106 protein-coding genes, 1 tRNA gene, 1 pseudogene and 1 riboswitch (1 of these 109 only partly in view) are annotated in these 110,839 nt (G+C 60.6%); of the genes and pseudogenes, 36 read left to right on the plus strand and 72 right to left on the minus strand.

The window, feature by feature from the left end:
* From HCK86_RS13690 to HCK86_RS13705, 4 genes are all read right to left on the minus strand, one after another.
* Positions 1 to 23 carry the beginning of a gamma-glutamylcyclotransferase family protein gene (locus HCK86_RS13690; RefSeq protein ID WP_176085038.1) on the minus strand. 526 nt of this gene lie to the left of the window's left edge, so only the first 23 of its 549 coding nucleotides appear in the window; its start codon is at positions 21 to 23; the stop codon falls past the left edge of the window.
* Between the two features lie 6 nt (positions 24 to 29).
* Positions 30 to 1,853 (minus strand): ATP-binding cassette domain-containing protein, encoded by a 1,824-nt coding sequence (locus HCK86_RS13695; protein WP_176085039.1) that lies wholly within the window; start codon positions 1,851 to 1,853, stop codon positions 30 to 32.
* Between the two features lie 3 nt (positions 1,854 to 1,856).
* Positions 1,857 to 2,516 carry a thiamine diphosphokinase gene (locus HCK86_RS13700; protein ID WP_176085040.1) on the minus strand — a complete coding sequence of 220 codons (660 nt, stop codon included), beginning with the start codon at positions 2,514 to 2,516 and terminating at the stop codon, positions 1,857 to 1,859.
* A 71-nt stretch (positions 2,517 to 2,587) separates the two neighbouring features.
* A complete protein-coding gene (locus tag HCK86_RS13705; RefSeq protein ID WP_176085041.1) occupies positions 2,588 to 3,127 on the minus strand; it encodes a MarR family winged helix-turn-helix transcriptional regulator in 540 nt (179 codons plus the stop codon).
* Between the two features lie 232 nt (positions 3,128 to 3,359).
* Here HCK86_RS13705 and HCK86_RS13710 point away from each other — a divergent pair, with 232 nt between their 5' ends.
* Positions 3,360 to 4,889 carry an MDR family MFS transporter gene (locus HCK86_RS13710; protein ID WP_176085042.1) on the plus strand — a complete coding sequence of 510 codons (1,530 nt, stop codon included), beginning with the start codon at positions 3,360 to 3,362 and terminating at the stop codon, positions 4,887 to 4,889.
* Positions 4,890 to 4,946: 57 nt separating this feature from the next.
* Here HCK86_RS13710 and HCK86_RS13715 read toward each other — a convergent pair whose 3' ends face one another.
* The 4 genes from HCK86_RS13715 to HCK86_RS13730 are packed head-to-tail and all read right to left on the minus strand — an operon-like array spanning position 4,947 to position 9,811.
* A complete protein-coding gene (locus HCK86_RS13715; protein ID WP_176085043.1) occupies positions 4,947 to 6,170 on the minus strand; it encodes an OpgC domain-containing protein in 1,224 nt (407 codons plus the stop codon).
* A 4-nt stretch (positions 6,171 to 6,174) separates the two neighbouring features.
* Entirely contained in the window at positions 6,175 to 7,992 is a 1,818-nt protein-coding gene (gene mdoH, locus HCK86_RS13720) for a glucans biosynthesis glucosyltransferase MdoH (RefSeq protein WP_176085044.1), read from the minus strand.
* A gap of 33 nt (positions 7,993 to 8,025) precedes the next feature.
* Positions 8,026 to 8,199, minus strand: a complete 174-nt coding sequence (locus HCK86_RS13725) for a hypothetical protein (protein ID WP_176085045.1) — start codon at positions 8,197 to 8,199, stop codon at positions 8,026 to 8,028.
* Positions 8,183 to 9,811 (minus strand): glucan biosynthesis protein G, encoded by a 1,629-nt coding sequence (locus tag HCK86_RS13730; RefSeq protein ID WP_176085046.1) that lies wholly within the window; start codon positions 9,809 to 9,811, stop codon positions 8,183 to 8,185. The genes HCK86_RS13725 and HCK86_RS13730 overlap by 17 nt, the downstream gene beginning before the upstream one ends.
* Positions 9,812 to 10,547: 736 nt before the next feature.
* On the opposite strand from HCK86_RS13730, the gene HCK86_RS13735 reads away from it, so the two are divergent.
* A complete protein-coding gene (locus HCK86_RS13735) occupies positions 10,548 to 12,152 on the plus strand; it encodes a glucan biosynthesis protein (RefSeq protein WP_176085047.1) in 1,605 nt (534 codons plus the stop codon).
* Positions 12,153 to 12,205: 53 nt separating this feature from the next.
* Here HCK86_RS13735 and HCK86_RS13740 read toward each other — a convergent pair whose 3' ends face one another.
* On the minus strand, positions 12,206 to 12,643 hold the full coding sequence (locus HCK86_RS13740; protein ID WP_176085048.1) for a peptidylprolyl isomerase: 438 nt from the start codon (positions 12,641 to 12,643) through the stop codon (positions 12,206 to 12,208).
* A gap of 372 nt (positions 12,644 to 13,015) precedes the next feature.
* Positions 13,016 to 13,131, plus strand: a riboswitch (TPP riboswitch).
* A gap of 158 nt (positions 13,132 to 13,289) precedes the next feature.
* Here HCK86_RS13740 and thiB point away from each other — a divergent pair.
* The 4 genes from thiB (at position 13,290) to HCK86_RS13760 (ending at position 18,226) form a co-directional block, all read left to right on the plus strand.
* Entirely contained in the window at positions 13,290 to 14,303 is a 1,014-nt protein-coding gene (gene thiB / locus HCK86_RS13745; protein WP_176085049.1) for a thiamine ABC transporter substrate binding subunit, read from the plus strand.
* Positions 14,304 to 14,358: 55 nt separating this feature from the next.
* A complete protein-coding gene (gene thiP, locus HCK86_RS13750) occupies positions 14,359 to 15,948 on the plus strand; it encodes a thiamine/thiamine pyrophosphate ABC transporter permease (RefSeq protein WP_176085143.1) in 1,590 nt (529 codons plus the stop codon).
* Positions 15,949 to 15,961: 13 nt separating this feature from the next.
* Positions 15,962 to 16,642, plus strand: a complete 681-nt coding sequence (locus HCK86_RS13755) for an ATP-binding cassette domain-containing protein (protein WP_176085050.1) — start codon at positions 15,962 to 15,964, stop codon at positions 16,640 to 16,642.
* A gap of 96 nt (positions 16,643 to 16,738) precedes the next feature.
* Complete coding sequence (locus tag HCK86_RS13760; RefSeq protein WP_246739600.1) at positions 16,739 to 18,226, plus strand: M48 family metalloprotease; 1,488 nt, start codon at positions 16,739 to 16,741, stop codon at positions 18,224 to 18,226.
* Positions 18,227 to 18,304: 78 nt separating this feature from the next.
* Here HCK86_RS13760 and HCK86_RS13765 read toward each other — a convergent pair whose 3' ends face one another.
* The 6 genes from HCK86_RS13765 to HCK86_RS13790 all read right to left on the minus strand — a co-directional run bounded on the left by HCK86_RS13765 (position 18,305) and on the right by HCK86_RS13790 (position 25,115).
* Positions 18,305 to 18,874 carry a GNAT family N-acetyltransferase gene (locus HCK86_RS13765; protein ID WP_176085052.1) on the minus strand — a complete coding sequence of 190 codons (570 nt, stop codon included), beginning with the start codon at positions 18,872 to 18,874 and terminating at the stop codon, positions 18,305 to 18,307.
* Between the two features lie 106 nt (positions 18,875 to 18,980).
* Positions 18,981 to 19,853, minus strand: a complete 873-nt coding sequence (locus HCK86_RS13770; RefSeq protein ID WP_176085053.1) for an RNA polymerase factor sigma-32 — start codon at positions 19,851 to 19,853, stop codon at positions 18,981 to 18,983.
* 264 nt (positions 19,854 to 20,117) lie between these two features.
* The gene (locus HCK86_RS13775; RefSeq protein ID WP_141148037.1) at positions 20,118 to 20,687 is read right to left on the minus strand and encodes a CarD family transcriptional regulator; all 570 of its coding nucleotides are present in this window, start codon (positions 20,685 to 20,687) and stop codon (positions 20,118 to 20,120) included.
* A 416-nt stretch (positions 20,688 to 21,103) separates the two neighbouring features.
* On the minus strand, positions 21,104 to 21,442 hold the full coding sequence (fdxA, locus tag HCK86_RS13780; RefSeq protein ID WP_176085054.1) for a ferredoxin FdxA: 339 nt from the start codon (positions 21,440 to 21,442) through the stop codon (positions 21,104 to 21,106).
* 233 nt (positions 21,443 to 21,675) lie between these two features.
* The gene (locus HCK86_RS13785; protein WP_176085055.1) at positions 21,676 to 22,101 is read right to left on the minus strand and encodes an RNA-binding S4 domain-containing protein; all 426 of its coding nucleotides are present in this window, start codon (positions 22,099 to 22,101) and stop codon (positions 21,676 to 21,678) included.
* A gap of 5 nt (positions 22,102 to 22,106) precedes the next feature.
* Complete coding sequence (locus HCK86_RS13790) at positions 22,107 to 25,115, minus strand: helicase-related protein (protein WP_176085056.1); 3,009 nt, start codon at positions 25,113 to 25,115, stop codon at positions 22,107 to 22,109.
* Between the two features lie 690 nt (positions 25,116 to 25,805).
* Between HCK86_RS13790 and HCK86_RS13795 the strand changes: the two genes are divergently transcribed.
* The 3 genes from HCK86_RS13795 (at position 25,806) to phaR (ending at position 27,030) form a co-directional block, all read left to right on the plus strand.
* The gene (locus tag HCK86_RS13795) at positions 25,806 to 25,961 is read left to right on the plus strand and encodes a DUF3309 family protein (RefSeq protein WP_176085057.1); all 156 of its coding nucleotides are present in this window, start codon (positions 25,806 to 25,808) and stop codon (positions 25,959 to 25,961) included.
* 60 nt (positions 25,962 to 26,021) lie between these two features.
* On the plus strand, positions 26,022 to 26,210 hold the full coding sequence (locus tag HCK86_RS13800; protein WP_176085058.1) for a YMGG-like glycine zipper-containing protein: 189 nt from the start codon (positions 26,022 to 26,024) through the stop codon (positions 26,208 to 26,210).
* 268 nt (positions 26,211 to 26,478) lie between these two features.
* Complete coding sequence (gene phaR / locus HCK86_RS13805; RefSeq protein WP_176085059.1) at positions 26,479 to 27,030, plus strand: polyhydroxyalkanoate synthesis repressor PhaR; 552 nt, start codon at positions 26,479 to 26,481, stop codon at positions 27,028 to 27,030.
* A gap of 198 nt (positions 27,031 to 27,228) precedes the next feature.
* On the opposite strand, the gene rpmF is transcribed toward phaR, so the two are convergent.
* The 3 genes from rpmF to HCK86_RS13820 form a co-directional block, all read right to left on the minus strand.
* A complete protein-coding gene (gene rpmF / locus HCK86_RS13810) occupies positions 27,229 to 27,414 on the minus strand; it encodes a 50S ribosomal protein L32 (protein ID WP_176085060.1) in 186 nt (61 codons plus the stop codon).
* 161 nt (positions 27,415 to 27,575) lie between these two features.
* Complete coding sequence (locus HCK86_RS13815; RefSeq protein ID WP_176085061.1) at positions 27,576 to 28,223, minus strand: glutathione S-transferase family protein; 648 nt, start codon at positions 28,221 to 28,223, stop codon at positions 27,576 to 27,578.
* A gap of 95 nt (positions 28,224 to 28,318) precedes the next feature.
* Positions 28,319 to 29,014 carry a transglycosylase domain-containing protein gene (locus tag HCK86_RS13820; protein ID WP_246739601.1) on the minus strand — a complete coding sequence of 232 codons (696 nt, stop codon included), beginning with the start codon at positions 29,012 to 29,014 and terminating at the stop codon, positions 28,319 to 28,321.
* A 222-nt stretch (positions 29,015 to 29,236) separates the two neighbouring features.
* Here HCK86_RS13820 and HCK86_RS13825 point away from each other — a divergent pair, with 222 nt between their 5' ends.
* Both HCK86_RS13825 and HCK86_RS13830 read left to right on the plus strand, forming a co-directional pair.
* A complete protein-coding gene (locus tag HCK86_RS13825; protein WP_246739614.1) occupies positions 29,237 to 30,103 on the plus strand; it encodes a polyprenyl synthetase family protein in 867 nt (288 codons plus the stop codon).
* A 4-nt stretch (positions 30,104 to 30,107) separates the two neighbouring features.
* Positions 30,108 to 30,941: a glycerophosphodiester phosphodiesterase gene (locus HCK86_RS13830; protein ID WP_176085064.1), complete on the plus strand. Its 834-nt coding sequence runs from the start codon at positions 30,108 to 30,110 to the stop codon at positions 30,939 to 30,941.
* 6 nt (positions 30,942 to 30,947) lie between these two features.
* Here the strand turns inward: HCK86_RS13830 and HCK86_RS13835 are convergent, their stop codons facing one another.
* Together HCK86_RS13835 and HCK86_RS13840 are read right to left on the minus strand one after the other, a co-directional pair.
* Entirely contained in the window at positions 30,948 to 31,145 is a 198-nt protein-coding gene (locus HCK86_RS13835; protein WP_176085065.1) for a hypothetical protein, read from the minus strand.
* Between the two features lie 275 nt (positions 31,146 to 31,420).
* Positions 31,421 to 32,428 carry a D-glycerate dehydrogenase gene (locus HCK86_RS13840; protein WP_176085144.1) on the minus strand — a complete coding sequence of 336 codons (1,008 nt, stop codon included), beginning with the start codon at positions 32,426 to 32,428 and terminating at the stop codon, positions 31,421 to 31,423.
* A 158-nt stretch (positions 32,429 to 32,586) separates the two neighbouring features.
* Here HCK86_RS13840 and HCK86_RS13845 point away from each other — a divergent pair, with 158 nt between their 5' ends.
* On the plus strand, positions 32,587 to 33,126 hold the full coding sequence (locus tag HCK86_RS13845; RefSeq protein ID WP_176085066.1) for an SH3 domain-containing protein: 540 nt from the start codon (positions 32,587 to 32,589) through the stop codon (positions 33,124 to 33,126).
* A 17-nt stretch (positions 33,127 to 33,143) separates the two neighbouring features.
* Here HCK86_RS13845 and ubiG read toward each other — a convergent pair whose 3' ends face one another.
* The 7 genes from ubiG to infC form a co-directional block, all read right to left on the minus strand.
* The gene (gene ubiG, locus HCK86_RS13850; RefSeq protein WP_176085067.1) at positions 33,144 to 33,893 is read right to left on the minus strand and encodes a bifunctional 2-polyprenyl-6-hydroxyphenol methylase/3-demethylubiquinol 3-O-methyltransferase UbiG; all 750 of its coding nucleotides are present in this window, start codon (positions 33,891 to 33,893) and stop codon (positions 33,144 to 33,146) included.
* Positions 33,894 to 33,967: 74 nt separating this feature from the next.
* On the minus strand, positions 33,968 to 34,345 hold the full coding sequence (locus tag HCK86_RS13855) for a rhodanese-like domain-containing protein (RefSeq protein WP_176085068.1): 378 nt from the start codon (positions 34,343 to 34,345) through the stop codon (positions 33,968 to 33,970).
* A 134-nt stretch (positions 34,346 to 34,479) separates the two neighbouring features.
* A complete protein-coding gene (pheT, locus tag HCK86_RS13860) occupies positions 34,480 to 36,921 on the minus strand; it encodes a phenylalanine--tRNA ligase subunit beta (RefSeq protein ID WP_176085069.1) in 2,442 nt (813 codons plus the stop codon).
* A 12-nt stretch (positions 36,922 to 36,933) separates the two neighbouring features.
* A complete protein-coding gene (gene pheS / locus HCK86_RS13865) occupies positions 36,934 to 38,016 on the minus strand; it encodes a phenylalanine--tRNA ligase subunit alpha (RefSeq protein ID WP_176085070.1) in 1,083 nt (360 codons plus the stop codon).
* A 155-nt stretch (positions 38,017 to 38,171) separates the two neighbouring features.
* Positions 38,172 to 38,576, minus strand: a complete 405-nt coding sequence (gene rplT / locus HCK86_RS13870) for a 50S ribosomal protein L20 (RefSeq protein ID WP_141148055.1) — start codon at positions 38,574 to 38,576, stop codon at positions 38,172 to 38,174.
* Positions 38,577 to 38,616: 40 nt separating this feature from the next.
* A complete protein-coding gene (gene rpmI / locus HCK86_RS13875; RefSeq protein ID WP_176085071.1) occupies positions 38,617 to 38,817 on the minus strand; it encodes a 50S ribosomal protein L35 in 201 nt (66 codons plus the stop codon).
* 206 nt (positions 38,818 to 39,023) lie between these two features.
* Complete coding sequence (gene infC / locus HCK86_RS13880; RefSeq protein ID WP_176085145.1) at positions 39,024 to 39,560, minus strand: translation initiation factor IF-3; 537 nt, start codon at positions 39,558 to 39,560, stop codon at positions 39,024 to 39,026.
* Between the two features lie 189 nt (positions 39,561 to 39,749).
* Here infC and HCK86_RS13885 point away from each other — a divergent pair, with 189 nt between their 5' ends.
* The 3 genes from HCK86_RS13885 (at position 39,750) to HCK86_RS13895 (ending at position 42,133) form a co-directional block, all read left to right on the plus strand.
* Positions 39,750 to 40,553: an alpha/beta hydrolase gene (locus HCK86_RS13885; RefSeq protein WP_176085072.1), complete on the plus strand. Its 804-nt coding sequence runs from the start codon at positions 39,750 to 39,752 to the stop codon at positions 40,551 to 40,553.
* Between the two features lie 207 nt (positions 40,554 to 40,760).
* Entirely contained in the window at positions 40,761 to 41,279 is a 519-nt protein-coding gene (locus HCK86_RS13890; RefSeq protein ID WP_176085146.1) for a transglutaminase-like cysteine peptidase, read from the plus strand.
* Positions 41,280 to 41,404: 125 nt separating this feature from the next.
* The gene (locus HCK86_RS13895; protein WP_176085073.1) at positions 41,405 to 42,133 is read left to right on the plus strand and encodes an NAD-dependent deacylase; all 729 of its coding nucleotides are present in this window, start codon (positions 41,405 to 41,407) and stop codon (positions 42,131 to 42,133) included.
* A 37-nt stretch (positions 42,134 to 42,170) separates the two neighbouring features.
* Here the strand turns inward: HCK86_RS13895 and HCK86_RS13900 are convergent, their stop codons facing one another.
* Positions 42,171 to 45,095 carry a transporter substrate-binding domain-containing protein gene (locus HCK86_RS13900; protein WP_176085074.1) on the minus strand — a complete coding sequence of 975 codons (2,925 nt, stop codon included), beginning with the start codon at positions 45,093 to 45,095 and terminating at the stop codon, positions 42,171 to 42,173.
* Between the two features lie 442 nt (positions 45,096 to 45,537).
* Here HCK86_RS13900 and HCK86_RS13905 point away from each other — a divergent pair, with 442 nt between their 5' ends.
* On the plus strand, positions 45,538 to 46,296 hold the full coding sequence (locus HCK86_RS13905) for a siderophore-interacting protein (RefSeq protein ID WP_176085075.1): 759 nt from the start codon (positions 45,538 to 45,540) through the stop codon (positions 46,294 to 46,296).
* Between the two features lie 33 nt (positions 46,297 to 46,329).
* On the opposite strand, the gene HCK86_RS13910 is transcribed toward HCK86_RS13905, so the two are convergent.
* The 7 genes from HCK86_RS13910 to fabG form a co-directional block, all read right to left on the minus strand.
* Complete coding sequence (locus tag HCK86_RS13910) at positions 46,330 to 47,211, minus strand: SIR2 family protein (protein WP_176085076.1); 882 nt, start codon at positions 47,209 to 47,211, stop codon at positions 46,330 to 46,332.
* 30 nt (positions 47,212 to 47,241) lie between these two features.
* Positions 47,242 to 47,454, minus strand: coding sequence for a putative nitrogen fixation protein NifT (nifT, locus tag HCK86_RS13915; RefSeq protein ID WP_176085077.1), 213 nt, complete (start codon positions 47,452 to 47,454; stop codon positions 47,242 to 47,244).
* Positions 47,451 to 47,783, minus strand: coding sequence for a nitrogen fixation protein NifZ (locus HCK86_RS13920; RefSeq protein ID WP_176085078.1), 333 nt, complete (start codon positions 47,781 to 47,783; stop codon positions 47,451 to 47,453). Before HCK86_RS13920 ends, nifT begins: the two co-directional genes overlap by 4 nt.
* Positions 47,784 to 47,788: 5 nt before the next feature.
* On the minus strand, positions 47,789 to 48,562 hold the full coding sequence (locus HCK86_RS13925) for a 4Fe4S-binding leucine-rich repeat protein (RefSeq protein WP_176085079.1): 774 nt from the start codon (positions 48,560 to 48,562) through the stop codon (positions 47,789 to 47,791).
* Positions 48,563 to 48,592: 30 nt separating this feature from the next.
* Complete coding sequence (locus HCK86_RS13930; protein ID WP_176085080.1) at positions 48,593 to 48,796, minus strand: 4Fe-4S dicluster domain-containing protein; 204 nt, start codon at positions 48,794 to 48,796, stop codon at positions 48,593 to 48,595.
* Between the two features lie 88 nt (positions 48,797 to 48,884).
* Positions 48,885 to 50,363, minus strand: coding sequence for a nitrogenase cofactor biosynthesis protein NifB (nifB, locus tag HCK86_RS13935; protein ID WP_176085081.1), 1,479 nt, complete (start codon positions 50,361 to 50,363; stop codon positions 48,885 to 48,887).
* A 475-nt stretch (positions 50,364 to 50,838) separates the two neighbouring features.
* Positions 50,839 to 51,603, minus strand: a complete 765-nt coding sequence (gene fabG, locus HCK86_RS13940; protein WP_176085082.1) for a 3-oxoacyl-ACP reductase FabG — start codon at positions 51,601 to 51,603, stop codon at positions 50,839 to 50,841.
* Between the two features lie 305 nt (positions 51,604 to 51,908).
* Between fabG and HCK86_RS13945 the strand changes: the two genes are divergently transcribed.
* The 6 genes from HCK86_RS13945 to HCK86_RS13970 all read left to right on the plus strand — a co-directional run bounded on the left by HCK86_RS13945 (position 51,909) and on the right by HCK86_RS13970 (position 57,546).
* Positions 51,909 to 53,048 carry a PotD/PotF family extracellular solute-binding protein gene (locus tag HCK86_RS13945; RefSeq protein ID WP_176085083.1) on the plus strand — a complete coding sequence of 380 codons (1,140 nt, stop codon included), beginning with the start codon at positions 51,909 to 51,911 and terminating at the stop codon, positions 53,046 to 53,048.
* Positions 53,049 to 53,175: 127 nt separating this feature from the next.
* Positions 53,176 to 54,282: an ABC transporter ATP-binding protein gene (locus HCK86_RS13950; RefSeq protein ID WP_246739603.1), complete on the plus strand. Its 1,107-nt coding sequence runs from the start codon at positions 53,176 to 53,178 to the stop codon at positions 54,280 to 54,282.
* A gap of 1 nt (position 54,283) precedes the next feature.
* Positions 54,284 to 55,186, plus strand: a complete 903-nt coding sequence (locus HCK86_RS13955; protein WP_246739604.1) for an ABC transporter permease — start codon at positions 54,284 to 54,286, stop codon at positions 55,184 to 55,186.
* Between the two features lie 5 nt (positions 55,187 to 55,191).
* A complete protein-coding gene (locus HCK86_RS13960; RefSeq protein ID WP_176085084.1) occupies positions 55,192 to 56,004 on the plus strand; it encodes an ABC transporter permease in 813 nt (270 codons plus the stop codon).
* Positions 56,004 to 56,696 (plus strand): isochorismatase family cysteine hydrolase, encoded by a 693-nt coding sequence (locus tag HCK86_RS13965; RefSeq protein ID WP_176085085.1) that lies wholly within the window; start codon positions 56,004 to 56,006, stop codon positions 56,694 to 56,696. Before HCK86_RS13960 ends, HCK86_RS13965 begins: the two co-directional genes overlap by 1 nt.
* Before the next feature lie 85 nt (positions 56,697 to 56,781).
* Positions 56,782 to 57,546 (plus strand): DeoR/GlpR family DNA-binding transcription regulator, encoded by a 765-nt coding sequence (locus tag HCK86_RS13970; protein ID WP_176085086.1) that lies wholly within the window; start codon positions 56,782 to 56,784, stop codon positions 57,544 to 57,546.
* Here HCK86_RS13970 and HCK86_RS13975 read toward each other — a convergent pair.
* From HCK86_RS13975 to HCK86_RS14030, 12 genes are all read right to left on the minus strand, one after another.
* Positions 57,543 to 58,112: a UbiX family flavin prenyltransferase gene (locus HCK86_RS13975; protein WP_176085087.1), complete on the minus strand. Its 570-nt coding sequence runs from the start codon at positions 58,110 to 58,112 to the stop codon at positions 57,543 to 57,545. The two genes, HCK86_RS13970 and HCK86_RS13975, sit on opposite strands and share 4 nt — an antisense overlap.
* 97 nt (positions 58,113 to 58,209) lie before the next feature.
* Positions 58,210 to 59,394 (minus strand): PQQ-dependent sugar dehydrogenase, encoded by a 1,185-nt coding sequence (locus tag HCK86_RS13980; protein ID WP_176085088.1) that lies wholly within the window; start codon positions 59,392 to 59,394, stop codon positions 58,210 to 58,212.
* Positions 59,395 to 59,543: 149 nt separating this feature from the next.
* Positions 59,544 to 60,593 (minus strand): biotin/lipoate A/B protein ligase family protein, encoded by a 1,050-nt coding sequence (locus HCK86_RS13985; protein ID WP_176085089.1) that lies wholly within the window; start codon positions 60,591 to 60,593, stop codon positions 59,544 to 59,546.
* 53 nt (positions 60,594 to 60,646) lie between these two features.
* Positions 60,647 to 61,933 carry an amidohydrolase family protein gene (locus HCK86_RS13990; RefSeq protein ID WP_176085090.1) on the minus strand — a complete coding sequence of 429 codons (1,287 nt, stop codon included), beginning with the start codon at positions 61,931 to 61,933 and terminating at the stop codon, positions 60,647 to 60,649.
* Positions 61,934 to 61,954: 21 nt separating this feature from the next.
* Positions 61,955 to 62,899, minus strand: a complete 945-nt coding sequence (locus HCK86_RS13995; RefSeq protein ID WP_141148077.1) for an ABC transporter permease — start codon at positions 62,897 to 62,899, stop codon at positions 61,955 to 61,957.
* Positions 62,896 to 63,945, minus strand: coding sequence for an ABC transporter permease (locus HCK86_RS14000; RefSeq protein WP_176085091.1), 1,050 nt, complete (start codon positions 63,943 to 63,945; stop codon positions 62,896 to 62,898). Before HCK86_RS14000 ends, HCK86_RS13995 begins: the two co-directional genes overlap by 4 nt.
* Positions 63,935 to 65,449 carry an ABC transporter ATP-binding protein gene (locus HCK86_RS14005; protein WP_176085092.1) on the minus strand — a complete coding sequence of 505 codons (1,515 nt, stop codon included), beginning with the start codon at positions 65,447 to 65,449 and terminating at the stop codon, positions 63,935 to 63,937. Before HCK86_RS14005 ends, HCK86_RS14000 begins: the two co-directional genes overlap by 11 nt.
* Positions 65,446 to 66,843: an amidase gene (locus HCK86_RS14010; protein WP_176085093.1), complete on the minus strand. Its 1,398-nt coding sequence runs from the start codon at positions 66,841 to 66,843 to the stop codon at positions 65,446 to 65,448. The genes HCK86_RS14005 and HCK86_RS14010 overlap by 4 nt, the downstream gene beginning before the upstream one ends.
* A gap of 8 nt (positions 66,844 to 66,851) precedes the next feature.
* On the minus strand, positions 66,852 to 67,838 hold the full coding sequence (locus tag HCK86_RS14015) for a BMP family protein (RefSeq protein ID WP_176085094.1): 987 nt from the start codon (positions 67,836 to 67,838) through the stop codon (positions 66,852 to 66,854).
* Positions 67,839 to 68,104: 266 nt separating this feature from the next.
* On the minus strand, positions 68,105 to 68,962 hold the full coding sequence (locus HCK86_RS14020; RefSeq protein WP_176085095.1) for a D-amino-acid transaminase: 858 nt from the start codon (positions 68,960 to 68,962) through the stop codon (positions 68,105 to 68,107).
* A gap of 200 nt (positions 68,963 to 69,162) precedes the next feature.
* On the minus strand, positions 69,163 to 69,858 hold the full coding sequence (locus HCK86_RS14025; protein WP_176085096.1) for a sulfate transporter family protein: 696 nt from the start codon (positions 69,856 to 69,858) through the stop codon (positions 69,163 to 69,165).
* Between the two features lie 94 nt (positions 69,859 to 69,952).
* Positions 69,953 to 70,795, minus strand: coding sequence for an aromatic ring-hydroxylating dioxygenase subunit alpha (locus HCK86_RS14030; protein ID WP_176085097.1), 843 nt, complete (start codon positions 70,793 to 70,795; stop codon positions 69,953 to 69,955).
* Positions 70,796 to 70,916: 121 nt separating this feature from the next.
* Here HCK86_RS14030 and HCK86_RS14035 point away from each other — a divergent pair, with 121 nt between their 5' ends.
* Genes HCK86_RS14035 through HCK86_RS14045 form a run of 3 tightly spaced genes read left to right on the plus strand, consistent with a single transcriptional unit; the run spans position 70,917 to position 72,518 of the window.
* Positions 70,917 to 71,162 carry a hypothetical protein gene (locus HCK86_RS14035; protein ID WP_176084849.1) on the plus strand — a complete coding sequence of 82 codons (246 nt, stop codon included), beginning with the start codon at positions 70,917 to 70,919 and terminating at the stop codon, positions 71,160 to 71,162.
* Between the two features lie 52 nt (positions 71,163 to 71,214).
* The gene (locus tag HCK86_RS14040; protein WP_176085098.1) at positions 71,215 to 71,883 is read left to right on the plus strand and encodes a Rieske (2Fe-2S) protein; all 669 of its coding nucleotides are present in this window, start codon (positions 71,215 to 71,217) and stop codon (positions 71,881 to 71,883) included.
* Complete coding sequence (locus HCK86_RS14045) at positions 71,880 to 72,518, plus strand: glutathione S-transferase family protein (RefSeq protein ID WP_176085099.1); 639 nt, start codon at positions 71,880 to 71,882, stop codon at positions 72,516 to 72,518. Before HCK86_RS14040 ends, HCK86_RS14045 begins: the two co-directional genes overlap by 4 nt.
* Positions 72,519 to 72,574: 56 nt before the next feature.
* On the opposite strand, the gene HCK86_RS14050 is transcribed toward HCK86_RS14045, so the two are convergent.
* The gene (locus HCK86_RS14050) at positions 72,575 to 74,743 is read right to left on the minus strand and encodes a malate synthase G (RefSeq protein ID WP_176085100.1); all 2,169 of its coding nucleotides are present in this window, start codon (positions 74,741 to 74,743) and stop codon (positions 72,575 to 72,577) included.
* A 232-nt stretch (positions 74,744 to 74,975) separates the two neighbouring features.
* Here HCK86_RS14050 and gmd point away from each other — a divergent pair, with 232 nt between their 5' ends.
* Positions 74,976 to 76,097: a GDP-mannose 4,6-dehydratase gene (gene gmd / locus HCK86_RS14055; protein ID WP_176085101.1), complete on the plus strand. Its 1,122-nt coding sequence runs from the start codon at positions 74,976 to 74,978 to the stop codon at positions 76,095 to 76,097.
* Between the two features lie 136 nt (positions 76,098 to 76,233).
* Entirely contained in the window at positions 76,234 to 77,202 is a 969-nt protein-coding gene (locus tag HCK86_RS14060) for a GDP-L-fucose synthase (protein ID WP_246739605.1), read from the plus strand.
* Between the two features lie 84 nt (positions 77,203 to 77,286).
* On the opposite strand, the gene HCK86_RS14065 is transcribed toward HCK86_RS14060, so the two are convergent.
* Positions 77,287 to 78,594: an FAD-dependent oxidoreductase gene (locus HCK86_RS14065; RefSeq protein WP_176085102.1), complete on the minus strand. Its 1,308-nt coding sequence runs from the start codon at positions 78,592 to 78,594 to the stop codon at positions 77,287 to 77,289.
* 548 nt (positions 78,595 to 79,142) lie between these two features.
* On the opposite strand from HCK86_RS14065, the gene HCK86_RS14070 reads away from it, so the two are divergent.
* On the plus strand, positions 79,143 to 82,721 hold the full coding sequence (locus tag HCK86_RS14070) for a hypothetical protein (protein ID WP_176085103.1): 3,579 nt from the start codon (positions 79,143 to 79,145) through the stop codon (positions 82,719 to 82,721).
* Positions 82,722 to 82,937: 216 nt separating this feature from the next.
* Here the strand turns inward: HCK86_RS14070 and tsaE are convergent.
* The 3 genes and pseudogenes from tsaE to ahcY form a co-directional block, all read right to left on the minus strand.
* Positions 82,938 to 83,405: pseudogene (gene tsaE, locus HCK86_RS14075) on the minus strand (tRNA (adenosine(37)-N6)-threonylcarbamoyltransferase complex ATPase subunit type 1 TsaE); the annotation flags it as partial.
* Complete coding sequence (locus tag HCK86_RS14080; RefSeq protein ID WP_176085105.1) at positions 83,402 to 85,873, minus strand: ATP-binding protein; 2,472 nt, start codon at positions 85,871 to 85,873, stop codon at positions 83,402 to 83,404. The pseudogene tsaE and the gene HCK86_RS14080, both read right to left, overlap by 4 nt.
* A gap of 339 nt (positions 85,874 to 86,212) precedes the next feature.
* The gene (gene ahcY, locus HCK86_RS14085; protein ID WP_176085106.1) at positions 86,213 to 87,613 is read right to left on the minus strand and encodes an adenosylhomocysteinase; all 1,401 of its coding nucleotides are present in this window, start codon (positions 87,611 to 87,613) and stop codon (positions 86,213 to 86,215) included.
* A gap of 243 nt (positions 87,614 to 87,856) precedes the next feature.
* Here ahcY and HCK86_RS14090 point away from each other — a divergent pair, with 243 nt between their 5' ends.
* On the plus strand, positions 87,857 to 88,249 hold the full coding sequence (locus HCK86_RS14090; protein WP_176085107.1) for a VOC family protein: 393 nt from the start codon (positions 87,857 to 87,859) through the stop codon (positions 88,247 to 88,249).
* A gap of 154 nt (positions 88,250 to 88,403) precedes the next feature.
* Here the strand turns inward: HCK86_RS14090 and HCK86_RS14095 are convergent, their stop codons facing one another.
* The 5 genes from HCK86_RS14095 to HCK86_RS14115 form a co-directional block, all read right to left on the minus strand.
* Positions 88,404 to 88,679 carry an HPr family phosphocarrier protein gene (locus tag HCK86_RS14095; RefSeq protein ID WP_176085108.1) on the minus strand — a complete coding sequence of 92 codons (276 nt, stop codon included), beginning with the start codon at positions 88,677 to 88,679 and terminating at the stop codon, positions 88,404 to 88,406.
* Positions 88,680 to 88,691: 12 nt separating this feature from the next.
* Positions 88,692 to 89,093, minus strand: a complete 402-nt coding sequence (locus HCK86_RS14100; RefSeq protein WP_176085109.1) for a PTS sugar transporter subunit IIA — start codon at positions 89,091 to 89,093, stop codon at positions 88,692 to 88,694.
* Positions 89,094 to 89,377: 284 nt separating this feature from the next.
* A complete protein-coding gene (locus tag HCK86_RS14105; RefSeq protein WP_176085110.1) occupies positions 89,378 to 89,851 on the minus strand; it encodes an HPr kinase/phosphorylase in 474 nt (157 codons plus the stop codon).
* The gene (locus HCK86_RS14110; RefSeq protein ID WP_176085111.1) at positions 89,848 to 91,668 is read right to left on the minus strand and encodes a sensor histidine kinase; all 1,821 of its coding nucleotides are present in this window, start codon (positions 91,666 to 91,668) and stop codon (positions 89,848 to 89,850) included. Before HCK86_RS14110 ends, HCK86_RS14105 begins: the two co-directional genes overlap by 4 nt.
* The gene (locus tag HCK86_RS14115; protein ID WP_176085112.1) at positions 91,634 to 92,353 is read right to left on the minus strand and encodes a response regulator transcription factor; all 720 of its coding nucleotides are present in this window, start codon (positions 92,351 to 92,353) and stop codon (positions 91,634 to 91,636) included. The genes HCK86_RS14110 and HCK86_RS14115 overlap by 35 nt, the downstream gene beginning before the upstream one ends.
* 333 nt (positions 92,354 to 92,686) lie before the next feature.
* Between HCK86_RS14115 and HCK86_RS14120 the strand changes: the two genes are divergently transcribed.
* The 3 genes from HCK86_RS14120 (at position 92,687) to HCK86_RS14130 (ending at position 95,485) form a co-directional block, all read left to right on the plus strand.
* Positions 92,687 to 94,294: a phosphoenolpyruvate carboxykinase gene (locus HCK86_RS14120; protein ID WP_176085113.1), complete on the plus strand. Its 1,608-nt coding sequence runs from the start codon at positions 92,687 to 92,689 to the stop codon at positions 94,292 to 94,294.
* Positions 94,295 to 94,421: 127 nt separating this feature from the next.
* Positions 94,422 to 94,859, plus strand: a complete 438-nt coding sequence (gene arfB, locus HCK86_RS14125) for an alternative ribosome rescue aminoacyl-tRNA hydrolase ArfB (RefSeq protein WP_176085114.1) — start codon at positions 94,422 to 94,424, stop codon at positions 94,857 to 94,859.
* Between the two features lie 5 nt (positions 94,860 to 94,864).
* Complete coding sequence (locus tag HCK86_RS14130; RefSeq protein ID WP_176085115.1) at positions 94,865 to 95,485, plus strand: alpha-ketoglutarate-dependent dioxygenase AlkB; 621 nt, start codon at positions 94,865 to 94,867, stop codon at positions 95,483 to 95,485.
* 6 nt (positions 95,486 to 95,491) lie between these two features.
* Here the strand turns inward: HCK86_RS14130 and coaA are convergent, their stop codons facing one another.
* The 8 genes from coaA to hisB form a co-directional block, all read right to left on the minus strand.
* On the minus strand, positions 95,492 to 96,505 hold the full coding sequence (gene coaA, locus HCK86_RS14135) for a type I pantothenate kinase (RefSeq protein WP_176085116.1): 1,014 nt from the start codon (positions 96,503 to 96,505) through the stop codon (positions 95,492 to 95,494).
* Complete coding sequence (locus HCK86_RS14140) at positions 96,502 to 96,825, minus strand: phosphoribosyl-ATP diphosphatase (RefSeq protein ID WP_176085117.1); 324 nt, start codon at positions 96,823 to 96,825, stop codon at positions 96,502 to 96,504. Before HCK86_RS14140 ends, coaA begins: the two co-directional genes overlap by 4 nt.
* Positions 96,826 to 96,837: 12 nt before the next feature.
* Positions 96,838 to 97,626, minus strand: a complete 789-nt coding sequence (gene hisF / locus HCK86_RS14145; RefSeq protein ID WP_176085118.1) for an imidazole glycerol phosphate synthase subunit HisF — start codon at positions 97,624 to 97,626, stop codon at positions 96,838 to 96,840.
* 61 nt (positions 97,627 to 97,687) lie between these two features.
* On the minus strand, positions 97,688 to 98,023 hold the full coding sequence (locus tag HCK86_RS14150; protein ID WP_176085119.1) for a hypothetical protein: 336 nt from the start codon (positions 98,021 to 98,023) through the stop codon (positions 97,688 to 97,690).
* Complete coding sequence (gene hisA / locus HCK86_RS14155; protein WP_176085120.1) at positions 98,023 to 98,757, minus strand: 1-(5-phosphoribosyl)-5-[(5-phosphoribosylamino)methylideneamino]imidazole-4-carboxamide isomerase; 735 nt, start codon at positions 98,755 to 98,757, stop codon at positions 98,023 to 98,025. The genes HCK86_RS14150 and hisA overlap by 1 nt, the downstream gene beginning before the upstream one ends.
* 24 nt (positions 98,758 to 98,781) lie before the next feature.
* Positions 98,782 to 99,435 carry an imidazole glycerol phosphate synthase subunit HisH gene (hisH, locus tag HCK86_RS14160; protein ID WP_176085121.1) on the minus strand — a complete coding sequence of 218 codons (654 nt, stop codon included), beginning with the start codon at positions 99,433 to 99,435 and terminating at the stop codon, positions 98,782 to 98,784.
* A complete protein-coding gene (locus HCK86_RS14165; RefSeq protein WP_176085122.1) occupies positions 99,432 to 99,905 on the minus strand; it encodes a DUF2628 domain-containing protein in 474 nt (157 codons plus the stop codon). Before HCK86_RS14165 ends, hisH begins: the two co-directional genes overlap by 4 nt.
* Positions 99,906 to 99,917: 12 nt before the next feature.
* Positions 99,918 to 100,526: an imidazoleglycerol-phosphate dehydratase HisB gene (gene hisB / locus HCK86_RS14170; RefSeq protein WP_176085123.1), complete on the minus strand. Its 609-nt coding sequence runs from the start codon at positions 100,524 to 100,526 to the stop codon at positions 99,918 to 99,920.
* Positions 100,527 to 100,694: 168 nt separating this feature from the next.
* On the opposite strand from hisB, the gene HCK86_RS14175 reads away from it, so the two are divergent.
* The 4 genes from HCK86_RS14175 to hslU all read left to right on the plus strand — a co-directional run bounded on the left by HCK86_RS14175 (position 100,695) and on the right by hslU (position 103,661).
* Positions 100,695 to 101,189 carry a DMT family transporter gene (locus tag HCK86_RS14175; RefSeq protein WP_176085124.1) on the plus strand — a complete coding sequence of 165 codons (495 nt, stop codon included), beginning with the start codon at positions 100,695 to 100,697 and terminating at the stop codon, positions 101,187 to 101,189.
* Positions 101,186 to 101,608 (plus strand): DMT family transporter, encoded by a 423-nt coding sequence (locus HCK86_RS14180; RefSeq protein ID WP_176085125.1) that lies wholly within the window; start codon positions 101,186 to 101,188, stop codon positions 101,606 to 101,608. Before HCK86_RS14175 ends, HCK86_RS14180 begins: the two co-directional genes overlap by 4 nt.
* A 113-nt stretch (positions 101,609 to 101,721) precedes the next feature.
* Entirely contained in the window at positions 101,722 to 102,282 is a 561-nt protein-coding gene (hslV, locus tag HCK86_RS14185) for an ATP-dependent protease subunit HslV (RefSeq protein WP_141148112.1), read from the plus strand.
* 71 nt (positions 102,283 to 102,353) lie between these two features.
* Positions 102,354 to 103,661, plus strand: a complete 1,308-nt coding sequence (gene hslU / locus HCK86_RS14190) for an ATP-dependent protease ATPase subunit HslU (protein ID WP_176085126.1) — start codon at positions 102,354 to 102,356, stop codon at positions 103,659 to 103,661.
* 305 nt (positions 103,662 to 103,966) lie between these two features.
* Here hslU and HCK86_RS14195 read toward each other — a convergent pair whose 3' ends face one another.
* From HCK86_RS14195 to HCK86_RS14225, 7 genes are all read right to left on the minus strand, one after another.
* Entirely contained in the window at positions 103,967 to 105,394 is a 1,428-nt protein-coding gene (locus HCK86_RS14195) for a mannose-1-phosphate guanylyltransferase/mannose-6-phosphate isomerase (protein WP_176085127.1), read from the minus strand.
* 42 nt (positions 105,395 to 105,436) lie between these two features.
* Positions 105,437 to 106,855, minus strand: coding sequence for a phosphomannomutase (locus HCK86_RS14200; RefSeq protein ID WP_176085128.1), 1,419 nt, complete (start codon positions 106,853 to 106,855; stop codon positions 105,437 to 105,439).
* A 477-nt stretch (positions 106,856 to 107,332) separates the two neighbouring features.
* Complete coding sequence (locus HCK86_RS14205) at positions 107,333 to 108,697, minus strand: HAMP domain-containing sensor histidine kinase (RefSeq protein WP_176085129.1); 1,365 nt, start codon at positions 108,695 to 108,697, stop codon at positions 107,333 to 107,335.
* Entirely contained in the window at positions 108,687 to 109,367 is a 681-nt protein-coding gene (locus HCK86_RS14210) for a winged helix-turn-helix domain-containing protein (protein WP_172332568.1), read from the minus strand. The genes HCK86_RS14205 and HCK86_RS14210 overlap by 11 nt, the downstream gene beginning before the upstream one ends.
* 30 nt (positions 109,368 to 109,397) lie before the next feature.
* Positions 109,398 to 109,598, minus strand: coding sequence for a hypothetical protein (locus tag HCK86_RS14215; RefSeq protein WP_172332566.1), 201 nt, complete (start codon positions 109,596 to 109,598; stop codon positions 109,398 to 109,400).
* The gene (locus HCK86_RS14220; protein WP_172332567.1) at positions 109,595 to 110,344 is read right to left on the minus strand and encodes a hypothetical protein; all 750 of its coding nucleotides are present in this window, start codon (positions 110,342 to 110,344) and stop codon (positions 109,595 to 109,597) included. The genes HCK86_RS14215 and HCK86_RS14220 overlap by 4 nt, the downstream gene beginning before the upstream one ends.
* A 403-nt stretch (positions 110,345 to 110,747) precedes the next feature.
* Positions 110,748 to 110,824, minus strand: a tRNA-Met gene (locus tag HCK86_RS14225).
* Positions 110,825 to 110,839 lie beyond the last annotated feature (15 nt).

The raw sequence follows: 110,839 nt of genomic DNA on the forward strand, positions 1-110,839 counted from the left end.
GCGAAATAGATGAGCGCGGCCATGGTTCCTCAGCCCTCCAGCTCCTCGCGCAGCATTTCCAGCTCCAGCCACTCTTCCTCCTTGGCGGCGAGGTCATCGCGAAGCCTGGCAATCTCGTTTGCTACCTTGGAAAACCCATCGGGATCGCGGGAGAAGAAGGCAGGATCGGCCATTTTCGCCTCCAGCTTTTCCACGGCGGCCGAGATCGTCTCCATCTCCTTCGGCAGGTTTTCGAGCGCGAATTTCTGCTTGAAGGAAAGCTTGCCCTGCTTCTTCGCCGGCTCAGCCTTTGTTTCAGCGCTCTGCTGGCGTTCCTTCTTCGCCTTTTCCGCCCGGCGGGCCTCATCGGCCGCGCCCTTGCGCTGGGCCTGCATGTCGGTATAGCCGCCGGCATATTCCAGCCATTCACCATCGGGCGAAAGCGGCACTTTCGGCGCAATCGTGGTCGTCACCGTGCGATCGAGAAAATCACGGTCATGCGAGACGAGGATGACGCTGCCCGAAAACCCGGCAACGATTTCCTGCAGCAGATCCAGCGTTTCGATATCGAGGTCGTTGGTCGGTTCGTCGAGGATCAGAAGATTGGCGGGGCGGGCAAGAATGCGCGCCAGCATCAGCCGTGCCCGCTCACCGCCTGAAAGATTGCGGATCGGTGTGCGTGCCTGTTCCGGCTGGAACAGAAAATCCTTCATATAGCCGGAAACATGGCGCTGCTCGCCATTGACCAGCAGGTTCTCGCCACGCCCGTCGGTCAGATAATGCGCCAGCGTATCGTCGGGGTTCAGCTCCTCGCGCTTCTGGTCGATCGTGGCGATCTCCAGATTGACGCCAAGGCGGACGAAACCCTCATCGGGCGCCAGCTGGCCGGTGAGCAGCTTCAGAAGCGTCGTCTTGCCCGCGCCATTGGGGCCGACGAGGCCGATGCGGTCGCCGCGCTGGACGCGAATCGAGAAGGGCTTGACCACCTGCCTGTCGCCGAAGGACTTGGTGATGTTTTCCGCCTCGATCACCAGCTTGCCGGATTCGCGGCTATCCGCGGCGCTGGCCTTGACCGTGCCCTGCGGCCCCTGATGCGCACGGTGGCGCGCGCGCATGTCATGCAGCTCGCCAAGGCGGCGCATATTGCGCTTGCGCCTGGCCGTCACGCCATAGCGCAACCAGTGTTCCTCCCGCACGATGGCGCGGCCGAGCTTGTGCTGTTCGGCCTCTTCTTCTTCCAGCACCTTGTCCCGCCAGGCCTCGAAACCGGCAAAGCCCTCATTCAGACGCCGCGCCGTGCCGCGATCGAGCCAGACCGTTGCGGTGGAGACATTTTCGAGAAAGCGCCGGTCATGCGAGATCAGCACCAGCGCCGAACGCGTGCCCTTCAGTTCCTCTTCCAGCCATTCGATCGTGGTGAGATCGAGATGGTTGGTGGGCTCATCGAGAAGCAGGATGTCGGGTTCCGGTGCCAGAACCCGCGCCAGCGCTGCTCGCCGCGCCTCACCGCCCGAAAGTGTCTTCGGGTCGGCCGCCGGGTCAACACCCAGATGCTCCATCAGATAGGTGGCGCGGTAGTGATCATCGCCGGGTGCCAGGCCGGCCGCGACATAGGCCTCTGCCGTGTCGAAACCCGAAAAATCCGGCGCCTGTTCGAGATAGCGGATGGTGGAGCCGGGATGACGGAACACCTCTCCCGACTGGGCTTCCACAAGACCGGCAGCGATTTTCAGCAGGGTCGACTTGCCCGAGCCATTGCGCCCGACAAGGCATATCCGGTCACCCGGCTCGACCTGCAGACCGGCACCATCCAGAAGCGGCGTGCCGCCAAAGCTTAAGTGAATATCGTCGAGTTTCAGAATCGGCGGTGCCATCAGTCAAACTCCCGTAAAGTCATGGGGCCGCGCCAATATGATCGCCCGTCCGGCCTCAAGCGACAGCCGGACCGGCCCGCCGGCGCGCCCGGCAATGTTGGAAACGGTTCTGGGTGAACCGAAGGCGACCGAAAAGCCCTGCAAGGGATAGCCGGCATTTTCGATCGAGAGCCCGGCGAGATCGGAAAAGCCGAGCACGGAAAACAGCGCACCTGGCGGAAGATCAATCTCAAGCGTGCCGGGAAGCAGCGGATAGGCCTCCTCCTCGCCTGAGGTCAGCATGATCTCGAACCCTTCTGCCGCGAGGCTGACGGCAAAGAGCATGTTCATCATCGCATGATCTGAGCGCGCGCCTGAAAGCGCGCCAGCCATGATGATGCGTTTCGCGCCGCGCGCAATGGCCTCACGCACCGCAAGCGCACCATCCGTCTCCGCCTTGGCCGGCGGGAAGGTCTTGCGTTCGACCGCATGGAACCGTGCGGTTGTTTCGGCGTCGCTGGAATCGAAATCGCCGACCCAGAGCTCGGGCGTCACACCGAGCAGAACGGCATGGGCCATGCCGCCATCGGCCGCGATGAACCGGCTATTGGCCACACGTTCGCTGAGACGCTTGTCAACCGTGAGCGCGCCGCCAAGCAAAATGGTGAAATCCGTCTGTGTCATGGAGAAAGGCAATAGCGAAAGCCCGCGCCAAGCGGAAGTCCCATCTATGCGCCTTTTGCCCTTTTCGGCGCTTACGCGCCATCATCATCCCTGGCGCCGGCCTGCTGCGCCGAATATTCACCGGTGCGCTTTTCCAGCGCGGCGATGAAGCGCTCATAAAGCCGCGCGAACACTTCGACATCTTCATGGGGCCAGCTGTCGGTGATCGAATGCAGCAGCTCACGCTTGACCTTGCGGATCTCCTGCACCAGCTCTTGCCCGCGTTCCGTCATCACCAGCACCGTGCGACGGGCATCGCTCTGGCAGACGCGTCGCTCCAGCACACCTTCATTCACCATCTCGGCGACGATCCGGCTGGCGCGCGACGGGTCGATGCGCATGCTTTCCGCGACAACGCCAATGGTCGCGTCACCCTTGGTGCCAGCACGTCTCACCGCATCCAGCACATCAAGATGTGAAACTTCGAGCGCTGGCGCCACTTTGGCAATCGCCAGTCTGCCGATGATGCGCCGCCGGGTCATCAGACGGTTGCGCGTCATCGCGGCTGAAATCCGTTCGATCGCGTCCGGTGAGGCCGACTGGGCGGCGTACTTGTCCTGTTCGTGAGTCATACATCAATGCTTTATCAGGAAATCGCGCCCGAGGAAATATGACCTCGGCACGCGTTTGACATTGACAAATACATGACTTTCGCACATATTCCGCCGGATTTTGCCCACTGAGCATCATTTCGGCATGCGTGAACAGGTCGCCGCCACAGTACCGAAACGCGGCGCAGGGCACTCTCACCCCCTTTGTGGCGCGTCGCCCATCGAAACCCCTTAAAAGCCGGATCCGCATCTGATGAACCAGCAAGGCAATTTCGTTTCTCTCGTCGAAGATCCAAGGCTTCGCATTATCGTCTTTCTGTTTCTGCTGATGGCGATGTTTCTGGCAACGCTGGACAATCAGATCGTCTCGACCGCGCTGCCGACGATTGTCGGCGATTTCGGCCATATGGAGCGCTTCGGCTGGGTCGCCTCCGCCTATCTTCTGGCAACCTGTGCGGTGATGCCGGTCTACGGCAAGCTCGGCGACCTGATCGGCCGGAAATATGTGCTGATGGCGGCAGTGACGATCTTCCTGATCGGCTCGCTGACCTGCGGCCTCGCCGTGTCCATGAACACGCTGATTGCCGCCCGCGTCTTGCAGGGCTTCGGCGGCGGCGGGCTGATGGTATCGATCTTCGCGCTGAATGCCGATCTGTTTCCCGGCCGTGAGCGGGCCCGCTATCAAAGCTATACCTCCCTGGTGATCATGACGTCCGGTGCTTTCGGCCCGATGCTCGGCGGCACGATGACAGCCGCCTTTGGCTGGCGCTCGATCTTCCTGATCAACCTGCCGCTTGGCCTGATCGTGCTTGCCGGGCTGGCGCTTCTGGTGCCGAACAGAAAACCGGACCGCAAGCCGAAGATCGATCTGGCTGGCGCCGTGCTGCTGGCGGCAAGCGTGACCGGTATCGTGTTGTGGAGCGATTCGAGCGAGATCTTCGGTTCGATGATCGCCCCGCAGAGCCTTCTCGTCATCGCGCTGGCGGCTGTCTTCGCCATTGCCTGGGTCCTTGTCGAACGCCGCGCCCCCGAGCCGATCATTCCGCTGCCGCTGCTGAAGAACCCCACTGTCGCCCTGCTGATCATTCTCTCGGTGGCAAGCGGCGGTATCGCGCTTGGCATGGTCAATTATTTTGCGCTCTTCCTGCAGACCGTTCATGGTCTTGCCCCGGCCAAGGCCGGCCTGTTCTTCATTCCTGTGACGCTTGGAATTGTTCTTGGCTCGCTCACCACCGGCCGTCTGATCGCGAAGACCGGGTATTACAAGCGCTATGCGGTGGCCAGCATGTGCCTGTCGGCGACCGCCTTTATCCTGCTGATGCTGTTTGCGCCGGTCTCTCCGCTGTGGCTGATTGCCACCCTGATGGCACTTCAGGGCATGGGGATCGGCTTTGGCCAGCAGGTTCCGGTGCTCGGCGTGCAAAATGCCGCCCGTGGCGGCGACATTGGCGCGGCGACCGGCACTGTCACGCTGTCGCGCATGATCGGCGCCGCCATGGCCATCTCGGTTTACGGAGCCATTCTTGCCAAGGGTCTTGACGATGCCGGGATGATCCCTGGCGCCGGCAATCTTGCCGAATTGACACCGACGGCCCTTGCAACGCTGACAGGTCCGGCCCATCAGGCCGCGATTGCCGGCTATTCCGATGCCTTCGCCAACCTGTTCATGTTCTCCGTCACCATGGCGCTGATCGGTCTTTGCGCATCGGTGCTTTTGAAGCGGATCCGTCTTGGCGAGCATCATCCGGTGCCGGTGAAGAAACCCCTGGCCGCATCCGCATGAGGCCATTCCCGGCACGGCTGGACGTCAGCACACCGGCGGTGCCGCCGTCTTCTTCGCTCACATCGAATTGCGCTTGAGGCTGGCCTGCGCCGCCATCTCGTCATGGCCCAGCGGTGCCGGCACAAAGGCGATCACCCGGCGCCGACGCTGAGCGCGCAGGCGCTGCCGCCGCTCCAGAGACCAGCGCGCCACCCAGTATTGCGCCGTCAGGCCCGCCAGCAGCAGGGCGCTATCTTCCAGGAGACTGGTATCAACGACCGCCCGCAGGGTCTGCAGCATCATCGCAATGACCGAACCGGTGGCAAAGGTTGCAAGGCTTGCCCGTCCGAGAATATCGATAGGCCGCATGATCGCCGATCGCGCCAGTGCCGGGAAGGCGGGTATCGACGTCAGCACATAGGCAAGCGCCAGCACATTGACGAGCCTGAGCAGTGCCAGCATGTCCTTGCGCTGATCGGCGATGAAGCGCGGCGTATCATCCGGCCAGGGAAATGCGTCGCGCACGATAAACTGCCAGTAGCCGGCGAACAGGACGATTGCCAGCGACACCAGAAACAGGGCCGGTGAGAAGGGAATCCAGCGCTCTCCGCGCTTGGCGGACATGCCGCCGGCAAGACCGATGGCAAAGAGCAGCTGCCAGCAGAACGGATTGAAATACCAGCCCCCGCCCTGCGGCCAGTTGAACATGTGAAGTGGCACGACGCGGCCAAGCACGAAAATGCCGGCCGATACGGCAAGCATCAGCATCAGGCTGCGCGTTCCCAGCCACATCAGCGTCGGCAGGAACAGGAACAGGATGAGATAGAGCGGCAGGATATTGAAATAGGCGATCTGATAGGTCAGCAGAAACAGTCCGGACAGCGTTTCATAGGGTGCAGTGACGACCTTGGTGATCCCGAGCGAGCCGACATAATCCGTCAGCGGAAAGAAGGCGGCGGCGAGCAGGACGACGACGATTCCGGCAAGGCTCGAAAGGATGTGAACCCCGTAGATCGTCTTCATCCTCTGGAAGATCTTGGCGGTGGTCTCGCCATAGCGGCCGCGATAATAGCCGCGCGAATAGGCAAGACCGGCCGAGACGCCGGCAATAAGCACAAAACCCTCCGCGGCATCGGAAAAACCGAACATGCGGATCGTGTAGTTGGAGAAGAAATTGCCCGGGACGTGATCGATAAAGATCATGATCAGCGCCAGTCCGCGCAAAACATCGATGCGTGCGTCCCGCGGGCTCTTCTTTCGAGGGAGGAGCCCGTTCTTGTCCTTGCCATCAATTGTGTTCATTGCTCTATCCGTGCAGCGCCTGAGCGCCGACAGGCTCTTCTGCCTGTTTCAAGTCATCCCGGTCAGCGCCGGGAATTTCGGCCATCTCCGTCTCCCAGCGCGACTGGATATTGCGCTGGATCAGGATGACAGGAGCTGGCTGACGTTCCTCGACGGTCTTGAACAGGCCAAGCCTGGCCGCGATCACGCCGGAACGTTTCGATGAGGTAAAGGCAATCATGAAGGGCGCAAGGATCTGTGGCACGGCGATCGGCATCAGCCAGTAAAACAGATCCGGTGCCAGCATTTTCGAGCCGATCAGCAGCAACAGCCCGGTCGCGACGATCCACCAGCTGGCCTGAAAGGCATCGGAGACGGAAAGCGTCTGCCCCTCGCGGTTGGAGGCTGGCCAGCCGCCATCCATGCCCAGCAGAACCTGCACCACCGAGCGGCTCTGATACATCAACGTGATCGGCGCCAGAAGCGACGACCAGATGATCTCGACCAGCGTCGACCAGAACACGGCAAGAAAACCGCCCGAGGCCCGCGCCTCACCGGTCAGGCCGCTTCTGAGAGCGATCAGCAGTTTCGGCCCGATCAGAAGACCGCCGACACCAACCATCATCGTGACCGCGAGGGCGGTCTCGGCGCGCGGAAAGATCGCGTGAAGATAAGGCGTCGGGAAATAGTCCGGTTCTGGTGCAAAAAGCGGTGCGACAATACAGGCGATGATGAACAGCATCCACAGCGGCGAGGTCAGATAGGCCATGATCCCCTGCAGAAAGGTGAAACGGTTCCAGCCCTTCAGCCCCGGTGCGCCGATCAGCTTGATGTGCTGGAGATTGCCCTGGCACCAACGGCGGTCGCGCTTGGCGAAATCAATCACATTTTGCGGCCCCTGCTCGTAGGAGCCGACAAGATCGGGATCGACCCGGACAATCCAGTCGCGCCGCGCCAAAAGGGCGGCTTCGACATAATCATGACTGAGGATGTGTCCGCCGAAGGGGGCGGCACCGTGCAGTTCCGGCAGGCCGCAGCTTTCGGCAAAGGCTTCTGTGCGCACCAGCGCATTATGGCCCCAGAACGGACCTTCGGTTCCCTGCAGCCCGGCAAGACCCCGCGTGTAGATCGGCGAGAACAGACCGGCGGAAAACTGAAGCGCGCGGGCAAACCAGCTGTTTGCGCCAATCACCTTCGGCAGGCTCTGCAGCAGGCCGAGTCGCGGCTCGGCCTCCATGCGGCGGAGCATTTCGACCACCGTCTGCCCTTCCATCAGGCTGTCGGCATCAAGGATCAGCATATAGGTATAGCCAGCCCCGTAATGGCGGACGAACTCGCCGATATTTCCAGCCTTCTTGCCGGAATTATCGCTGCGCCGGCGATAATAGACGCCGATCGGTTCAGCGACCTCATTCTTCAGCGTCAGGAACCAGCCTTCCTCATCGGCAACAATATCGGGATTGCGGCTGTCGGACAGGACGACGAAATCAAAAAGGCCGCCATGCCCCGTCTGCTGAAGACTTTCCGCCATTGCCGCCACGGCCGAAAAGGTCGCCTTGGCGTCCTCGTGATAGACCGGAACCAGTATGGCCGTGCGTGCGCCCATGCCGCTTTCTGAAAGCTGCACGCGCGCAATCTTGCGCTTCCATCCGGGGATCAGCCCGCCAATGCCCAGTGCCGCCCCCCAGGCGATCCAGGCCGAGGTCGCGGCGGACAGGAAGATCCGCACGAAATCGACCCAGTCCATTCCATCGGCAAAGAACACGTCAACAGCCAGTCGCGTCGCGATCATGGCGGCGATTATGGCAAAACCGATCGAAACTATGCGTCGCGTGGCGAGCATATCAAATCTCCTGCCCGGCTATGAAGACGGCAATCAGATCGACCGCCGCCGCGAGGCACCAAACAAGGGGAACAGATAAGACAGAATAGGAACGCGGTGGCGGCGCGAACGTTCCAGAATCTGCTCCGGCATCGGCAACGGCGCCGCCGAGGGCAGAAAACGGCTCATCTCGCCAAGCCCGGTTTCACTGTCAATTCGGTTTCTCATCTCCAACTCTCCACTGGTAGAGCCAAATTTCACTCAGGTCCTGCTTGCCGTCATTCAGGGAACCGACGAGCTCGACCGGCTTGTCGCCATCGGGCTTGAGGTCGATCGCCAGCCGCCAGACCCCCTGCCCGTTGACCTGAGACACGGTGCTGTGCACGATCTGGGCATTGGTGGCACTGACATTGGCCTGGACCTCGGTCCCCGCCGGCAGGTCGGCAAGCGAGCCCCCGGCAAAATCGACGACAAACTTGCGCGTGCCGTCGTCATCTTCATTGCCCGAAACGCCGCCTTCGCCGCTGCGCAGCTCGACGACACGGGCAAGCCTTGTCTGATCTTCTTCGATGGAACCCCAGGTCAGGCGATAATCGTAATTCGCCGACCCGCCAGCCTTCGCCGGCGCCTTGGGCTGCCAGAAGCAGACGATATTGTCATTGATCTCGAGCGCCGTCGGAATCTCCACCAGCGATACGGTGCCGTCGCCCCAGTCATTCAGGGGTTCGACCAGCAGCGACGGGCGGCGTTCGTAATGCGCTTCCGCATCCTGATAGTCATCGAAATTGCGGTGACGCTGATAAAGTCCGAATGCGCGCGGGCTCGCCTCGCCGAGATAGGAATTGGCAAGCTTCTTCGGGTTCTCGAGACTCCGCCAGACCTCGGTTCGGTCGGAACGGATAATCTTCAACCCTTCACTGTCATGGACCCGCTCGCGATAATCATCGAAGGCGTGATGATTGGCCGGGCCGAACAGATACATCGATGTCATCGGCGCGATCCCGAGCCGACTGATGTCGGCCCTGAAGAACAGTCGCGCCGACACTTCCATCCGCGTGTTCATGCCCGGCGTGATGACGAAGCGGTAAGCCCCGGTGACACTCTTGGAATCAAGCGCGGCAAAGACCGTCAGTGACTCATCATCCGGCTTTGGCCGCTGAATGTAGAAATCCGTGAACATCGGAAACTCTTCGCCGGCATTGGTCGCGGTGTTGACCGCAAGACCGCGGGCGGAAAGACCGTAAAGAGAGCCCTTGCCGAGCGCCCGGAAATAAGACGCCCCGAGAAAGGAAATCAGTTCGTCGCTGACATCTTTGCGATTGAGCGGGTAGTTCAGGCGGAAGCCGGCAACGCCGGGAAGATCGGCGCCGGCAAAGCGCGATGGATCCAGCGGCGGCTGATAGATGAAATCATCGGCGGTGAACTCAAACTGCCGTGCCTTGCCACCGGCAACCTCAAAAAGCCCGACCGGCGTCTTGTAGAGCCAGCCCAGCGGAAAGACATGCATCTGAAAGTCAGAACGGTCACGCCAGATCGCCTTGTTCGGATCGTAACGGATCGCACGGAACTCGTCATAGCTCAGATCATCGAAGGGACCTGCCCCCGTCTCCTTCGGCGCGACATAGGGTTCGCCGGCCTTTTCCTTCATCATCTGCGTCAGACTATCGAAGGAAAAGTCTATGGCATCGTCCGAAAGCGTCGGCATGGCTGGCTTTTGTTGCGCCGCCGGCTGTTGTGTCTCAGCTGGCGCCGGGTCTCCGTCGGCCAGCACCGGTCCGGCCATGGCAGACACGGCGAGGGCACCCATTGCCGTCTGGGCGAGGAAAGTTCTTCTTTTCATCTACAATCCGGAACATCAATAAAGTGAAGGCCTTGCGGGGCGCTTGCTGCGGAGCAAATGGCCGTTTCCGCCGCCCTGTCATGCTACATCTGCCCGTTTTTTCCGGACAGAAGCGCTTTCAGGATCGAGGTCGCACCATCTCATTCATTCGCTAAACGCTACTGACTGAACAAGGTTCCTACGTTTTATTTGAAACCCTTTTTTTTTCAACTATTCCGTTCGAATAGCACCCAAAATCTTTCGCCGCAGGGCGGCGCACGAAACGGCTGGCCCAAAGCGCCAACCGACCTCGTTAACAAAATAGAAACTTTCGGCGAAACGATGGCAAAACCTCAGACACAAGATGATTCGTAAATAAAAGCCGGTATTCGCCTTTCGGCATTGCAACACAAGGCTAACTGACTCGTATCACACCGGAAATTTCGTCGGCCCTACCATAAGCGCGCACCAACCCAATTCGCCTTTCGGCCCGGCGGCAGGCGATCGAGGCGAGCAGTTCGCAACGTTTTTGCACGCGCCGGAACCGGGAGCGCCATCGCCGGAAAAATGCATGTGAGGCAGACGTCAACCAGCGCCGGAAATGCGCAGCGCACGCCCGTCTGGCAGCACGGCCGAAAATCGCAGCCATAATCGCAATTCCACCCCAGAATTGCTCTTGTTTCGGCCGGTGGAAGGTGTATAGGCAGCGCCGATATTGACCCCTCACATGCACGATTGAGAACTCTGGCAAATGTCCATGCTGCGCCGTACCTTGCTGAAAAACGCGGCCCTTCTGACCGGATTTACGCTTCTGCCCGCATCGCTGCGCGCAGCGCGTGCAGACCAGCTCGGTCAGCAGCCTTTTTCATACCAACTTCTGATTGAGCGCGCACGCGCGCTTGCCAATACCCCCTATATTCCGCCCTACCAGCCGATGCCTGACGTCGTTCATGCGATCGACTATGAACAGCATGGCAAGATCAAGTTCAGAACCGACAGGGCACCCTTTTCCGGTCAGGCCGGCACCAGTCCAGATGGCGCCTATCCATTGGAATTCTTTCATCTCGGGCGCTATTTTACCAAGAGCGTGAAGATGTTTCTCGTCGAGGACGGTGTTGCATCTGAGGTTAGCTATGACCCGTCCATGTTCGACATGCCGGATGACAGCCCCGCGCGCCAGCTGCCCGCCGATAGCGGCTATGCCGGGTTCCGCCTGCAGGAATGGAAGGGCGCCGATGACTGGCGCAGCCAGGACTGGGTCGCTTTCCTCGGCGCATCCTATTTCCGCGCCATCGGCGCCGACGGTCAATATGGGCTTTCTGCCCGCGGCGTCGTCATCAATGCCGCCGTGCCCGACAAGGCCGAGGAATTTCCCGACTTTACCGAATTCTACATCGCCGAAACCACGGACCCCGAACAGCCCGTCACGATTTGTGCGCTTCTGGACGGCCCGAGCATTACCGGTGCTTACCGGTTTTCCATTCGCCGCGGCACCGATCGCACAAAAGGCGTCGATATGGAGATCGAATCCTCGCTGTTTCTGCGGGAGGACATCGAGCGGCTTGGTCTCATGCCGCTGACCTCGATGTTCTGGTATGGCGAATATGGCCGGGAGCGCATGCGCGACTGGCGCCCGGAAGTTCACGATTCGGACGGCCTTGCCTTGTGGACCGGAACGGGCGAACGTCTGTGGCGGCCGCTGAACAATCCGCCTGAACTGCGGATCTCGGCCTTTTCAGACGACAATCCGCGCGGATTCGGCCTGTTGCAGCGCGACCGCAATTTCGATCATTATCAGGACGGTGTCATGTATGACCGCCGGCCGAGCCTGTGGGTCGAGCCGCTGGCACCGCTCGGCAAGGGCGGCGTTCAGCTGCTCGAAATACCAACCGATGACGAAATCCATGACAATATCGGCGCCTTCTGGGTTCCGGATGAACCCGCACGGCGCGGCAACAGCTACCAGCTGCATTACCGGCTCTTCTGGCAGAACAATGAGCCCTATCCGGCGGAAAACATCGCCCAGACGATTTCCACCCGCATTGGCCTTGGCGGCGAGCCCGGCAAGCCGCGCCCGGAAAATGTCTACCGCTTCGCGCTGTCCTTCGATCGGCCATCGGTGATGCAGACCATCCCCTATGGCGTGTTTCCGAAGGTGGATGTCACCACCAGCGCCGGCACGGTCATCCGCGCCTTTTGCGAACCGGTGCCAGGCGGCAATGTCTGGCGGGCGATCTTCGATCTCGAATTGCCGCCGGATCAGCTGAGCGAGCTTCGGGTCTTCCTGTCGATGGACGGCCAGCCGCTGACCGAGACCTGGATCTATCAGTTCTCACGCGCGCTCGGCCTTTCAGCCACGTAAGACAAAAGGGCGCCACGATCGCGACGCCCTTTTGAAATGATGCCGTCTGGACCTCAGGCGGCCTTGACGATTTCCACCAGATCGACCTTGAAGGTCAGATCCTGTCCGGCCAGCGGATGATTGGCATCAACGGTCACCTGTTCGGCATCGACGGCGGTGACGACCAGCGGCAGCATTTCGCCGTTGGGCGTGCGGGCCTGAAGCCTGAGACCCGGCTCGACAGGAACGCCTTCCGGCATGGCCGAACGCGGCACCGACTGAACCTTGGCCGGATCATGCGGGCCATAGGCCTCAACCGAGACGACCGTCACCGTGCGGCTATCACCGACAGCCATGCCGGAGATTTCCCGGTCGAGGCCCGGAATGATCTGGCCGGCGCCGATGGTGAATTCAAGCGGCTGGCGACCTTCCGATGAATCAAAGGTCGAACCGTCATTCAGCGTTCCGACATAATGGATACGCACCGTATCCCCGCTCTTTGCTTCTGCCATTGATGTGCTCCTTCCTGTTGGTCACTCACGCATCGAAAGGCGGGAGCTTCAAGCCCAGCCGCTGAAACGATCGCGCAAATAAAGAGTGTCACAGCGCCGCGTCTTTCGACGCCGGGCGCTCTAGGACGAGCCGACACACATCCTGCGCATGACGACCTGAATGCCGCCCGTCACCCTTTCAGCGCAGGCACGGCATTCCTCTTTCCTCAAATATCGCGCATCGCTGAAAGCCGGCCAGAAGGCCATGCCGGGCGATGCGACGGCGGGTTCACCGCATTTTATGCGGTGAGGCCTGAACGTAGTCATTTCGGCCAGCATTTTCAAATCTTCTCGTCCCCCTTGCAATGCTGAAATGACAGGGATACTCCTGACCTTGCTCTAACGGGGTGCTGCGGATGGTGATCCATCCTGCTGCTGAGAGGCTCAAATGCCAACCCGAGGAACCTGATCCGGTTAAGACCGGCGGAGGGATTAGACGCGTGTCGCAACAGACGCCCTTTTCCCCTTCCATGACGAAAATTAAAGAGGAGATGGCGTCATGCCAAAAATGATTTCCCTGGCGCATCGGCTCGAAAATCGGAATCGGTTTTCGAAAGGAACGATGCGTAGATTCAATAAGATAGAGCGTCCTGGTGCATCGAGGCACATGCAGCACGCTCTTAGCCTTGCAGCCCTTACGGGACTTGCCGCCCTTTCTGCAGCGACTTCCGGCTTTGCCGCTGACAAGGTGCTGACCGTCTACACCTATGAGAGCTTCAATGCCGACTGGGGCCCCGGCCCTGAAATCAAGAAAGCCTTCGAGGCGACATGCGGCTGCACGCTGAAATTCGTCAGTGCCGAAGACGGCGTGGCGCTTTTGAACAAGCTGAAGCTGGAGGGCAAGTCGAGTCCCGCCGATATCGTGCTGGGCCTCGACAACAACCTGATTGCCGAAGCCCGCGCCACCGGCCTGTTCGCCCCGTCCGAGATCGACACCGGCGCCGTCACTATTCCCGGTGGATTTGCTGACGACACTTTCGTGCCCTTCGATTACGGCTATTTCGACGTCGTCTATGACAGCCAGGCCATGTCCGCACCGCCGACAAGTCTCGATGATCTGGTCCATGGCGACAAGGACCAGAAGATCGTCATCGAAGATCCGCGCACGTCGACGCCCGGGCTTGGCATGCTGCTCTGGTTCAAATCGGTCTATGGCGACGATGCTGCCGATGCCTGGAAGGCGATGAAGGACCGTGTGCTGACGGTGACGCCCGGCTGGTCCGAAGCCTATGGCCTTTTTACCGGCGGCGAAGCGCCGATGGTGCTTTCCTACACCACCTCGCCGACCTATCACGAGATCGAGGAAAACAGCGAGCGTTACAAGGCGGCCAATATCAGCGATGGTCTTTATATTCAGGTCGAGGTCGCCGCACGCACCGCCATGGCCGATGATCCGGAACTGGCAAAGGAATTCCTGGCCTTCATGATTTCCCCGGCCTTTCAGGATGTCATCCCGACAACGAACTGGATGCTGCCTGCCGCGCCGACATCAAGCCCGCTGCCGGCGGCCTTTGACAGGGTCGTCACCCCGGATAAAACGCTGTCCTTCCCGCCGGAAACGGTTGCCGACAACCGCAAGGCCTGGATCGACGAATGGCTTGATGCCATGAGTGCCCGATAAGCGAAGGACGGCCCCACTGAACGGCTATCTCACCACAGGCGAATATCGCAGCGCGATGACGACCGGCTTCCTGGCCTTCGTGGCCGTTGCCGGTTTCATCGCCATTGCGGTTTTTGCCCTTGCCGGTTTTGGCGCCTCGGATGCGGCGGCCGGCATCTTCACTGATGCCTATGTCTGGCGGATCCTGCGCTTCACCCTCTGGCAGGCGAGCCTTTCGACGCTGATTTCGGTGATGCTCGCCATTCCCTTGGCGCGGTCCCTGGCCCGCCGGCCATCCTTCCCCGGCCGGCTTTGGGTGATCCGGCTGATGGCCGTGCCGCTCGGGCTTCCGGTTCTCATCGGAGCGCTGGGGCTGATCGGGATCTGGGGCCGGCAGGGGCTGTTCAACGATATGGCCGACTGGGCCGGTTTCGGCCGGCCGCTTGGTATCTATGGCCTTTTCGGCATTTTGCTGGCCCATGTCTATTTCAACCTGCCGCTTGCCGCCCGGCTGATGCTGGCCGGGCTGGAGCGGATCCCGCCGGAATATTTCAAGCAGGCCGCCATGCTGGACATGCCCGGCCGCTCCGTCTTCCGCTTCATCGAATGGCCGGTGATCCGCCCGCTCATTCCCGGTATTGCCGGGCTGATCTTCATGCTCTGCGCCACCTCCTTCACGCTGGTCCTGATCCTTGGCGGCGGACCGGCGGCAACCACGCTTGAGGTCGCCATCTATCAGGCATTGCGTTTCGATTTCGATCCCGCCCGCGCCGTCGCGCTGTCAGGCCTGCAGATCCTGGTGACCGGAGCCGTGCTGCTGGCGCTTGCCGCCCTGCCCCGGGCCGGCGACCCCGGAACCACGGCAGGTCACCCGGGCGTGCGGCCAGACGGGGTGCACCGCCACCTGAAGCTTGCCGACGGCGTGCTGATCGTCGTCTTTTCCGCCTTCCTGCTGCTGCCGCTGGCGATGATCCTCATCAACGGCGCCAAGGCCGACCTTGTGCGCATTGTCAGCGAACCGATTTTCTGGACGGCACTTTCGACGAGCCTTGCCATCTCCTTTTCCGCAGCCTGTCTCTGCCTGATTCTCGCCCTTGCCTTCATCGCCCTGCAGGATAGCGTTCTCGAACAGCCGAAAGCCGGGCCCGCCGCCCGGCTTCTCGCCGTTCTTGCCTCCTCCACCGGTTCGCTGGTGCTGCTTGTGCCGCCGGTCGTGCTCGGCACCGGCTGGTTCCTGGTGCTGCGCCCGTTCGGCCTGACGGATTTTGCCGCCCCGCTGATTGTGATCGCCATCAACGTGCTGATGGCCCTGCCATTTGTTCTGCGCGTTCTTGCGCCCGCTGTCAGAACCCACCGGCAGCGCACCGCCCGTCTTGCCGCAAGCCTCGGGCTGACAGGCCTTGCCCGGCTGCGCATCGTCGACTGGCCTGGCCTGTCGCGAAGCGCTGCTACAGCCATGGCCTTCGCCATGGCCCTGTCACTCGGCGACCTCGGCGCGATTGCACTTTTCGGCGGTGACGGACTTACGACGCTGCCCTATCTGCTTTATAGCCGGCTCGGCAGCTACCGCACGGCGGATGCGGCGGGACTTGCGCTCATTCTCGGCTTCCTCTGCCTGATGCTGATGAGCCTTGGCACGCGGCGCATCGGCGCAGACCCACACTGACCGGAGACAGACCATGGCCGCGCATGTGACGCTTGATCGTGTCGAGCTTTTTCTTGGCTCAGCGCAGTTTCATTTTGACGGCACCATTGATGCCGGAACCATCACCGCCGTGACCGGCCGATCCGGTGCCGGAAAGTCGACACTCATCAATCTGATTGCGGGCTTTGCCATGCCCGATGCCGGAAAAGTGATGATCGGCGGGCAGGACATGACCGGGCTTCATGTTTCGCGGCGCCCGCTGACCCTGGTGTTTCAGGACAATAACCTCTTCAGCCATCTCGACATATTCACCAATGTCGCGCTGGGCATTTCGGCGACGATGCGCCTTTTTCCAGAAGACCGGCAACGCATTGACAATGCCCTTGTCCGGGTCGGACTTGATGGCTTTGGCAAACGCATGCCGGCCACGCTTTCGGGTGGCGAGCGCCAGCGGGTTGCCTTTGCCCGGGCGCTGGTGCGCGAACGGCCGATCCTGCTGCTCGATGAGCCTTTTGCAGCGCTTGACCCGGAAATGCGCGCAGAAATGGTAAAGCTGCTACTTGAACTCCACCAAGAAACCGGCAATACCGTGATCATGGTTTCCCATGAACCCGACGAGATGAATGCGATCGCTGAAAGCCGCATCATTGTCGAGAATGGTCGATTTCTCGCCGGTGTTGAGAAATCCTCAACCCATTTCAGCAAGGAATCTTGAAACATATCAAAATCGGGAACGTTGCGGGAAAGACAGCGTTCCGTTCAAAGGGTTCAGCGTCAGCGGGCACATTGGATGAATGACACAGGGAGTTCCATGCTCCGGACAGTAATCGCGGGCAAAATGCGGCGCCACTGGCGCGCAGCTGTGGCAATGGCCTCGGCTTTGGCGCTGGCCGCCTGTCAGACCGACAGCAGCCACTTCATTATCGCAGGACCGGATGGTGCCAGCAGCCAGACCGTGGAGGCCTTGTCGCGCAAGGATCCGAACGCGGCCATGGGCGCGCGCGAGCATCCGCATATTCTCGAGACCTATGGCGGCGAATATCGCGACCCGAAGGTTGAGCGCCTGGTCGCGCGGATCGCAGGTGGCCTGACGGCGGTCTCAGAAAATCCGCAGCAGACCTACCGCATCACCATTTTGAATTCTCCGACGATCAACGCCTTTGCGCTGCCCGGCGGCTATCTTTATGTCACCCGCGGTCTGCTGGCCCTTGCCAATGACGCCTCGGAGCTGGCCGCAGTGCTGTCGCATGAAATGGCTCATGTTACCGCCAATCACGGCATTGAGCGGCAGCGCCGCGAAGAGGCCGAGGCGATCGCCAACCGCGTTGTCTCCGAGGTTCTGCCTAGCGATCCGAAGAACCAGGATGTGCTGGCGCGCGGCAAGCTCCGGCTTGCGGCCTTCTCCCGTCAGCAGGAGCTGGAAGCCGACGCCATCGGTATCCGCATGCTGGCCGAAGCCGGCTACGATCCCTTCGCTGCAGCCCGCTTCCTGCGCTCCATGGAGGCCTTTTCCAACTATGAGGCCGACCATAACGATAATGGTCCGCAGGTCGACTTTCTGTCCAGCCACCCGAGCACGCCGCGCCGCATCGACCTTGCGGAAGGCCATGCCCGTGATTACGCCGCCACCGGCAGTTTCGAAACGGGCAAGGATTATTATCTCGACGGTATTGATGGCATGCTGTTCGGCAGCAATCCGGAAGATGGCTATATCCGCGACCGGACCTTCTATCATCCCAAGCTTCAGATCAGCTTCGAGGTACCGCCCGGATTTTCCATGGTCGACAAGTCCAATGCTGTTGTCGCCATGGGACCGAATGATGTCGCAATCCGCTTTGACGGCGTCAACGCGCCAGCGCGCGAGGACCTGGCCGATTACATCAAAAGCGGCTGGGTCACCGGCCTCGTCCCAGGCTCCGTCACCACGACGACCGTCGGCGGCATGCCGGCCGCCAATGCCAAGGCGGTCGCCGGAGACTGGCAGTTTGACGTGACGGTGATCCGTTCCGGTTCCGATATCTATCGGCTGCTGACAGCCGCCCCCAAGGACAGCACTGCGCTTGAGCCGGCGGCCAACGCCGTCAGCGCAAGCTTCCACAAGCTCAGTCCGCAGGAAGTCGCCGCGCTGAAACCCTTGCGCGTGCGTATCTACACCGTGAAACCCGGCGATAATGTCCAGACCGTTGCCGGCATGATGATGGGAACCGAACGCAAGCTTGATCTCTTCAAGGTGCTGAACGCTCTTCCCTCCGGGGCCACGCTCTCAGTGGGTCAGAAGGTCAAGATCGTTTCGGAATAACCGCCGCACCGCTGTCGGCAGACAGGATTGAGGCCCGGGACGAAGCGGCTGCATCGTAGCTTTTCCATCGTCCGGGCTTCAGGCGGCAGTTCTGACAGCGCAGGCCGTGGGGTGGGCCGCTGTCAGCACAGCCGCGTCCTCTGCACCATCGCGCCGATGGAAAAGCCAGTCGCACCCGCCAAGCTGCACGGCAGCACAGAAGCGAAAGCCCGCCTTGTGCAGCACGCGGCGGGATGCATGATTGCCAGGATGAACCACCGCTCCGACCGTGGCGCGGCCATGATCGGCTTCGGCGGCATCAAGAATGGCGGCAACGGCTTCCTGTGCCAGCCCGCGCCCCCAATGATCCGGGTTCAGATGATAGGACAGGTTGAGCCCGGCGACCGGACCGTTCAGCGTGATGCCGGCGAAACCGATCGGATTGCCGTCACGTTCGATCAGATACCGCCCGAAACCGAAATCCTGCCAGTGACGGATCTCGAGCCTGAAGCGCCGCGCAATCCGCGCCGGCGGCTCGGTTTCGCGTTCACCGGCACCCGGCTTCATCTCCGGACGCGCGTAAAGTTCCTGCGCAAAGGACAGATCGCAATATGATGGCGGCCGCAACAAAAGCCGCGATGTTTCAAGGGCGCGCGTCAAAGACTGCATCGCCAGCTCCTCCCACGAACCGACGCCACACCTCCCCGTGTGACGCGTCGTCCTCAAAACAGGACGACGCCGCCAAAACTGACAGAAATCAGTCAGACCGGCAAGTTCAGGCGTGGCCTGCCGGGCGCTGCATGATTTCGGACTCGCCGCCGGTCATGGCATCGCGCAGCTTCTCAATCGCCCGTGTTTCGATCTGGCGCACCCGCTCCTTGGAAATGCCCAGCTCGCTGCCGAGCGCCTCCAGCGTGGTCGCTTCCTCAGACAGCCGTCGCGCACGAATGATACGGTCTTCGCGCGGTGACAGGCGCCGCAAGGCGATTTTCAGCCGGCTGCTCATCCGCTCGCCGTCAATCATCACCGTGACCTGCTCTTCCGGCAAGGGCGCTGTGCAGACCAGAAAATCCATGCGTTCGCTCGCCCCATCTTCATCACTGACCGGGGCGTGCAGCGAGGAATCACTGGCCGAAAGGCGGGCATCCATGCTCTGCACGTCACCAACCTTGACGCCGAGCCGCGTCGCAATCTCGTTGTAGATTTCCTGAGAGGTCAGCGACCGGTTCTGCTCGGCAATCTTGGCTCTGAGCCGTCTGAGCTTGAAAAACAGAGCCTTTTGCGCCGAAGAGGTGCCGCCACGCACGATCGACCAGTTACGCAGCACATAATCCTGCATCGCCGCCCGGATCCACCATGTGGCATAGGTGGAAAACCGGACGCCGCGCTCCGGCTCGAAGCGTGAGACAGCTTCCAGCAGGCCGACATAACCTTCCTGGACCAGATCGGATTTGGGCAGGCCGAAGCCGCGAAACCGCCCGGCCATGGAAACGACGAGGCGCAGATGCGCCATCGCGATATCATTGCGGGCCTTTCTGTCGCTGTCATTGCGCCAGCGCTCCGCCAGATCCTGCTCCTGCTCACGTGTCAGATAGGGCGCCGCCATGGCAGCGTCGACGAGGCTGCGGTCATCCTGATTTGAACCCATAACTTCCCGCCTTTCTCCCCACCCTGACCTCAGCATGCGACATTTTGTCCGCATCGCAATCGAAATCGCTTTGGTGAAACTCAATTTTGAGTGAGCGGTCCTCCATTGCGCAAGACTGCCTAAGATCAAGAACGTATGAAACGGTTATTCGGTTCATCTGCCGACGCGTTTTTTTTGACCGGTCGCGTCCTGCTGGCCGGCGGGCATGAAAAAACCGGCCGCGAAGGCCGGTTTTGACAACTGATCAAAGTCTTGAAAGACCGCTTACGCGGCTTCCTCATGGGCGTCATCGTCTTCACTGACCTTGCCGCGCTTGGGAGACTTGGCAAGATGGGTTTCGACCAGACGAACCGCTTCCGTTTCCGACATCTTGTTGACGGCTGCGATCTCGCGCGCCATGCGATCAAGAGCGGCTTCGTAAAGCTGACGCTCGGAATAGGATTGCTCAGGCTGATTATCGGCCCGGTAAAGGTCACGGACAACTTCCGCAATCGAGATCAGATCGCCGGAATTGATCTTGGCATCATATTCCTGAGCGCGACGCGACCACATGGTGCGCTTGATGCGGGCCTTGCCCTGCACAACCTTCAGAGCACGCTCGACGAAATCCGTCTCCGACAGCTTGCGCATGCCGATGCTCATCGCTTTGGCGACCGGAACCTTCAGTCGCATCTTGTCCTTGTCGAAATCGATAACGAAGAGTTCGAGCTTCATGCCCGCCACTTCCTGTTCCTCAATCGCAGTGATCGTGCCTACACCGTGTGCCGGATAGACAATCGCTTCACCAGTCTTGAAACCGTGACGACCCGAAGACTTGTTCTGTTGTACTGTCATATGCTTCAAAAACTCCCTGTTACGCATCCGGCGGGCGCCGGCGCCGGGCGGAATCACCCGACAGTGGCGAGCGTTTGACGTCACTCGCCTGCTGTATCCACCAAACGTGCATAATAAAGCGTCGCGTACTCAGGCCCGAAGCCATTGCGCACATAATCCGGGGGGAAAAGATCGACGTTTATTTGATTGCTTTCTTGGCTAGGATGGCAAATTTTGCCGTTTTTTGGATCAGTCCCAAATATGTAGCACAAGATTGGCGCAGAATCAATGAAACATGCACCCGCGACCGTCGCCACGGGTGAAAATAACGATGTTGGCCGAGACCTATCCAATTTGCGGCCATTCGCCAAGCCCCAAAATGCCGATCAGCACCAAAAAAACAACAGCCTTCGATCAGTGTCGAAATGATGCCGTTATCAATCGCCCTTGCCGGGCTTGTCCGAGAAAAACTTCTCGAACTTGTTTTCCACGCCATCCATCTCGGCAGCCTCATCCATCGGCTCGCGCTTGATGGTGATATTCGGCCATTGCGTCGAATATTCGGCATTGAGCTTCAGCCAGTCATCAAGTCCCGGCTCGGTATCCGGGCGGATCGCCTCGGCTGGACATTCCGGTTCACAGACGCCGCAATCGATACATTCATCGGGATTGATGACGAGAAAGTTCTCGCCCTCATAAAAGCAGTCTACCGGGCAGACTTCGACACAATCCGTGTATTTGCAGCGAATGCAGTTGTCGGTCACGACATACGTCATGAAAGGCTCCAGATCAGAAATTCCCGACGGACAGTTCCATGAACCACCCGTCTTCAGCGCAATTACAAAGCCGTCTCACACTGGCCGAGACCGGCAGAGCACTTTGCCTTCATGGCCTGAGGTACCGGCTTTGACGCGCTATCGCAAGAACATTTCGTTCCACAGATCAGCAGAACGCAGGCAGGATTTTTCCTTTTCAGCGGCTGCAACACCATGCATGACGCAAAATCAGCTCAAAGATCTTCGTCTCCGGTGAGCCGGTCCAGGGCGCGCCTTTCCTTCTTCGTCGGCCGCCCGGAGCCGGGAAGACGCTGGGCCTGCTCGAACGGCGTCAGCGGTTCACGCTTCGGCACTGGCGGGCTGTGATCCTCGTAAAGACGCTGCGCTTCCTCATATGGACCGCGCCGGCTGCCCGCCGCCACCACGACCAGCACCACATCGCGCCGCTCCAGCGCCAGTTCGACACGGTCGCCCGGCATGATTTCGACGCTGGAACGGGCAATCTTCTGCCCGTTCACACGAACATGGCCGCTGTCGACCAGCTTTTGCGCCAGAGAGCGCGATTTTGCCATGCGGGTGAAAAACAGCCATTTGTCGATGCGCTGGCGTTCGCCGCCAGCGCGCTCGTCGGTTCCGGTCCTGTCCGCCGCCCTGGCCATTGGCCTCAGCGCTTCATCTGCGCCTTCAGCGCAGCAAGCTTGGCAAAGGGTGAATCTGGATCAACCGGCTTTTCGCGCCGCTGCGGACGCTCATTGCGCTGCGGACGATCCTCATCGCGACGCTCGCGCTTCGGTCCCTTGCCGTGACGCTGACCACGGGAAGCCTGCTCGCCCTCGCCGCGCGGTTCGCCCTGGCCGCTGCCCTGGCCGCCCTTGCGGCCCTGCGGCCGCTGGCCACGGCCACGCTCGGGACGGTTGCCACGTTCATTCTGCGAACGCCCGCCGCCCGGACGCCAGAGCAGAACCGGCTTCGGCTCTTCAGCCGGCTTTTCCTCCGTTGCCGCGACAGCCTCATCCACGGCTGCGGCAGCCGTTTCGGCAGGCGCGGCATTGTCCGTCGAAACGGGGCTTTCCTCAGCGTCAGCCGGAGCCGCCGAAGCCTCACCCTCTGAAGGGCTCTCGGTCTTTTCAGCCGTTGCGGCGTGACGCTTGGCAACGGTTTCAACCGCAACGCCGGCCGGCTTTGCCTGCTGGGTCTGCGCCTCGCGCTCGGCCTGGATCGCCGTCAGTTTCTCGACCTCTTCCGGACTTGCCACATCCGCGCGATAGCCGAGACCCTTGAGGATTTCTTCCATATCATCGGGCGTTGCACCGAGGATCGACATCATCGCCGGCGTGGTGACAAACCGGCGCCCGTCAAAGGCACCTTCCGGCGGCAGCGCATCGCTTGCCTTCCACTGGGTCAGCGGGCGGATGAGATCGGCCAGTCGCTCGAGAATGTCGATGCGCACGGCGCGCTTGCCGAGAAAGCGGAAACCGGCCAGCTTGTAGAACATGCGCTCATAGGTCGGGTCGGTGACGACGGAGGTACGCCCGGCCGCCAGAACCGGAATGAGCTCGCCATAGCCGGGTTTTTCCAGGCCGTCATTCTTCAGCGCCCACAACAGCGTGATCAGCTCGGCCGGTGCCGGCTTCAGAAGTGCCGGAATGAAGACGTGATAGGCGCCGAAGCGGACACCGTAATGGCGCATCGAAGCGCGTGCGTCCTGATCCAGCGACTTCACCTCATTGGCCACATCGCGGCGGAACAGAACGCCCAGATTCTCAACCAGCTGGAAGGCCAGGCCACGCGCCAGGCCCTGAATATCCTCGGCCCGGGACAATTCATCGAGCGGTTTCAGCACCGTCTGGATGTGATGCGCGACGAAACGCTCGATGCGGGCAACCGCGTGATCACGCGCCGGCCCGGACAACTGTTCGTCCGCCAGCAGGATGACCCGCGGGCGCAGGATATCATCGCCGGCGACGAGGCGGGCCACCGGATCGCCAAGCCATCGCAGGCTGCCCGACGCATCAATCGCCAGGTCCGCATTGCCCGAGGCATGCAGCCTTGCGGCGCGCGCCTCAAACTCCAGCGCCAGCGCCTTCTGCGCTGCCGCCTCGATCGCCTTGGCGTCAGGTCCCTCAGCGCCGGAAACGGCCTTGAAGCGAAATCCCGCCAATTCCCCTACATGATGCCCTTCAACGAAGACATCACCATTCACGCTTATTTCTGCTTCCAGCATCGCATTCTCTCTCAGGCGCTTCATCAGCACAGATGTCCTGCGGTCAACGAAGCGTTTCGTCAACCTTTCATGCAGTGCATCCGACAGCCGATCCTCGATTTTCCGTGTCTTTTCCTGCCAGTGTGTCGGATCGGCAAGCCAACCCGGTCGATTTGAAACATAAGTCCATGTTCTGATCTGGGCGATCCGCGCGGAAAGCGTGTCGATCTCGCCATCCGTCCGGTCCGCATGGCGGACCTGGCTCGCCAGAAAATCCTCGTCCACCTGCCCGCGATCAACCAGGTCACGATAGAGCGAGGCAATCAGATCGGCATGCTGTGCCGGGGCAATCCGGCGATAATCCGGCAGCGAGCAGGCATCCCACAGGGTTTCGATCCGCGCCGGGCGATCCGCGCGCGCAACAATGTCGGGATTGCGCGTCAGAAACTCCAGTGCCCGCTGATCCACAGCCGGCAGGGCGCGGGTCAGGCCGGATACGGTCGGCACCTGATCAAGGCTGTTTCTGAGGGCTGCAAGCGAGGCGAAATCCAGCGCTTTCGAGCGCCATTGCAGCACCTTCACCGGATCGAATTCATGCGCTTCGATACGCTCAACCAGCTCATCATCAAAGGGGGCGACCCTGCCCGTCACGCCGAATGTGCCGTCGCTGGTGTGTCGCCCGGCCCGGCCGGCCACCTGGGCCAGCTCGCCGGGATTGAGCGGACGGTACTGAAACCCGTCAAATTTCCGATCCTGGGCAAAGGCCACATGATCGACATCGAGGTTCAGCCCCATGCCGATCGCGTCCGTCGCCACCAGATATTCGACATCACCGTTCTGATAGAGTTCAACCTGGGCATTGCGGGTACGCGGCGACAGCGCACCAAGCACAACGGCAGCGCCGCCACGCTGGCGGCGGATCAGCTCGGCGATCGCATAGACCTCGTCGGACGAAAAGGCGACGACGGCGGAACGGCGCGGCAGGCGTGTGATCTTCTTCTGCCCGGCATAAAGCAGATGCGACATGCGCGGCCGTTCGATCACCGAAATGCCCGGCAGCAGGCTCCTGAGGATCGGCTTCATCGTCGCAGCGCCAAGCAGCAGGGTTTCCTCGCGGCCGCGCAGGTGCAGGATCCGGTCCGTGAAGATATGGCCCCGCTCCATGTCGCCGGCCAGCTGCACTTCATCGATCGCGACAAAGGCAACATCGGCCTCGCGCGGCATGGCCTCGACGGTGCAGACCTGAAAACGGGCTTTGGGCGGGCTGATCTTTTCTTCGCCGGTGATCAGCGCGACATTGTTGACGCCGACCTTTTCAACGACCCGTCCGTAGACTTCGCGCGCAAGCAGCCTCAACGGCAGTCCGATCACGCCGCTCGAATGCGCCACCATGCGCTCGATTGCAAAATGGGTCTTTCCGGTATTGGTCGGTCCGAGCATCGCGGTCACCCCGCGTCCGCTCAAGATCATGGCCTTAGCATTCAATGTCCCGGTCCCGATCCTTTTTGCTGGGGCCAAGGGACCTGCCCCCAACAGTGTCGTCCTCAATTGCGGCGCTTGTCCTCCCGGTCCGCGCCAGCGCATCCCTGTATAGATGGCTCTTGGCCCGCCCGCAAGCAAGGAGGCGCGCTGTTTTCGCCTTTTCGCCCCCTGCACGTTAAGAATTGGAACAGATGCGAACGAAAAGGCGACGAATCGCTGACCTGGAAGGCTTCCCGCTTTGTTCACGGCTAGATCTTGGGGCCAGATCCATCTGCACCACGATATCTCGGATCCGATCAGGCCACACCGCATGATCCGGCGTCAAAATGGCGCTGCCATGTTAATCTTTCTTGCCGAAATCTTAACAATTTCGTTACCCTCGACGCCATCTGGAAAGCGTGAACCTTGTGGCTGCAAACAACCTGGAATTAACCTTCAGGCCAAAGTGAGAACGAAAAGGCGACGAATCACAGACAGCGGCATTTTCTACTTTTGTTCACCGCTATATCTGGTGTAATTCACTGTTTCTTAACCATATTTTTCTTCGCAAGGGCCCGGCGGATCATGTTTTTGAAGCGCCCTCGTTAACCTTTTGCGCCCCCCTGGCAAGGGATTTTCGGGAACCGGAAGCAGCATTGAGGAATTCCTATCTTCAAGAGAAACCAAAGGAGTTCCCCCATGCTCGGAACCATTCTTCTGATTGTCCTTATCCTGCTTCTCATCGGCGCTCTGCCGAGCTGGGGCTATTCCCGCAGCTGGGGCTATGGCCCGTCCGGCGGCGTTGGCCTGCTGGTGCTGATCATTATTGTTCTCTTACTTTTGGGCGTCGTCTGATAACATGTCACGTGTTCAGAAGCTAAAAAAGGCAACCGGAAACAGCCAAAGGAACACGCCATGAGAAAAGCCCTTGTTACCGCACTGCTCGTATTGCCGCTGGCGGCCGCCTGCACCACCACCGAGCGCAACACCTCCATTGGTGCCGCGACGGGCGCCGCCATCGGCGGCATTGCCACCAACAGCTGGGGTGGCGCTGCCATTGGCGGCCTGGCCGGCGGCGCGGTCGGTGCAGCCGTATCGCGCTGACACAGCCTGCCGCAACGCCACATGGCGGTTCTGCGGCATTGCGATTGCAAAGCGCCACCCAGTCCTTCGGGATTGCGTGGCGCTCTTTCGTTTCAGCACTTTTTCACACGGTGCAACGGGCAAAATCGCGACGTTCAGGAAAGACAGCCCTGACATTTGCCCTTTACGCAGTCGCAACAAGACAAAGTGATTGTAACCGAGCCATTTTTGCGGTTACATCATCGACGGGAAGAGGAATAAACGAATAAATCGCGGGGAGGAGGCAAATATGCCCGGAAGCGAAAGTAACACTGTCATCAAAAAATACGCCAACCGCCGTTTGTACAATACCGGTACAAGCAGCTATGTGACGTTGGACGATCTGGCAACAATGGTGAAAAAAGGCGAGGATTTCACCGTTCGCGATGCCAAGACCGGCGATGACATCACCCATATGGTACTCACCCAGATCATCTTCGACCAGGAATGCCGCTCGGGCCAGGCGCTTTTGCCGGTTTCCTTCCTGCGCGAGCTGATCAGCTATTATGGCGATCAGATGCAGGCAATGCTGCCGGGTTTTCTCGATCACGCCATGAAGGCTTTCAGTGAGCAGCAGCAGCATATGCGCGACCAGATGGACCGCGCTCTTTACGAAAATCCGCTGAAGCGCCATCTCTATCAGAATGACAGTGATGAGCGGCCGATCGGCCGGTATCAGCCGCTGGTGGCCAGCGCCCGTCATGAAACCGAGGACAATGGCGACACGGCCGAGAAAAGCCATGCGCTGGACGATCTGAAGAAACAGCTTCAGGTGCTCCAGGAGCGCCTCGAAAACATGTGACGGCCGAGCAATCCTCGGAACGCCCCTCTCCATCCCGCCACCGTTGCGACCCCGGACGGGCGGGATGGCCTTGGTCTATCTGCGGGCGGGCGGAAGCGGTATTTTCTGTAAAAATCATGACAGCAAAAGACAGCGGCCCGGCTGATGCCGGACCGCTGTTTCAGTGTCGCGATCTGAAAGCCCGAAGGCCCTTCAAGATCAGGCGTTTTCCTTCGGTGCCAGAACCTGGCGGCCGCGATACATGCCGGTCTTGAGATCGATGTGATGCGGACGGCGAAGCTCGCCCGAATTCTTGTCCTCAACATAGGTCGGGGCGCTGAGAGCGTCGGCCGAACGGCGCATGCCGCGCTTGGACGGGGTCGTTTTTCTTTTCGGTACAGCCATTGTACTACTCCACTTGCGGCAAGACATGGTCACCGTCGGAAACATCCAACCGCAAGATCCATCTCTCACAAACTTGAAAATTTGGCGCGCTTATACAGGGCCAGAAGGCTTTTGACCAGTCCTTTCGATGTTTTTTTGAAAGAACGGCCATGTGACGATCCTTATACCTCGTCTTCCGGCACAATCCAACTCTCCGCCAGCGCTCCGTCGCGCCAGCGCTGATAGGCCGGCAGCGAGCGCATCACCGACATATAGGCGAGCGTTGCTTCATCCGTGACCAGATCGAAGACCTCGAACCGGTTGACCACCGGGGCAAACATGGCGTCGGCGGCGGTAAATGTCGAAAACAGGAACGGCCCGCCCGACCGTTCGATCGCCTCGCGCCAGATCGTCTCGATCCGCGCCACATCCCGCTTCACCGCATCCGACACCGCGATCGCTTCCGGCTTGCGGCGGAAGCTCATCGGGCAGGCACCGCGCAGGGCCGTAAATCCGGCATGCATTTCCGCCGAGATCGCCCGGGCCAGGGCCCGTTCGGCGCGATCGTCCGGCCACAGGCCGGCCTCGGGGAAAAGCTCGGCCACATATTCAATGATCGCCAGTGATTCATGAATGACCAACGACCCGTGATGGAGAGCGGGAACGCGTCCGACCGGCGAAATTTCGAAGAAACGCGGATTTCCGGCGGGAAAGTCGAACGGGATCAGCCTTTCCTTGAAGGCGATGCCGGTCGCCTCCATGGCGATCCAGGGTCTCAGTGACCAGGAGGAATAGTTCTTATTGCCGATATAAAGGGTCAGATCACTCATTGGCCGTTGTCCTTTCAGTTCAAGCCCCCCGCGCAATATCAACCTTTGCGCGCATACATGGTTTTGCAGACGAACACAAATTGAATAAGGTGATTTCAGTCATAAAGGCAGCTGATATAGCTTCCGGACTTGCGCGCCAGCCGCTCTACCCGATTTGCAAGCGCATTCATGTGCGCAGAAGGAGCCGCAGCCTGGCGACCATCCGGATCCGGCAGCGAAACCGCCAGCAATGCGGCCTGCCGCCGCGACAGTTTCGCCGCCGGAATGCCGAACTGGTTCTGCGCCGCCGCCTCGATGCCGTAGACACCCGGCCCCCATTCGGCGATGTTGAGGTAGATTTCCATGAGCCGTTTCTTCGACCAGACCGCGTCGGCAGCCAGCGCCAGCGGCAGTTCCAGCCCCTTGCGCAAATAGGAACGGCCATTCCAGAGATAGAGATTCTTGACCGTCTGCATCGGAATGGTGCTGGCGCCACGCGTTTCCTCGCCGGCAAGCGCCTGATCGATGACGGCGCGATATTCGCGCCAGTCGACGCCGTGATGGTTACAGAACTGACCGTCCTCCGACATCATTACCGATTGCACCAGAACCGGTGCGATATCATCAAAGGCGACCCATTGCCGGTCATAGCCCTGAAATGTCGCCAGCCGCGCCAGCATCGGCGTCGATACCGGATGGACGAAGGAGGGCAGATAAAGCGGCAGCAGAACATAGGGCAGAAGCAGCAACAATATCAGCACCAGAACGAGGCGTCGCAGGAGACGCTGCGGCCGGCTCTTTCTTGAAGTCATGGTCGGTTGCGTTTCCTCTGCCTGAGACCCGGCCATCGCCGCAGCTTGTACCTGAAAGTTCCGACCTTCTGTTTAGCCCGAAATACCATCCGTTAAAAGCTTCATGCGGCAATTCTTCAGCTTGCGGCAAATCCTGTTGAATATGACGGTCCGCCATGCCAAGAGACGGACATGACAAAGCCCGCCCACGACTTCTTTTCTGCCCGTCTGTCTGAGGCCCGCATGGCCGTTGAGGAAAGCCTTGACGCATTGCTGTGCGCCGCGCCCGCCGAAGGCGAGACCGCGCGGCCGGCCGGCCTGCTTGCGGCCATGCGCCATGGCGTGCTGAATGGCGGCAAGCGCTTTCGCCCGTTCCTCGTGATCGAAACGACGCGTCTTTGCGGCGGCGACCCGAAAGCTGCCATCCGGATTGCCTCAGCCCTTGAATGCATTCACTGCTATTCACTGATCCATGACGATCTGCCGGCCATGGACGATGATGACCTCAGGCGCGGACGGCCGACCGTTCACAAGGCCTTTGACGAGGCAACCGCCATCCTGGCCGGCGACAGCCTTCTGACACTCGCCTTCGATATCGTCGCCGATGATGCGACGCCGCTTGGCGCGCAGACGCGCCTGGCGCTGGTGAAGGCGCTTGCCCAGGCCGCCGGTCTTGGCGGCATGGCTGGCGGTCAGGCGCTGGATCTCGCCGCCGAGACAGAAAGGCCCGATGAGACCGGGATCATCACGCTTCAGGCGATGAAGACCGGCGCACTGATCCGCTTTGCTGCGGAAGCGGGCGCCATCATCTCCGGAGCGGATGCATCAACCCGTGCCGCCCTAGCCCGCTACGGCGCAGTGATCGGCCTTGCCTTCCAGCTCGCCGATGATCTGCTGGACCTCACGGCGGATGCCAAGACCATGGGCAAGGCAACCCAGAAGGACGCGGCCCATGGCAAGGGCACGCTGGTGTCGCTGCATGGACAGAACTGGGCCGCCGCGCGCCTCAGCCAGCTGATTGAGGAAGCCGAAACGCTGCTTGCCCCCTTTGGCGCCGATGCCGAATGCCTGATCGAGGCTGCCCGCTTCGTTGCCAATCGCAGGAGCTGATCCGATGCCCCTCCCCGTTGCCCTTCAGACCGATGGACATGTAACCCTGCTCAAATGGCATCGTGGACGGCGCAACCTCGCCGATACGCCCTTTTCCGGCAGCCGCATTCTTGAAGGCATGGCGGCGGGTGCAAGCGTCGAGATTGACCTGCAGATCCATGGCGAGGGCGGCATGGTCGTCCTCCATGATCCACGGCTTGAACAATCGACCACTGGCCTCGGGCCGGTCGCGCGCACGCCTGCCTCAGGCTTTGCCGGTATCAACCTCAGAGACAATGACGGCGCCGACAGCGGCGAGCCGGTGATGCTTCTCGACCGGCTGACCCGGTTGATCGCAAGCCGCCCCATCGGCAGGACCGCGCTGCTGCAGCTCGATTTCAAGGACCGGCTCAGCGATTTTCACGACAATACGCTCGATGCCTTCATCAAGGCCGTCAGCCCCGTTGCCGGCCACATGATCCTCTCGGGCGGGGATGCTGAGGCCGTCAAAGCGCTTTCCGCCGGCATTGCCGACCTCGCCATCGGCTATGATCCCTGCCTCTATGGCGCCATGGAGCGGGTGCTCGAAAGCGGCGATTTTGCAGGCTTTGTCGAGAATGCGCTGAAAACCGCCCCCTGGGCCAGCATGATCTACCTTCATGTCGACCTGATCCTCGCCGCCGACCGCGCCGGCTTTGACATGATCGCGGCCTTCCATGCCGCAGACAAGACCGTCGATGCCTGGACCATCCACGCGATCGACGGGACTACACGCCCGAAAATCGCCCGTCTTCTCGAACTGAAGGCAGATCAGATCACCACCGACGATGCCGACAGGCTGTTCGAGGTCTTTGGCTGACAGATCTCAACAGCCGATCTGGCTGCGGATGCGCCGGACTTCGGACAGCGAGGAACAGACATTCTCGCACGGTATGCCGTCACCATCGCCATCACCGCGACTGTAGCCGCCGCACCAGTGGCGGACAGCATCGGCGCAGTTTGTCGCCATCTTGCAGGACCAGCCCGCGGCCGGGTGAACGAGATCATTCGGGATCGGCGTCATAAGGGCCGGTTCCGCCGAAGGGCTGACTGGCAATAACAGGCTCAACACGAAAGCAAGCGGAATGAAACGGGTCATGGGCAGCAGGCTAGCGCATCGGCTCGAAAATCGGAATCGATTTCCGAAAAGAACGATGCGTAGATTCAAGACGATAGAGCGTCCTGGTGCGTCCAAAAGGACGCACGGCGCTCTGGCGCATCGGCAAAGCCGCGCCAATGCCCTTTCACAGGTCGATTACCGTTCATCGGCCCCTGGCTGCCCCGCCAGCCGGACAGACCTCAGGTCCGCCCCGGCAGAACCCGGTTTGGCGGGCGGTGGCCGTCATAATAGGCACGAATATTGATGATCACCCGGTCACCCATATCGATGCGGCTTTCAATCGTCGCCGAGCCCAGATGCGGCAGCAGCACCACTTTGCCGGCCTTCGCCAGCGCGATCAGCCGCGGATTGATCGCCGGTTCGTTCTCGAACACATCGAGTCCCGCACCGGCAATCTTGCCCTCCTCGATGAAGCGGATCAGCGCATCCTCGTCGATGACATCACCGCGCGCGGTGTTGACCACATAGGCTTCGGGTTTCAGCAGTGCCAGCCGCCTTGCGGACAAAAGATGAAAGGTCGCCGGCGTTGCCGGGCAATTGACCGAGACGATATCGACGCGGGCCAGCATCTGGTCGAGACTGTCCCAATAGGTCGCTTCCAGTTCGGCCTCGGTTGCCGGATTGATGCGGCCGCGATTGGAGTAATGCACCGAAAGCCCGAAAGCACGTGCGCGCCGTGCCACGGCCGTACCAATGCGCCCCATGCCGACAATGCCGATCCGCTTGCCCCAGATCCGCCGGCCGAGCATCCAGGTCGGCGACCAGCCGGGCCAGTCACCGGGATTGCCATTGGCGATCAGGCTTGCGCCCTCCGCCAGCCGGCGCGGCACGGACAGGATCAGCGCCATGGTCATATCGGCGGTATCTTCCGTCAGCACATTCGGCGTGTTGGTGACGGTGATGCCCTTTCGGGCGGCGGCATCGACATTGATATGATCGAAGCCATTGGAAAAGCTCGCAATCAGCTTCAGCTGCGGCCCCGCCTCGGCAATCAGCGCCTCGTCGATCCGGTCCGTCACCGTCGGCACGAGCACATCGTAACGCTTCACGGCGGCCACCAGCTCTTCATGGGGCACCGGCTTGTCCGTTTCGTTGAGCGTCGTGTCGAACAATTCGCGCATTCTCGCTTCCACCGCATCGGGCAGCTTGCGCGTGACAAAGACAGTCGGCTTCTTGCGGTTGGTCATGGCGTCACGTGTCATTAACAGCTCGTTAAACATGTCGGGCGATAATGCACCCGTTCAGATTTATTTTCCACTTGCGGACCGCAGCGGCCGGTCCTGTCTGGGACGGCGCTTCTTCGACCGGATGCAAAATAACAGGAAGGATGGCTTCGGGCTGAGACATGAAAGCGATATCCCGTCTCATTTCCGCGCTTTTGTGCGCCCTCATCCTTGCTGCAGCGCTGACCTCGGCTCAGGCCCAGACGAGCCAAAGACGCGGCGCCTCCGGTGAACCCCTGCCGCGCTTTGCCGTGCTCAAGCCGGATCGCGCGCGCATGCGCGTCGGCCCCGGTTTCAACTATGCCACCAAGTGGATCTACACCAGACCCGGCCTTCCCGTTGAGATCATTGAGGAATATTCCACCTGGCGGCAGATCCGCGATGCCGATGGGACCGAAGGCTGGATGCATGTCTCGGTTCTCTCCTCCAAGCGCAATGCCATGGTTGCCCCCTGGCTGCGCGGCAGCGCCGACAAGCAGTTTCTCGACGTGAAAGCCAGCGATAACGACAATGCCCGCAATGTCGCCTCGCTCGAGGCCGGCGTGATTGTCAGCCTGAAAAGCTGCGACGGAAAATGGTGCGAGCTCGAAAAGCAGGGGGTCAAGGGCTTCATGCACCAGAATGACCTCTGGGGCGCCTATCCGGGCGAAGTCTTCCACTGAGCCCCCTTTGGCCCGCCTTAGACGGCGGGCTTTTCTGCAAGAATCATATAATTGACATCCGTATCGCGCGAGCGGTTCCAGCTATTGGTCGCCAGGTTGAAGAAGACACCCTGACGCTCGACAATAGAAAGACCCGCTGCCGTGAGCGGCGTTTCGATCTCTTCGGGGCGAACCAGCTTTTCATATTGATGCGTGCCTGGCGGCAGCCAGCGCAGCACCCGCTCGGCCGCGAAAATGGCGAGCGCCGCCGCCTTCAGCGTGCGGTTGATCGTGGCGACGAACATCATGCCGCCAGGCCTGACCAGTGCGGCAGAGGTGGTGAGGAAAAAATCGACATCAGCGACATGTTCCACCACTTCCATGTTGAGGACGATGTCGAATTGCTCGCCCGCTTCCGCCAGCGCCTCGGCGGTGGTGGCGCGGTAGTCGATATCGATCCCGGTCTCGCGGGCATGGGTTGAAGCGATGCCGATATTCTTTTCCGACGGATCAATGCCGGTCACGCTGGCACCCATCCTCGCCAGCGGTTCGGACAACAGCCCGCCGCCGCAGCCGATATCGAGAATGCGCAAGCCGGCAAGCGGCCGCGCCGATTTCTCGTCGAGGCCGAAATGCCCGCAGACCTTTTCGCGGATATAGCCGATGCGCACCGGGTTGAACTTGTGCAGCGGCTTGAACTTGCCATGCGGATCCCACCACTCGGCGGCGATCTTCGAAAACCATTCGACCTGGGATTCGTCGATTGTCGTCCTAGCCGCTTCGCTCATCGGAACTGTCTCCATTGCTGCTTCGACCTCAGATATAGAAGCCGGGATCGCGCGCGGCAAGGCGAAGCTTGTCTTTAAGGCACCATCCGTTTTGGCGCCCCGGTTGCCATATCGGTGGCGATATAGGGCAGTGCGGCTGCCTTCCAGGCGCCGAAGCCGCCCTCCATATGCGCAATACGGCCAAAGCCAGCGCCAAGGCACATATCGGCAACCCGGCCCGAACGGATGCCGGAGCCGCAATGCAGCACGATCCGCTTGCCATCCTGGGTCGGGAAATTTTTCGGATCGGTAAAGGCCATCGGCGACAGCAGCGAGCCCTCGATATGCTCAAAGGCATATTCAGCCGGCGTGCGCACATCGATCAGGACAATCTCGCCGGCATTGAGCGCCGCCGCCACCTCTTCCGGTGTCCAGGTCTCGACAATTCCGTTATTCAGCTCTTCACTCTTCATGGGCTTCTCTCCGCGCTTTCTCAATGGCCGGAGATTAACCGATATTTCTATGCATAACTACGAATAATCGTATATTAATGACAAAAAAGACCCGCCGCAAACGGGCGGGTCAGGGAATATCAGGCCCGAAGCGCTCAGCCGCGGATGACGCCACCGGTCGACTTCTCGACATTGGCGACGATCTTCTTTGTCAACGCCTCGAAATCCTCATCCGCCAGGGTCCGGTCGCTCGGCTGGATCTTCACCTCAACCGCAACCGATTTCTTGCCCTCGCCCAGCGACGCGCCTTCGAAAATATCGAAGACCGTGACACCGGTGATCAGCTTGCGATCGGCCGATGATACGGCGCGCTCGATGGCTGCGGCCTCAACGCCGTGATCAACGACAAAGGCGAAATCGCGGGCGACGGCCTGGAAGGCCGACAGCGTCAGCGCCGGCTTTGTCCGGGTCGCCTTCTTCTTCGGATCGGGCATCGCATCGATGAAGATCTCGAAGCCGCAGAGCTTGCCCGTCACGTCCAGCGCTTCCAGCACATTGGGGTGGAATTCGCCAAAATGGCCAAGCACGATCTTCGGTCCCATCTTGATGGTGGCGGAGCGGCCCGGATGATACCAGTCCGGCCCGCCGGCAACGATCTGCACATTGCCCATCGGCAGGCCGCAGGCCTCCAGCACAGCCAGCGCATCGGCCTTTGCGTCAAACACGCCGACGGCGCGGCCGGCGCCTGTCTGAGCGTTCGACCACATGCGTCCGGCACCGGCAAGGCTTGCGGTTCCGCGACGGATACCGCCAGCCACGCGACGCTGGCCTTCCGGCGTGTCGTTCTCATAAGTGCCGGAAACTTCAAACAGTGCCACGTCGCCATAGCCCTGATCGGCATTGCGCTGGGCAGCCATCAACAGCCCCGGCAGCAGCGAGGGGCGCATATCCGACATATCGGCAGCAATCGGATTGGCAAGCTTGAGCGACGGATCGCCGCCGCCGAAAAGCTTCGCCTGCTCTTGCGAAATGAAGGACCAGGTAACGGCTTCGAGCATGGCGCGTGCCGCAAGCTCACGCCGTGCCAGCCGCGAGCGGATCTGCAGCACCGTCAGGATCTTCTCGTTGACTGCACCGGCATGGGGCAGCGGTTCGGGACGGATCTCGTCAACGCCATGAATGCGCATGACCTCTTCCACCAGATCGGCCTTGCCATCCACGTCCGGCCGCCAGGAGGGAACCGATACGGAAACCGTCTCGCCCTCGCCCGCAACGCCAAAGCCGAGATGGGTCAGGATCGCGCGGGCTTCGGCCGCCGGAACATCGAGGCCGGTCAGGCGCTTCACCTCCGAGAACGGGAAGGAAACGACCCGGGCGTCATAGCCCTGATAGCCCACCACGGTCTTTTCCGTCGCCGTGCCGCCGCACAGTTCCAGCACCAGTTCGGTGGTGCGCTCCAGCCCCGGAACCATATATTCCGGATCAACGCCGCGCTCGAAGCGATAGCGCGCATCGGTGATGATGCCGAGATCGCGGCCCGAGCGGGCGATGTTCATCGCATCCCAGAGCGCCGATTCAATCAGCACCTCGGTGGTGTTCTCGTCGCAGCCGGACTGTTCGCCACCCATGATGCCACCAATGGATTCAACCCCATTGTCATCGGCAATCACGACATTGTTCTCGGTGAGCTTGTATTCACGCTCGTCGAGCGCCAGGATCGTCTCCCCGGCTTTTGCGCGACGCACGGTCAGCGAACCCTTGACCTTGGCAGCGTCGAAGACATGCATCGGCCTGCCCTGATCGAAGGTCATGTAATTGGTGATGTCGACCAGCGCATTGATCGGCCGGAGACCGATGGCGATCAGCCGCCTCTGCATCCATTTCGGGCTCGGGCCATTCTGGACACCCTTGACGAGACGCAGCGCAAAGCCGGGGCAGAGATAGGCATCGTCTTCGGCAAAATCGAGCGTCAGAGAAACCGGCATCTTGCCTTCCGTGGCAAAGGAAGGGGCCTTCGGCGCCTTGAGCGTGCCGAGGCCCGAGGCGGCCAGATCCCGGGCAATGCCGAAAATACTGGTGCAATCGGGACGGTTCGGCGTCAGATTGATCTCGATGACCGGATCGTCAAGACCCGCATAGGCGGCAAATGACGCGCCCACCGGCGCATCCTCGGGCAGGTCGATGATGCCGTGGTGATCGTCCGACATATCGAGTTCTTTTTCCGAGCACATCATGCCCTGGCTCTCGATACCGCGGATCTTGCCGACCGAAAGCGTCACATCGATACCCGGCACATAGGTCCCCGGCAGCGCTAGCGCGCCGACAAGGCCGGTCCGCGCATTGGGCGCGCCGCAGACGATCTGAAGCGGCTTGCCGCCATTGACGGCGGGACCGGCATCAACGGTCAGAACCCGCAGCCGGTCTGCATCGGGATGCTGCCTGGCATCGATGACCTTGGCGATGGTAAAGGGCTTATAGGCCGCCTTGTCGTCGACATCCTCGACCTCAAGCCCGATCGTCGTCAGCCTTTCGCAGATGTCTTCAAGCGTGGCATCGGTATCCAGATGATCCTTCAGCCAGGAGAGTGTGAATTTCATGATCTTTCTCCCTTAAGCGCTCAACCCGGCAAACAATGTCGGAATGTCGAGCGGGCGGAAGCCGTAGTGATTGGTCCAGCGCTGATCGGCGGCGAAGAAATCGCGCAGGTCCGGCATGCCGTATTTCAGCATGGCGATACGGTCGAGACCCATACCCCAGGCAAAGCCCTGATAGACATCGGGATCAAGGCCGCAATTCTTCAGAACATTCGGATGAACCATGCCGCAGCCGAGGATTTCCATCCAGTCATTGCCTTCGCCGAACTTCACCTGCGGACCGGAACGGTCGCACTGGATATCGACCTCGAAGGAGGGTTCGGTGAAGGGAAAGAAGGACGGGCGGAAACGCATGGTCACACTGTCGACCTCGAAAAAGGCCTTGCAGAATTCTTCCAGCGTCCAGCGCAGATGACCGACATGAGTCACCTTGTCGATGACAAGGCCTTCGACCTGATGGAACATCGGCGAATGGGTGGCATCGGAATCCTGACGATAGGTCTTGCCGGGCGCAACGATGCGGATCGGCGGCTCCTGAGCCTTCATCGTGCGGATCTGCACCGGTGACGTATGGGTGCGCAGAACCTTGCGCTCACCTTTCTCGTCCGGCTGGAAGAAGAAGGTGTCGTGCATTTCACGCGCCGGATGGCCTTCGGGAAAGTTCAGCGCGGTGAAATTGTAATAGTCGCTTTCGATGTCCGGCCCTTCGGCAATGGCAAAGCCCATATCGCCGAAAATCGCCGTGATCTCGTCAACGATCTGGCTGACCGGATGGACCCGGCCCGTCTGCGAGGGCGATGGCCTGACCGGCAGCGTCACATCCACCGTTTCCGCCTTCAGCCGTGCCGTCACGGCCGCATCCTTCAGCGCCGCCTTGCGCGCGCTGATCGCATCGGTGATCTCGGTCTTCAATTCATTGATCGCCGCGCCACGCGTCTTGCGCTCATCCGGGGTCATCTTGCCAAGCGTCTTCAACAGCTCGGAAACCGATCCCTTCTTGCCGATAGCGGCAACCCTGACCGCTTCGATCGCTGCCTCGTCCTCAGCCCCGGCGATCTCTGCCGTAAGCCTAGCCTTCAGATCTTCAAGATCGGACATCTTGCCTCTCGCTTGCCGGAAGGGCTCTTGCCCCCACCCTCATGAATGATCATTTATTCCGTTTTCCTGACGGAAACGTGAAAAACCCGCGACAGGCCGTGCCAGCGCGGGTTTCCCAAAATATGAAAGGAAGTAAAGCTTGGGAAGCGCTGGCTTTAGGCTACAGCGCTTTCAAACTCGTTGGCCGTACCTTCTTCCTTGAGGTATTCCAGGCCCTTCTTCGAAGCAGCAACCAGCGCTTCGAATGCCTGCGGCTCATGGATCGCCATGTCGGAGAGAACCTTACGGTCGACTTCGATGCCAGCCTTGTTCAGGCCATCAATGAAGCGGCCATAGGACAGGCCATATTCGCGAACGGCAGCATTGATACGCTGGATCCACAGCGCACGGAAATTGCGCTTGTTAACCTTGCGGTCGCGATAGGCGTACTGCTTCGACTTGTCGACAGCGGCCTTGGCGGTGCGGATGGTGTTCTTGCGACGGCCGTAGAAACCCTTGGCCTGCTTCAGAACCTTCTTGTGCTTGGCATGGGCGGTAACGCCGCGTTTTACACGTGCCATATCATGATCTCCTTAGAATTCTTTTTGGTTCAGACGCAGGTTACTTGCCGTAAGGCATGAACTGCTTCACGATCTTTGCATCGGCTTCCGACAGAACCATCGTGCCGCGCGCATCGCGAATGAACTTGTTGGAACGCTTGACCATGCCATGGCGCTTGCCGGCGGCAGCGACCTTGACCTTGCCGGTGGCGGTGATCTTGAACCGCTTCTTGACCGACGATTTCGTCTTCATCTTGGGCATTTTGCTACTCCATTATTGTTTGATCGGAACGGGAGACGACCCCGATCCAGCATTTTGAACAGACACGGCATGCCCTGCCGGCCTGTTCGGACGGCGCGCTTATACGCGTTTTGTTTTCGAAACGCAACCGCTTGAGACAAAGCTTTCGCCGCCCGCGATGGAATCACCGGGCGGCGTAGGTTTGTCTTCTCGATGTCGGGTCGAAATTACTTCGGCGCCAGAACCATCAGCATCTGACGGCCCTCAAGCTTCGGCTCGGCCTCGACCTTGGCGAATTCCGCCGTGTCTTCCTTGACCTGGGAGAGAAGCTTCATGCCAAGTTCCTGGTGCGCCATTTCACGGCCACGGAAACGAAGCGTTACCTTGACCTTGTCGCCACCTTCGAAAAAGCGGCTCATCGCCTTCATCTTCACCTCGTAATCGTGGCTGTCGATGTTGGGGCGCATCTTGATCTCTTTGACCTCGACGACTTTCTGCTTCTTGCGAGCCTCGGCAGCGCGCTTCTGGTTGGCGTATTTCAGCTTCCCGAGATCGAGGATCTTCACCACGGGCGGTGCAGAGTTCGGCGCGATTTCCACCAGATCAAGCCCGGCCTCCTCGGCCATTCTCAGGGCTTCGTCGGTCGGTACCACACCCTTGTTTTCCCCGTCTTCAGTGATCAACTGCACCTCGCGCACGCGGATATCGCGATTGGCGCGGGGGCCTTCTTTGGTCGGGGGGGCGGCTCTGTGAGGTCTGCGAATGGTCGTTGTCTCCTAAAAAATTGACAATCAGGGTTATAACGTTCCCTTGCGAAAAATGTTTCATTCTTCGCCATGGGAGATAGTTGTTCTGAATGGGCAACGTCAATAACACAGAAAAAAAAGAAAATCACCTGCCGATCATGGGTTAAAGACCCTCGAACAGACCAAAACGCACCGAAGGAGGCGATTATGGCCGATGAAACTGCTCTCACATTCCTCACCGTTGAGCGCGCGGGCAAGCCCCTGAAACTGGCCATGCGGCTGCGGCAGGCACAGCAGGACGGTGCGCCGGTCCTGATCTGGTTTTCCGGCTATGGCTCGGACATGCTCGGCACCAAGGCAGAAGCGCTGGACCTCTATGCAGGCGAAAACGGCCTTGGCCTGATCCGCTTCGACTATGCGGGACATGGGGAATCAGAAGGCGCCTTTGCCGATGGCACCATCTCGTCCTGGCTTGAGGACGCGCTGGCGGTGATCGCCGAGGCCGGCGCAAAAGACGCGATCCTGATCGGCTCCTCGATGGGCGGCTGGCTCGCTCTCAGGGCGGTGCAGGAGCTGAAAAAGCGACAATCACAGACAGTGCCGAAGGGCCTTCTGCTGCTCGCCCCGGCCCCGGATTTCACTTCGGACCTGATCGAGCCGGATCTCGGAGAGCGCGAGAAGGCCGAACTTGCCGCGCGCGGCTATTTCGAAGAACATTCGATCTACGGCCCGGAACCGACGATCTACACCGAAGCGCTGATCGAGGACGGACGCCGGAACCGCGTCCTTGACGGGATCATCGAGACCGGCTGCCCCGTCACCATCATCCAGGGGCGGCAGGATCCTGACGTACCCTATCTCCACGCGCTGAAGCTGATGTCCCACCTGCCAGCCGACAATGTCGTTCTCACGCTCGTCAATGACGGCGACCACCGCCTGTCGCGCCCGGAGGATATTGCCCGCATGCTCGACGCGCTTTCCAGCCTCGTCACGGCGGCAGCAAAGCCTTAACGGAAATTAACCATTTCCCGCTTTTCGCGGCCGCAGTCACCACATGCTGATTGACTTGCGGCAGCAAAATCCCTTAACTCTTTGTTAAGAATTAAGGGATGCGCGGGTATTCACGTGTTTAATTTCAAGCACATAGCGGTTTTGGTTTCAGCTGTCTCGGCACTTGCCGGGATCGCATTTCCTGCCTTTGCCGCATCGAGCCCGGCCATGCCGACAGGTGGCATCACCTCGCAGCCGATCGGACATTATGAGTTCTGCCAGCTGCACCGGGTCGAATGCTCCATCAAGTCCAGCAACACCGCACCCGCCGATCTGACCCAGCATGGCTGGGCATCGGTTCAGAAGATCAATCTTCAGGTCAATGAAACGGTCGCTCCGGTCACCGATCAGGAGCTTTATGGCCGTGACGAGGTCTGGGCCTATCCGACCCATGGTGCCGGCGACTGCGAAGACTATGTGCTGGAAAAGCGCCGCCTGCTGATCAAGGCCGGTATTCCGGTGACGGATCTGCTGATCACCGTCGTACGAAAGCCCAATGGCGAAGGCCATGCGGTCCTGACGCTGCGCACCACCGGCGGTGACTATGTGCTCGACAATCTGAACAATGCGATCACGCTGTGGTATGCCACGCCCTACACCTTTCTGAAGCGTCAGGCTTCGTTTGACACCGGTCGCTGGGTCAAGATTGAAAACAGCACCGACCTGCCGGTCGCAGCTCTGAAGTAAGCCGGGTTTGCCGGGCGCGGTCTTTCGTCCGGAAACGCGCAAAACCAAGGGACAGAGCGCTTTCGCTCTTCTGAGAGCATGCGGAAGCGCTTCACGACACCGCCGGCTACGGCGGAGGAGACGGCATGAAAATCCCGAAAACGGCACCTCTCATCGTCCTCACCGGGGCTGGCATTTCTGCGGGCTCGGGCCTTGCCACCTTCCGTGGCTCAGGCGGCCTCTGGGCCGGATATGACATCAATGAGGTGGCGACGCCGGAAGGTTTTCAGCGAGATCCCGAACTGGTGCATGATTTCTACAATATGCGCCGCCATGAAAGTGCGGCAGCCCTGCCCAATGCCGCGCATCGCGCCCTTGCTGCCCTGGAAGATGCCTGGGAAGGGCCGTTTCTGCTGGTGACGCAAAATGTCGACGACCTGCATGAAAAGGCCGGTTCAAGGCGACTGATCCATATGCATGGCCGCCTCAATTCCGTGCTTTGCACTGCCTGCGGCAAGCGCAGCGAATGGCATGAGGATACCGGCAGCCAGATACCGTGCCCCCATTGCGGACAACCGGCCCTCAGGCCGGATATCGTCTGGTTTGGCGAAATGCCCTATCACATGGAAGAAATCGGGGCCGCGCTTGAGAATGCGGGCCTGTTTCTGTCGATAGGCACCTCCGGAACCGTCTATCCGGCAGCAGGCTTCGTTGCCTATGCCAAGGAGCAGGGAGCGGAAACGGTCGAGATCAATCTTGAAAACACCCATAACCCGCTCTTCGACCGGCATGTGAGCGGAGACGCGGCGGCAACGCTGCCAGCCTTCGTCGAAAGCCTGCTGCGGTCAAGGAGCGGTAACGGCAGCTCGATCTGACCCGAAGGCTCGGCCGAGCAGCACATGCAGCGTCGCATCAGTCGGCACTGACGACCCGGTTGCGGCCGCCGGCCTTTGCCGCATAAAGGCGCAGATCCGCGCGGCGGATGAAGCCATCAATATCATCATTCTTGCCCGGAACAGCGCAATAGCAGCCCGCGGAAATGGTCAGGTGCAATTTTCCATTGTCGAGCTGGATCGGCGTTTCGGCAATCAGCAGCCGCACTTCTTCCGCCAGCGCCTCCATCTCGCCATCCTGCGCGTCAAGGCAGTAGGCCACGAACTCCTCCCCGCCATAGCGCGCGATGAAGGTGCTGTTTTCGCCAAAATGCGCCTTCATCAGAACAGCCAGCTGCTGCAGACACTGGTCACCGGCAAGGTGGCCGAGCCGGTCATTGACCGGCTTGAAGTGATCGACATCGATCATGGCAAGCGCGAAGGGGACAGCTTTTCCGCGACAGAAGGCGAAGTCTGATTCACCCTGCGCATCGAAATGCGAGCGGTTGAAAAGTCCGGTCAGTCCATCTGTGATGTTGATTTCCTGCAGTTTCCGGTTGGCCGCATTCAGCGCCTCATTGAGGCTTCTGAGCTTGCGGTTCCACAGGAAAAACAGCAGCAGCGCGAGCACGACGCCGCCGGCGACGGCAATCAGCAGCCGGAAATCCACCACACGGCGGAAGGGCGAAAGCCGCTGGGTGTTGACGATGGTCTCAAGTTCGGTGCGATTGAGACTGCCAAGCAGCTTGGAGAAAATCTCCCCCAGCTGCGGCTGATCGCTGCGTGCGGCAATCGCCGCCTCATAGGCCTCGGCAATACGGCCGGAGATCTTGATGTCGTTGGTCTGCATTGCCATGATCTCGAAGCCAAGACTGTCGAGCGGTCCCAGCATCGCGTCAAGCCTGTCGTCGCGGACCCGCACCAGACCCGCCTTTTCACTCGCAACAGCAACGAGCGTCACATCCGGGTAACGTTCCCGCAAGAGCGCGTCCGGCACATGGCCGGGCACATAACCAACCGTCTTGCCGGCAAGATCACGCAGACTGTTAACGAAGGGATCCTCGATCTCTCCGGCGACAGCCGTCGGAACATCGAGATAGGACATGGTGAAATCCCAGCTCCCCGCCGAAATCTCATGCTGCGTGGCGAAGGGGAGTATGTCGCAGCCGGCATCGGCCAGATCCTCGGTCGGACTGCCGAGATCGTGGACCGCGACGGCCTGCCAGGAAAACCGGCCGCGCTTTGCCAGCGCCGCCATGATGTCGGCAGCGATGCCGGAGAAATTGCCCGACTGATCCATGCTCGAAAACGGAGCGGCATTCGGATCGACGCAGACGCGGATAACCCCCTTCTCCCGCAGGAACCGTTCTTCTTCCGGCGTCAGCGGCGTGCGCGCCTCCCCGATACCGGCAATCGGCGGCCCGAGCCAGCGCGCCTCCATTTCCTGCCAGCGCGACACGGGAATGGCAGCAATGGCCTCATTGGTGATGCTCTGGAGATAGGGATATTTCGGACTGATGCCGAAACGCAGATCTTCCCGCGACACGCCGGGAAGCGTGAATTCACCGCCGATCTGAATGTTGATCAGGCCCAGCCGCCGGATGATAGCGTTGCCATTGGAAAGAGACATAATCGCCGCATCGATGTCTCCATGGGACAGCGCCTGCAACAGCGCTTCCTGCGTATCGAAACTTCTGACATCGGGATGAACCGCTTTCAGCTGGTCGGAATAATAGATGTCGCGTCCGATCCCGACCACCTTGCCGTCCAGCGAATCCAGGCCGTTATAGGGGCCGAACCCGGATCGCAGGAAGACGGCGTTGGGGATCTCGTGATAGGCATCGGAAAACAGCGTGTAGTCGGCCCGCCCCGGCGTGTAGGACATATTCGCCAGCATATCGATATCGCCACGCTGGAAGGCGGCCAGCAATTTCGCCCAGTTGTCGTAGACCGGTTCGAACACAAGCCCGGTTGCCGATGAAACATACTGGGCGATATCAACGGCCAGCCCCTGGCCGCGCCCACCCGACAGGAAGCTGAAGGGCTCGTAATCGCTGATGAAACCGACCTTCAGCGGCGGCGCATTTTCGATGAAGGACTGTTCCTCGGGCAGAAGCCTGAGCGGACCGGCGCGTTGCGGCCGGCCAGCGCGATAGCTGAGCCAACGCTCGGTAATGGCGCTCAGATCCGCATTGGTAAGCGCTGCAACGGATTTGTCCAGCACGGCCGACAGCATGCTGCGATTTGCATCATCGGGCAGCTTCAGCACGCCGAGGCGAAAATCCTCAAGCGCAACGGCTGCAATATCAGGGCTGCCATCCGCTGCAACATTGGTGAAGCCATTTTCACGGATGAAGAAATTGGCCGTCATTTCCGGCGCGAGCGCGGCATCGATCCAGCCGAACGCCACCGCTGCCATCAGATCGCGGTAGCTGGCATATTCCACCGGTGCAATGCCGGCAGCCTTCAGCGCCGGCTGATAATAGATATCCTTGATCACGCCGATGCGATTGTGCCGCAATGTCTCGATATTCTGCGCAGCGCTGATCGGATGATCGACATTCTCGAACAGAACCGTGCGGCGCAGGTGATAAGGGTCAGTGAAATTGATGAAGCCGTTGCGATCATCCGTTTTCGAAATATCGGCGATCGCGTCCAGCGAACCGAGCTGGAACTGGCGGTAGATTTCCGGCCAGGACCCCATGCGGATATCGAATTTCAGGCCGGATATCGCCGCGATCCTGTCAATCACATCAACGGTCCAGCCCATGATCTGGCCATTGCGATAAAAGGAATAGGGCTCGTTGTCAGCCACGACGCCGATGCTGATCACCCCTTGGGCGGCGATCCAGTCACGCTCGGCACCGCTGAATTGCGCCTGATCGAGCTTGGCCTCCGAGGGCACGGCAAAGGCCTGCGATGCCAGAACGAAAACGGCAGCACACAAGGCGCAGACAAACGCCATTGACCGAACAAGTCGGCTTCGGTGCAGAAAGGGCAGCGTCAAACAAGCGCCCCCGATTTTCCACCCAAAACACGCTCTACATCAAATCGCAACACGAAAACCCGAAACTCCCCACCGACATATGCACGAATATGACTTACCTCGATCGGGCGTACTGACCCTGCCCCCTCGTTCACGCCCGAAGCCCTGTCTCGCAGATCCATCGCCCTCAGCGCCAGGTCGAAATATAGGTAACGTAAGATGCCCGCAAATAGCAAGTTGCCCGCGATGAACACTACCACCACGCCGGGCATAAACGGACTATTTATGCTGTATCAGGCTCAAATTACATACTTTTAACGGAACCGAACAGCTTGATTGTCTTAATCGGATGATTATAGTCAAGTTTTGGCATTGCGGTTTCCGGCGCCGCCCCTTTCCGCCAAACAAAACAGAGGACGTCATGAACGAAACAACAATCGCAAACAGTCCCGTTATTGAGCGTGTGCGCCACGAACTGAAACGCCGCAAGCTGACCGTGGTGTCGCGCGAGCAGATTTCCCCATCCATGCTGCGCCTGGTCTTTTCAAGCGATGATCTTGCCGATTTCACCTCATCGGCACCCGACGATCACATCAAGATCTTCATCGATACCGGCGCGGATAAGCCGGAAATGCGCGACTACACGCCGCGCAGCTATGACAATGAAGCGCGCCGCCTCACCATTGATTTCGCCCTGCACGAGGCCGGTCCGGTGACCGCATGGGCAATCGGTGCCAGGATTGGCGATGAGCTGGACATTGGCGGACCGCGCGGATCAGCGGTCCTGAAGGGTCCCAAGCGCTTCATCCTGATCGGCGATGAGACCGCATTGCCGGCAATCGGGCGCCGTATCGAAGAGGCTGCGGATGGCACCAGCATCATCAGCCTCGTCGCCGTGGCAGATGAAAAGGACCGGCAGAGCTTTGGCACGAAAGCCGCTCTTGACGATCACTGGCTGGTGCGCCCCGAAGCGGCATCAACCGATCCATCGGTCTTCATCACCGCCTTGCGCGATCTTCCCCTGACTGCAGAAACCTTTGTCTGGATTGCTGCCGAAGCTGCCGTTGCCCGGGCCATCCGAAACTATCTGGTCGAGGAACGTGGCCATCCGCTGACCTGGCTGAAGGCCTCCGGCTACTGGACCAAGGGCAAAGCCGACGGTGCCGACAAGGCCATCTGACCCCGTGAGGCCCGCCGGACTGGCGATGCGGCGCTACGCCGCCGCGAGCCAGCGCCGGGTGATTGCTTCCGCCGGCAGTGCGATGACGGCAATACCGTTCTGGGCCAGAAAGCGGCGTTCATTGCGCGTCAGCGTATCGGGATTCATCACCGCATAATGCGGTCCCGCCGAGCGCTTCATGATCTGGCGGGCATAGGTTCTGAGCATCTGATCGTCAAAGCGGCAGCCGAGGAACAGAAAACCCCGCTCGGTGCGCAGACGCCTGATCGCATCGGGGATCGGGGTCTGAATGTCGATTTCGGTCAGCACCTCGACATAATCACTGTCAGCCACCAGAAAATTGCCCGCCGGCGCGCGGCTGCCATGGGGTTCGTAGAGCACGGTCGTGGCAAAACTGTCCGGCTCCAGCGCGTCTCCGGCAAGATCATAGGCCTTGGTCCAGATATCGCGATGTTCCAGCGCCCGGGTCACGCCCTGAAGATTGACCACACCGTCAGCTCCGGCGGCGATCAGCGCTTCGCGCATGGTGCCGTCATACCAGCTGTCGATGATCAGCGGCAGTCTGAGGCTGGCGAGATAGCCATGCAGTGCCGTCGGCGTGGTTGTTGCCGCAAAGATCTCCGACATCCATGCGGCCAGCGTCTTGCGATGGCGGCGCTGCTCGATATATTGCGCCACCGACCACATATTGGTGCGGATGCGCGAGGGCACGGGCTGACGTGTGCAAAGCGCTGCCGCCACCGCTTCCGGTGCAGCCGGAACCGCAGCTGTTGCGCCGTCGAACGTCAGCAGGCCGGGGCCAAGATAGGGGATCACCGCACCGGTCATCAGCCTTTCGCGCAGCGTATCGGCGCATTCCTCCGCAGCAGCCCCTTCGGCCACAAGCACGATTTCCTGGTTCACATTCATGTTCATGGCCTCTCTCCTTGGTTTCCAGCGCCGCTGTCAGTCGTCTTCACCGAGTTTGCGGGCATTGACCGTCACCGGCAGACGGGTATCGCCCGGCATTTCGGGCAGTTCGAAGCGCCAGCCATTTTTCAGCGTGACGATCCCACCCCAGAGCGCCGCGCTTGTCGCTTCGACAATCGGTTCCTCCAGATCCTTCTTGGCCAGATAGGCGGAATAACCGCTGTCGATCTTGCGGATCATGACTTTCATGCGCTTTCGCTCCCTCGCTGGAGGCTGTTGACGCCGCGCGCGGCACGCACGGATTTTTGCGGATGATCGAGGCTTTTCAGCTCGCGCGCGCGCATGCCGACAAGCGTGCCACGTTCAACCCATTCGACCGAATAGATGTAGAATTGCTGCAGGAAGGTGCCGATATCGCGGACATAACCGGTATCGCCCTTCCGGACGAGATTTTCGCCGATATCCTTGCCGGGATAGGTCCCGTCATTCTTCACATGCCGCGTCGCCTCGACCTTTTCGCCGGGGAGAAACAGCGGCCTTGTGCGGATTTCGACCGCTTCCTCACGACCAAGTCCCATTTGCCTCACTCCTTGTTCAAAAGATCCTCAAGCCTCAGCCTGGCGCATTCGGCAACCGCCTCATCCTCATCATCCGCCAGCGGCTGAAGCGCCTCCGGCACGATCCGCGCGGCAACGGCAAAGCGCACGCGAAAATCGGCATCGTTCAGCATCAGATGCAGCCGTTCCGGTGCCATGCGCCGCGCCACCTCGATACGCACCAGCGGCTCGGCATCCCGCATCAGGCCCGGCAGATGCTCCGGCCTGATCCGGCGGGCCACCTCGCGGCGGATCTCCGGGTCGTTGTCGGCGAGCATCAGCAGCAGCAGATCGGGCGACGCGGACCGTGCCGCCGTGAGGCGCACCTGATAATCCTCGTCGAAGAGCATCGGCCGCAACGCCTCACCGGAAAGCCTGCGGGCCAGCGCAATCCTGACCCGGCGGTCCGGATCATTGCGCAACGGCAATATGCGTGCCTCCGGCAGCCGGGCCGACGCTGCCGCCCGAACATCGGCTTCAGGATCCGACAGCAGCGTGACCAGCCGGAAGGGCGTGGCATAGCGGGCCGCTATCGCCCGCACCTCGAAGAAGGGGTGATCGAGGTAACGATCCGCCATCTCCGGGTTGAGGCCGAAAAACCGGTCGATCCGGCGCGCGCGAATATCGCGCACGCAGGCCTTTTCCAGATCGCAACGCCCCGAGATCCGGTTTTCCTCATGCGGACAATCGCCGCAGGATACCGGATTGCCGAGCCAGTCGATGGCCCCTTCGGCGGTTATGTCGAAGAATGGTTCGTTCATCTCCGGCTCCGCTCGGCCCCATTGCCCGTGTCAGGCTGCAGGGGCAGGAACACAGGTATTCGGCACCGGGCAGACTGAAGCGCATTGCTGGGTGTCGAAATAGCCGTCGCATTCGGTACATTTCTTGGCGTCGATCACATAGGTTTCGCCCTTGAACCTGATCGCGCCGGTCGGACATTCAAATTCGCAGGCCGAGCACTGGGTGCACTGGGAGGCGATGATTTTGAAAGCCATCTTCATTTCTCCTGTTCGATGATGGTTGATCTGCAAAGTCATGGGACAGGGGGGAGCCGGCGGCTGCTCCCTGTCCACCGGTCCGGCATCACGCCGATGCCGCAGCGAAACCGACACCGAAAACATCTCTGTAATAGGCGCCGATAGCTGTCTCGATATAGTCAAAGCCGTAAGTGTCGCTGGCCGTCAGCCCGGCTGCGGCAAGCTGATCGCGCGGGCAGTCGCCGATCTTGGCGCAGAGCACGGCATCAATGCCCTCAAGTGCTGCGATCACGCCATCCAGCGTCGCATCCTCACCGAAACCATCCAGGCAATATTGCTCGACCTTGCGGTGGCCGACGAAGGAAATGCCCTCCGGCGTCGCCTCATAGACCTGAAACTCCCGCGCATGGCCGAAATGCTCATTGATGCGGCCGCCGCCCTTGGTCGCAACCGCCAAGAGCAGCGTTCCGCCAGCCGTTTCCTCGATCGCGGCCTTCGCCTCCTGCTTGGCACGGGCGCGGTCATCGCGCTCTGCCGCGACCACTTCGCGATAGGTTTCGCGCCGCGCCGGATCATAGCTCACGGCCTCGGGGATCTGATCGAGGGTAAATTCCTGACCGCGATCCTCGCCCAGCAGACCGACGGCATCGGCCCGGCACTGGCGGCAATGGCGCATCAGCTTGGCACCGCCCGACAGCTTGTCCTGCAGCGCCTTCAGCTCCATGGCACGCGGGCCGCGCTGGCCGGTCAGCCCGTAATGCGTGCCATGGGCGGGATCGGAGATCAGCGGCATGACATTGTGAAGGAAGGCGCCGCGCGCCTTCACCCATTTGTTGACCTCGATGAGATGCTCGTCATTGACGCCAGGGATCATCACCGAATTGATCTTGGTGAGAATGCCGCGGGCGGTCAGCATTTCCAGCCCCATCATCTGCCGTTCATGCAGGATGGTTGCCGCCTCGATGCCGGTATAGCGCTTGTGGTTGTAGAAGATCCACGGATAGATCTTTGCGCCGATTTCCGGATCGACCATGTTGATGGTGATGGTCACATGGTCGACATTCATTTCGGCGAGCTCGTCAACATGCTCCGGCAGCGCCAGGCCATTGGTCGAGATGCAGAGCTTGATATCCGGGATTTCCTTCGACACGGCTTCGAAGGTTTGCCTCGTCTTGCGCCAGTCGTAGCAAGCATCGCCGGGACCAGCGATACCGAGTACAGAAAGCTGCGGCACCTCATTGGCGACCGTCACGACCTTTCTCAGGGCCTGATCGGGGGTCAGCTTTTCCGAGACCACACCCGGCCGGCTTTCGTTCGAACAGTCATATTTGCGATTGCAGTAGTTGCACTGGATGTTGCAGGCCGGCGCCACCGCCACATGCATGCGGGCGAAATAGTGATGCGCCTCTTCCGAATAGCAGGGATGATCCTTGATCCTCTCCCATACGGCTGGGTCCATATCTTCCGGCTTGTCCGACGAGCCGCAGGATGAGGACGAGCAGCCGCCCGATCCCGGTTTTTCGAGCATTTCCGCCATGGCGGAGGACGACGCAAGGCTTTCAAGCGAAATCATCGGGCTGGACATGGGGTCTTCTCTCTCCGGTTCATCAACATTCGAAGAGAACTGTGCAACGCCCGTGCCAGTCTATTTTATCGTTTTATTTCAATATGATATATTTTTCTCGTCGCTCTTTGTCGGAAAATCCCGAGCCAATTGTCGGGTCCGCGACATCCCTGTCCGCCCGTTTGTCGCACCCATTGACGACGGACAAACAAAAGCCGCCGCGATCAGCGGCGGCTCAGATTGCGGACAAAGTCATTCAACTTGTCTGTTTGGGGTGGAATAGCCATCGCCTCCGTCGTCATCCCCGTGCTTGTCACGGGGATCCATACTCTTAAGGATTTGAATAAGCAGAGTCTTTCGCCGCGCGGACGCGCGTCGGCTGGATGCCTGTGGACCAAGCACGGGCATGACGTTAGAGAAGGGGCTAAGCTTTGTCAGCAATCTGGGCCGCCGCGATCAGCGGCACCTTTTGGGATCGCGATCGTGAAGCCTCCGGTCAGTTCAGCGCTTCGAGCGATTCCGGCAGGATCTGGCCGCCATCGACAACGATCTGCTGCCCGGTGATATAGCCGGCTTCCTCAGAGGCGAAGAACAGCGCCGCATTGGCAATATCGGTGACCGTGCCGAGCCGCTTCAGCGGGATCGAGGCCTCCATCGTGGCGATATAGTCCTCGCCCATGCCGTCGAGACCTTCCGTGGCGATATTGCCGGGCATGACCGCATTGACGGTAATGCCTTTGGCCGCCAGCTCGATCGCAGCCGTGCGCATGAAGCCGAGCTGGCCGGCCTTGCTGGCACCGTAATGCGACCAGCCGGGAAAGCCGGTGATCGGCCCGGTGATTGACGAGGTGATGACGATGCGGCCGCCGCCTGCCTTGGTCATGGCCGGCAGAACCGCAGTGACCGAAAGAAAGGTGCTTTTCAGATTGGTTGAAATCACATGATCGAAATCGGCAGCCGTCATCTCGCCGAGCCGCGCGGCCGGGAAGATGCCGGCATTGGCGCAGAGCACATCGATCGCGCCATAGCGCTCAACGGCAGCTGCAGCCATCGCATCGCAGCCCTCGCCCGTCGACACATCTGCAGCAAAGCCCGAGGCATTGGCACCGATCTCGGCGGCCACCTTTTCCGCATCCGCCAGATTGCGCGACACCACCAGCACATTCAGGCCCGCCTCGCCGAAACGTCTGGCAATGCCCTTGCCGATACCGCGGCTGGCGCCGGTCACAATCACCGTCTTGCCCTGTAGTGACTTCAACATTTCTCGTTCCTCTCTGTGTTTCTGTTGTGTTGTTTCTGTTGCACCCGCAACGACGCTGCACATCTCAACGCCATCATCCGCTTGCTTTTTCGGCGACGTGCACAAAAGAAATGCACAATTATTCCCGTTATTTAACTGACCCCGCCCGCGGCTGCGGCAGCAAAGCCGAAAAACCGGTGACCGCGCAACCCTCAGGCATGCAATGCAACATGACATCGAAAAAAAATGTTGTAAACAACACATTATTGCGACACACTTCCCACATCAAAGTTGAACATGCCAACAAGGCAGATTGGGGAACCGCGATGCAGAATTTTTCCAGACGCAATGTCCTGCAACTGATGGGCGCAGCCGCTATGGCCGGTCCGCTGATGAAGGCAGGAAAGGCTTTCGCCGCACGTGAGAACGAACTCAACATCCTGTGCTGGGAGGGTTACAACTCCGCTCAGGTGCTTGATCCGTTCCGCAAGGACCACAGCGCCAATGTTCACGCAGAAAGCCTGACCAACGACCCGACCATGATCAACCGCCTGCGCGCGGGCGAGACCAATATCTGGGACCTGATCAACGTCAACAATCCCTGGGCCCGCAAGATCATGTATCCGGCCGGCCTGATCAAACCGCTGCCGAAGGATGAGTTCGAACCCTTCTTCGACAAGATGCTGCCCCAGTTCAAGCCGCCTTACAAATGGGCGATGAGCGAGGATGGCGCCGAACTTCTCGGCATGGCCCAGCGCTTCGGACCCTATTCCTTCGTCGTCAACACCGATGTCATTTCCCGCGCCACGGCGGAAGAACAGGGCTGGGACCTGTTCAATGATCCGAAGCTTGAGGGCCGCTACGGCATTCTCGAATCCGATGACTGGAACGTCTTCGACATCTTCCTGATCGCCGGCATCAACCCCTTCATCGAGCATTCCGATGATGACATGAAAAAGTTCGAGGAAACCGCGCTGCGCATCTTCAAGGGCGCGAAGCTGGTCGGCGATATCGCCGCCATGAACCAGGCGCTGATTTCCGGCGAAATCGACCTGCAGCTGACCGGCGGCACCTATTCGGTCTCGCCCGCCCGTGCCGATGGCTTCGCCAATCTGCGCGCCGTGACCCCGCTCAAGGGGCCGATCGACGGCAAGGGCGGCGTTGCCTGGATTGAAATCACCTCCACGGTCAACAATCCCCAGCTCTCGCCGCTGGCGACCGACTTCCTCAAATATGTCCAGGACCCGGAAGTGGCCCACACGGTCGCCTTTGCCGAAGGCACCTTCAACCCGGTCGCCCAGATGGGCAATCCGGACTGCTTCAAGCTGTTCACCAAGGATGAGCTCGACGCCATCCAGTATGACAGCCTGGAAGAGGAGATGGACCGCTGCGCCGAATATGACATCGTGCCCGATTACGACAAGGCGCTCGATATCATGACCTCGGCCAAGCGCCAGGGCGGCTGATCGCCCTTTCGCCTGCCCCGTGCGGGAGCCGGAAAACCGGCTCCCTTTCCATGCGCCGCCAGCCAACCCGGCATGCGGCTTGCGTGACAATTTCCGATAACATTCAAAAATTTCTTCGAAAGCGAGCATGACCATGGATGCTGCGTTGACCGCCGACCCCTCCAAGACCACGGCAAAGCCGATCCTTCAGCTCGTCAACTTGAGAAAGACGTTCGGTGATTTCGCCGCCGTCGACGGTATCAGCGTCGATATCCGCGAAGGCGAATTCGTCACCATCGTCGGCCCGTCCGGCTCGGGCAAGACCACGCTTCTGCGCATGCTGGCAGGGCTTGAAGGCCCGTCGGAAGGCTATATCTCGCTGCGCGGCGAGCTGATGAATGATGTCCCCTCCAACAAGCGGCCGACCTGCCTGGTGTTCCAGTCCCTGGCGCTGTTCCCGCACAAGACGGTGGGCGACAATATTGAATTTCCGCTGAAGGTGAAGAAGGTGCCGGCCGGCGAGCGCAAGGCCCGGGCGCTCGAACTTCTCAACATGGTGCGCCTGCCGGAAAGCTATTACGGCAAGAATGTCATGCGCTGCTCGGGCGGTGAGCGCCAGCGCGTCGCGCTGGCCCGCGCCTTTGCCTATGATCCGGACGTCCTGTTCTTCGATGAACCGCTTTCCGCGCTCGATTACAAATTGAAAAAGATCCTCGAAAAGGAGTTGAAGGACCTGCATCGCGAAAGCGGCAAGACCTTCGTCTACATCACCCATTCGCTGGAAGAAGCCATGGTGATGTCAGACCGGATCGGCGTCATGCGCGCCGGCAAGATCGTCCAGATCGGCTCGCCGGAAGAGATCTATGCCCGCCCCGCCGACCGCTTCGTTGCCGAATTCTTCGGCGAGGTGAACAGCTTTGCCATCGCCCGCGACGGCTATGGCAAATGGATGTCGGACGGTCTTGCCAAACCGGTTGCCATCACCGCCGGCAAGGAGCCGGCAAGCGGCACCGCCACGGTGATTGTCCGGCCCGAAAACATGCGTTTCATCGCCGATGGGACCGGCGCCGATAACACCTTTGCCGCCACCATTTTCAATGAATATGCGCTCGGCTCGCGTATCCAGTATCAGCTGCGGGCGGGAAAACGCACGTTTCTGGTCGAGCTGCCGCGCGGCGCGGCCACAACGCCCGATGCTGACGGCAAGGTGCTGATCGGCTGGGATGCCAGCGACGCCATCGTGGTGGAGGGCTGAGATGACGGCGCTCCCGATGGAAAAATCAACATCAGCGGCGCCGAAGGAGAAGGGGCTCACCCTTTCCGCCGGCATCGCCTCGGCCAGCCCGGTGGTGATCCTGCTGATCCTGGGTTTTCTGGCACCACTGATCACGGTGGCAGCCTATGCCTTTGCGACACCGAAAAGCTTTGACGTTTTCACCAGCTTCACCTTCGCGAATTTCGCCGAGATCTTCTCGGCCGACAATACGGTCTGGCTCTCCTTCGGCTGGTCCCTGCTCTTTGCCGTGATCACCGTGGGCCTGCTGCTGGTGGTCGCCTATCCGATCGCCTATGGCCTCAACCATGTTTTCGGCAAATGGGCCGGCTTTGTTAGCGTGCTCTTCGTCTTTCCGCTGTTCGTCTCGGAAAATGTGCGGCTTTACGGCTGGGTGCTGTTCTTCATCAAGAACGGCGTTCTTGATGGCGCATTGAAATGGATGGGGCTCGGCGGTGCGCCGGAAGTGCTCTATTCGCCGCCGATCATCCTGTTCGGCATGGTCTATGTCTACCTGCCCTTCATGCTGTTTCCGATGGTGCTCGGCCTTGCCATGGTGCCGAAGGATCTGGTGGACGCCGCACGCGATCTCGGCGCCGGACGGCTGATGATCTGGCGTGAGATCGAGCTGCCGCTCGCCATGCCCGGCATCCTCATCGGCGTGCTTCTGACCTTCGTGCTGGCGGCCGGTGCGCTGACGGAATCAAAAATCCTCGGCGGCCAGTCGATCATCACCATCGCCCAGGATATCGAAGTGGCCTTCACCTATGCCCAGAACTGGCCGCTCGGCTCCGCACTGGCACTGATCCTCGTTGTCATCGTCAGCGGCCTGTCGCTCCTTATCCTGTCGAAACTCGATCTCGACCGCATTCTCGGGAGGCGTTGAGAACCATGGAAAAACCATCCCCCTCACGCTTTTTCATTCGGGCCTGGACCGCCTTCGTGGTGCTGTTCATCTATATGCCGATTTTCTGCGGCGCCCTGTCGGGCCTGTCGAAGAGCCGCTACTTCATCTTCCCGGTGAAGAAATGGTCCTTCGAATGGTGGCAGAAGACATTCGATTCCTTCGAGATCCATCAGCTGCTCAACAATTCGCTGCTGATCGCCTTCATCGTCACCATCATCTCCGTTGTCATCGGCTTTTTCGGCGCGCTCGCCTTTGCCCGCTATGACTGGAAGGGCCGCCGGCTCTACCAGAAGCTCCTGCTCCTGCCGGTCTTCTTTCCCCAGCCGGTGCTGGGTCTGGCGCTGCTGCTCTGGTTCAACGCGCTCGGCATCAATCCGAGCTGGCAGACGGCCGTGGTTGCGCATCTGGTCTGGATCGTGCCGGTCGTCACGCTGGTGATCGCCATTCAGGTCTATGGCTTCGACCCGACGCTGGAAGAGGCCGCCCGCGATCTCGGCGCCGACAATATCACCATCCTGAAAGAGGTGACGCTGCCGATCCTGTGGCCCGGCATCTGGTCCGGTGCGCTGTTTGCCTTTCTTCTGTCCTGGGGCAATTTCCCGCTGTCGCTCTATACGACCGGCGTCGACTCGACGATCCCGAAATGGCTCTATGCCAAGATGGTCGCCGGCTACACGCCGATGGTGACAGCCCTCGGCACGATGAGTACGCTCGCCGCCGCTGCCGTTCTGCTGCTTGCAGGCTTCTTTGCCCTTATGGCAGCCAAGGCCCGTGAACGCGGCAGGGAGAGCATCTGATGAGCTGGAAAACCAAATGGCGGTCCTTCTACTATCAGGGCGCGCCGGAACCGGCCGATCCGGCCCTGGAAAAGGGCAAGGTGGCGCTGCTGATCATCGACGTGCAGAACACCTATCTCAAACGCCCCGATCCCGACACGCTCACGGATGCGGAACTGGCGCGCTACCATGCATGGACACCGTTTCATGACCGCATGCATGAAACCGTCATTCCCAACAGCCAGAAACTGCTGCAAGCCTTCCGCGCCCGCGGCCTCGACGTGCTCTATGCCCGCATTGCCGCACTCAGAACCGATGGCCGCGACCGGTCGCTGTCGCAGAAAAAGCCCGGCTGGAACGATCTGCTTCTGCCGAAGGACGAATGGGACAGCCAGATCATCGACGCGCTTGCCCCGGAAAAGGACGAGATCGTCGTCACCAAGACCACGGACAGCGCGCTCACCGGGACCAATCTGCGCCTCGTGCTCGGCAATCTCGGCATCACCCATGTGGTCTGCGCCGGCATCTTCACCGATCAGTGCGTCGCCTCCACCGTGCGCAGCCTCGCCGATGAAAGCTTCGACGTGATCATTGCCGAAGATGCCTGCGCGGCGGGCAGCACCGAACTGCATGAGCGCGAGATCGAGATCATGAACATGATCTATGCCAGCGTCATGTCATCAGACGAGCTGATCGCCTATCTGCCGGAATGAGCAGCCATTCTTGCCCAAAGACGTTGAACCTGCAACAAGAGCGGTTCGAACTCACACATTGCGACGACGGAGGCCGGGGGAGCGTATGAAACTGTCCAAATCGGAACGCCAGGCACAGATCCTGACCGAGCTCAATGGCACAGCGAGCCTGCGCGTTGCCGAACTCGCCCGCCGTATGGACGTTTCAACAGAAACCATCCGCCGCGACCTCGACGAGATGACCGAACAGGGGCTCTTGAACCGCACCTATGGCGGTGCCACCCGTTCGCTTTCAAGCGAGCCCGCCGTTTCGGAGCGCCACACCCTGTTCATCTCAGAGCGAGAGCGCATCGCCAAGGCGACCATCCCGCTGATCCGCGATGCCCGGATCCTGATGATCGGCTCCGGCTCCACCACCGTTCACGTCGCCCGCCGCATTGCGGTGGAGATGCGCGATATCACCGTTCTGACCCATGCTTTCGGCGTTGCAACGGTGCTTTCGATGAACCCGACCATCAAGGTGCTGATGCTGCCCGGCGACTATCACGCCGATGAAGGGGCGACCGTCGGCGTTCACACCGTCTCGTTCCTCAACGACTATTTTGCCGATGCCGCGATTCTCGGCGCCTCCGGCCTTGCCGAGGACGGGCCGACCGACGCGCTGATCGAATGTGCCTCGGTTTATTCCGCCATGGTGCTGCGTTCCTCGCGCACCATCGTCACCGCTGACCATTCCAAGCATGGGCGGATTTTCCCGGCCCGCTATTCCAGCTGGAAGAAACTCGATCAGCTGGTCACCGACATGGCACCGGCCGGGAGCCTCGCCCGTGCGCTGACCCAGCACAATATCGATGTGACGATCGCGGATTAATCCTCAAGCCCGTTCCAGCGGGCGACATCACTGTCGATACCGAACAGATCCAGCATCCGGCCGCAGGTCTGGCGCACCATGGCGTCGAGACTGTCAGGCGCTGCGTAAAAGGCAGGGACAGGCGGGGCGATCACCGCGCCGATTTCGGCGAGCTGTGTCAGCATGCGAAGATGGCCGAGATGCAGCGGGGTCTCGCGCACCATCAGCACCAGGCGGCGCTTTTCCTTCAGCACGACATCGCCGGCGCGGGTCAGAAGGCTGGAGGTCACGCCGGTCGCCATCTCCGATGCGGAGCGGATCGAACAGGGGGCGACCACCATGCCCAGCGTTTTGAAGGAGCCGCTGGCAATCGCCGCCCCGACATCATCTGACGGATAGATCCGGTCGCAACGGTCCGCAAGATCGGCAGGATCAAGCCCGGTCTCATGGCGCAGCGTCCGGACAGCGGCATTGGAGACAACCAGATGGGTCTCAACGCCGGCCTGCCGCGCCATATCCAAGATGGTCAGGCCGTAGACAGCACCGGATGCCCCCGAAATGCCGATGATGAGGCGCCTTTTCTCCATGCCGCGTTCCCTGTTGCCGGCCCTGTTGCCGGTTCGTCTCCGACAGGATTAGCGGCAATGCCGCTCGCAGGCCTTGCGCTGGCGCAAGCCGGAGGCGTTACGGCGTCAGCTGTATCATTGCGCCACCGGCACCATCACTCAGCACCATCACCGTGCCATCGCGGGCCACATCGACATCGCGGATCCGCGCCATGCCCTGAAGGTAGCGGGCCTCCCCCGTCACCCGGTCACCGTCCAGCGTGAGGCGCACCAGCGCCTGGCCTGCCAGCCCGCCAATCAGCACCGAGCCCCGCCAGTCCGGAAACACATCACCGTCATAAAAGGCCATGCCGCTCGGCGCGATCACCGGGTCCCAGTAATAGACCGGCTGTTCCATGCCGTTCTGCTGCGTCAGACCCTCGCCGATCGGCTGGCCATTGTAATTGATGCCATAGGTGATCACCGGCCAGCCATAATTCCTGCCCGCCTCCGGATGGTTGAGCTCATCACCGCCGCGCGGCCCATGCTCGACGGTCCAGAGCCTGCCATTAGGCCCGAGCGCTGCCGACTGGAGATTGCGATGGCCATAGGACCAGATCTCCGGCCGGCCGCCCGGCATTGCCGGATTACCGGGGGCGGCACCGCCATCAGGCGCGATCCGGATCACCTTGCCAAGATCAGTTGAAATATCCTGGGCCAGCTGGCGCGGCGCTGCCAGCGAGCGCTCGCCCGTTGTCACGAACAGCATGCCGTCACGATCGAAAACGAGACGTGAACCGAAATGGGCCGATGAATTCCAGGCCGGTTGCTGGCGGAAGATCACCGCAACATTTTCCATTGCCGTGTCATCGGCCGATAGCGTGCCGGTGGCAACGGCGGTGGCATTCCTGCCGCCCGCGCGCGGTTCGGCATAGGACCACCAGACCCGGCGGGTCGCATCGAAATCATCGCGCACCACGACATCGAGCAGCCCGCCCTGCCCGCCATAGGCAACGGCAGGCATGCCGGAAACCGGTCTAGAGACCGCGCCGTCGATGCCGACAATAACAAGATTGCCGGGCCGCTCCGTCACCAGATAGCGCCCGTCCGGCAGCTGATCCATGCCCCAAGGGCTGTTGAGTCCTTTGGCAATGACCTTGCGGTTCAGTGCAACGCCCTGATCAAGAACCGGGGCACGGGTCTGCCCGGCAAAGGCCGGATGCTGATCCGGCGCATTCGGCGGGGCAGCGTTGAAATCCTTGGCCGACGCACAGCCGGTGGCCAATACCAGGACGGTAAAGACGGTGGTGATCCCAGGTTTCATCCGCATCTTCCTCCCGTTGACGCCCAAAGGCGCATCACGCCCGAAAAAGCGGGCCATGATCTCAAACTGGGAAGCAGCGGGCGAAGTTCCAGTGCTGCCGGCAGAAAAGCCTTATCGGCCGGCAGCATGAATGGCTGAAGCGAGCCGGCTCACGGAATATGGTTGAGCCACTCATCGGAGGAGAACTTGCCGGCGGCGAGCTGTTCCGCCGCCGCGATCTCCGCTTCTGTCAGCGCGCTTTTCCTGCCGCCATTCAGGCCGATGAAGGTATCGGTCATCGATTTCAGGATCGCCTCGCGCGGCAGGCCGGTCTGCGTCTTCAGCGGATCGACACGCTTGGCAGCACTCGCCGTGCCCTTGTCGGACAGTTTCTCGCGGCCGATGCGCAGCACCTTGGTCATCTTGGCGGCATCCATGTCATAGGCCATGGTGACATGATGCAGCACCGTGCCGTTGGAGAAGCGCTTCTGCGCTGCGCCGCCGATCTTGCCCTCGGGCGAGGCGATATCATTGAGCGGCTTGTAAAAGGCCGCGATACCGACCTCATTCAGCGCTTTCAGCACCCATTGGTCGAGAAAGGCGTAGGAATCGGCAAAGCTCATATCCGCAACCAGCTCGGCCGGCGCATAAAGCGAATAGGTGATGATCGAGCCGGGTTCGACAAACATCGCCCCTCCGCCGGTCACACGGCGCACGACCTCGACGCCGTATTCGCGGCAGGCCTCCATATCGACCTCATTCTTCAGCGACTGGAACGAGCCGATGATGATGGCGGGCCGTTCCCATTCCCAGAAGCGCAGCGTCGGCGCACGCCGGCCCGCACCGACCTCGGCCGCCAGCACCTCTTCGAGCGCCATATGCATGGTCGGCGCGAAGGGCTGCCCATCGAGGATCTCCCATTCATAATCGCGCCAGGTCTTGGCAACGCCAAGCGCTCGCCTGACCGCAATGGCAATCGCCTCGACCGAAAAGCCGATCAGCGCCGCATCGGCGCGGATCCCGGCATTGAGGGCTGCAACAATCGTCTCCACCGAGGCCGCCGCCGGCAGACCGTTCAGGCTGTTGCAGATATCGGTGAGCGCCTCGGCCGGTTCGAGAAAGAAATCGCCGGCGATCTGCACATCGGCAAGCTTGCCGTCGCGGACCTCAAGATCGCAAACCACCAGCTTGCCGCCGTGAACCTTATATTCTCCGTGCATGGCTTTCCTCATCCATTCCTGTTTCGGCGGTTTTCCGCTTCTTCAACCAAATCTTATCGCGCCGTCGGATTTCTGCCCGGATCAAGACGATCCGGCCGGCCATCAAGCGCCAGTGTCGCAATCTTCGGCGCAGTCGACGAAATCACCCGGCCGCGCTTCAGAACGAACAGCCGCGCCGGTTTCAGCCGCAATGCCTCCAGCACGTCTTCAGCCTGCAGCACCACCAGATCGGCGGGATGACCAACCGCAAGGCCATAGGCCTCAAGCCCCAGGGCCTTGGCTGAATTCACCGTGACCGCCTCATAGATCTTCTGCTTGTCCTCAACGCCGGACATCTGCGCCACATGCACCGCCATATGGGCGACCTCGAGCATGTCGCCGGAACCCATCGAATACCACGGGTCCATCACGCAGTCATGGCCGAAGGAGACATTGATACCAGCCGCCATCAGTTCACGCACCCGCGTCAGCCCGCGCCGCTTCGGGAACGTATCGTGGCGACCCTGCAGCATGATATTGATCAGCGGATTGGGAATGGCGTTGATCTTCGCCTCGGCCATCAGCGGGATCAGCTTGGAGACGTAGTAATTGTCCATCGAATGCATTGACGTCAGATGCGAACCGGCAACCCGGCCCTGCAACCCGAAGCGGATCGTCTCGGCCGCCAGCGTTTCGATATGCCGCGACATCGGGTCATCCGTTTCATCGCAATGCATATCGACCGGCAGGCCGCGTTCGGCCGCAATCCGGCAGAGCGCTTCGACCGAGCGGGCGCCTTCGGCCATGGTCCGCTCGAAATGCGGAATGCCGCCGACCACGTCAATACCCATATCCAGCGCCCGTTCCAGCGATTTGACCCCGTCCTTCGCCCGGTAATAGCCATCCTGCGGGAAGGCGACCAATTGCAGGTCGATATAGGGTTTGACCCGGTCCTTCACCTCCAGCATCGCCTCGGCGGTGACAAGGCGCGGATCGGACGTATCGACATGGCTGCGGATGAACAACAGCCCCTGCGACACGGCAAGATCACAATAGGCCAGTGCCCGTTCGATCAGCGCTTCCTTTGTCAGCATCGGCCGGAGCTCGCCCCAAAGCGCAATACCTTCTAGAAGCGTGCCGGAGACATTCATGCGCGGCAGGCCAAGAGACAGCGTCGCATCCATGTGGAAATGCGGATCAACGAAGGGCGGGCTCACCATCCGGCCACTCGCGTCGATCACCTGACGCGCTTGCGCCGTAATCCCCGGCTCGATCGCGCCAATAAGACCATCGGCGATGGCAATATCCACACCCTTCCGGCCATCGGGCAGGTTGGCATTCTTGATGATGAGATCAAACATGGCGGAACTCCTTGGCAAAAATCAGCGTTCGCCGCGCCGGTAGGGCTGCATCAGCGCCTGCGGCACACGGGCGCGTCGCGCCATGACGGCAAGGGCAGCAATGGACAGGATATAGGGGATCATCAGGAACAGCTGATAGGGCACAACGCCGCTGAGCACGGTTTGCAGCCTGAGCTGGAAACCATCGAAAAAGGCAAACAGTAGCGCCCCGAACAATGCCCGCTCCGGCTTCCATGAGGCAAAGACGACGAGGGCGATACAGATCCAGCCGCGCCCCTGCACCATGGTCGGGAAGAAGGAGTTGAAGGCCGAGGTGGTGAGAAATGCGCCGCCGACGGCCATCAGCGCGCTGCCGGCGGTGATCGCGGCATAGCGCACCAGCATCGGGTTCAGCCCCTGGGCTTCGGCCGCATGCGGGTTTTCGCCCGTCATGCGGATCGCAAGGCCCGCCGGCGTACGCGCCAGGAACCAGGCCAGCACCAGCGCCAGCACAATCGCGAGATAAGTGGGCGCGGTCTGGGTGAAGAAGGCCGGACCGATGAAGGGCAGGTCTGACAATCCGGGAATATTGATCGGCTGAAACGGCTCGATCGTCGGCGGCGTGCCGGAAACCGGCACCAGAAGACGGAAGAGATAATAGGAAAAGCTCGAGGCAAACAGCGTCACGCCAAGGCCGGACACATGCTGCGACAGGCCAAGCGTGACGGTAAGCGCGGCATGCAAAAGACCGAAGACGGCGCCCGCCAGCGCTGCGATCAGAAGCCCGGTCCAAAGATCCGCGCCATTATAGACCGCCAGCCAGCCGATCATGGCGCCGAAGGTCATGATGCCCTCAATGCCGAGATTGAGAACACCGGAGCGTTCCGACAGCAACGCCCCAAGCGTGCCGAGGATCAGCGGTGTAGCGATGCGCAGAACGGCTGCCCAGAGCCCGGCGGAAGCGAGAATATCGACAAGCGCGTTCATCGGCGGATCCTGTATTGGGCAAAGAAGACGGCGACCAGCATCGACAGCAGTGACAGCGCCACGGTGACGTCGGCAATATAAGTTGGAATACCGAGTGCGCGGCTCATGCCATCCGCGCCAACAAACATGGTGGCGGTGAAGAGCGCGGCCAGGACAACCCCCAGCGGATTGAGGTTGGCGAGCATGGCAACGACGATGCCGGAATAGCCGAAGCCCGGCGACAGGTCCGTCGTCACATAGCCCTTGACGCCCAGCACCTCGACGGCACCGGCAAGCCCCGCAAGCCCGCCGGAAATCATCGCCACGACCACCAGCGTGCGCGCCAGCGGCACACCGGCAAAGACCGCCCCTTTCGGGTTCAGCCCGGCGGCCCGCGAGCGCAGGCCGAAAACCGTGCGCGACTGGACGAAATGCACGATGATCGCCAGCACCACCGCAATCACCAGACCGAAATGCAGCCTGGAGCGCGCCAGCAGCTTCGGCAGGCGGGCGATCTTGTCGACAGCTTCCGACTGCGGCCAGCCAAAGGCCAGCGGATCCTTCAGCACACCATCAATCAGCATCGAGACAAACAGGATGGCGACGAAATTCAACAGCAGCGTCGTCACCACTTCATCGACGGAAAAGCGCAGGCGCAGCCAGAGCGGGATCAGCAGCAGCACCATGCCGGCAATGGCACCAGCAATGAGCAGGATCGGGATCTGCATGAGACCGGGAAGCCCCGAGGTCAGATGGGCACCAACGGCGGCAACGGCAATGGCACCAAGATAGAACTGCCCCTCCGCACCGATATTCCAGAGCCGCGCGCGAAAGGCGACAGCGGCGGCAAGCCCGGTCAGGATCAGCGGTGTGGCACGCGTCAGCGTTTCGGAAATCGACAGTCTGGAGCCGAAAGCGCCGACCAGAATTTTCCAGTAGGCCTCGAAAACCGGCGCTCCGGCCGCAGCAATCAGGACCCCGGAAATGGCAAGCGCCACGACAACAGCGATCAGCGGCGTCGCAATGGTCAGCATGAGCGAGCGGTGTTCGCGCCGTTCAAACCGCATGGTTCGTCTCCTCAAAGGCACCGGCCATCATCAGGCCGAGCCTGGTCTTGTCGGCGTCTTCTGCCATGACGGGCGGCGACAGCCGGCCGCCGACAATCGCCTGAATGCGATCGGCAAGCCCCATGACTTCATCCAGATCTTCCGAAATCAGCAGCACGGCCGTGCCGGCCTTTCTGGCGGCGAGAATGCGCTCGTGAACAGCGGCAACGGCACCTTCATCCAGCCCCCGCGCCGGCTGCGCGGCCAGCAGGATCTTCGGATTTTCAATCAGATTGCGGCCGAGAATAAGCTTTTGCATATTGCCGCCCGACAAAAGCCGGGTGCGGCTCGCCGGCGTTCCGCCACGCACATCGAAACCGTCAATGATCTGGCGGGCGAAAGCGATGCCGGCCTTGCGGTCGACAAAACCGTGGCTCTGATAATCCTCGATCCGCTCCAGCACCGCATTCTCCCAGATCGCCATTTCGCCGATCGCGCCTTCGCCATTGCGATCCTCCGGCACGCGGCCAATGCCGAGCCGGATGGCATCGGCGACGGTGAGATCGCCGACGGCCTCGCCAAACAGCATCAGATCGCCCGTGGCACGCTTCGCGGTCCCACTCAGAAGCCGCGCCAGATGCGCCTGACCATTGCCGGAAACACCGATAATACCAAGCACTTCACCGGCATGAAGACGGAAGCTGACCTGTTTCAGCCGGTCGACACCGGCCTCGCGCAGCGTGATCCCCGCCGCTTCCAGCACCACCGGCCCGGGCGTTGACGCCTCACGCACCGGACGCTTGACCGCATGGCCGACCATCAGTTCGGCAAGTTCGGCCTTCGACGTATCGCCGACGGCACGCTCTGCGACATGCCGGCCGCCGCGCAGGACCACGATCCGGTCGGCCGTCGCCATGACCTCATCGAGCTTGTGGGAGATGAAAATCAGCGACAGGCCTTTTGCCGCCATATCCTTCAGCGTCGAAAACAGTTTCTCCGCTTCCGGCTGGGTCAGCACCGCCGTCGGTTCGTCCAGCACCAGAATTTCGGCATCGTTGTAAAGCGCCTTGAGGATCTCGACACGCTGCTGCTCGCCGACCGAAAGATCACCCAGCCTGGCATCGGGATCAACGGCAAGGCCGAAACGGGCGGAGATCTCGGCGAGTTTCTGCCGTCCCGCCTTCACATTGGAAGACAGCCGCCACAGGCGTTCCGTGCCGGTCATGACATTTTCCAGCACGGTGAGATTGGGGGCGAGCGAGAAATGCTGATGCACCATGCCGATACCGGCGGCAATGGCAGCACGCGGCGAGCCGGGCGGCAATTCGCGGCCCTTGACCGTTACCGTGCCTTCATCCTGCACATAATGGCCGAAGAGAATGCTCATCAGCGTCGTCTTGCCGGCGCCGTTTTCACCCAGAAGCGCGACGATCTCACCCTTGGCAAGCGAAAGCGAGATCGCATCATTGGCGAGGTTATCACCGAAGCGCTTGCTGACATTGCTGATCTGAAGAACCGCCGTCATCGTCCAAATCCTGCTATTGCGAAGGGATGGTGCCAAAGGTCCTCGTTCTCAAGCGTCTGCGCAAGTCCGAGAAGTGGCAGCTCCGCGCCTGAAGGTGCCATCAATTGCAAGGGAAGCGGCAGGCCGTCATGATCAGCACCGACGGGCAGCGTCAGCGCGGCAAAGCCGGACATATTGGCAAGCGTCGCCAGCGGCGCGAAGGCGGCCATGCGGGCAAAATGGGCTGCCGTATCGCCATGATCGGCAGGAAAGGCACCGACCGGCCTTGGCGGACCGGAAAGCATCGGCGTTGCCAGCACATCGAAGCCGTCAAACAACGCCTGGCAATCCCGCGCGACGAAGGCGAGCCGATTGGTGATCTGCCAGACATCCGTGCCGGACATCGCCAGACCACGGGCGACAACCGCCTGTGTCAACGGCTCCAGTTTCGTGCAGTCGAGGCCGAAGCGCCGGACATTGGTGGCAAGATTGATGGCTGCAATATCGCCGAACAGCGCGGCGCATTCTTCCGCCAACGCCGAGACCCTGGCCCATTCCAGCGCGACAAGGCGGTGGCCTTTGCGTTCAAGACGGCGCGCCGCATCCAGCACCGCAGCGGCGCGTTCCGGCGTGGTCGGCGTTTGGTCTCCGGTCTCGGCCAGAACGCCGATTGACAGCATGCCTCCGGCCTTGCTCGGCTTCACCTCCGGGAAGGGTCCCTTCGCATCGCCGCTGAGCGTCTCAAAGGCAAGAGCCGCATCGCGCACCGAGCGGCAGACGGCAAGTTCGGAGGCAATGCCGCCGAGATAATTGCCATAACCGGGCCCGGCCGGCATGGCACCGCGACCGGGTTTGAGCCCGACCAGACCGCAGGCGGCGGCCGGAACGCGGATCGATCCGCCCGCATCGGTCGCATGGGCGATCGCGACAATGCCCGCAGCAACGGCTGCGGCCGAACCACCGGAGGAGCCGCCGGGCGAAAGCCCGGGATCGAGCGGGTTGCGGGCGCAGGGCCCGATCAGCGGTTCAGCGGCCAGCGACAGGCCGAATTCCGGCGAGGTGGCAAGGCCGAACATGCAAAAGCCCGCCGCGCGAAACCGGGCGGCGAGATCACTGTCCAGATCGGCATTGGGCGCCATGGCGCGTGAGCCGGCGCGAAGCGGAAACCCCCTGAAAGGGCCGCCGAGATCTTTGGCCACCAACGGCACGCCGCCAAACGGCATGCGGCGCTTCTCATCAACCGGAAGGCTGTCGAACTGCGCCGCCGCATCCAGCCCGGCCGTTTCATCGACCAGGCAGAGCGCACCGAGCGCAGACTGGGTTTTCGCCGCGGCAAGCGATTGTTCCATCGCCTGCCGCGCCGTCAATTCGCCTTTGCCGATGGCAGCGGCGAGCGCGGTCGCATCGGCCGTCATGACGTTCCTTACTTCGGTTCGTCCATGTTGCGCGGCACTTCAAACGTGCCGTCGATGATTTCCTGGCGCTTGGCCAGCATGGCTTCTTCCGCCTCCTTCGGCGCCACACCCTCGACGAAAGCGATATCGCTGCCGCCTTCCTTGAGCATGCCGAAAGCGGTGTAATCCTGACCGACGGCATTGCCGGCGGCAACATCGGCAAGCGCTGCATTCAGGATCGGGCGGAAGCCCCACAGCGCATTGGCGAAGACCGTATCGGGATAACGCGGCGTATAGTCGATCAGCGAACCAACAGCCTTGATGCCACGTTCCTTGGCGGCATCGGCCGTGCCGATGCGCTCGCCGAACAGGATATCCGCACCGGCATCGATCTGGGCGAGACCGGCTTCGCGGGCCTTCGGCGGATCGAAGAAGGTGCCGATGAAGGTGACGGAATGGGTCGCATCCGGATTGACCGCCTTCACGCCTTCAGCAAAGGCGTTGATCAGCATGTTGACCTCCGGGATCGGCATGGCACCGACCGAGCCGACCTTGTTGGTCTTGGTCATCTTGCCCGCGAGCATGCCGGCGAGATAGGCGCCATCATGGTTCCAGGTGCCGAAGACACCGAAATTATCGCCTTCCGGACCAGCCGAGGAGCCGAGCACGAAAGCCGTGTCGGGATAATCAGCCGCCACTTCGCGGGCTTCTGATTCCACCGCATAGGCCTCGCCGATGATCAGATCCATGCCCTGTTCGGCATATTCGCGCATGGCGCGGGGATAATCGGTCGCCGAAACGCTTTCGGAGAACTGGTAGTCGATCACGCCTTCGGCGGCGGCATCCAGCAGCGCCTGATGAATGACCGAGTTCCAGGCATTTTCGACCGGCGAAGCGTGGATAGCGGCAACTTTCAGCTTGTCCGCCGCCATCAGCTTCGGACCGGCGGCAACAGTTGCCATCACGGCGCTCGAGATCAGCAGCGAGCGACGTGTCAGCAGGATGGATTTCGACATGGTTGGGACCCCTCTTTGACCAAATGGTTAATATTGTTATGAATTGCCCAAAGAAGTGTCAAGCCACGAAAGTGCTTATAAACCGGGCATATACATGACAGAATCTGCCCGCAAAAGTCGCCAATCAACGGCAAAAGTCAAGCGCTATCATCAACTTGGCAATCGGCAAGTCTGGATCGGCGAATCGCACTGCGTCGCCGGAGGAATAACAGAAAAAGCCCGCACATCGCTGCACGGGCCTTCATATTCCCGATCCGGGAAAAAACTCAGATCGCGCCAGCGCGGCGATTTTCGATATAGAGTTCGCGCAGCTTCAGCGACAGGGCACCGGGCTTGCCGTCGCCGACGGTCTGGCCGTCAATGGCGGTGACCGGTGTGACGAAATTGGAAGCAGAGGTATAGAAGGCTTCCTTGGCGGCCTTGGCCTCTTCGACCGTGAAGGCGCGTTCCTCGACCTTGATGCCGTTACGGGCAGCAATTTCCAGAGCGGACGCCCGGGTGATGCCGGGCAGGATCGCATGGCTCAGCGGCCGGGTGACGACGATATCATCCGCCGTGACGATATAGGCCGTGGCGGAAGACTGTTCGGTGATATAGCCGTCGCGCACCAACCAGGCATCGTCTGCGCCCTTTTCATGAGCTTCCATCTTGGCAAGGCTCGGATAGAGCAGCTGCGTCGTCTTGATGTCGCAGCGGCCCCAGCGCAGATCCTCGACCGTGGCTACGGTGATACCCTTCTTGCCGGTCGGCGTATCGATGACGTTCTTCTTCTGGGTGAACATCAGAAAGGTCGGCGTGGTCTTGTTGTCGAACATGAAATCACGGTCGCCGGCATTGCCGCGCGAGACCTGAAGATAGATCAGGCCCTGCTCGATATTGTTGCGCTTGACGATTTCGCGGTGCAGCGCCAGCAGTTCCTCTTCGGAAACCGGCATCTTCATGTCGATGGCAGCGGTGGAGCGCTTCAGCCGCGCCGAATGGCCGGCATAATCCAGAAGCTTGCCATCCAGCACGCAGGTGACTTCGTAAATGGCATCGGCAAACAGATAGCCGCGATCGAAAATCGAAACCTTGGCTTCTTCTTCCGGCAGCCACTCACCGTTCAGATAGACGATACGGCTCATTCTTCTCTCCAGTTTTAATCATGACACGGATGCGCGGCGGACGGAAACCATTCCGCGTGTTTCTGCGAACCGCCAGTGGCGCCTGTCCCGTTCCTCAATCGCACATACAGCCAAAAAGAATTCGATTCAAGACGTCAATATTCGAGGAATCTTGCGCTAATATCTTTTTTTGTCGCAAGATAGGCGATTATCCGCCTAGTTTAAGCGGAATTGAGCCGTTTGAACACATGAATCATGAAGGCCGCCGCAAAAAGCGGCGTCGCCAGATTGACGATCGGGATCGCGACAAAGCAGGCAATCACCAGCCCGGCGAAGAAAACCCGCCAGGCATGCTGGCGCCGGAAGGCCCTTGCTGCCGCCACATCCATGAAGCGCATGGCGGCAAATTCGAAGAATTCCCGGCCAAGCAGATAGCCGTTGACAACAAAGAAGGCGATGAGATTGACGCCCGGCACCAGCAACAGGGCGAGCGCGACGAGATTGCCGAGAATGACGATGCCGAGAAATTTCAGCGACGCGGCAAGCGCCTGAAACACCGGCATGGCGCGTCCCGGCGGATCATCGGGATAGTCGATCTTCTCGATATGCTCGGCCGCGTCATCGAGAAAGATACCGGCGACAAAGGCGGAGACCGGCGACATCAGCATGGCGAGCGTCAGCGCCAGCCCGACACCGGCAAGAAAAAGCAGCACGAAGGAGATCCATCCCGCCCAGTCCGGCATGGTCGGAAAGAGATGCGCCAGAAACGGGAAGGCCAGCCACATGAACAGCGCACGGACGGCAAACCAGAGCGCGATCAGGCAGATCAGCGACAGGCCGAGCACCTTCCACAAAATGCCGCGCAGTTTCGGATCAATCAGATCGGCACCGGCCCGGCGCGCGGCTTCTATCAGCATGTCTGGCAATCTCCTTGATCAGCTCCAGCGCCTGATTTGGGACCGGCCGGGCCGGGTCGCAAGCCCCCCGCGCCAACGAAGCGCTGCGGCAGCCTCAGGCCACAAGTGTGGTGCCGTAGGTGATGCCCTTTTCCTTCAGCCAGCGGCGATAGGCGATTGACGTCGCATCGGCGCGTGTGGGGATTTCCGCCCGTGGCTCCATCGGCAGCAGCACCGGACGCTGGTTTTCGAGAATGATCCGGTCCTGCAGGAAAATCTCCTGCTGAAACTGGATCATCGCCGCATCGCTCGCCTGATCGTCAATCATGTAGAGCCCCGGATGAGCACGGCAGAGATCCGGCGCCATCGGCTGCACGAAAAGCGCGATCACATCGAAACGGTTGGCGGCACCGGGACAGGTCTTGTAAAGCAGCGTGTTGAACGGGGCCATGACGCGATAGGTATAGTCGACATCGACGGCACCCTCGGCCGAAAGGGCCGCGCGCGGCTGCTTGAAGGTACAGTCCGTCGCCCAGACTTCATCGACATCGCGGCGGATCTCGACCTTGTAGCTCTTCACCTCGGTATGCGGCTCGGCGCCGAGAATATCGGTATGGACGAAGGGAAAATGGGCAAGATCGAGAAAATTCTCGACGATCCGGAGGCCCGAGGCGCGCACGGTCACCGCGCCGCAGGTGATCGCCCGGCGGTCAGGCTCGGCAATTTCCGGCAGGTCGAAAAGATCGCGGGCCGGTTCGCCCGGCGTGGTCCAGACAAAGCCATAGCGGCGGATCACCGGCAGGGCCGCACCATCTTCGAACCGGCGGACGGTAATCACATCGCCGCGCCGCGTCAGAAAGAGCGCCGATCCCAGCAGGATGGTCTCAGTCTCGCCTTCGCCAAGATCACGCTCGGCCGAGACCACATACCATTGATCAAGCGCTGCCTGTTCCACCATTTATTCGCCCCGTCTCTCGTTTACCCGGACAATCTTGAGAAGTTTTCACGCCCGAGTCCAGTGGCTTGACATTCGCAGATCCGCGTCCTCCGATAGCGCCAATCAACGAAAGGCTGCCGATTTGACGGATCAGACCACCGAAACGACCTTCCGCTTCTCCGGCAGGCTCTGCGCGCCAAGCTTTCGCGCGCTTGCCGAGAACCGCGCAGCCAGGCTGGCGCTCCAGATCGATATTCTGGCGCTTGATGAACAGGCTGCCCAAATCCGGGTGCGTGGCCCGCAGGCTCTCATCGGTGCTTTCGAAATGGCCTTGTCTCTCGGTCCCTATGATTGCATGATTTTCGATATCACCACATGCCCGGCCTGACCCGGCCGCAATCCACCCCGCCGAAACCTATCCCGAAAGGCATCAATTCATCATGGCAGCAACCTGGTATCCGGTAGCGCTCTCGGAAACGCTCGAAAACGGCAGCTCCGCCGGTACCCGCATCCGGGGCAGGGAAATCGCCATCTGGCGCGACAATGAAGGCAAGGCCCATGCCTGGGAGGACCGCTGTCCCCACCGCGGCGTGCGCCTGTCGCTCGGCTTCGTGCGCGGCAATCACATTGCCTGCCTCTATCATGGCTGGGAATATGCCAGCGACGGCCAGTGCCGCTACATTCCCGCCCATCCGGAACTTGAGGTGCCGAAAACCATCCGCGTGCCGCGCTATAGCGTCGCAGACCATGCCGGCATCATCTGGACCACGGCAGAGGATGATGGCGACCCGGCAAAGCTTCCGGAGCTTTCCGGCCCGATCGTGCCGGTGCGTTCGCTCTATGTCGATGCAACGCCTGAGAGACTGCTCGCCTGCCTGAAAGACGCCGACGAAACCGCATCGGGAGAGCCGGACGGAACGCTCTGGCGTGCGACCATTGACGCAGCGCCGCTCGTCGTCGCGGTTCAGCCCTTCGATGGCAAGATCACCGCACTGCATATCGTCATCGCCGCAGCGGCCGGCACCGCATCACGCATCGCGGCCGCCCGCTTTGCCGAACGCCTGCGGCTTGCCGCCGAAACAGCGCCTGGCCTGGAGGCCGTCCAATGAGCCATCTCATTCTCTATGATCACGCGCTGGACGAAAACTGCTATCGCCTGCGCCTCTTCATGGCACTTGCCGGGATCCCCTATGAGACGGTGGCAATTGATTCCGTACCCGGCGATGCCCACCGCTCTGCAGAAATGCGCGTCCTTTCGCCCGCCGCCGTCCTGCCGGTGCTCACCGATGACGGCAAGGCCTATCCGGGCACGATCGGCCCGCTCGTCCATCTCGCCAAACTGGCCGCCCGGACAGCGGATGGCGGCCCCTGGCGACCCGACGCCGAGGCCCCTGAAATCGCCGGCTGGCTGGAATTTGCCGTCACCACGCTGAAAGCCGCCATCGACGCGCGTTTTGAAGCTTTGTTCTCGCCCACTGGCGGGCCGTCGGATGATCTGCGCCAGGCGGCACGCGAAGCGCTGCGCATCATGGACGATCACATGACCCGCCGCCAGATCGCGGGTGCGGAATGGTTTGTCGGCACCGCAGCCAGTCTTGCCGATGTCGCCTTGTTCCCGAGCTTCGGCCTGTCGCGGGATTTCGGCGTCGATCACGATGAATTTCCGGCCTTGAGACGCTGGTATCGCCGCTTCCGCGCCTTGCCGGGCTTCATCACCATGTCCGGCATTCCCGACTATCACTGAAACGAAAAAGCCCGGGCCGAGGCCCGGGCTTTTCAATTTCATTCCGCAGACACCGCTCAGGCGGCGTCCTTTGCCTTGCGCTCCAGCCGGCGGGCATGCAGCACCGGCTCGGTATAGCCATTGGGCTGCGCGCGGCCCTTCAGCACCAGATCGAGCGCGGCCTGAAACGCAACCGAACTGTCAAAATGACCGGCCATCGGCCGGTAAAGCGGATCGCCGTCATTCTGACGGTCGACGACCGCTGCCATCTTCTTCATCGTCTGAACGATCTGATCTTCCGTGACAACGCCGTGATAGAGCCAGTTGGCCATATGCTGGGAGGAGATGCGCAGGGTCGCGCGGTCTTCCATCAGGCCGATATCGTTAATGTCCGGCACCTTGGAGCAACCGACCCCCTGATCGATCCAGCGCACGACATAACCGAGAATGCCCTGCGCATTATTGTCGAGTTCCGCCTGGATATCCTCCTGCGACCAGTTGGGCCGCACCGCAACCGGAACCGAGAGAATATCCTTCAGCGAGGCACGCTGACGGCTGACCAGGCTTTTCTGCACCTTCTCGACATCGACCTCATGGTAATGGGTCGCATGCAGGGTTGCCGCCGTCGGCGAGGGCACCCAGGCGGTATTGGCGCCGGCCTTGGGATGACCGATCTTGGCCTCCAGCATACCGGCCATCAGATCCGGCATGGCCCACATGCCCTTGCCGATCTGGGCATGGCCCGCCAGGCCGCATTCCAGCCCGATATCGACATTCCAGTTTTCATAGGCTGCAATCCAGGCAGCCGCCTTCATGTCGCCCTTGCGGATCATCGGACCGGCTTCCATCGAGGTATGAATCTCGTCGCCGGTGCGGTCGAGGAAACCGGTATTGATGAAGACGACGCGATCCTTTGCCGCCCGGATACATTCCTTGAGGTTGACCGTGGTGCGGCGCTCCTCATCCATGATGCCCATCTTCATGGTGTTTTCCGCCATGCCGACAAGTCGTTCGACGCGGGTGAACAGCTCGGTGGCGAAGGCCACTTCCTCCGGCCCGTGCATCTTCGGCTTGACCACATACATCGAGCCGTTGAGCGAGTTCAAATGCTTGCCGCCGGGGCCGATGTCGTAAAGCGCGATCAGCGCCGTCACCAGCGCATCCATGATGCCTTCCGGGACTTCACGCCCGTCGCGATCGAGGATCGCCGGATTGGTCATCAGGTGGCCGACATTGCGGATCAGCATCAAGGAGCGGCGGCGCAGCAGGAAGGGCTTGCCATCACCGTCCTTGTATTCCGTATCGGGATGCAGGCGGCGGGTGAAGGTCTTGCCACCCTTGGAAACGTCTTCCGACAGATCACCCTTCATCAGGCCGAGCCAGTTGGAATAGGCCAGAACCTTGTCCTCGGCATCGACAGCCGCCACCGAGTCCTCGCAGTCCATGATCGTGGTAATCGCCGATTCCAGCGCGACATCATTGATGTGAGCCGGGTCCTGGCGGCCGATCATGCCATCGGCGTCAATCGTGATTTCGATGTGAAGATGGTTATGCGTGAGAAGAATGTGGCTCGGGGCCGCGGCTTCGCCAAGGTAACCGGCAAACTGCGACGGATCGGCAAGGCCGGTGATCCCCTTGTCGGTCGCAACCATCAGGGCACCGCCTTCAACCGTCAATCCAAGGACGACGCTCCAGCTTTCACCCGCCAGCGGCACAGACGTGTCGAGAAAATTGCGGGCCCAGGCAATCACCTTCTCGCCGCGGACCGGATTGTAACCCTTGCCCTTTTCCGCACCGCCCTCCTCGGCAATCGCATCCGTGCCGTAGAGCGCATCATAAAGCGAACCCCAGCGCGCATTGGCAGCGTTCAGCGCATAGCGCGCATTCATGATCGGCACGACCAGCTGCGGGCCGGCAATGGTGGTGATCTCCGGATCGACATTGGCGGTGGAAACGGCAAAGTCCGGCCCTTCCGGCAGAATGTAGCCGATCTCGCGCAGATAGGCTTCATAGGCACCCATATCAGCCGGCGCCCCGTTTTCCCTGTACCAGGCGTCAAGCTTTTCCTGCATCGCATCGCGGGTCTTCAGCAAAGCGCGGTTCTTCGGCGCAAGCTCATGCACGATCTCGGAAAATCCGGCAAAATAGGCGTCGGGATCAACGTTGGTTCCCGGCAGAACGTGATCGTTCAGGAAATCGTAAAGCGCCTTGTCGAAGGCGAGGCCGAATTTTTCGATGCGGGCCATGGGCGTGCCTCATGAATGGAGTTTTGATTGTCCGCAAAGTGGGGGTGAAAGCCGCCAAGGTCAACTCGGCATTAATTTGAAATATTTTCAACCATTCGGAAACAAAGCCGAGGCTGGGGCTGCTCTGGCAAGTCTTTTCTTGCAGCCGGCGGGCGCGATCGCTAATGGAGGAACGACCGACCATTCCCCCGGACATCTTCGGGCCACACGCAGATAATGGCGAAAAGCAAGCATGACGAAAAAGGCACTGATCACCGGCGTAACGGGGCAGGATGGCTCTTATCTGACTGAGCTGCTGCTGGAAAAGGGCTATGAGGTTCACGGCATCAAACGCCGCGCCTCGCTTTTCAACACCCAACGCATTGATCATCTTTACGAAGACCCCCACGCGGCGGCCGTGCCGATGAAGCTTCATTACGGGGATCTGACCGACGCCTCCAGCCTGACCCGGCTGATCGGCGACATCGCGCCGGACGAGATCTACAATCTCGGCGCCCAGTCGCATGTGGCCGTTTCCTTTGAAGCGCCCGAATATACCGCCGATGTCGATGCCGTCGGAACCCTCAGGCTGCTCGAGGCCATGCGCTTCCTGGGTCTGGAAAAGAAGACGCGCTTTTATCAGGCATCGACGTCAGAGCTTTACGGCCTTGTTCAGGAAACGCCGCAGCGGGAAACCACTCCATTTCATCCGCGCTCGCCCTATGCGGTTGCAAAGCTTTACGCCTACTGGATCACGGTGAACTACCGCGAGGCCTACGGGCTTTATGCCTGCAACGGCATCCTGTTCAACCATGAAAGCCCGCGCCGCGGCGAAACCTTCGTGACCCGCAAGATTACCAGGGCGCTTGCGAATATTGCCATGGGTCTGGAAACCTGCCTCTATATGGGCAATATCGATTCCCTGCGCGACTGGGGCCATGCCAAGGATTATGTGCGCATGCAGTGGCTGATGCTGCAGCAGGATCAGCCGGAAGACTTCGTGATTGCGACTGGCAAGCAATACAGCGTACGCGAATTCATCACCTGGGCGGCTGCCGATCTTGGCATCAGCCTCGAATTCACCGGCAAGGATATTGACGAGAAAGCCGTCGTGACGGCAGTTGCGGGTGACAACGCGCCCGCCGTGAAGGTTGGCGACGTCATCATGCAGATTGATCCGCGCTATTTCCGCCCGGCCGAAGTCGCGACCCTGCTCGGTGATGCTACCAAGGCAAAGGAAAAACTGGGCTGGACCCCGGACATCTCTGCGCGCGACATGTGCCGCGAGATGGTCGAAGCCGATCTGAAAGCAGCGAAGCGTCACGCGTTGCTGAAGGAACATGGGCTTGATCTGCCCGTCAGCATCGAAAGCTGATCCGGCGGCATTCCCGGTGAGGCCACGATCACCGAGACTGCGCGCCTTCTTCTGACGCCGTTTCGGTTGCGATCCGGGTCCGGCTTTCCTGAAACAGCCCTATCGCCGGCACGGCGCTCACAAGAAAGGCATCGACATGACTTATGAACTGACGGGTAAGAAAATCTGGGTGGCCGGTCATCGCGGCATGGTCGGTTCCGCGATCGTGCGACGCCTCGGCAGCGAGAACTGCACCGTCATCACCGCAGGCCGCGATCGTGTCGACCTGAAACGCCAGTCCGACGTTGAAGCCTTCATCGCCGCTGAAAAGCCGGATGCCATTGTCATGGCGGCGGCCAAGGTCGGCGGCATTCTCGCCAATGACACCTATCCGGCCGATTTTCTCTACGACAACCTGATGATCGAGGCCAATATCATTGATGCTGCGCACCACAATGATGTCGACCGTTTCCTGTTTCTCGGCTCCTCCTGCATCTATCCGAAACTGGCACCGCAGCCGATTGCAGAAGACGCGCTTCTGACCGGACCGCTGGAGCCAACCAATGAATGGTATGCAATCGCCAAGATCGCCGGCATCAAGCTGGCCCAGGCCTATCGCCGCCAGCATGGCCGTGACTATATCTCAGCCATGCCGACCAATCTTTACGGCCCCGGTGACAATTACGATCTTCGTTCCAGCCATGTGATGCCAGCGCTGATCCGCAAGGCCCATGAAGCCAAGGTGTCCGGGGCGGCCGAGGTTGTCGTCTGGGGAACCGGCACGCCGTTGCGCGAATTCCTGCATGCCGATGATTGTGCAGATGCGCTGGTCTTTCTCCTGAAAAACTATTCCGGCCACGATCATGTCAATGTCGGATCGGAGGAAGAAATCTCGATCCTGGAGCTGACGAAGCTGGTCTGCAGGATCGTCGGTTTTGAGGGCAATATCGTTCACGATCTGTCAAAGCCGGATGGAACACCGCGCAAGCTGATGAGCGGTTCCAGGCTCCGCGAAATGGGCTGGAGCCCGAAGATCGCCCTTCAAGATGGCATCCGCAATGCCTATGCGGAATTTCTCGCTGGCAATTTCGCCGCACGCTCACTTGAGAAGCAACAACAGGCCTGAGCCAGGGTGCGTCCTTTACGGACGCACATCCTTCGATGGATTGCGTCGGTGAGAACCGAGAGCGTTGGCAAGCGCGGCGGCGTGTCAGATCATGACACCTTCCGTCATTCTCGCGGCCCCTCCCTCAGACACCGGCAGGAGATGGTCGGCAACGCATTCAGCGCTTGCCAGCGCGCCTTCGACCCAGCCGGGATAATTGGTGAACAGGTCAGAACACACCACCGCATCATCCCCGATCGGCCAGTAGCCGGCCGGGACCAGATTTATGCCTGAACGCCAGAAGGAAACGCCCTCGGGCCAGAACTGATGCTCGGCCGAGACCGGATGGGGAATGGTATCATCGCCGAGGGCAAAGGGCAGGACATCGCGAATGGCTTCGACAAAGGCCATATGGACACCCCGGTCATGCACGAAAGCCTCGTGCAGGGCATGCGCGCTGCGCCCGTCACTATAGACCAGCAGAAATTTCCCTTCCCGTGGAAAATAGACCTTGCGGAAAATCGAAGCACTGGTGAAGCAGCGCCCCTCCAGCCCCATGCCGTCCCACCAGCGGTCCGCATAGCTGAAATAGGCCTTGGTCAGTGGCACGGCGCTGATGCCATCGCGCAGCGTTGGCGAGAGCGAAATGCCGCGCAGACGCAGCACATTCCCCAGCGGCACGGCGAAAATCACCTTATCGAAGGACCGGTTCTTCCGGCCGGAGCGCGTGTCCAGGCCGAGCACATGGCCGCCGCCGGGCCGGATCTCGATCCGGGTCAGTTCATGTTCGAGGCAGAATTCAACCTTTCCGGCGATGTCGGCCTGCAACGCCGCCGGCAGCGCGGAAAAGCCCTGTCTGAAACACATCCATCTGCGCCGTTCATCGGCAAATAGCCCCCCCGTCTCGGGATGGTGGCGCAACAGCTGGAACCCTTCGTCGAAACTCAAATCCTTGTTGCGCAGCAGATCGTAACCGCACATTTCGACGAGATAATCGAACTTACGCCGCCCGAGCGAATTCAAGGCCGCCTGTTCCAGATTCATGCGCTGCCTGTCACACGGCGCAAGCGAACTGAAGTAATCGCTGAGCTGGCCGCAAAATCCTTTCAGCAAATGCCATGTCTGCTCGTGCAGCCCGCGCTGCAGCGGCGAGAGAACAAAAGCGAAGGGCATTGTTTCAAGCCCGAGCGCCAGCGCCAGCCGGCTGACCCGTTCATGGGCGAGCGGATCAAAGCGCCCGGCCCCGAGCTCGGCAATCCCGGCGCCGTTGTCGAGAACCCGCGACAGGATGCGCCCGCCCACGAGGTCGGACTTTTCAATGACCGTTACCCGCGCATCAGCAGACTGGCTGAGTTTGCGCGCCACCGCCAGGCCGGCAATGCCCGCCCCGATAATTGCATATGATGTGACCATTCCTTCGTCTCCGATGATCGAAACGTGACCCGTTGTTCAATGTCGATCGCAGGTGGAAACGAACATCACTGGCGTTTCTACTGTCGCGGGCCCGGTCTCTCTACCCGCCCGCCAAAGCCTCACAGACGGCAAAAAGCCGGCTCTGCCCGGGCAAGCGGACAATCGCCATAACGGCCGGCGCGCCCATTCAGAGCCGTCAACCGACAGAAAGCATGCGCACAAAATTCACAGGATCCGGAAATGGTAGACGTCACCCGATCCGCCTTTTTTCATGCCATCCTCCCCAATTCTGCCGACCCACGCGACCGACGAGGGGGACAATGACCTCACGCTGCCCTGCGACAAACCATAAAGAATAGACGGTTCATTTTTTCAGAGTAATTGCATATTTTCCGTTCACAACAATGCCGTGTTTGTATGTTTTTATTGAATTGTTCATTCATCGACACAAAACAAAATATAACTCACGAAATTGACGGAATTTTCCATCGGTAATTGTAAAATAAGCATCATATATGATTCTCATTGCTTGACTTTAGGGGGCAAGGTTGGCTGGACGCATCAAGGACAGCGAACGTTTCTATAATCGGATTTCACTGGACGATGCGATTTTCGAGCTTGAGGCCTTGTGGCCAGGGCTTTCCAGATCGCGCCTGGATGTTCGGGAGGCAGCCACCAGACGTCCAAATCCGGTCTGGGTCGGAGACAGCGACAGCGGCTATGCTGGCGTTCGAGTCATGATCCTCACGACCCATCTGATTTATCGCTTCCTTGGTGACCGGATCATCAAGATCGCCGACCTTGCAAAGGTGGCGGAACTCAGCTGCTTCACCGCCGAGACATTGAAGGCTGCCGGCATTACGGATTCCGACAGCAGAAAGCGGCTTCGCTATGCCATCGCCGAACTCGCATCGGAGAATAATCGCAACACACCGCACTACAATCCGGCCTGGGATCGGCTGGTCTTCTGCCATTTCGCCTGTGCGGCGCGCACCGCCATTCTCCGCCATCAGGACCGGCCGGCCGGCACAGCAGCCGTCTTTGACGATGCCTCTGCGCTCTATGACAGGATCATCGCCGAGCGTTGCACGACGGCCGGGGAGATATTTCATGTCATCCGCTCCGTCTGGCTCGGAAATCTGCCCTATTGCCCGCCGCGCCGCCCATCCGGAAGCGCGAGCAGTTCAGCGACGGCCCGGCGCGGCCCGGCCCGCCACTACATACCGGCAAAGCTGGCCGACTATCTCGGCCCGGGCGGCCATCTTGCACAGGTCCGCGTCCCGGATAAGCTGAACGAACTTGCCGAACGCGTGCTCGATCAGTTTGCCCATGCCCGCGAGCGTGTGGCATTGCTTTCGGGCCAGCGAAATGCCGGCAAGTCCGGTTGCGTCATCGCGCTGCTGCGCCGGCTGCAGAGCCCGGACCAGCCGACAATAGGATTTCACCTGAAGCCGGATGACAGCGCTGCAGCCAGGCTCCTTCCTGTCTTCTCCGTCAGTGTCCAGGACCATTCCGGCAGCGACCTCATGCTGCTCGTGCTGTCATTCCTGTCGTCTCTTGATGAACGCAGCCGGCAGCAATCGAACACAGACCATCTGGCGCGCTTCAAGGCTTTGCAACAGGAGTTTGGTCGCGATAGCGACGGACAGGGAATGAAGGACCTGCCTGGACGCATCGCCAGCCTGCATGCGCGAAATCCGGCGCTTTTCATTCTGACGAACTGGGACGATCTGAGCTGGAGCACCCCGCGCGCGCAATTGCGCGATCTGTCCAAGACATCGCTGATCCGCCTTCTGCACGACAGTCACAGCGACAGCCGCATCCTGCTGACAACGACCGAAACGCCAACGGTTAGAGCGAACCGGCTTTTGCCGCGGTTCAGGACCTACAGGCTCGATGACCCGCGTCTGCGCGATGTCCGGCGTTATCTGCCGGCACTGGCCTATCCAGCCGTCTATGGCGAAACGCTGTTTGATGCGGCCGAACGTTTCGGCGATTGCTGCGTCCCCGGAGATCAGCTCATCCTCCTGGCGGCAATGCTGGAAATCTGCCGCGGTGACCCGGCCTGGGAGGAACGGGCAATCAATATGGTCGCCGCCCTCAGAGTGCACGAACAGCAGCCGACGCGCGGCATTGCCACCGGTCCAATTGCCCGGATTTTCATCGAGCGGCTTGATCAGCTTGGTCTTTTCCGCCCCGTCGCACTGATCATGGCCTGCGACGACGGTCTGCGCCTTGACACGCTGTCCGGCCTGCTCGAGCAGTGGAACCAGACCGAGAAGTGCAAAACCGCAGACATGATTGCGGCACTGACCACCCTGGAGGCGCTGTCCAACAGTTTCCTGCTGAGACGCCGGATCATGGCCGCTGCCGCCGGCAGCGATCGCCCTGCCGAAGGCGAAAGCTACCTTGAGATCTTCGAGGCGCTTCGCCAGCTGTTGATGCGCGTGCTGGGCGACCCCGATGAGGCCGACTGGGCGTCCCCCTATTGCGCCATCCTGCGCGACGCCACGCGCCAGATCGCCCTTTTATGCTTTGACCGGGCCCAGGACTGGCGCTGTCGCAACCTGGCAAGTGCCGCGACACCGCGCTTGCGCGACATGCTCCTTGATATCCAGTCCTATGAAACGCTTCTCGCCAGTCTCGACCCGCAGGCGCTCGAAGATCAGGCGTGCAACCGCGCCGATATCGCGGCCATGCCGCTTTTGCACCATGCCCGCGATGTGGTTTTCCTGCGCGGAACGGAGCACAGCCCCGCCGTCGCCATGCGCTTTGCCGTCAAGACCATCCTGTGCGACATCATCGATCGCGATCACCGTCTTTCCGTGAACTTTTCCCAGGATCTGATGCGGCTCCGCCTCTACCTCCTGATCTTTCTTGAGCCCGGCCAGCGCCATCTGGTTCAGCCGGATGCCTGCGGCCCCGGGGCCCTGCCAGGCTGCCTGCCGGCCTGGATCCGAAGCATCTTCACCGATGCCGAGATCTTTCGTCTGCTTGAAACAATCGCACTGTCGGCGCTTCAGGCACAGGTGCCGGAAATCGTGCATTGGGCCTATGAACGATGCGATGAACTGAAATCTGCCGCCAATGTCGAGACAATCAGCGATGAGACTGTTCTGCAGAAGATCACCCGGATCTTCTGCGCAACAATCGACATGGCCATCGCGCTCGGCCATCCGCTTGCAGCGACCGGTCCCGACGCGCACGGCCGGCAGGGACATGAGCGCACATTGCGGGGGCTGGAGCGGTTCATGCACGAACATTTCCACGATCTCATACCGCTCACCGGAAAGCCGCCCGGACAGGCCGGGGCCGTGACAGCCGAGACCGGGCGGATCAGTGCGCTGCAGCGGCTGAGATTGCGCCTGGCACATCTGATTTTCCTGACGGGCGATTTCCACCGCGCAATGGCTGAACTCGACCTGATCCATGCATGGGACATGGCGCTGGCGCGCAATTCCGGTTCGGGCCGGGCCAGCGTTCTGGAGGGACGGCCCGCGCGGATCGCGCTGGAGATCATGATGTCTTCCAGCGCCGGCCTTTCGCCCCGATCCGGTGATGACCATGGCGCAAAACAGGCCCTTGCCCACAGGATCGGCGGCATGCTCGAGGCGAACATGGCCAGACTTGCCCGCTTCGGCGGGCCCGACCAGGCGGCGCTGCTGATAGACCGTGCGCGTTTCGCCCTGATGCAGGGACAGAGCGAGGAGGCCTGGCAATATGCGTCGATCGCCCGCGCGCTCTACAATGACAGCCGCATTTCCCATGGCAATCAGGTCCAGCTCATGCTCAACCTGCTGACGCTGCTGTCAAGCTGGCTGGAACACTGGAACAACCGCCTGGCCTGCGACGTCCGGGCCACGCCGCCCGTCTGCGAAGATGAGGTGGTGCGCGAAATCGATACGCTTTATGAGACCGCGCGCGCGCTCGACCTCAAGCCGGCGGCCGGCAAGGCGCGCTTCCTCAAGATCCGGCTTGGCTGGCTGCGGCGCAAGCGGGAGGGCGGGCCTGCCCCCGAATGGCGCGATATCGCCCGTGCCGACCTGAAGGAGACCATCGCGCTGATGCAATCCTGTGCCGACAGGTCGCTGGAGCGCGACATGCAGGCGCTTCTGAGCCAACTTTAGCGGCAATCCGGCGGTCGCAGTCTTCCATGACATCCCCGGCACATCGGGCGCGAACGCCATTCAGCGAGATAGAGCGTCCTGCTGCGTCCAAAAGGACGCACGGCGCCCTAGCGCATCGGCTCGAAAATCGGAATCGATTTTCGAAAAGAACGATGCGTAGATTCAATAAGTTAGAGCGTCCTTTGTGCATCCGAATGGATGCACGGCGCTCTAGCCGGACAATGCCGGAGACAGACGCTTCATCACCTGCTGAGATGCGGTCAGCACCAGCCTGCGGCCTGCCGCTTCCTCTGCAAAAGCGATCGTGATGGCGTCACGCGGCAGCTCTTCAGCCCCACGCTCAGGCCATTCAATCAGGCTGATGCCCTCGCCAAGCGCCTCGTCCAGGCCAAGCTCGACAAGTTCCGACGGATCGCCGAGACGGTAGAGATCGAAATGAAAGATCGGCGGCACCGTCTCATAGGCCTGAACAAGGGTGAAGGTCGGGCTTGGAACCTCAAGCGCCTGATCATCTGCGCGCGCGCGGATCAGTGCTCGGGCCAGCGTTGATTTCCCCATGCCGAGATCGCCATCAAGCAAGAGGCAGTCGCCGGTTTCCAGACGGGCGGCAAGCCGCGTGCCGAAGGCGATCGTCGCCGCTTCATCGGCCAGAAAGACCGAGCAGCTGACCGCTTGCCCGCTCATTCGGCCGCAACGACATGGGCGCCGCCATGGCCCTCGCCGGCATCTGGAATACGGCAGGTGACCGTCGTGCCGGCGCCGGGTTCGCTGTCGATGAAGACCTTGCCCTTATGCAGGCCGACAAAGCTTTGTACGATCGCCAGGCCAAGCCCCGCTCCGGCGGCAATGCGCGCCTCGCTTTCGCCAGCGGAAAAGCGTGAGAATACCGTCTTCAGCGCATCCTTTTCGATCCCCGGACCGCTATCGGTGACGGTGAAGACAAAATCGCCGTTTTCGCGCCAGCAGGACAAGGCGATCACTGACCCTTCCGGCGCATATTTGATGGCATTGCCGACAATCTTCAGCAGGATCTGCTTCAGCCGCTGGAAATCGGCGGTGATGGTGCCAAGCTCCGGCGGCGCGGTAATTTCCAGCGTCACCTCCGCCTCCTGCAGCCGCACGGAAATGTCGTCGGCAACCGAATCGATCAGATCATCGAGCGACATCTCGTCGAGATCCAGCGTCAGAATACCGGCATCGGCCGATTTCAGGTCGATCATGTCGTTGACGATGGTCATCAGCACGGCCGAGGAATTGGCGATGTGATCGACATAATTGCCCTGACGGCTGTTCAACGGCCCGATCTGCGGCGATTTCAGCAGTTCGGCAAAGCCCATGATCGACGTCAGCGGCGTGCGCAGCTCGTGGCTGACATGCTCGAGGAAGGTGTTCTTCAGCTCTTCGGCCTTGCGCAGCGCATCGTTCTTTTCCGTCAGCGCTCGTTCGACCTGAATGGAATCCGTCTTGTTGACGAAAGTCAGCATGGTCTGCGCGTTCGGCAGCGGCGTCACCGCATAATCCAGCACCAGCCCTGATTTCAGATCGAGACGGCCCTGTTGCGACAGGCGTTCATCGTCGAAACTGGTGATCATGCGGGCGAACAGCCGCCAGCCGCCGGGACCGTCATAGCTTGTCTCGCAGAGCGACACCAGCTGACGGATATGGGTATCGGGCGCAGCATCTTTCTCGCTGATGCCCCAGAGCGCGCGGAAAGCCGGATTGGAAAGCGACAGACGTCCGTCCGGCCCGAACACCGCAACACCTTCAGAAAGGTGGTCAATGGTTTCGCCCTGCACCTTCACCAGCGTGTTGTAGCGGGTCTTGAGCGCAATCTGCTCGGTATGATTTTCGAAGACCCAGGTCGTTCCGCCGCGGGGATGCGCCGAGGCGAAGACTGACAATGTCTCGCCAGTGGGCAGATACCAGAGATCGCTATAGGGGCCGATGGAGCGGTAGACCGAAAGCGCCTTTTCCTTCCAGTCCTTCCAGTTATGCGGCTCGGGCAGCTTGCCATCGGCACGCAGCCGCTCGAAGAATTCGCCATTGTCGGGACGCGATTCCATGAAGCCCATGTCGAGCCGCCAGAGCTTCTCGAAGGCCTGATTGTAAAAGCGCAGCCGCCGGTCCGCGTCGAAGATGGCCACCGCCGTATTGAGGTGGTTGAGCGTATCGGCATGATTTTCCAGCGTCAGCTCAAGCGCATTTTCAAGCCGTTCACGGTCAGATATATCGCGCGCCAATCCGGCAGAGCCGTCACCCGTCGGGACTTCGAGAATGGCGAAATGGGAACGGTTGCCGCCAATCACGATCGGCTCATGGCCTTCAAACCGCTTGCCGGAACGAATTTCGCCATCAAGCCGGGCCTGGGCGGCTGTGCCAAGCAGCGGCCGCTCCGGCGCGCCCTCCGATGGATCGACCGCGCGCTTGTAGGCTTCGTTGACCCAGGCGAGGCGCCCTTCGCCATCGCGCAGCCAGACGGGCATGTCGGTGGCGTTCAGAAGTGTCTCGAAACGCTTCAGCCGCACCTGCAGCCGCTTGTGATCGAGCCGGAGTTCGGCAAGTTCGGCGCGCACGGATTCCAGCGCACCAAAGCGAACATGGGCCCTGCCACCAGTGGTGCGGCCAAGCACTTCAAGCACATAGCCCTTCTTCGTCTCCGCCAGCATATCGAAGGCCTTGGCCTTTTCGCGCAGCGCGGCGATGGCGGGCACGAGCTGGCGCACGCTGCCGGGTGCAAGCCAGTCGTCAAAGGAGAGGAAATCACTGTCTTCTTCCGGTGCACCGGCCTCTTCCGGCAAAGTGCCAAGAAATTCCGGCGCTGCCTTCGGATCTTCCCAGAGAATGATCCGCCGGTTCTTCTCGGCATTGAGCGCCTTCAGGCTCAATAGCCGCTCATGGGTCTGCTCGAGCGCATCGCGGATCACGCGATTTTCAGCTTCCGCCCGTCCACGCAGGCGGACAAACCACAGGGTCGAAATCAATGTCGACGCCAGAACGCCGAACACGGCCGAAAGCGTCATGACTTCGCCGGTCGTAAATCCGCTCTGCAGCACCGGGTCGAAATCCTGGGCGGCGAAAGCCGACGAGGCAGCCAGGGCTGTGCCGGAAACCAGCGCGGTCATGAAGGCGCTGCGTAAGATCCGGCTTGCCATGCGTAAAGCTCCTCATCTGTCGGCAACAGGACATGTAGCCCTGAAACCCGCCGCTTTTTTGTCTTTGACGGTAAGGTGCTTCTGCCGCGTCACACCATTCCGCCCTTTCGGAAGATACGGATCTGCCGCCATCTCCCGCTTGATCTGATGAAACGAACACGGTCCGAAACCCCGAAATGACGGCGTTTAAGCGAAAACCGGGCCTAAAAATCAGGCGAATCGCACCTTAAAAAACATAAACGCTTGGCGAATCCGAAAAAAGAGTCCGCCGCAAATAAACAAAGCCGCGCCTGTCATTTGAAGGCGCGGCCAGATTAGAAGATTATGCTTACCGAATGCTTAATAGCGGTAATGATCGGGCTTGAACGGGCCTTCCGGCGTCACACCAATATAGGCAGCCTGCTCCGGCGACAGCACCGTCAGCTTGGCACCGAGCTTGTCGAGATGCAGGCGTGCAACCTTCTCATCGAGATGCTTGGGCAGAATGTGAACGCCCTTCGGATATTTGTCGCGATGCAGGAATATTTCCATTTGCGCCAGAACCTGATTGGTAAAGGACGCCGACATGACGAAGGAGGGATGCCCCGTGGCGTTTCCGAGGTTCAGAAGCCGCCCCTCTGACAGCAGGATCAGCCGCTTGCCATTGGGGAAGGAAATCATATCGACCTGCGGCTTGATATTGGTCCACTTGTAATTGCGCAACGAAGCCACCTGGATCTCGTTGTCGAAGTGGCCGATATTGCCGACAATGGCCATGTCCTTCATCTCGCGCATATGCTCGAGGCGGATGATGTCCATATTGCCGGTGGTGGTGATGAACAGGTCGGCCGAGGACAGAACGTCTTCCAGAACAACAACTTCATAACCATCCATGGCTGCCTGCAGCGCGCAGATCGGATCCGCTTCGGTGACCTTGACGCGGGCGCCGGCACCCGACAGCGAGGCAGCCGAGCCCTTGCCGACATCGCCATAACCGCAGACCACGGCAACCTTGCCGGCAAGCATGACGTCGGTGGCACGGCGAATACCGTCAACCAGCGATTCCTTGCAGCCATACTTATTGTCGAATTTCGACTTGGTGACCGAATCATTGACGTTGATGGCCGGGAAGGGCAGCTGGCCGGCACGGGCGAGCTGGTAGAGACGGTTCACACCTGTGGTGGTTTCTTCCGTGACGCCATAAAGCGCTTCGCGCTGCTTGGTGAAGAAGCCCGGCGTCGCCGCCATGCGCTTCTTGATCTGGGCGAACAGCACTTCCTCTTCTTCCGAATGCGGGTTCGACAGCACGTCTTCACCGGCCTCGGCGCGTGCACCGGTCAGGATATACATGGTGGCATCGCCGCCATCATCGAGGATCATGTTGGACAGGCCGCCATCACGCCACTGAAAGATCTGGTCCGTATAGGTCCAGTATTCGGCGAGCGTTTCCCCCTTGACCGCATAGACCGGCGTTCCGCTGGCAGCAATGGCAGCCGCAGCGTGATCCTGGGTCGAGAAGATGTTGCAGGATGCCCAGCGGACATCGGCGCCGAGCACCTTCAGGGTCTCGATCAGAACGGCCGTCTGGATCGTCATGTGGAGCGATCCGGAAATGCGCGCACCTTTCAGGGGCTGGCTTTCACCGAATTCCGCACGCGCGGCCATCAGGCCCGGCATTTCTGTTTCGGCGATATCGATTTCCTTGCGACCGAAATCAGCAAGCGCGATATCGGCGACGTGATAATCCTGCGTGGCGCTCATCATAAACTCCGAAAATCTAGCTGTAGCACATGGCGGATCCTTCGACCCGCCGGGCCCTTTCAGGGCCGTCAGTTTCAGGCCAAGGGTTTAACAGCCTTGCCGGAACCATGCAAGAAAGACATAAAGAAATCTTTATGTCTTTCCGACAATCTGGTCTGCGGCCTATTCATGCCACAAAGAATGGCAAGGATTGGCGCATGAACAGGATGCGATCCGGGCTTTCAACACGGTGCGGGGATATCGATGGCAGATGGCAGTTCAACCGGCCGGGTCACTGGCCTTGGTGGCATTTTCGTGCTGAGTGCCAATAGCGAGGGGCTTTCTGCCTGGTATCGCGACGTGCTGGGTCTGACGGTCGAGGCCTGGGGCGGCAGCCGATTTGACGATGCGGCACGGCCTTCCGGATCGTCTTCGCTGTGGTGCAGTTTCAACGCAGAGAGTGGCTATCTTGCGCCTTCACCACGCGATTTCATGATCAATTTCATCGTTGATGACATGGACCTGATGCTCAGCCGGCTTGACCAGAAAGGCGTCGCCATTCTCGGCCGCGATGACAGTGATGACAATGGCCGCTTCGCCTGGGTGCTTGATCCCGACGGTACCAAGATCGAATTGTGGCAACCGGGAAAGGCCTGACCGCGCTCCGGAGATCGGCTTCACGAAAACGGCGTGGATGTCCCGGGCCGGCCTAGAACGCCGTGCGTCCTTTTGAACGCAGCAGGACGCTCAATCTTATTGAATCTACGCATCGTTCTTTTCGAGAATCGAACCCGATTTTCGAGCCGATGCGCTAGCATTCCTCGCCAAAGCGGCATTCGACCAGGCTGGCAATCGCATCAAGCGCTTCATCGGCATCCGGGCCGCTGGCGCTGACGACAATCTGGCTTTCGATCCCGGCAGCCAGCATCATCAGCCCCATGATCGAGGTACCGCCAACGCTCATGCCATCTTTTGATACGGTGACATGGGCATCGAAACGTTCGACAGTCTGCACGAACTTCGCCGACGCCCGCGCGTGCAGGCCACGACGATTGATGATGGTAAGTTCACGGCTCGCTTCGCTCATCAGGCCGCGACCCTATTTTCCGTTGAGCACACGGCTGGCGACATTGATATAGCGCCGCCCGGCATCTTCCGCCTCGGCCAGCGCCTTTTCCATGTCATTGTCGCCACGCACCGCAACCAGCTTGATCAGCATCGGCAGGTTGACGCCGGCAATGACCTCTACCCGCCCAGCGCTCATGATCGAGATCGCCAGATTGGAAGGCGTTCCGCCAAACATGTCGGTAAGGATGATGACACCATTGCCGCTATCGGCCTGACTGACGGCCTTGAGAATGTCATCCCGCCGCTGGTCCATATCATCTTCGGGACCGATCGAGATCGTCTCGATGGCGTCCTGCGCGCCCACCACATGCTCAACCGCGAGGCGGAACTCCTCGGCCAGTCTGCCATGGGTTACAAGCACCAGTCCGATCATGTTGGTTTCGCTCCCTTTTTCATGTCCAGTTTCGGCAATCACCCCGAAACCCCATAGACAACCTGTTCGCCCATCTTGTCGAAGTGGCGGCGAAGTGCAAGCCCAAAAGGCGGAATGTCACCAGCCCATTGCTGCGGCACAAACGTCCGGTACTGGCCGGACACGGGAGCGCGCGACGGATTTCTCTTCGCCCATCGGCTCGAAAATCGCGTTCGATTTTCGAGCCGATGCGTCGATTCAATAAGCTAGGGCGTCCTGCTGCGTCCAAAAGGACGCACGGCTCCCTAGCGCAGGGGCCGGGCCGGGCGCCCCTCTGTCAGGCCCGGGCAAAGCGCGTCCAGCCGGGCAAGCGGGCTTGCGCCCTGAAGCGTCAACGGCAGCAGCGGCAATGTTGCACCGCCCGGAAGCGTGAACAACAGACCGGTTTGCGGAAGTCGCTCGGCCGTTTCAGCATTGACAGGCTGGACACAGACATCCATCACCGCTGCCTGCAGATGGTCGGTTATGACAATGCCGCTGCCGTAGATCTCGATCTTGCCGGCAATGGCCGGCGGCGCACTGGCAATCACCCGCCCGCCTTGCTGCGTGATGAACAGCTGATCGTCGGCGACAAGCCGGGAAAACAGCCCCAGCGCTGCGGCCTCTGCCATCAGCGACAATGCCAGACTGCTCTTGCCCGCCCCCGACGGCCCGACCAGCATGATGCCGGTGACACCGATGACGACGGCGGTTGCGTGCAGATTAAGCACCCCGCTCATGCGTTGCGATGGCCGGAACTCGCCGGCAGGGTGAGAATGAAACGGGCGCCGGTGATGTCGCCGCTTTCCTTGTCGACAATATTTTCCGCCACCAGCGTGCCGCCATGCGCCTCGGCGATCTGCCGCGAAATCGACAGACCGAGCCCGGAATTCTGTCCGAAAGCCTCACCATCCGGCCGGTCGGTGTAGAAACGCTCGAAGATGCGCTCAATGTCTTCAGCCCGGATGCCCGGCCCGTTGTCCTCGACGGTGATGACAATGTGATTGCGTCCGCGCCGCAGCCGGACACCGATCCGGCCGGTTTTCTCCGGCACGAATGAGCGCGCATTCTCGATCAGATTGGTGATGATCTGTCCGATCCTGAGATCATGGCCGAAAATTTCGAAACTGTTCTTGCCGCCATGGGGCGCATCGACCTCAAGGTCAATCTCGACCGGCTTGCGCGAGCCGATATCCCGCGACAGCGTCACAAGATCATTGAGCAGCGTCTCGACATCGAAGACGGAAGCGTCCTCACGCGCGAGCTCCGCATCGAGCCGCGACGCATCGGAAATATCGCTGATCAGCCGATCGAGGCGGCGCACATCATGCTGGATGATTTCGGTCAGCCTCGCCTTTGCCTCCTCGGTTCTGGCAAGCGGCAGGGTCTCGACCGCGCTTCTGAGCGAGGTGAGCGGGTTTTTCAGCTCATGGGCGACATCGGCGGCAAAACTGTCAATCGCGTCAATCCGGTCGTAAAGCGCCGTGGTCATTTCCCGAAGCGTCGTCGACAGATGGCCGATCTCGTCCTGGCGGGCAGAATAATCGGGAATTTCCTGGCGCTCCCGCGGCCCGCCGCGACGGACCCTGACGGCGGCTTCGGAAAGCCGGCGCAGCGGATTGGCGATCGTCGAGGACAGCATGAAGGACAGGACCATGGTCACAAGCGAGGTGACCACAAACATGCGGATGATCGCCAGCCGTTCATTGTGGAGGATCTTGTCGATATCACCGGCCTGGGTCGACAGGAGCAGAACCCCGAGCACAGCGCGAAAGCGCTGGATCGGCACGGCAACCGAAACGATCTGGTTCCCCTGGTCGGTCATCCGCACTTCCTTGGCGGTCTGGCCGTTCAGAGCTTTCATCACTTCGGGATAGATCGAGCCGTCACCGCCCGGTGCTTCCTGATAACGCGCCTCGCCATGTGGCTGCAGCACCCAGTTGAGGAAATTGCCAAGCTTGCCGATCACCGTTTCGGTCGTCGTTTCACTCACCGGTGGCAGGTCGTAGCGCAGGATCTGGCCGCGCGAAAACAGATAGCGTGAATCGAGGATCAGATTGGCATCGGGATCGAAAATCTGCGCACGGGTGCGCGTCGGCGAGATCAGCCGTCTCAGGATCGGTGCAACCTTTTCCGGGTTGATCGGGAATTTCAGATCCTCGTCATTGGGAGAGGGTCTGGCGCTTTCACCGGCCTGCAGCTCCAGCAGCTTTTGCGGATCAAGCGTCATCGTGTCGCTCTCGACCGACACCGACGAGGCAATCGCACCGGCAATCATCTCGCCCTGTGTGGTGAGGCTTTCCATGCGGGCTTCAATCAGGCCTTCGCGGAACTGATTGAGATAGAGAATGCCGCCGACCAGAAAGAACAGTGCCAGAAGATTGAAGAACAGGATACGCCAGTTGAGGCTGGAGAAAACCGTCGCAGCCAGAACCTTGCGCAGGGTCATGAAAGGCCCACGCCAGCGTTTCCTGATCCGCGATGTCGCGGCCTGTCCAGTCCGTTCGGTCACGTCATGCCTGTCAAGCGGCGTCGCGGAAGCGATAGCCGACGCCATACAGGGTTTCGATCATGTCAAACTCGCGATCAACCAGCTTGAACTTCTTGCGCAGGCGCTTGATGTGGCTGTCGATCGTGCGGTCATCCACATAGACCTGATCATCATAGGCCGCATCCATCAGCGCGTCACGGCTCTTGACCACACCGGGCCGCTGGGCGAGCGACTGCAGGATCAGGAATTCCGTCACGGTGAGAGTGACCGGATCGCCCTTCCAGGTGCAAGTGTGACGCTCCTGGTCCATGACCAGCTGGCCGCGCTCGAGCGGCCGGTTCGTCTCGCTGTCACCGGTCTTGACACCGCCCGATGCCGCAGCATCACGCCCGGCAACGCGGCGCAGAACCGCGCGCACGCGTTCGACCAGAAGGCGCTGCGAAAAGGGCTTTGTGATGAAATCATCGGCGCCCATCTTCAGACCGAAGAGTTCATCGATTTCCTCATCCTTGGAGGTGAGGAAGATCACCGGAACATCCGATTTCTGACGCAGACGGCGGAGCAGCTCCATACCATCCATGCGCGGCATCTTGATGTCGAAGATCGCCAGCTGCGGCGGGTTGGACAACAGCCCGGTCAGCGCGGTTGCGCCATCCGTATAGGTATCGACACGATATCCCTCGGATTCAAGCGCGATCGAAACCGACGTCAGGATGTTTCGGTCGTCGTCCACAAGGGCGATGGTCTGCATCATAGGCTCCTACTGTCGAGAGGCCGCGTTTTAACGGCGGCCGCTTCTGATGTCTTTTTAGCATCTCTTGGAAAAAAACTGGAACAAATTGTGGCAACGCCGTCTTTGCGGCGCTCTGACACGGTTAAACCGGCTTTTTCTCGCTCTTCGCCATATCCGGCTAAATATATGGCAATCCACGCGGATTTAAATCTTACATGCCGCCACAATTTTGTTTAAAACGATTAAATAATTGATATTGCTATATTTTATGTCATTTCCCGTTGCACATTCCGACTTGATTAAATATAAGTTTAAAAAATTCAATTTGTTTAGCCAATGAAGGATTGGATCATGGAGGAATTCGGGCTCTACAATCAGGGGTTTCCGGCAGCATCGCTGGGTCTGAAAAACCTGGGGGGTGTTTATTACAATCTTTTGCCGTCACAGCTCTGCGAGGAATCATTGCGTCGCGGCGAAGCCGTTTTGACGGCCGATGGCGCCCTGCGCGCGCTCACCGGCCAGCATACAGGCCGTTCTGCCAAGGACAAATTTGTTGTCTGCGACCAGACCACCGAGCCCGAAATCTGGTGGGACAACAACAAGAAGATGTCGCCGGAGCATTTTGCGCTTTTGAAGCAGGACATGCTGGCCCATGCGGAAGGCCGCGACCTCTTCATTCAGGATCTGATCGGCGGCGCCGATGCCGACAATGCGCTGCCGACCCGTGTGGTCAGCGAATATGCCTGGCACGCCATGTTCATCCGCAATCTGCTGATCCGTCCGGACCGCGCCCAGCTCGAGCATTTCACCGCCAGGCTGACGATCATCGACCTGCCGAGTTTCCGGGCTGATCCGCAGCGTTACGGCTGCCGCACGGAGACGGTGATCGCCTGCGACCTTACCAACGGCCTGGTGCTGATCGGCGGGACATCCTATGCCGGCGAGATCAAGAAATCGGTCTTCACCATGCTGAACTATCTGCTGCCGGCCCGCGGCGTCATGCCGATGCATTGCTCGGCCAATGTCGGCGCGAAGGACGACGCCGCCGTCTTCTTCGGCCTGTCGGGCACCGGCAAGACCACGCTGTCGGCCGATCCGACACGCACGCTGATCGGCGATGACGAACATGGCTGGGGCAAGAAGGGCATCTTCAACTTCGAAGGCGGCTGCTATGCCAAGACGATCCGGCTTTCGGCGGAAGCCGAGCCCGAGATCTTCGCCACCACCAAACGCTTCGGCACCGTGCTCGAAAATGTCGTGCTTGATGCCGACCGCAAGCCCGATTTCGATGATGGTTCGCTGACGGAAAACACCCGCTGCGCCTATCCGCTCGATTTCATTCCTAATGCTTCGAAAACCGGTCAGGCCGGCCACCCGAAGACGATCATCATGCTGACGGCCGATGCTTTCGGCGTGCTGCCGCCGATTGCCAAGCTGACGCCGGAACAGGCCATGTACCACTTCCTGTCAGGCTATACCGCCAAGGTTGCCGGCACCGAAAAGGGCGTGACCGAGCCGGAAGCCACATTCTCGACCTGTTTCGGCGCTCCCTTCATGCCGCGCCATCCGGCGGAATACGGCAATCTTCTGAAGGATCTGATCGCGCTTCACGAGGTCGATTGCTGGCTGGTCAATACCGGCTGGACCGGCGGCGCCTACGGCACCGGCAAGCGCATGCCGATCCGCCAGACCCGCGCCATGCTGGCAAAGGCCTTGTCAGGCGATCTGAAATCGGCGGAATTCCGCATCGATGACAATTTCGGCTTTGCCGTTCCGCTCGCCATTGATGGTGTCGACCAGACGATCCTGACCCCGCGCGACACCTGGTCGGACCCGATGGCCTATGACCGCCAGGCCGCCAAGCTTGTCGACATGTTCATCAGCAACTTCGCCAAGTTCGAGACCCATGTCGACGACGGCGTACGGGCTGCGGCACCGAAGACGCTTGCCAGCGCCTGATCAGGGCTCCGTGGGAGGAGCACAGTGAAAATGCCCGGCCGGTTTTTCCCTGCCGCCGGGCATTTTCCCCTCTGATCTGCTTGCCCTTGGCCCGCACCCCGTGTGATATGGCGCCAAGGAGTGGACCATGGCTGCAAGCGATCTTCATATCAACGACCGGATCGTCATTTCCGGCTGGGAACTGACCGAACAATTCATCCTGACCGGCGGCCCTGGCGGGCAGAATGTCAACAAGCTTGCCACCGGCGTTCAGCTGTTCTTCTCCGTTGCCACCTCACCTGCCCTTTCCGAACGGATCCGCCGCAATCTGATCCGCATTGGCGGCCGGCGCGTCTCCAAGGAGGGCGTGCTGATGATCGAGGCCAAAAGCCACCGCAGCCAGGAGCGCAACCGCGAGGACGCACGCGAAAGGCTGAAGGAAATGGTACTGGAGGCCGCCCTGCCGCCTCCGCCGGCGCGGCGCAAGACCAGGCCCACGCGCGGCTCGATTGAACGCCGGCTGAAGGAAAAGTCCGGCCGTTCCGAGGTCAAGAAGATGCGCGGCAAGCCGGGCCGGGAGGACTGACCGCCATGGCCGCAACCGGGCTGCCCGACGGCTTTTCCTATCTGCCGGACCATCTCGACCGCAGGGCCCAGGAAGCCCTTGTCGGCGACATTCGCGCCATTGTCGCAAAGGCCCCGCTCTATGTGCCGGTGATGCCGCGCACGGGAAAAGCGATGTCCGTGCGCATGACCAATTGCGGACAGCTCGGCTGGGTGACCGACAAGGAGCGCGGCTATCGCTACCAGCCGCTTCACCCGGTCACGGGGCAAGCCTGGCCGGACATCCCGCCCGCACTGCTGGCGCTCTGGAACACGCTTTCCGGTTTTGACGCCCCGCCGGAAGCCTGCCTGGTGAATTTCTATGACGAAACCGCGAAAATGGGCCTGCATCAGGATCGCGACGAAGCGGAATTTTCAGCGCCGGTCCTGTCAATATCGCTCGGCGACAGCTGCCTGTTCAGGATCGGCGGCCCGTCGCGCGGCGACAAAGCACAATCGCTGAAGCTCAGGAGCGGCGATATCGTCATCCTTGGCGGCAAAAGCCGGCTCGCCTTTCATGGGGTGACGCGGATTTATCCCGATACGTCGACCCTTTTGAAGAAAGGTGGACGGATCAATCTGACGCTGAGACGGGTTACCCCCGTCTGACACCCGTCACAGTTTCCTCAGCGCCACCGTCTCCACCAGATGATCACGGCCTTTGCGCAGAATGAGATCGGCACGCGGCCGGGTCGGCAGGATGTTGTTCTCGAGATTCTTGAGATTGATATTGCGCCACAGATCTTCCGCGATCGACAGCGCTTCGGCCTCATCCAGCGCGGAATAGCGGTGGAAGTAGGAAGCCGGGTCCTGGAAGGCGGTGCGCCGCAGCTTGAGGAAACGGTCAACATACCACTGCCGGATCTGTTCGACTTCCGCATCGATATAGATCGAGAAATCGAAAAAGTCCGAGACGATCGGCACCATCCGTCCGCCGGCCGGCAGATCGCGCGACTGCAGCACATTGATACCCTCGAAAATCAGGATATCCGGCCGGTCAACGGTCACGAAGCCATCGGACAGAACATCATAGGACAGATGCGAATAAAGCGGCGCGCGGACATTCGGCATCCCGGCCTTGATGGCGGAGAGAAATTTGAGGATCGCACCCGTATCGAAGCTTTCGGGAAAGCCCTTGCGACGCATCAGCCCTTCTCGTTCAAGCACGTCATTGGGATAGAGAAAGCCATCCGAGGTGACCAGATCGACCTTGGGGCTTGACGGCCAGCGCGCCAGCAGCTGTTTCAGCAGCCGCGCCGTGGTCGACTTTCCCACCGCCACCGGTCCGGCGACCCCGATGATGAAGGGGGTCTTGTTGTCGTCCTCACTGAAATTCAAAAACCGCTTGCGCTGCCGGAACAGCATCTGCGAGCTTTCGACATGCGATGACAGCAGCCGTGACAGCGACAGATAGATGCGCCGCACTTCTTCCAGATCGATCGGGTCGTTGAGAGAGCGAAGCTGACGGACTTCCTCCGCCTTCAGCGTCATCGGCGTATCGGCGCGAAAATGGGACCACTCATCCGCCGTGAAGAAGCGATAGGGCGACACCTGCCCCGCCGCGAAACGATCGAGCGCAATTGCCGATGCGTTGATCTCGTCGGCCAAGGCCGTTCCCGCCGTCGTCATTCAACCGTCCGCCCCGCCTTTTCGGCTATGCCCGACTGGCCCTGCCGCCGTGCAAGCTCGTTCATGACATCATCCAGCGGAATATCGGCAATTTTGAGCACGACCAGCAAATGATAAAGCAGATCAGCGGCTTCATAGGTCAGATTTTCGCGATCTTCGGCAATGGCGGCAATCACCACCTCGGTGGCTTCCTCACCGAGCTTCTTGGCCGCCTTGCGCTGGCCGTGGGACACCAGTTTTGCCGTCCAGCTTTCATCCGGAGAAGCACCTGCGCGCTTTGCGACAATGGCTTCAAGATCGGCAAGCGAAAAATCGGTCATGGCTTTCCTCCCTCAGTCCAGCCGCATCGCGATACCGCGATCAGCCATATACTGTTTGGCCTCGCCAATGGAATAGGTACCAAAGTGGAAGATCGAGGCCGCCAGAACCGCCGTCGCATGTCCCTCGGCAATCCCGTCCACCAGATGATCAAGCGTGCCGACGCCGCCCGAGGCAATCACCGGCACCGAAACCGCATCGGCAATCGCGCGCGTCAGCTCCAGATCATAGCCGGCCTTGGTGCCATCGCGATCCATGGATGTGAGCAGGATTTCGCCAGCGCCAAGGGCCACGACCTTTTCGGCAAATTCCACCGCGTCGATGCCGGTCGGCTGACGGCCGCCATGGGTGTAGATCTCCCAGGCACTGCGGTTTTCCCGGCCCGGCGCCTGCGTTGCCCGACGCTTGGCATCAATGGCGACAACAATGCACTGATTGCCGAACTTGTCGGCTGCTTCGGCGACGAAATCCGGGTTCTTCACCGCGGCCGAGTTGATCGAGACCTTGTCGGCACCGCAGAGCAGCAGCTTGCGGATATCGGCGACCTCGCGCACGCCGCCACCAACGGTGAGCGGCATGAAGCACTGCTCGGCGGTGCGGGTGACGACATCGAAAATGGTCTCGCGATTGTCCGACGTGGCGGTGATATCGAGAAAGCAGAGCTCATCGGCACCGGCCGCATCATAGGCGCGCGCCGCCTCAACCGGATCGCCGGCATCAATCAGATCGACGAAATTCACGCCCTTGACGACACGGCCGTCCTTGACGTCGAGGCAGGGAATGACACGGGCTTTCAGGGTCATTTGATCGTCTCCGAACCAATCATGATCACCGGGCAGGCCTCAATGGCGCTTCAAATGCGCCTCAGCCGGTCGGGGTCAAATTATGTCTGCCCTTCTTATAGTGGGTCACCGCGCGCTTCAATGCCAGAACGACAAGCCAGCCAGACGCAATTGCAATGGCAAGTGGCTGGGTTACCAAAAACAGCCAGGCCGCAATGGCCATAGTGCCGATCAGCGCGCCAACATCATGGCCAGCAACGACACAAGGGTAAAATCCGCCCTCATCCAGCCGGCAATCATGGGCGTCAGCCACCGCGATGGCGGCCATGGCTGACACAACCGGCGCAAAGGCCAGACACAGAAGCGCTGCGGCAAACAGGATGGAAAACCACGGCTGGCGCGGTGGAAGCCTGTGCATCAGGCCTTTGCAGCGGCCAACAACGCCAGCGCCGCCGCCGGATCGATCCGCCCGTCATAAAGCGCGCGGCCGGAAATCGCGCCTTCGAGGCTCTGTGCATCCGGCTCGGTCATGCGGGCAATATCATCCATCGAGGCAAGGCCGCCCGAGGCAATCACCGGGATCGAAACTGACGCCGCCAGATGCAGCGTCGAAGCCCAGTTGATCCCGGCCAGCACGCCGTCACGATCAATATCGGTATAGATGATCGCCGCGACGCCCGCGCCTTCGAAGCGCTTTGCCAGCTCGACAACCTCAAGCTCCGAGGCTTCCGCCCAGCCCTCGACGGCCACCTTGCCGCCGCGCGCATCAATGCCGACGGCAACCTTGCCCGGAAAGGCCTTGCAGGCGGCCCTGACCAGATCGGGATCGCGAACCGCGACCGTGCCGAGAATGACGCGGGCAAGCCCGCGCGACAGCCAGTTTTCGATATGCTCCAGCGAACGGATGCCGCCGCCAAGCTGTACCGGGTTCTTCGTCGCCTTCAGGATGGCGTCGACGGCATCGCCATTGACGGTGCGCCCGGCAAAGGCGCCGTTCAGATCCACCACATGCAGCCAGGAAAAGCCCTGGTCCTCAAAGGCTTTCGCCTGGGCGCCGGGATCGGGATTATAGACCGTCGCCTGGTCCATATCGCCCAGCTTGAGGCGCACGCACTGGCCGTCTTTCAGATCGATGGCGGGAAAAAGGATCATGATTTTCGTCTCTTGTCTGACGCCTTACGGCGTCCACTCCAGGAAATTGGCGATCAGTTTCAGGCCGAGCGTCTGGCTCTTTTCCGGGTGAAACTGCGAGCCGGCCTTGTTGCCATTGGCAACGAAAGCGGTGACGGGACCGCCGTAATCGGTCACGGCAATCACCTGTTCCGGCTTCTGTGCCGCCAGATGATAGGAATGGACGAAATAGGCATGCAGCCCGTCTTCGCCCGTCTCGATGCCGTCAAACAGCGGGTGCTCGCTCCTGAGCGTCAGCGTATTCCAGCCGATCTGGGGAATTTTCAGCGCACGATCGGCTGGTTTGATCAGCGTGACATCGCCGGAAATCCAGCCAAAACCGTTCGTCACCGTCTTTTCCAGGCCGCGATCCGACATCAGCTGCATGCCGACGCAGATGCCGAGGAAGGGGCGCGCCTTTGTCTCGGCCACCTCGATAATCGCTTCGACCATGCCCGGCACGGCATCAAGCCCCGCCCGGCAATCGGCGTAGGCGCCAACGCCCGGCAGCACGATACGGTCGGCGGCCGCAACGATCTCTGCCTTGTCGGTCAGGATGATTTCCGCATCGCTCCCACATTCGCGCGCGGCGCGCTCGAAGGCCTTGGTGGCCGAGCGCAGATTGCCCGACCCGTAATCAATGATGGCGAGAGTGCTCATGGTGACATTCCATAGGCGTCCATCAGGGCGATGCCCGACGGCGCCGGTTCGGCCCTTGTCGGGCCTTTCGTTGCAAAATCCGGCGGGGCGGTCTCGGCCTCCTCAAATCCGGCGAAATAAAGCTCTTCGGCCTCATCGATATCATCGGCAACGATGACCGCATCGAGACGAAAGCCGCGCCGCTCCATCGCATTGGCAGCAAAGCCGCGCGCCTCAAGCGCGATGAAGATGTTGAGCGCAATTGCGCAGAGGCCCGCTTCCATATCGAAGCCGCCGAGATCACCCGCAGCCGCGATCAGGAGCGACAGCACGAGCGTTAAGCTCCCGGCGCGCCAGGCGCGCTGGAACAAAAGCCAGAACGGTCCGAAAACAAGCGCCCAGAAGGCAAAGCCATCGCGGATGAAAACGGTCTTTTCCGGCGCCTTTTCAGCACTTTCACCGGGCGGTAGCAGAACCAGAAAACTTGCCATGATCATCCTCCATCAGGCGAGCATGCCCTTGGTCGAGGGCACGCGGCCCTCCTGGCGCGGATCGATCTCGGCCGCGGCGCGCAGGCTGCGCGCCACCGCCTTGAAGCAGGTTTCGGCGATATGGTGGCTGTTGGCCCCGTAGTGATTGAGAATATGCAGCGTGATCCCGGCATTCTGGGCCAGGGCGTGGAAAAACTCCTTCACCAGCTCGGTATCGAAAGTGCCGATCTTTTCCGACGGGAAGGTGACGTTCCACACCAGATAAGGCCGGCCGGACAGGTCGATTGCCGCCTTGGTCATGGTCTCGTCCATGGCAAGATCGATCGAGGCATAGCGGGTAACACCGGCACGGCTGCCAAGCGCCTTGGCCAGCGCCTGACCGATGGCGATACCGGTATCTTCCACCGTGTGGTGATCATCGATATGGGTGTCGCCCTTGGCGCGGATCGTCATGTCGATCAGCGAATGACGGGCAAGCTGATCCAGCATATGATCGAAGAAACCGATCCCGGTGGCAATATCGGCAATCCCGGTGCCATCGACATTCACGGCCACCGAAATTGCGGTTTCCTTGGTCTCGCGCTGAATTTCCGCGCGACGCATATCCTGCTGAACGGCCATATCCCTCAACCTTCTTCACTGCGGATTGATGACCGTCTCTTAACAGGCACATCCCTGTTTCGCAAAAGAAAAGGCAGTCCGGCAATCGTCTTGTAGTTTTACTTTGCCCGTTTCTCGTCTAAATCCGGATGCTCAATTATCAGGGGACGCCAAGAGGGGACAATTTTCATGACAACACAATCCCGCCCTGCATTCATCTATTTTATTGCTGCCTTTGCCTCCGGCGGCCTACTGGCTGCGATGACCCATATGAACGGTCTGGTTGCCCATTATGGCAGCCCGCTTTTTGCCTCCTTCGTCGCCCATGGCGCTGGCACGATCGCGGCGATCATCTTTCTCGGCCTGATCTTCGCCTTTTCGGGCAAGGGCCGGCCTGCGGCTGCGGGCGCATCGCCCCGGCTGAAGGCACCCTGGTGGGCCTATCTTGGCGGTGTTTCAGGCGCCGCCACCGTCATTCTTGCCTCACTCTCGGTCAATTCCCCCCTGGCACTGTCCGGCACGATTGCGCTCGGTCTTGCCGGTCAGGTGATCTTCTCGCTTGCTGCCGACCGCTGGGGCCTGTTCGGCCTGCCGGCGCGCAAGCTCGATCTGCGCGATTTTCTCACCGTTGCCCTGATCCTTGGCGGATCCGTTGCCGTCATTCTCGCGGGAGGCCCCGCATGATCACTGCCATTTCAGCTGCACTGACGGCCGGTCTTCTCGTCGGCATCTCGCGTCAGATCAATGGCCGCCTGTCGCTGTCGACCTCGCCGATGATCGCCTCCTTCTTCAATCATATCGTCGGCTTCATCACCATCTGCCTGCTGGCACTGGCGGTCGGCGGGCTTTTCCCGCCCGATATTTCCGCGATCCCCGCCTATGCCTGGCTGGGCGGACCGATCGGCGTCATCTTCGTCGCCGCCGGCTCGTGGGTCATCCCCAAAATTGGCGCCGTGGCAACGGCCGTGCTGATCATTGGCGGCCAGATGCTGACCGGAATCGTCGTCGATATGGTGAGCGGCATCAATGAATTCTCGCCGCTGCGCGATATCGGCCTGCTGCTCATTCTGGGCGGGATTTTACTTGCGCAAAGACGCACATAGGCCAGAAGCAAGGGCACGCGGATTGCAAATGCCACGCCGCTGCCTACATAGGACCACGAACCGGCGCGCCGACATGAGGTTGAAAAGCGCCGCGAAGGACAAGGTTTGAGCCCATGAGCGAACATAATCCCTACGGCACGATGCATGCGACGACGATCATTACCGTGCGCAAGGGCGGTCAGGTGGTCATGGCCGGCGACGGCCAGGTCTCGCTTGGTCAGACAGTGATGAAGGGCAACGCCCGCAAGGTGCGCCGGATCGGCAAGGGCGGCAATGTGATCGCCGGTTTTGCCGGGGCCACCGCCGATGCCTTCACCCTTCTGGAGCGGCTGGAGCGCAAGCTCGAGCAATATCCCGACCAGCTGATGCGCGCCGCCGTGGAGCTGGCCAAGGACTGGCGAACCGACAAATATCTGCGCAATCTCGAAGCCATGATGCTGGTGGCCGACAAGGATGTGACCCTGGCGATCACCGGTAACGGCGACGTGCTGGAGCCCGAACACGGCACCATGGCGATCGGCTCCGGCGGCAATTACGCCTATGCCGCGGCCCGCGCGCTGATGGATGGCGACGGTTCGGCCGAGGAAATCGCCCGCAAGGCCATGGGCATTGCCGCAGAGATCTGCGTCTACACCAACCAGAATGTCATCGTCGAAACGCTCGACGCGGCCTGAACGGGCGCGACCAAGAGCAGCGGCTCCGGTGCTTTCATAAGGCCGGAGAACCGTCAAGGAGCACTGAAATCATGACGAATTTTTCCCCGCGCGAAATTGTTTCCGAACTCGATCGCCATATTATCGGCCAGCACGACGCCAAGCGCGCCGTCGCTATTGCGCTCAGAAACCGCTGGCGCCGCCAGCAGCTGTCGGAAGACCTGCGCGATGAGGTCATGCCGAAGAACATTCTGATGATCGGCCCGACCGGCGTCGGCAAGACCGAGATTTCCCGCCGCCTGGCAAAGCTTGCCGGTGCGCCATTCATCAAGGTCGAGGCAACCAAGTTCACCGAAGTCGGCTATGTCGGCCGCGATGTCGAGCAGATCGTCCGCGACCTGGTTGAAATCGGCATCGTGCTGGTGCGCGAGAAGAAACGTCAGGACGTGCAGGCCAAGGCCCATGCCAATGCCGAGGAACGCGTGCTCGATGCGCTGGTTGGCAAGACCGCCTCGCCGGCCACCAAGGACAGTTTCCGCCAGAAACTGAGAAATGGCGAGCTGGACGACAAGGAAATCGACATCGAGATCGCCGATACGCCGGCCGCGGGTCAGGGCTTCGAGATCCCGGGCATGCCGGGCGCCAATATCGGTGTTCTGAACCTGTCGGAAATGTTCGGCAAGGGTTTCGGCCAGAAGACCAAGAAGGTCCGCACCACGGTCAAGAACTCCTATGCCGATCTGATCCGCGACGAAAGCGACAAGCTGATCGATGACGAGGTCATCCAGCGCGAGGCCATGCGCCTGGTGCAGGAAGACGGCATCGTCTTCCTCGATGAAATCGACAAGATCGCCTCCCGCGAGGGCGGCATGGGCGCCGGCGTATCCCGCGAAGGCGTGCAGCGCGACCTGCTGCCGCTGGTCGAAGGCACCACGGTTGCCACCAAATACGGCCCGGTAAAGACCGATCACATCCTCTTCATCGCCTCCGGCGCCTTCCACGTCTCGAAGCCGTCCGATCTCCTGCCCGAACTTCAGGGCCGCCTGCCGATCCGCGTTGAATTGCAGGCGCTGACCAAGGAAGACTTCCGCCGCATCCTGACGGAAACCGAGGCCAGCCTGATCCGCCAGTACAAGGCGCTGATGGAAACCGAAGAGCTGACGCTCGATTTCACCGAGGACGCCATCGATGCGCTGGCCGATGTTGCCGTTCATCTGAACGCCACCGTTGAAAATATCGGTGCCCGGCGATTGCAGACGGTCATGGAGCGCGTGCTGGACGAGATCTCCTTCAACGCACCGGATCGCGGCGGCCAGGAAATCACCATTGATGCGGCCTATGTGCGCCAGCATGTTGGCGATCTGGCGCAGGATACGGACCTCTCCCGCTTTATCCTGTAAATGGCCCCCAATCGAAGCAGCAAAAAGCCGCCGGGTTTCCGCCCGGCGGTTCAGACTGTCGAGAATGCTTTCCAATCCCCACTTGCGTCATATCTGTGCCTGACTCCAGCAGCCGTGCCTCTGCACGGCGAAAGACCCTCTAAGTCCTACAGTGCCCTGAAGCGGCTGGATCCCCGTGCCGAGCACGGGGATGACGACGCAGAGGGCGGCTATTCCACCCAGGACAGACAATCTGGTTGATTTTGTTAGCAATCTGAGCTGCCGGGTTTACATCCGGCGGCTTTTTGATGCGCCTCGCCCTTGCCTCAGCCGCGGCCGAAATCGTCGACGAGACGGATGATGTCGTCTTCGCCGAGATAGGATCCGGTCTGGACCTCGATCAGCTCCAGCGTGATCTTGCCGGGATTGGCAAGACGGTGCACGGCGCCGAGCGGAATATAGACCGACTGGTTCTCGCTCAGCATCTTGACCGTGTCATCCACCGTCACCTCGGCCGTGCCCTTGACGACGATCCAGTGCTCGGCGCGGTGGTGATGCTTCTGCAGCGACAGCTGCTTGCCCGGATGCACGAAGATCCGCTTGGCCTGGAAGCGTTCGCCCTTGATGATCGAGGTATAGCCGCCCCAGGGCCGGTAGGAGGTCGGATGTTCGCGCGCCAGCGCTTCGGTCTTCTTCGAGGCCTTCAGCTGCTTGACGATCTGCCCGACATTCTGGCTGTCTTCCAGCCGGCCGACATAGACCGCATCCTCACCGGCAATCACCGCCATGCCCTCGAGCCCCTGACCGGCCACATGAAGATGGCGCGAGATCACCAGCGTGTCCTTCGTATTCAGCAGCGTCGCATCGCCCGAAACGACATTGCCGTCGCCATCCTTGTCGCCATCCTTCCAGATCGCATCCCACGAACCGAGATCAGACCATTTGAACGCCGATGGCACGACCGCCGCATTGCCGGTCTTTTCCATGATCGCATAGTCGATCGAGATATCCGGGCACTGCGCGAAGATTTCCGCATCGAGACGGGTAAAATCGAGATCGCCCGTATCCTTCTCCACCGCTTCGGCGGCAAGGCTCATCACCTCCGGCGCATAGACCTCCATCTCGCCGATCAGCGTGCCGACCGGAAACATGAACATGCCCGAATTCCAGGTGAAGGTTCCGGCCGCAACCATTGCCTCCGCCTTTTCCAGCGGCGGCTTTTCGACAAAACGCTTCACCGCAAAGGCACCCGGCGCCAGTTCTTCACCCGCCTCGATATAGCCATACCCCGTCGCCGGCTCACTCGGCGCAATCCCGAAGGTCACCAGCTTGCCCGCTTCGGCCGCCGCAAAGGCGGTATCAATGCAGGAAAAATAGCTTTCATCCGCGTCGATCTCATGGTCGGAGGCCAGAACCTGCATGATCGCACCGGCGCCGAACATCGACTGCACCAGCGCCGCGGCCGCCGCAACCGCAGGCGCCGTATTGCGCGCCACCGGTTCGAGAATGATCGACGACAGCGCGATATCCATCTCGCGCGCCTGCTCGGCCACCAGAAAGCGGAAATCCTCATTGGTCAGCACGATCGGCGCTTCATAGCGCGCATCATCGGCAACCCGCTCAAGCGTCTTTTGAAACAGCGTCGTCGGCCCGAGGAAACGGATGAACTGTTTTGGCGCGGCCGCGCGCGAAAGAGGCCACAACCGTGTCCCCTTGCCACCGGCCATGATCACGGGAACGATTTTACCAGTCATGTTTCAATGTCTCCAAATAAAGCTAGAAATTAAAATCAGGGTTCAGCCAACGTCAAAGGCGGCAAGCAGGGCAAGTCCCTGCCCGAGCAGATCTGCCGCCGCCGGGGCGCTTTCAGCCTCGACATAGCAGCGCATCTCCGGGGCATTGCCGGATGGCCGGAAATGAATGATGCGGCCATCTTCAAGCGTCACCCGCAGCCCGTCAATATCGCTCTTCGCCGCCACCCGGCCCAGCGGCGCGACAAAGGCGCCGAGATTGTCATCCGAGCCGCGCAGATAGGCCATCAAGGCTTCAGAACGCGACTGGGCAAAATCCTTGATCCGGTCGGCAGCGGCAACCGGCAGGCTGAATGTCGCGGCAAGGCTGCTCAGGGGCTTTTGCGCCCGCACCGAAAGATAAAGCGCCGACAGGATCGGCAGGAAGCAGTCACGCGTCGGCAGCGCATCGATCGGCCGGCCCGACGGCGCAAAGCCAGAGCCGGTCAGAAAGCCGCCATTGGCCTCGAAACCGACCACGCCATGCCGGCCCGCTTTCAGGGCCTCTTCCATCCCCGCGATCACATAAGGCGATCCGACGCGGGTGCGCACAACATCGAAAGCCCCGTTCTTCTCGATCCCGGAATTGGAGGTGACCGGTGTCACCACCACATCGGCCCCCAGGAAACGCGCCGTCATCAGGCCGATCAGATCGCCGCGGAGCGGTGTGCCGGTCTCATCGGCCACCAGAGGCCGGTCGGCATCGCCATCGGCCGAGACAATCGCATCGAAGTGCTGCTCTTGAGCCCAGCCCTTCAACAGCGCCACCGTTTCATCCGAAACGGCTTCCGTATCGACGGGAATGAAGCTTTCCGAACGGCCAAGCGCCATCACCTCGGCGCCGTAATGCGCCAGAAGATCAACGAGAAGATCCCGCGCCACGGTCGAATGCTGGTAGACGCCGACCCGCAGGCCAGACAGGGCTCCCTCCGGCAGAACGGCAAGATTGCGCTCGAAGAACAGCGTCATCGCCTCGCCCGCCCGATCGTCGCCTTTCAGCCGGCCAGCCGCCATCGTGCCGTCAAGGGCGCCAGCATGGCGGCTGATTGCCGCCTCGTCTTCCTTGGTGATCTCGCCGCTCGGCGTATAGAACTTGATGCCATTGCGGTCGGCGGGAATATGCGAGCCGGTGACCATAACCGCGCCTGCGTGGCGGGCAAAACCGTAAAGGCACAGCGCCGGCGTCGGCAGCGTGCCGCAATCGACCGGCTGAAAACCCGCCGCCGCAATCGCCGCCATGCAGTTTTCGGCAATCTCCGGGCTCGAAGCACGAAAATCGCGACCGACAAGGATCGGATCCCCCGCCTTCGCCATCCCGCTTGCAAGAAGATGACGGCAGAAGCCAGCCATGTGAACCGTCGCTGCCGCTCCAACAAGCGCCGTCGAAAGACCCCGAAGACCGCTCGTTCCGAATTTCAAATCCATCTCTAAAACCATCCTGAAAATTTAACGTCAGACCGGAGAGAAGGTTCCGCAAGACGAAAAACCGGTCGTTTTTGATGGCGGAAGACCCGGCTATGGCGCAATCACGCGCCAGCAATCAGGCCCTCTCGCGCTGGCAAAGGCCGCTTCAAGGGGCCAGAGGCAAAGGCGGCTTTCCGCCGGGCAATCGCGTGAAATGCCGGTCCTTCGCTCCCTCCGGCTTGCCTCTGCTGCCTATTGGATAGGCTGCGTGATCCTGTCAGTCAAGTTCAGCACGGGCGCGATCAGCGCAAGCCGTTGCAGCCCGGCAGGTCAGTGCGCCCGGCCCGCAGATGCGCATCAGGACCACAGCGGCGCGGCGGTCAGAGAAATGACAAGCGCATGATTCGTTTCGAAAGTCGATTCCGATTTTCGAAGAGAATGATGAATAGATTCAATATGATAGAGCGTTCTGGTGCGTCCAAAAGGAGGCACGGCGCTCTAGGCATTGACCATCGGAACCACCAGGACAAAGCGCGCGCCCGGTTCGTTATCTTCGATATGGACGGCAATGCCGTGCAGATCCGCTATAGCACGCACCAGGCTCAGGCCGAGCCCGTTACCCGGCGTGCTGCGGCTTCTATCCAGCCGATAAAGACGCTGGAACAGCTTGTCGCGTTCAGCCCGGGGAATGCCAGGACCGTCATCACAGACCACCGCGATCAGGCGCCCGTCCTCGACATCGAGCTCAAGGCCGATCCGGGCGCCGCCGGCGCAGTGGTTGATGGCATTCTCGACGAGATTGACGAAAAGCTGCATCAGCAATTCTCGATCGCCCGACATCACGGCCGGCCCCTGCCCCTTATAGGTGAAGCTCAGGCTTTGCCCGTTATCCTCGGCGACATCCGTGTAGATTTCGGCGATCGCCCCCATGATTGCGGCAAGGTCGAGGGTCTGGAAACGCTTCCGGCGGGCACCAGCCTCGATCTGGGCGATCCGCAGCAATGCCTCGAAGATGGCATTGATCCGGTCGCTTTCAGCCAGTGCCTCTTCAAGCTGTTCTGGCGTTGCCGCCCCGTGGGCGGACAGCGCCGCGGCCTCTTCCAGCACCAGCCGCAAACGGTAGAGCGGCGTCTTCAGATCATGCGCAATATCGGTGCTGACCTGACGCATGCCCTCGACAAGCGCCGACAGACGATCAAGTGCGGCATTGATCTGGGCCGAGACGACATCGATATCATCGCCCCTGCCGACCAGGTCAATCCGGCAGTCAAGGCGGCCGCTGGAAACCTCGTTCATGGTTTGAGCGATGCGATCCAGCCGTGCCTGGGCCCGCCGCGCCAGAAGGATGCCGGTCGCAAGCGCCGCCAGGATCGCCAGCCCCGTCGCCCAGCCGAAGTTGATCAGCAAGACCTGCGCCATATCCTCGGTCTCCGACAGGTTCTGCCCCACGACCAGGACGCCGCCGGCGATCGCGCCACGCATCACCCGAAAGCGGTCCTGGCCGGAAAGGCCGAGATCGACGGCGGAAACTGTCGTCAGCCCCTCCCCGGTCGGTGGCCTTTCGATATTTCCGGCACGCTTCTTGCCGTCTTCAGCCCCGAGATAGAACACCCAGTGCTCATGCTGGCGTAACCGCGAGAAACTTCTCACCGTCGCCACCAGATCCTCCGCATCCTCCGGCTCATAGCTTGAGGCAACGATGGCATAGGTCTCACGGACGGAAATATCGAGATTGGCATAGATCTCAGCGCGCACGACGAGAAAGGTCGCCAGAAAGACAACAAGCGACGACAGCACAAAGAAGACACCATAGGTCAGCGCCAGCCGGACCGGCGTGCTGCGCAACAGCCTGTTACGGCGCATGGAAACTGTATCCCGTATTGCGAACCGTGTGCAGGAGCTGGACGGAGAAGGGCTTGTCGATCTTGGCGCGCAGCCGGCTGATATGGGTTTCGACGACACTGGTCTGCGGATCGAAATGAAAGTCCCAGACCTTTTCCAGCAGCATGGTCCGCGTCAGCACCTGTCCTTCAGCGCGCATCAGCACTTCCAGCAACGTGAATTCGCGCGGCTGCAGCTCGATCACCTTGCCGCCGCGATGAACGACACGGCGGACAAGATCCATCTCAAGATCGGCAACACGCAAAACCGTCAGTTCCGCCTTGACCGGCGGCCGGCGACCAAGCGCGTTGATGCGCGCCAGAAGTTCGGAAAAGGCGAAAGGTTTCACCAGATAATCATCCGCGCCGGCTTCAAGCCCCTCAACCCGATCATCCACACCGCCAAGCGCCGTCAGAAACAGCATCGGTGTTGCCACTCTGGCGGCACGGGCCGCCCGCACGACCGAAAGCCCGTCCAGTTCCGGCAGCATGCGATCGATGATCAGAAGCTGGTAATTTTCCGAGGCCATCATGGCACGCTTAAGGCCCACGCGGCCATCGAAGACGACATCACAGACATGACCGGCTTCACTCAGCCCCCGGCTGAGAAAATTCGCAGTGCGACGATCATCTTCAAGAACCAGAATGCGCATGATGAGCAGTCCCATTCCTCTCTTGGCCGATTATCGGCTGCGCCTGAGGCTCAGCATGAGGATCACCATGCAGCCGACGATCAGGAAACCGCCGGCCGCAAAAGGCGAAACCCCGAAACGGCCAACCGCCAGGGCACAAAGGAAGACAACAGCCAGAACCTGCAAAGCGAGCCAGCCATCGTCGACAAACAGCCCATAAAGCTCGGCAAGGATCTCACGAACCAGTTTCATTGCGAAGCTTCCATCGTTTCGCACTCCGCTTCGAGCCGCCTGACCGCTAGGGCCGACACCCCGGCAAACAGCAGGAACAACGCCAGGACGGACAGATCGCCGCCGGGCCAGTGCAAGCCGATCGCTTCACCGACCCAGAAAACCCCGAAGGCAGTAAGCATCAGCCCGACGACGAATTTGATCGTGTTTTCCGGTACGCTGGAAAGCGGCTTGTGCACGACAAGGCCGACAAGTGCGACCAGCAGTGCCGCCGCAAGCGCGCCAATGCCCGCAACCATCGTCATGTTATGCGCCGTTCCAGCGGCGATGACGATGAAAACCACTTCAACGCCTTCAACCAGCACCGCCTTGAAAGCCGCAATGCCGGCAAGGTAATCCGAACGGCGGTTATCGTCCCCGTCCGCGTAAGCATCGATCTCTCGCGCAAAGACGGCCGCCTCATCACGGAGCGCAAGCCGACCGGCAGCACGCAAAATCGCCTTTCTCAGCCAGCGCATGCCGAAGAGCAACATCGCCGTACCGATAACCAGCTGCAGCGGCTGCAACGGAACCAGAGCGAAGAACGGACCGAAACTGAGAACCAGCCCGACAAGGACAAGAAGCGCCAGCGCGCTGCCGGTGAGCGCCGGACGCAGGCCGCGCGTCAGACTGACCGCCAGCACAATGGTAAAGGCCTCGACGACCTCGACAAGCGATGCAAGGAAAGTCGCCGAAAATGTTGAAAACAGTGCTGCAGTGTTGTCCATCAGCCAGTCCGGATTTCCGAAACATGCCGCGCCGATAAAGCCTCGGTCTTTCGGGAAGACGCGTGCCGGAAGCATAGCCGACGGGCGGTCCACGGCAAGCAGGAATGCAGTTTATCACGAATCCGTAAGAAACCGGCGCCTGTCCCGACCCGCTCCTTTCCGGTGCAACACCGATCCGGGCATCCCGTCAAGGTTACGCGACAACAGGATCATAGCCTGAAAGGCGACAATGCCAAAACACCGCTTGAGGCCAGCCAGGCACCGTGTAGTTCGCCGGCCGAGCGGCAGGAGGCATCTCAGCGCGCGGGCGGAAGCTGGGTCTGAGCTCGCTGGTGATCGGCTCGTCATTGGCGGAGAAACGCCAAAACCCCTGCAGCTGGGCTGCAGGGGTTTTTGAATGATTTGGTTGCGGGGGCAGGATTTGAACCTGCGGCCTTCAGGTTATGAGCCTGACGAGCTACCGGGCTGCTCCACCCCGCGTTATCCTTTGAGCAC

Origin of the sequence: Martelella sp. HB161492 (assembly GCF_013184775.1) — a bacterium.
In the GTDB taxonomy this organism is placed as follows: domain Bacteria; phylum Pseudomonadota; class Alphaproteobacteria; order Rhizobiales; family Rhizobiaceae; genus Martelella.

Coding starts and splice junctions, on each gene's coding strand:
- HCK86_RS13695 (WP_176085039.1), bottom strand. CDS start 1,853: ATGGCACCGCCGATTCTGAAACTCGACGATATTCACTTAAGCTTTGGC.
- HCK86_RS13700 (WP_176085040.1), bottom strand. CDS start 2,516: ATGACACAGACGGATTTCACCATTTTGCTTGGCGGCGCGCTCACGGTT.
- HCK86_RS13705 (WP_176085041.1), bottom strand. CDS start 3,127: ATGACTCACGAACAGGACAAGTACGCCGCCCAGTCGGCCTCACCGGAC.
- HCK86_RS13710 (WP_176085042.1), top strand. CDS start 3,360: ATGAACCAGCAAGGCAATTTCGTTTCTCTCGTCGAAGATCCAAGGCTT.
- HCK86_RS13715 (WP_176085043.1), bottom strand. CDS start 6,170: ATGAACACAATTGATGGCAAGGACAAGAACGGGCTCCTCCCTCGAAAG.
- mdoH (WP_176085044.1), bottom strand. CDS start 7,992: ATGCTCGCCACGCGACGCATAGTTTCGATCGGTTTTGCCATAATCGCC.
- HCK86_RS13725 (WP_176085045.1), bottom strand. CDS start 8,199: ATGAGAAACCGAATTGACAGTGAAACCGGGCTTGGCGAGATGAGCCGT.
- HCK86_RS13730 (WP_176085046.1), bottom strand. CDS start 9,811: ATGAAAAGAAGAACTTTCCTCGCCCAGACGGCAATGGGTGCCCTCGCC.
- HCK86_RS13735 (WP_176085047.1), top strand. CDS start 10,548: ATGCTGCGCCGTACCTTGCTGAAAAACGCGGCCCTTCTGACCGGATTT.
- HCK86_RS13740 (WP_176085048.1), bottom strand. CDS start 12,643: ATGGCAGAAGCAAAGAGCGGGGATACGGTGCGTATCCATTATGTCGGA.
- thiB (WP_176085049.1), top strand. CDS start 13,290: ATGCAGCACGCTCTTAGCCTTGCAGCCCTTACGGGACTTGCCGCCCTT.
- thiP (WP_176085143.1), top strand. CDS start 14,359: ATGACGACCGGCTTCCTGGCCTTCGTGGCCGTTGCCGGTTTCATCGCC.
- HCK86_RS13755 (WP_176085050.1), top strand. CDS start 15,962: ATGGCCGCGCATGTGACGCTTGATCGTGTCGAGCTTTTTCTTGGCTCA.
- HCK86_RS13760 (WP_246739600.1), top strand. CDS start 16,739: ATGCTCCGGACAGTAATCGCGGGCAAAATGCGGCGCCACTGGCGCGCA.
- HCK86_RS13765 (WP_176085052.1), bottom strand. CDS start 18,874: ATGCAGTCTTTGACGCGCGCCCTTGAAACATCGCGGCTTTTGTTGCGG.
- HCK86_RS13770 (WP_176085053.1), bottom strand. CDS start 19,853: ATGGGTTCAAATCAGGATGACCGCAGCCTCGTCGACGCTGCCATGGCG.
- HCK86_RS13775 (WP_141148037.1), bottom strand. CDS start 20,687: ATGACAGTACAACAGAACAAGTCTTCGGGTCGTCACGGTTTCAAGACT.
- fdxA (WP_176085054.1), bottom strand. CDS start 21,442: ATGACGTATGTCGTGACCGACAACTGCATTCGCTGCAAATACACGGAT.
- HCK86_RS13785 (WP_176085055.1), bottom strand. CDS start 22,101: ATGGCCAGGGCGGCGGACAGGACCGGAACCGACGAGCGCGCTGGCGGC.
- HCK86_RS13790 (WP_176085056.1), bottom strand. CDS start 25,115: ATGATCTTGAGCGGACGCGGGGTGACCGCGATGCTCGGACCGACCAAT.
- HCK86_RS13795 (WP_176085057.1), top strand. CDS start 25,806: ATGCTCGGAACCATTCTTCTGATTGTCCTTATCCTGCTTCTCATCGGC.
- HCK86_RS13800 (WP_176085058.1), top strand. CDS start 26,022: ATGAGAAAAGCCCTTGTTACCGCACTGCTCGTATTGCCGCTGGCGGCC.
- phaR (WP_176085059.1), top strand. CDS start 26,479: ATGCCCGGAAGCGAAAGTAACACTGTCATCAAAAAATACGCCAACCGC.
- rpmF (WP_176085060.1), bottom strand. CDS start 27,414: ATGGCTGTACCGAAAAGAAAAACGACCCCGTCCAAGCGCGGCATGCGC.
- HCK86_RS13815 (WP_176085061.1), bottom strand. CDS start 28,223: ATGAGTGATCTGACCCTTTATATCGGCAATAAGAACTATTCCTCCTGG.
- HCK86_RS13820 (WP_246739601.1), bottom strand. CDS start 29,014: ATGACTTCAAGAAAGAGCCGGCCGCAGCGTCTCCTGCGACGCCTCGTT.
- HCK86_RS13825 (WP_246739614.1), top strand. CDS start 29,237: ATGGCCGTTGAGGAAAGCCTTGACGCATTGCTGTGCGCCGCGCCCGCC.
- HCK86_RS13830 (WP_176085064.1), top strand. CDS start 30,108: ATGCCCCTCCCCGTTGCCCTTCAGACCGATGGACATGTAACCCTGCTC.
- HCK86_RS13835 (WP_176085065.1), bottom strand. CDS start 31,145: ATGACGCCGATCCCGAATGATCTCGTTCACCCGGCCGCGGGCTGGTCC.
- HCK86_RS13840 (WP_176085144.1), bottom strand. CDS start 32,428: ATGACCAACCGCAAGAAGCCGACTGTCTTTGTCACGCGCAAGCTGCCC.
- HCK86_RS13845 (WP_176085066.1), top strand. CDS start 32,587: ATGAAAGCGATATCCCGTCTCATTTCCGCGCTTTTGTGCGCCCTCATC.
- ubiG (WP_176085067.1), bottom strand. CDS start 33,893: ATGAGCGAAGCGGCTAGGACGACAATCGACGAATCCCAGGTCGAATGG.
- HCK86_RS13855 (WP_176085068.1), bottom strand. CDS start 34,345: ATGAAGAGTGAAGAGCTGAATAACGGAATTGTCGAGACCTGGACACCG.
- pheT (WP_176085069.1), bottom strand. CDS start 36,921: ATGAAATTCACACTCTCCTGGCTGAAGGATCATCTGGATACCGATGCC.
- pheS (WP_176085070.1), bottom strand. CDS start 38,016: ATGTCCGATCTTGAAGATCTGAAGGCTAGGCTTACGGCAGAGATCGCC.
- rplT (WP_141148055.1), bottom strand. CDS start 38,576: ATGGCACGTGTAAAACGCGGCGTTACCGCCCATGCCAAGCACAAGAAG.
- rpmI (WP_176085071.1), bottom strand. CDS start 38,817: ATGCCCAAGATGAAGACGAAATCGTCGGTCAAGAAGCGGTTCAAGATC.
- HCK86_RS13885 (WP_176085072.1), top strand. CDS start 39,750: ATGGCCGATGAAACTGCTCTCACATTCCTCACCGTTGAGCGCGCGGGC.
- HCK86_RS13890 (WP_176085146.1), top strand. CDS start 40,761: ATGCCGACAGGTGGCATCACCTCGCAGCCGATCGGACATTATGAGTTC.
- HCK86_RS13895 (WP_176085073.1), top strand. CDS start 41,405: ATGAAAATCCCGAAAACGGCACCTCTCATCGTCCTCACCGGGGCTGGC.
- HCK86_RS13900 (WP_176085074.1), bottom strand. CDS start 45,095: ATGGCGTTTGTCTGCGCCTTGTGTGCTGCCGTTTTCGTTCTGGCATCG.
- HCK86_RS13905 (WP_176085075.1), top strand. CDS start 45,538: ATGAACGAAACAACAATCGCAAACAGTCCCGTTATTGAGCGTGTGCGC.
- HCK86_RS13910 (WP_176085076.1), bottom strand. CDS start 47,211: ATGAACATGAATGTGAACCAGGAAATCGTGCTTGTGGCCGAAGGGGCT.
- nifT (WP_176085077.1), bottom strand. CDS start 47,454: ATGAAAGTCATGATCCGCAAGATCGACAGCGGTTATTCCGCCTATCTG.
- HCK86_RS13920 (WP_176085078.1), bottom strand. CDS start 47,783: ATGGGACTTGGTCGTGAGGAAGCGGTCGAAATCCGCACAAGGCCGCTG.
- HCK86_RS13925 (WP_176085079.1), bottom strand. CDS start 48,562: ATGAACGAACCATTCTTCGACATAACCGCCGAAGGGGCCATCGACTGG.
- HCK86_RS13930 (WP_176085080.1), bottom strand. CDS start 48,796: ATGGCTTTCAAAATCATCGCCTCCCAGTGCACCCAGTGCTCGGCCTGC.
- nifB (WP_176085081.1), bottom strand. CDS start 50,363: ATGTCCAGCCCGATGATTTCGCTTGAAAGCCTTGCGTCGTCCTCCGCC.
- fabG (WP_176085082.1), bottom strand. CDS start 51,603: ATGTTGAAGTCACTACAGGGCAAGACGGTGATTGTGACCGGCGCCAGC.
- HCK86_RS13945 (WP_176085083.1), top strand. CDS start 51,909: ATGCAGAATTTTTCCAGACGCAATGTCCTGCAACTGATGGGCGCAGCC.
- HCK86_RS13950 (WP_246739603.1), top strand. CDS start 53,176: ATGACCATGGATGCTGCGTTGACCGCCGACCCCTCCAAGACCACGGCA.
- HCK86_RS13955 (WP_246739604.1), top strand. CDS start 54,284: ATGACGGCGCTCCCGATGGAAAAATCAACATCAGCGGCGCCGAAGGAG.
- HCK86_RS13960 (WP_176085084.1), top strand. CDS start 55,192: ATGGAAAAACCATCCCCCTCACGCTTTTTCATTCGGGCCTGGACCGCC.
- HCK86_RS13965 (WP_176085085.1), top strand. CDS start 56,004: ATGAGCTGGAAAACCAAATGGCGGTCCTTCTACTATCAGGGCGCGCCG.
- HCK86_RS13970 (WP_176085086.1), top strand. CDS start 56,782: ATGAAACTGTCCAAATCGGAACGCCAGGCACAGATCCTGACCGAGCTC.
- HCK86_RS13975 (WP_176085087.1), bottom strand. CDS start 58,112: ATGGAGAAAAGGCGCCTCATCATCGGCATTTCGGGGGCATCCGGTGCT.
- HCK86_RS13980 (WP_176085088.1), bottom strand. CDS start 59,394: ATGAAACCTGGGATCACCACCGTCTTTACCGTCCTGGTATTGGCCACC.
- HCK86_RS13985 (WP_176085089.1), bottom strand. CDS start 60,593: ATGCACGGAGAATATAAGGTTCACGGCGGCAAGCTGGTGGTTTGCGAT.
- HCK86_RS13990 (WP_176085090.1), bottom strand. CDS start 61,933: ATGTTTGATCTCATCATCAAGAATGCCAACCTGCCCGATGGCCGGAAG.
- HCK86_RS13995 (WP_141148077.1), bottom strand. CDS start 62,899: ATGAACGCGCTTGTCGATATTCTCGCTTCCGCCGGGCTCTGGGCAGCC.
- HCK86_RS14000 (WP_176085091.1), bottom strand. CDS start 63,945: ATGCGGTTTGAACGGCGCGAACACCGCTCGCTCATGCTGACCATTGCG.
- HCK86_RS14005 (WP_176085092.1), bottom strand. CDS start 65,449: ATGACGGCGGTTCTTCAGATCAGCAATGTCAGCAAGCGCTTCGGTGAT.
- HCK86_RS14010 (WP_176085093.1), bottom strand. CDS start 66,843: ATGACGGCCGATGCGACCGCGCTCGCCGCTGCCATCGGCAAAGGCGAA.
- HCK86_RS14015 (WP_176085094.1), bottom strand. CDS start 67,838: ATGTCGAAATCCATCCTGCTGACACGTCGCTCGCTGCTGATCTCGAGC.
- HCK86_RS14020 (WP_176085095.1), bottom strand. CDS start 68,962: ATGAGCCGTATCGTCTATCTGAACGGTGAGTGGCTGCCGGAAGAAGAA.
- HCK86_RS14025 (WP_176085096.1), bottom strand. CDS start 69,858: ATGCTGATAGAAGCCGCGCGCCGGGCCGGTGCCGATCTGATTGATCCG.
- HCK86_RS14030 (WP_176085097.1), bottom strand. CDS start 70,795: ATGGTGGAACAGGCAGCGCTTGATCAATGGTATGTGGTCTCGGCCGAG.
- HCK86_RS14040 (WP_176085098.1), top strand. CDS start 71,215: ATGGCAGCAACCTGGTATCCGGTAGCGCTCTCGGAAACGCTCGAAAAC.
- HCK86_RS14045 (WP_176085099.1), top strand. CDS start 71,880: ATGAGCCATCTCATTCTCTATGATCACGCGCTGGACGAAAACTGCTAT.
- HCK86_RS14050 (WP_176085100.1), bottom strand. CDS start 74,743: ATGGCCCGCATCGAAAAATTCGGCCTCGCCTTCGACAAGGCGCTTTAC.
- gmd (WP_176085101.1), top strand. CDS start 74,976: ATGACGAAAAAGGCACTGATCACCGGCGTAACGGGGCAGGATGGCTCT.
- HCK86_RS14060 (WP_246739605.1), top strand. CDS start 76,234: ATGACTTATGAACTGACGGGTAAGAAAATCTGGGTGGCCGGTCATCGC.
- HCK86_RS14065 (WP_176085102.1), bottom strand. CDS start 78,594: ATGGTCACATCATATGCAATTATCGGGGCGGGCATTGCCGGCCTGGCG.
- HCK86_RS14080 (WP_176085105.1), bottom strand. CDS start 85,873: ATGGCAAGCCGGATCTTACGCAGCGCCTTCATGACCGCGCTGGTTTCC.
- ahcY (WP_176085106.1), bottom strand. CDS start 87,613: ATGAGCGCCACGCAGGATTATCACGTCGCCGATATCGCGCTTGCTGAT.
- HCK86_RS14090 (WP_176085107.1), top strand. CDS start 87,857: ATGGCAGATGGCAGTTCAACCGGCCGGGTCACTGGCCTTGGTGGCATT.
- HCK86_RS14095 (WP_176085108.1), bottom strand. CDS start 88,679: ATGAGCGAAGCGAGCCGTGAACTTACCATCATCAATCGTCGTGGCCTG.
- HCK86_RS14100 (WP_176085109.1), bottom strand. CDS start 89,093: ATGATCGGACTGGTGCTTGTAACCCATGGCAGACTGGCCGAGGAGTTC.
- HCK86_RS14105 (WP_176085110.1), bottom strand. CDS start 89,851: ATGAGCGGGGTGCTTAATCTGCACGCAACCGCCGTCGTCATCGGTGTC.
- HCK86_RS14110 (WP_176085111.1), bottom strand. CDS start 91,668: ATGGCGTCGGCTATCGCTTCCGCGACGCCGCTTGACAGGCATGACGTG.
- HCK86_RS14115 (WP_176085112.1), bottom strand. CDS start 92,353: ATGCAGACCATCGCCCTTGTGGACGACGACCGAAACATCCTGACGTCG.
- HCK86_RS14120 (WP_176085113.1), top strand. CDS start 92,687: ATGGAGGAATTCGGGCTCTACAATCAGGGGTTTCCGGCAGCATCGCTG.
- arfB (WP_176085114.1), top strand. CDS start 94,422: ATGGCTGCAAGCGATCTTCATATCAACGACCGGATCGTCATTTCCGGC.
- HCK86_RS14130 (WP_176085115.1), top strand. CDS start 94,865: ATGGCCGCAACCGGGCTGCCCGACGGCTTTTCCTATCTGCCGGACCAT.
- coaA (WP_176085116.1), bottom strand. CDS start 96,505: ATGACGACGGCGGGAACGGCCTTGGCCGACGAGATCAACGCATCGGCA.
- HCK86_RS14140 (WP_176085117.1), bottom strand. CDS start 96,825: ATGACCGATTTTTCGCTTGCCGATCTTGAAGCCATTGTCGCAAAGCGC.
- hisF (WP_176085118.1), bottom strand. CDS start 97,626: ATGACCCTGAAAGCCCGTGTCATTCCCTGCCTCGACGTCAAGGACGGC.
- HCK86_RS14150 (WP_176085119.1), bottom strand. CDS start 98,023: ATGCACAGGCTTCCACCGCGCCAGCCGTGGTTTTCCATCCTGTTTGCC.
- hisA (WP_176085120.1), bottom strand. CDS start 98,757: ATGATCCTTTTTCCCGCCATCGATCTGAAAGACGGCCAGTGCGTGCGC.
- hisH (WP_176085121.1), bottom strand. CDS start 99,435: ATGAGCACTCTCGCCATCATTGATTACGGGTCGGGCAATCTGCGCTCG.
- HCK86_RS14165 (WP_176085122.1), bottom strand. CDS start 99,905: ATGGCAAGTTTTCTGGTTCTGCTACCGCCCGGTGAAAGTGCTGAAAAG.
- hisB (WP_176085123.1), bottom strand. CDS start 100,526: ATGGCCGTTCAGCAGGATATGCGTCGCGCGGAAATTCAGCGCGAGACC.
- HCK86_RS14175 (WP_176085124.1), top strand. CDS start 100,695: ATGACAACACAATCCCGCCCTGCATTCATCTATTTTATTGCTGCCTTT.
- HCK86_RS14180 (WP_176085125.1), top strand. CDS start 101,186: ATGATCACTGCCATTTCAGCTGCACTGACGGCCGGTCTTCTCGTCGGC.
- hslV (WP_141148112.1), top strand. CDS start 101,722: ATGAGCGAACATAATCCCTACGGCACGATGCATGCGACGACGATCATT.
- hslU (WP_176085126.1), top strand. CDS start 102,354: ATGACGAATTTTTCCCCGCGCGAAATTGTTTCCGAACTCGATCGCCAT.
- HCK86_RS14195 (WP_176085127.1), bottom strand. CDS start 105,394: ATGACTGGTAAAATCGTTCCCGTGATCATGGCCGGTGGCAAGGGGACA.
- HCK86_RS14200 (WP_176085128.1), bottom strand. CDS start 106,855: ATGGATTTGAAATTCGGAACGAGCGGTCTTCGGGGTCTTTCGACGGCG.
- HCK86_RS14205 (WP_176085129.1), bottom strand. CDS start 108,697: ATGCGCCGTAACAGGCTGTTGCGCAGCACGCCGGTCCGGCTGGCGCTG.
- HCK86_RS14210 (WP_172332568.1), bottom strand. CDS start 109,367: ATGCGCATTCTGGTTCTTGAAGATGATCGTCGCACTGCGAATTTTCTC.
- HCK86_RS14215 (WP_172332566.1), bottom strand. CDS start 109,598: ATGAAACTGGTTCGTGAGATCCTTGCCGAGCTTTATGGGCTGTTTGTC.
- HCK86_RS14220 (WP_172332567.1), bottom strand. CDS start 110,344: ATGGACAACACTGCAGCACTGTTTTCAACATTTTCGGCGACTTTCCTT.